The organism is Corynebacterium cystitidis (genome assembly GCF_900187295.1).
Classification (GTDB): Bacteria; Actinomycetota; Actinomycetes; order Mycobacteriales; family Mycobacteriaceae; genus Corynebacterium; species Corynebacterium cystitidis.
The window spans coordinates 2,070,489-2,183,574 of the sequence record NZ_LT906473.1 but is presented as its reverse complement, the minus strand read 5'-3'; the positions used below and the strand labels follow the sequence as shown (position 1 = coordinate 2,183,574).

The window sequence follows — 113,086 nt, the reverse complement described above, 5'->3', positions numbered from 1 at the left end:
TAAACGATTCAATCGAATTCGTCGTGTAGATCACCTTCCTCGCTGCTGGCGGGAACTGTAGAAACGGTATAAACCGATCCCACGCATCGCGCCACACTTTCACTGATTGCGGATATTTCTGCCCCAGCTCAGTTGCAGCAAAGTGTTCTAACGCTTGCGCTGCCTGGTCCTCATCAGCAGCGGTGTAGATCTGCTTTAAAGCCGCTGATACTGCTTTACGGTCCCCGTACGCAACCCACCGGTTGGCTGCCCTGATCAGGTGGACGATACAGGTTTGAACCATCGAGTTCGGCCAGGTCGCTTCGACTGCTTCTGGCAGGCCTTTCAACCCATCACAGCACACGATGAAAACGTCTTTAACACCCCGGTTAGCCAGGTGGGAACAGACCTGTGCCCAGAACGAGGCTCCTTCTTCTTTGGCAATCCAAATACCCAGGATGTGCTTAATACCGTCCATATCCACCCCGATAGCCAGATAAGCAGACTTGTTGACCACTCGCCCACCATCACGGACTTTGATACGCAGTGCATCGAGGAACACCACGGGGTAGAACTCATCTAGCTGGCGGCTTTGCCACTGCAGTACTTCGTCGAGCACTGCATCAGTAACCGCAGAGATCGTCTCATGCGACACATCGATCTTCAAGGCTGTGGCTAGGTGGTGTTGGATATCACGGATGGTCATCCCACCGGCATACAAACTAACGATCATGTCATCGACATCGGTCAGGCGACGTACTCCTTTAGGCACCATCGTCGGAACAAACGTCCCCTGCCGATCACGGGGCACATCAATGGTGACAGGCCCATAGTTAGAATCCACGGTCTTTGGATAGCTGCCATTGCGGTGGTTATCAGCCCGAGCAGCGTTTTTGGCTGCCCTGTCACCAGACTGATAGCCGAGGTGGACATCCATTTCCGCCTGCAATGCTGCCGATAGCGAGGCTTGCAGCATGCCCCTGACCAGTTCATTGGCATCCGTAGTAGAGGTTGCAAGCTCCTTGATGATTTTAGCTACCTCAGGATTGGCAAGCAGTTTCTCCTCAATAGCATCAATCCGAGCTTTATCCTCTGGATCACGTCGCGTCATAGTCGTCATTGTGGTTCATCTCCTCATGCAGGATCGGTATCCCACACACAAACCATCTGACACCATCGGGGTGTACTTTCATCGCGGGTCCGCAACACCCGAAAATTGTCTTCACTGTGTATGGAAACCTAGCAAGCAAGCAAGACCATATTGATGGTGGGGTGTATTCCCATGAGGTGGAATCCGACGTCTTGGACGGTGTGTTCGAGTACGTCATGGAGACTGACGGCCCACGTATGTGCCGTATTGGGATCGAAACCGAACGCGGAACCATCGGAGTCATCGCTAACGGTGACTATTACCGCACACCGAAAGAACAAGCATGTGCAAGTGCACTGCAGTTACTGGAATCATTCACACAATAATCACATATCAACAGAATCACACAGAGCTGGTGAGGCTTATTCTTGTGTTGTTTTGTTCACGTGCTGCGTGGTGGTGGCGGGTGTGGCAGTATGGTGGGCGTTGGTGTTTCAACTCGGGGGAGGACCTATTGCAACGGATGACTATTGCTACGACAGTTATTGCTGTATGTGTCGGATGTTCTGGTGTTTTGTCGGGGTGTTCTGCTGTCATAGGTGAGCCTGATAGGTCCACTGTGGCCGGACAGGAGGCGACGACAGAACACAGTGCTGGAACAGAAGCCGGTGCTGATGACGTGGTTAAAACATCACCGCCGGTGGCGCCGAAAGCTGATGCGTTCCATTTCGATTCCGGCACGATTCAGATCGGCCCGTTCGATCCGGACGAATTGTATCCGGATGTGTTTGATCCGTGTCAGGAGATCTCGGTGGAAGAGATTGAGGAGCGAGGCTTCACCACAGACGGAATCACCATATCTGTAGGAGGCGGAACGTTTTTAGGGTGCTCTTTCATCGCGGGTCCGCAACACCCGAAGGTTGTTTTCACGGTATATGGAAACATGGCGACAAAGCAGGAACATATTGATGGTGGGGTCTTTGACTACGAGATGGAATCCGACATCTTAGACGGTGTTTTCGCTTATACCATGCCAGAAGCGGGTCCACAGACATGCCGTATTGGGATTGAAACTGAACGCGGAACAATAGGCGTTGTCGCTAACGGTGACTATTACGGCACACCGAAAGAACAAGCATGTGCAAGTGCACTGCAGTTACTTGAATCATTCACACAATAATCACATAAATCACATTTAACGAGGGGGATATGATGCTGAACTTTGATCCAGTGGAGGTCTTGGCCGCCGCACAGAAACTCGAGACATCCGGGCAATTTCCAGTTGGTACCACAGACAGCGAGGAAAGTTTTCTAACCATAAGCTATTCTTCGGTGTCGGGGTTGTCAGAGGTGGGTCAAATGCATTCCACCTTTTTGTCGACCAACAAGCAAGAGTCAATGACGGCGTTTACTGATCGGTTTGTTAATGCTGCAACGACGTTACGCCGCAATGTTGCTGATGTGGTCAATGGGGATGAGGCGTTTGCTGCCGCGCTGGAGGCGTATCAGCATAGTGTTTCTGTAGGTGCTCAGCTTGGTATGCGGGGGTTGACCAGTTCGCCACTTGCTGATATCCCTGTTGGCAGTATCACCAACACGGATACCCAACCGTTGGTGGTGGTCCCCCCTGTGGTTGTTCGCCCACCGTCACTTGTGGTTTTGGCGGGGCAGTTCGCGAGTACGAATCACGGTGTTCCATCCTCGATGGCTGGTGACTGGACGAGTCTGGCATCAAAAGTCCGTTCTGCTGCCGATAGTCTTGATGAAGTACTGGGCGATCTGGAGAGCTCGGCTGAGACTGAAGCGATCCAGTTGGCGATGGCTACGATCCGCACGATCCAGTCGACGGGGTATACGTTTGCATCAAATGCGGATAGCTTGGCCACTAATACCACGAGTTTGGCAACAGCAGGCCAGGCTCAGGCGCAGCAGGCGGCCCAGGTTGCTTATGTCTATGGGCTGGCGAATGCGACAAGTCCTGTGTTGGCGCGCACGATTGAGCAGTCGTATCTCGAGTCGTTTCCGCCTGCGATGACGACTACTTTGGGCCCGGCGTTGCCCAGTGTTGGCCAGTTATTACCACCGATGGATGATCCCCATGGTGGTTCGGCAGGAGAAGTTACACCAAGTGGCCGACATCCTGGTAGGTCGCTGCCGGTGTGGGAAGATACCGCGTTGCCTGCGGTTGTTCAAGAGGCGATGGAGCATTATGGGATGGGGGAGGCGGCACGGATGCGTGATCCGCAGGAACTTGCTGCTGAGTTTCAGCGCAGCGGGGCTGACACGTTAGATGCGGTGATGGCCGGGCATGTGCCGACTTCTACGGCTGCAGCTTCGGCTGCTGCGCCTGTGTTGCCACCACCACTTCACCCGGGGGCGCATTCTGGTGCACTTGCATCACCAACGCCACCTGCGACTACAGCTGCGACAACTCCTGCTGCCGGTCAGTTTGGGCCGTTGCCTCCTTCTGGGACTGCTATGGCGCACACCCGGCCTGGCACACGCCTGGGAACAACCGGCCCAGGTGCGGGTGTGGGTGCACCGGGTGCAGCAGGGGTAGTACGGCCGGGAAGCGGGCCAGGTTCTGGGGTTCGCCCCTTGACCACCGGTATCGGCGGTCGAACCGTCGTCGGCACCGATAGTGGTGGGCGCGCTGGTGGTGGAGTCGGTGGTTCTGGCGGTGGTTCGTCGGCTGTGCCACACGCCGGTGGAGGTAAACCACCGTCCGGCGCCGGTTCCGGTGCCGGAGGCCTTGGCAGGGGACCATTGACTAGTGGCGTGCCTACTGGGGGTGTGGCAGGTTCATCAGCACACGCTGCTCATGGTGGTACACCCGTTGGTGGGATGATGGGCGCAGGCCGTGGTGCAGCCGGCGCGGCAGGTGGTCGCCGTGGTAATCACGGGGCGGGGTCTGTGCGTGGGATTAAAACCAGTGCCGTAGAACGTGAAGGCAATCTAAAAGCCCTGCTTGGTGAAGGCCCCGAAGTCATCCCCGGTGTCATCGGCGCATGGGTACGAGAACCCCGCACCGACCGCTAAAGGCATCATTCGTGGACGACACTTCGGGCGACACTTACAGGGGCTAAGAGCATTGGCTGCGGGCACTCCGGATGAGGTGGCGCAGGGCTCCACACCCACGGCAGGACACCCACGACAGGCGTGCTAGTAAAGTAGAACGCATGTCTGAATCGCAGCCTGAATCGCTCGTACTGGCCACCGCTGTCGCCCGCACGCTGGCTGAGCACGTCACCGACGTGGTGATCAGCCCCGGGTCGCGCAACTCGCCGCTGGTGTATGCGTTGCTGGCACGCCGGGACATCACTGTGCATGTGCGTATCGACGAGCGCTGCGCCGCCTTCACTGCCCTGGGTATCGCGCGGGTGCAGCGTCGCCACGTGGCGGTGGTCACCACCAGTGGTACTGCAGTGGCGAACTGCTTGCCCGCCGTTGTGGAGGCACACATGTCGCACACGCCGCTGGTGATTGTCAGTGCTGATCGCCCTAAGCGTTTGCTGGGCACCGGGGCCTCGCAAACGATTTGGCAAGACGGCATTTTCGGCCGCTACGCCGCCACCCAACAGGTGGCTGGCACAGCTAGCGCGGCCGACGCCACGGAAGTGGCCGACCTGGATTTTTCTGCCGGCCAGATCCACATCAACGTCGCCCTAAACACCCCGCTGGTACCGGATCACTTGCCCGAAGCTCAGGGTCAGCCTCGCAGGGTGGGGCCCGGTAGGATGTCGTCGATAAGCGAACGCGTTGACCACGGCGAAATTGGGGTTGACCTGGACAAAGATACCCTCGTGATCGCCGGCGATGAGGCGTGGGAAGTGCCTGGTCTGGAGCACGTGCCGACGATCGCTGAACCCACCGCGCCGACCCCGTTTCACCAGGTGCATCCGCTTGCCGCGCGCTTTTTTGCGCAAAGTACGGTGGCGATCAGCCACGATGGCGGTGATTTCGCGGCAAGCACTAAACCGGAGCAGGTCGTGGTGGTGGGCCATCCCACGCTGCACCGCGACGTGATGGCGCTGCTGGCTGACCCCGCTGTGGAGGTCATTGGGCTGTCTCGTACTGAGACGTTCACCGGGCAGCCGGACCGCCGCGGCACCCGTGTCAAGGTGACCGGGCAGCCTAGCGATACTTGGCTGAAAGTGTGCGAAGCGGCAGGTGACGTGGGTGCGCAGACCGTTCGCGACGCGCTTGCCGACGATTCCTTCGGCTTCACCGGCCTGCATGTGGCCGCTGCTGTGGCTGACACGTTGGGTGTGGGCGACTCGCTGGTGCTGGGTAGCTCAAATCCTGTGCGTGATGCGAGCCTCGTGGGTCTACCTTTCGATGGTGTGTCCACCTATTCGGCCCGCGGTGCTGCCGGGATTGACGGGACCGTGTCCCAAGCTGTGGGCGTGGCGTTGGCAACCCAAGCCCTGCACCCTGACGAGATCCGCGCCCCACGTACTGTCGCGCTGATGGGGGATCTGACTTTCCTGCATGATGTGAACGGCTTGCTCATCGGGCCTGATGAGCCACGGCCCGGCAACCTCACCATTGTGGTAGCTAACGACGATGGTGGTGGCATCTTCGAAACGTTGGAGGTGGGCGGGGATGCGGTGCGCAGCGCGTTCGAGCGTGGTTTTGGCACCCCACACCATGCCAATATTGAGGCGCTTGCCAAAGGCTACGGCGTGGACTACTTGCGCGCCGATACCTTGCGTGAACTACTCGAGCACCTGATGGCTGTCGACGAAGCGCCCGCACCCATCACCGTGATCGAGGCGCGCACGACGCGCGTCACCCGCCGCGCACTGGCCGAGAGGCTGAATAAGTGATGGTGCTGAAGGGTGCGCGGGTGCGCCGCCGCCTTCACCAGCTGATCCTCCTGCTGTATGCGGCTGCGATGGTCGGTACTGTGTCCATGGTGGTGGGCCCTGCGATCAATGACATCATCATCATGAATGATCCTGGCCGTGGTATGGCTACCGTCACCGGTGTGAGCCCCACCCGTACCGCCGTCGACTACCAGGATGAGCAGGGCCGCTATCATTCGCCGCCGACGGGCCTGCTGTATCCGACTGGTCTTGGCGAAGGCCAACAAGTGTGGGTGACCTACTCCAAGCGGGATCCAGACCTGGTGAAGGTGGAGGGGCGCATGTGGACGCTGTCGATCATTCCGGCGCTCAGTGTGGCGGTGGTCTCGACTATTCTGGCGGTTATCGCCTGGGTGGTTGTTAGTAGAGCGGGTGTCCGAAAAAGTTCATCGAGAGTTACCCGCTGGTCAAACAGGTGTTAGTGTGCTTAGGAGATACTGGCGGTTATGCGTGTAGGGATCGTTGCTGAATCTTTCCTCCCGAATATCAACGGGGTGACCAACTCCGTGCTGCGCGTGCTGGAGCACCTGAAAGTGTGCGGCCATGATGCGATGGTGATCGCCCCCGGGGCGCGCGATTTCGGCGAAGAGGTGCCCGATTATCTTGGGTTCCCTATTGTGCGCGTGCCGACGGTCAAACTGCCGCTGATTGATTCCCTGCCCATTGGTGTGCCCACGCTGGCTGTCAACGAGTCGCTGGCCGCGTTCAAACCGGACGTAGTGCACCTTGCCAGCCCGTTCGTGTTGGGTGGTGCGGGCGCGATCGCTGCCCGCCAGCTGCGGATCCCGGCAGTTGCGTTGTACCAGACCGATGTTGCGGGCTTTGCGACGAAATACCATTTCACCGCGCTGTCCAATGCCGCCTGGGATTGGACTCGTACCCTGCACAATATGGCCCAGTTAACTTTGGCGCCTTCGTCGGCGGCGATTCAGGAGCTGGAAAGCCACGGAATCAACAACGTCTACCACTGGGGTCGCGGTGTAGACGCAGAACTGTTCCACCCCTCGAAGCGCTCATCGGTGTTGCGCCGCCAGTGGGACCGCAGCGGGAGCAAGAAGATTGTCGGTTTTGTTGGGCGGTTGGCCGCGGAGAAGTCCGTGTCACGGTTGAAGCCGCTGGTGGGGCGTCGTGACGTGCAATTAGTGATTGTGGGCGACGGCCCAGATCGGGACAGCCTGGAAGCACAGTTGCCGGGTGCGGTCTTTACCGGCTCGTTGACTGGGGAGGAGCTGGCCCGCGCGTATGCCAGCCTGGACTTGTTCGTGCACACCGGCGAGTTTGAAACTTTCTGCCAGGCGATCCAGGAGGCGCAAGCTTCGGGCGTGCCGACGATTGGGCCGCGCGCTGGTGGTCCGATCGACTTGATTCAGGAGCGTTATAACGGGCTGCTGCTTAGTGTGGGCTCTTTTGAGCGTGAGTTGCCTGCTGCTGTGGATTGGCTGCTGGACGCGGGCCGCCATGAGCAGCTGTGTTTGAATGCGCGTGAGTCCGTGGAAAACAAGACGTGGTCGGCTCTCGGGGACCAGCTGCTGGGCTACTACGCCACTGCTATGGAGTCGTTCTCGCCGCGTGAGGTGACCCCGTTTGCGGCGGTGCGCCGTTGGGGCTTGCCGGAGCTGCCAGCGTGGGTGGCGCAGGCGCGCCCCGGTAAAGGTCAACGCTCGGCTTAGCTTTAGAAGAGCGTATTTCTATCTTCTACTGATAGATACATCCCTCAATTTCATGTACGGTCGCGCTGACGATGATGCCGCGCGTGCGACTAGGAAATTTCGCGGGAATTCCTGGCTCCCAGTCGATCTCAAGCCTGCCGCCAACCTTGCGGAACTCATCATCATCACGTGGCGTATGGGGTACGTCTACCACGGTGACAAAGCAGAACGTGGAGTATTCGTCTTTTTCTTCGTCACTGAGTTCTTGTTCCGGCAGGACAATCTCAGATAGCAGTAGGCCAAACAGGGGTTCACTCTGTCCTTTCTGGAAAGCCTGTTCGGAGGAGAAGTGGACTGTGTAGTCCTCACGAAGCACGTCAACGCAGCGTTGATGTCTCTCCTTTGCTTCATCAAGCTGTTCATAACGGCAGACAAACTCCGTGAAGTAGCACCAGGTGTAAAGTTTATCCATCATAAGACCTTTCTATCGAGCCCGCATGGTTGTGTCGTAAGCGCCCCTAGGAACATACTTCTTTTGGAAGTCACACTATGGAGTTCTGTGCGTCTTTCGGGGTTTGGGCGGAAACACGCTAAAAGCTGCAGTGTGATTTCCATACTCAGTGCGAGGGTTGATCACTGTTGTCTGTAGCTGCGGCATCTGCTCGGCCCAAACCACTGGGATACCGCACATATACTGGGCCAACGCATGTAAATCTGGCTAAAACGGTCCAAGCCAAGTGATACGCACTACGGAATCTCTCTCCACAATCGCGAATGGGCAGCGTCCACCGTGAACACAGTGGCAAATCTAATGGGTAGAGGGAATCATTTTGGGGTGGCTACCCGCACGCGATGCCGTCATCATCACGATCAAGTTTGCGGCTGTAACCAGGTTGGTCTGTATAGATTGGGGCGGCACCTGCAGCGCGGGCTTCGCTGCAATTTGCGTAATAGACAGGTGCAGGTGCGGGTACAGTCGCAGGGGCTGGTGGGGGAGCGACGAAACCGAGTTGAGTGTTATTCTCTGCAAGCGCAGGTTCGGGCTCAGGCGCAGGTTCGGGCTCAGACGCAGGCTCAACGGTTTCTGTGACAGTAGTGGTGGAGAAAACTGTGGTTGTGGTGACTTCAGTAATAGTGGTTGAATCACCGAGAGATGCCTTCGCAGTGTTGTCAAGGCTTCCTGCGCAAGCGGTGACAGCCATAGCGGTGGCGGAGAGGGCACCCAGGGTAACCAGGCGACGGAATCCAGGGTACGTGACACGTGACATAGGTATACGAGGTATGGGGATCCTAAAAAATAATGTGAGGGGAAAGAAGTTCTTGTAGCATTATCAACTATTTGATATACAAATCCAATTCGATGTGGAAAAGAAATGGGTGGGGGATTGTCGGGAGGCATCACTGAAATTACCTAATTAGGGTAGCCTAACTTCATTGTTGTTAGTCATCTGGTGAAGGGAGCCAATTGTGGTGGAAAAACCGGGCGAACAAGTAGATGGTTTTACGGCTTATCCCACACGGTGGCGACGATTTTTGTTGATCTGTGTGCTGCTAGTGGGCGACTTTGCCATGCTGCTCAACCAGACGCTGATGATGAATGCTGTTCCGGCGTTTATGGGCGCCTTTAGAATCTCCGCTGAGCAAGCGCACTGGGTTACCACGCTGTTTATGCTGGTTGCAGGCATAATGGTGCCGGTATCGGCGTATCTGATTGGCCGGTTTACTACCCGGCAGCTGTTTATCGGCGCAATGGCCCTATTTGCTACCGGCACCATAATTGCAGCGCTGGCCGCGAGCTTTGCCATCGTTCTGCTTGGTCGTGTGCTGCAGGCGGCGGCTACCGGCATGATGATGCCATTGGTGCAAACAGTGCTTTTTAGCATTTTTCCGGAGGGTAAACGGGGCAGCGCGATGGGGATCTTCGGCCTCTTGGTGGGTTTCGCACCGGCTTTAGGGCCCTGGCTGTCGGGCCTGATCTTGAACCATTACCATTGGTCGTCGTTGTTTTGGCTGATGCTACCTTTCGCTGTTTTGGCGGCCATTTTAGCATTGTTCTTTTTAAAGAATGTTACGCGCCCTGGGGAACCTAGCCTCGACATGTTCTCTGTGGCTTTATCCACTATCGGCTTTGGTGCCTTCCTGTATGGATTCTCAGTGGTTGGACATGTTGGCTGGTTCAGCGCCGAGGCCCTGATCCCTATCGTGGTAGGCATTGTGGGTGTGGTGTGGTTCTTCGTGCGTCAACTGCAGCTGGAACAGCCACTGCTGCGGATTGATGTCTTATCCAACCCGCAATACGCGTTGAATAACGTGCTGGGCATGTTAGTGATCATTATCATGAATGGCACCATCATTCTCTTGCCGGTTTACCTGCAGCAAGGGCGTGGGGTTAGTCCGCTTGATTCAGGTTTGGTGCTGCTTCCCGGTGCCGTCGTTCTGGGGTTACTCAGCCCAATCGCCGGCAAACTATTTGATCACTGGGGTGCGCGCTGGTTGGGGCTTGTCGGATTTATGCTCATGCTGGTGGCGAATATTGCTTCAACCAAATTTGGCGTGACGACAGCCTTGTGGACCATTGCGCTATGGCACGTAGTACGCATGGCTGGTGTTGCTATGGTGATGATGCCTGTTTCTACTGCGGCACTGAACCAGCTTGCCGGCCCACTGATTCCTCACGGTGCTGCCGTAAATAACGTGTTGCGACAGATTGCCGGAGCTTTGGGTGCGGCGGTGCTGGTCAGTGTGATGAGCAATTCTGCAGTTGAGCTTTATGACGGTATTGGGCACGCTTTCTGCATTACGGTGGGATTGGCGCTACTTGGGGTGGTTGGGGCGTGGATGATTAAACCGGCCTGTGCCGAAGCCGGGCCCACCAGCAAGAGAAAGACGGGCAAGCGGACACGCTAGAGGGGGCGCACCGTATGGAGGCAGACACCCAAATAACTTTAGGTTAGGCTAGCCTAAACTTAAGAGTTTGTATCGGTGTTGAATATTGCCTTGGGAGTAAGGTGAGACATTAGTGGAAAACCAGTGTGACCGTGATGATTTCCATCCGGAAAGAAGGTTCTATCCTGCAGAGTTCGCGCACGCTTATCGCGCAGCGGGGTACTGGAATGATGACACGCTGGCCAGCCTGGTTAGCGATACTGCCCGGGCACATCCGGAGAAAGAAGCCGTGGTGGGGCATACCACCGCTGGGTTGTATGAGCGTTTTAGCTACCGGGAACTGCTCACTCGGATCCGTAACGCCTCCGCCCAATTGGCGCAGGCGGGAGTGCAGCCACGTGATCGGGTGCTGGTGCAGCTGCCCAATGTGACGGAATATATGGTGGCGCTGTTCGCCGTGTTCCACCTGGGGGCAATTCCGGTGTTTACCTTGCCCGCGCACCGGGAAGCTGAACTGACCCATTTTGTGAAGATGTCGCAAGCCACGGCGTTGATTACGTGCCAGAAGTTTGCAGGATTCGACTTTCAGGAACTTGCCTGTCAGATCAAGGCGCGGCACCCAGATCTAACCGTTGTTGTGGTAGGGGATCAGGAGACGGTAGATAAGGATCATGCGTGGCTCGATTGTGCGCAGGTTACTACCCCACCCGACAGTGTTCAGCAACCCGCCCAGCTTCATCCAGAAAGCTTAGCTTTCCTGCAGCTTTCTGGGGGCACGACGGGTACCCCGAAGCTGATTCCGCGTACCCATGCGGATTATTTGTATTCCGTGAGGGAATCGGTTGAGATTTGCCAGCTAGGTGATCACACCCGCATGTTGGTGGTATTGCCTGCTGCGCACAATTTCACCATGAGCTCGCCAGGTATTTTAGGTGCGGTGTGGGCGGCGGCGACGGTGGTGTTTGCCCGGGATCCGTCGCCGTCGACATGTTTTAAGCTCATTGAGGAAGAACGTATCAGCATTACTGCTCTTGTGCCGCCGCTGGCCATGACGTGGTTGGCGACGAAACCGAAGATTGAGCGGGATATTTCCAGTTTGCAGCTTTTGCAGGTCGGCGGTGCGAAGCTTAATGAGGAGGCGGCGCGGCGGATCACCCCAGAGCTTGGGTGCCAGCTCCAGCAGGTTTTCGGCATGGCGGAAGGGCTGGTCAACTATACGCGTAGGCAAGACGATTTTGAGTTGACCGTTACTTCTCAGGGGCGGCCTATTAGCCCGGCAGATGAGGTGCTCATTGTTAATGATGTGGGTGAGCCTGTAAGTCTCGGCCAACGGGGGCATTTATTTACCCGTGGCCCGTACACCATCCGTGGCTATATTGGCGGGGTAGATGCCGGAAGTTTCACCGAGGACGGTTTTTACCGCACGGGTGACATTGTGCGTCGCCTTCCTAGCGGGCACCTGGTGGTGGAGGGGCGCGATAAAGATCAGATTAATCGCAGTGGGGAGAAGATATCGGCCGAGGAAATTGAAAACCATCTGCTGGCGTATCCGGGTGTGCTGGATGTGGCGGTTGTAGGAGTGCCCGACGAGTTGCGTGGAGAACGTTCCTGTGCGTTTATTTTGACAGAGCAGGCGCTTACCGACGACTTAATCCGGGACTTCCTGCGTGATCGTGGCCTGGCCATTTTCAAAATTCCTGACCAGGTGGTGCTTACCTCAACGTTCCCAACTACTGGGGTGGGCAAACTGAGCAGGAAAGAACTTCGGCGTCGACTTTTGACCACTCTTAGTAAAGATTAAAGAAGGAATACAAATATAAATGACAGCATCTCAACCTGATTCTTTGACCGTAGAGCGCATCCGCGCTGATATTGCTGCTGCGCTTGACTGTTCTGTTGGTGACCTGACCAGGCAGGTCGTGTTGTTGGATTGCGGGCTGGATTCCATGCGTTTAGTCATGTTGGTAGAAGATTGGCGTGCAGCGGGCTTCGACGTTGACTTCTTTCGCTTAAGTGAGTTATCCACATTGGGCGAGTGGGAGGACGAATTGGCCTCCTTGCAAGGATAATCCAATGTTTTACCGCCTTTCACCAGCGCAAACCTCATTGTGGTTTGCCCAGCAGTACGAGTTGAATTCCGCGAGTTTTCAATGCGCGGAGAAAATCACCTTTACTCACTCGATGGATGCCACATTGCTGGCCGATACCATTCGGGACTGTTTGGAACAGCTGCCGGTATTCCATGGAGTGTTTCGGGAGCACGACGATGGCCATCCGGTGCTTGATACCTCGCGTCCGCAGCCTGTGAGTGTGCAGTGCTACCGGGCGGACGATCCTGCTATCCCGAAGGTGAGCGAATTTGTTCAGGTTCCCAGTTCACCTGAACTATCCGGTGAGCAACTGACAGGCCATGTGCTTATTGGTGATGGGCAGGATCTGGTATGGCTGGCCAGGTTCCACCATATGGTGTGTGATGGGTTTGCTATTCAGGCGCTTGTGCGCTGGATTCTGCACAGCTATGAGGGACGGCGGCTGGCTAATCAGGTGCCCATTCCAACCTCGCCACCACCATTTCTTCGCCAAGAAGCGATAGTGGAGGTGGCTGAAGCCTACGAGCGCTCGCAAGACTTTGAACGAGATCGGGCCTCTTGGCGCGACATTGATGTTTCTGGTCCACATCCCAGGTTGATGCCGCCGGGGCCACAATTGCTGCGCGGTCAAGGCTCTATCAGCCAACAGACGCGCGTACGTTTGCGCGAGACAATGCGCGGGATTTCCAAGACTGCCAACCACCTGGTCGGGGAAACTCAGCTGTTAAATGTGCTGCTTGCTCACTACTACAGTTGGGTTACTGGGCAAGAGGAGGTAAGCATTGGTGTTCCGCACATGAATCGGGCTTTGGGTGTCCGGGAGATCGGCCTTGAACCAGCGGTGACGGTACTGCCGTTTCATTATCAGGCCCAGCAAGCCACTCTGCGCGATGAGGTGATCGACGCTTCTCATACTCTGGAACGGTTGCGCGCGCACTCACGGTACCGAGTGGAAAATTTACGCCGTGATAAAGCAATTGCGGATCCCGCAGTAAATCTCCACGGCCCCAATATGAACGTGCGCCCGTTTAACCAGACTATTACGGTTGGCAGCGTTCAAGCAACGTGGCAGACGTTGGCAGTAGGCCCTATCAAGGACGCAGAGTTCATCTGCCAAACCACCACCGATGGTGGTTATGACGTTATCGTATTTTGCTACACCAGCGCCAAGCAGAAGGCGGTGCTAGACCAGCATGTGGCTAGGTTTGTGCGCTTCGTTGAAAAAGTAGCTGAGCTGCTTCCCGACGATAGATTGAGCCAGGTTGACCTGCTGCTGCCGGAGGAAACCGAGCAGCTAGCAAGCTGGAACCAGACGAAGACCACGCCACCGCGCCACTCCACCCTCGTGGCCGCCTATCATGCGAGCAGGGCGCAGGTGCTGCAACGCAACGCTTCCGACATCGCACTGAAAGCTGCGGGTACAACACTGACCTGGCGGGAGCTCTACGCAGAAATAGACAGGCGGGCGAAGTTGCTACATCACCGAGGAGTCGGGCCGGGTGTATGTGTGGCCGTTCATTTGCCACGCGGAGTGGAGCAGTTCCTGACGGTGGCGGCAGTGGTGGCTACAGGGGGTTATTGGTTGCCCATCGCGATGGACATCCCCCTGGCACGCCGCGACTATATGATCGAAATTGTTTGCCCGGAAGTGATCATTGATGCCGATTACCGGTGGGATTCGGCAGGCAACGTGGCATGTCATGATGTTTCTGAAGCCGTTGTTCTGAAAGGACTAGATCTGGCGCATGCGAAGGCTAGTGACCCTGCCTATGTCTTGTTCACCTCTGGTTCGACGGGCCAACCAAAAGGCGTGCAAAACAACCAGGAAGGCATAATCAATCGCTTGCAATGGATGGTGGATGCGTTAGAGCTTCGCCCCACCGACACCCTGATGCAAAAGACTGCCTGTTCTTTCGATGTGTCGGTGTGGGAGTTCTTGCTTCCTTTAACACACGGGATTCCGATTGCCATTGGGTCTGAACACGTACACCGCGAACCGCAGCGCTTGGCTGAAGAGATAGCCACCTATGAGGTGACGGTGTGTCACTTTGTGCCCAGTGCGCTGAAGGCTTTTCTTTCAGTCCCCGCAGCACAGGTTGCACGCTCAAGCCTGCGCACCGTAGTCACCTCTGGTGAAGCCCTTGATGCCCATACTGCAGGACAGGCACGTGAGAACCTGCAGGTTGATGTGGTTAATCTGTATGGCCCAACAGAAGCCTCCATTGATGTGACTGCGTACTGGGTGCGTGAGACGGACGAGTTTATTCCGATTGGTGCCCCGGTAGCGAACACTCAATGTACGGTTGTGGACCGATTCCTTCGGCCCGTGGCCGTTGGCACTCCGGGGGTCTTGTACCTCGGAGGTGTGCAATTAGCCGATGGTTACGTCGCCCGTCCTGAGTTGACCGAAACGGCGTTCATCCACCACGTGTGGCCCGTGGCCACAGCAACCCGGTGGTACAACACGGGCGATATTGTTACTTGGCTGCCACAAGGGGTACTAGCCTACCAGGGGCGAGTAGACAATCAAGTGAAAATTCGTGGTCAGCGGGTCGAACTTGGAGAAGTTGAATATCAAATCATGCAGGTAGATGGCGTGAGGTCGTGCACGGTCCAGCTGCGCGAGTTTCACGGCGCGCATCACCTCATGGCCTATGTGGTACCGGAGCAGCCTTACCCACAGCCTAACACCACACTGCTTGATACGGTACGCGAACGGATCGGTTCCCAGCTGGCTGCCTACATGGTGCCACAGTTCTTCTTCACCGTGGCGCACCTCCCATTGACGGTGAATGGCAAGTTGGATGTTCAGGCGCTACCCTTGCCGCAGGAAGTATCCTCGTCAGTGCAACGGAGGGTGCCGGGTAATGACATCGAGCGTGCCATCGCCGACGTATGGGCCACAGCACTGGGTGTGAATCTAGAGGCCCTATCGGTGAGCGACAATTTCTTCGCCCTCGGTGGGACCTCGTTAAGCGCGGTGGAAGTAGCAGTAGGACTCAGCGCAATTGACGGGGCCCCAGAGGTGCGGGTGGCTGATGTTTTCGCCCGGCCGAGTATTCGTCAACAAGCAACGCTCTGGAGTCGCACTGCCGATCAGCCAAGGCGGAGTTTTTCCAGTTGGGTCGAAATCGTACCGCACGCACGTGGTGTGCCAGTGGTGTGCGTGTACCCGGCGGGTGGCGTAGGTTGGGCGTATGCCCCTCTCGCGGCACGACTGGAGCCCGGGCGCGGGTTGTATCTTGTGCAATCGCCAGGATTAATGGGTGCCCAGCCACGGTCGGTTACCGCAGCCGCACGAGCTGTGGTTGAGGACGTTCGCAAGCACGTTCCTGCCGATCAGCCGATCGATCTTGTGGGTTGGTCCGTAGGCGGCATCATCGCGCAGGAGGTTGCTTGCATGCTCAGCCCAACCACGGTGCACAAGCTTTTGCTTCTCGACGCCTATCCGGCCCACGCCTGGGCAGGCGTACCAGAACCTACCGCAGGGGAAATACACCTTGGTTTGTTACATATGGCGGGCATCAAACCCGAGGAGAAGGAGATTTCCTTTGACCATGCGGTGGCGGTACTCCATGGAAACAAAGGTGCGTTTTCCCAGCTCACACGGCAGGAATTGCAGTCTATCACGCAGGTGATTTTGAGTAACGCAGCGATCATGCGCACCCATGACACACGTGTGTATGCCGGCCGAATGACTCATGTTCAAGCCCTGGATAATGATGTGCCCTTCAGCCCCGATAGTTGGATGCCCTACGCGGAAACCGTAGATAAGGTTGCGCTTGAACTCACGCACCCAGGGTTGGTCTCACCGGTGGGGCTTGATCGGATAGGAAAGCTACTGGCATGAGTTTCGTAGAGCTGAATACCGTGCCGTGTGCTGGCGCACCAGATACTGCGGCACCAATAGTGTGCTTTGCGCCCGCCGCAGCCAACGCCCAGTATTGGAGATTTCTGGTAGGAGAGTTGCCACACCACCGTATCCTGGCCGCAGAATACCCTGGGCGGGGCCGGTCGATGAGCCTACCGTTCATGACTTCGCGCACAGAGTTAGTAGGGATGCTTGTCGACGAACTCCGCGACATCCTGACCCCGTCTGAGTGGGCAGATGCCGTGTTTGTGGGGCACAGTGTCGGGGTACAAATCGCTTTCGAAATGGTGCTTGTTTCCCCTGCACGATGGCTAGTACTGAGCGCACGCAATAACGACATCACCGGGCGCGCTCCTCGTGCGCCCGACCATCTGACCTCCACGCAGGAAGAACTACTATCGTGGGTAACCCACCTTGGGGGAATACCTGATATGGTGACCCGTCACCCGGAGCTTGCCCGTATGGTGGCAAAGACTTTGAGGGCAGATCTGGCACTTTCGGCCTCGCCGTGCGCCCCGGGTGTGGTCCAAGCCAACGCCATCTTGATGTGTGGGGACAGTGATCCAGCCGCAACATTGGAGCAGATGGCTGGGTGGAAAGACCGAATTCGAGGTACAATCATGGAAGTGAAGCTTGCCGGTGACCATGACGCAATCAGGCAAGACCATGAACAATGGGTGCGTGTTTTGCGCCACGCATTGGAGAAAGACCATCGGTGAAGGCAATGGATTTTCGGTTCACGTGATGCGACGCAACCATTGTATCTTGCGTGAGGCAGGCGCGCTGGGGATGCGAAGTAGCTATCCTATCCTGGTAATTGGGGGAATGCGCGGTTAATGTAGCGTCCTTTTACCTGGTAGGCGTGTGACGGCAAAGGGAAACTGTCTACTATGACAGTTTGGCCGTGCGCGCGTGTAGTGAACATCTGGAAAACAGGCCGAATTTTGGGTGCAGAGGTGCAGTTTTGGGTGCACGCCAGGAGGTTGAGACAGGATGTTTCACAACGCCCTTAGCAGGAGAATCCTCAACCTCTTGCGATCCATACCCCATTGCGCAAGTGTATCCGTTGGGATACACTTTTTGAGATGCGAATTCACGTCGGCCCTGGCTATCGGATCTACTACATGGCAAGAGGAAACCAAATCATGCTGCTAGTCATTGGCGGCGATAAATCCACCCAGCAGCGTGACATAGCAAAAGCTAAACGCCTTGCAACAGAAATTATTAAGGAGGGATCATGGGAGTAAAGATCAGCACCTGGGATGCCAGCGAATACCTTGAAACCAAAGAAGATATTGCTGCCTACCTGAACGCAGCACTCGAAGATGGCGACCCGGCTCTCTGGCAGGCCGCACTTGGTGATGTCGCCAAAGCGCGTGGTATGACCGCTATCGCGCGAGAAGCCGGTGTTGGACGCGAGTCTCTCTACAAGTCGCTTTCCGAAAACGGAAACCCGTCCTGGCAGACCGTCACAAAGGTTCTCGCTGCACTCGGACTGAAGGTCGAAGTCAAAGCCAACGCTTTAGCGTAAGTAAGAGAGCTTGGGGTTATACACCAGAGTTAAGTGCGCGCGGGTTACAGTGCTACTGATGATTTAAGAAATGTTCAGTAGCTATTCCGTCTCCGAATTTTATCAGAGGAATTTCTGTGTGGTGCTGGGTAGGCAAGTGGTTCACATGAATGGGAGTGAAGGGTTGCGGGGTGCGTTTGTGAGCCGTGGGAATTAAGCCATAGCTTCAGAGGAAAATTACAGCCTCGGGTGCATGCTTAACCAGTCGAAACTAGCTAAGTAGAGGCAACACCGAGGCGTCCGTCCCCTAATGTAGCATTTCTAATGTCAGATCAAGAACAGCAAGAGTTCTCAGTTCTGGAAAGTTTTTCAGAACCGCGCCTACGGCCCTACATGGATGCGGCCCAGGGAAACACAAACGTCGCTCTCGAGCTGTATTCTTGGAATGCCCAAATGGCTGGCGCTGCCTTAGAACAGCTAGCCCACCTCGAGGTTTTACTACGCCATGCGGTCGATTCTCAACTATCCGCCTACGTGGACGAAACAGCCAAAGGAATTCCGTGGTTCCTCTTGCCCCCGTACTACACAGCTCAAGCTGAGAGCATTGAAACAGTCCGTGCTCGGCTGCGTAAATTGAAACGGGAGACCCGCGACCAGATAGTGGCTGGCCTCTCGTTCGGGTTCTGGTCTGGATGGTTCGGATCAAAATATGACGAATTGTGGCGTCAAACTTTGCATCGAGCTTTCCCTTACGGTTCAGGCAACCGCAAGGAGGTCTCTGCACTCGTTGAGCGAATAAGGAAGTTTCGCAATCGGGTTGCGCATCATGATTCGCTCCTTCAGGTCGATATCGGCTTCGAGATGGAAGCTGTCTTTAGGCTCGCTAGCTTTATAAATAAGGATGCTGCAGGATGGATGAGACGAGTAGATCGCACTAGTGATGTCGTCGCGGAAAGACCTGCTTCCACCATCACCATGGACACAGTTATCGTGCCAGCAAATGACGCTTGGCCATTCTATCAACAATCACATGCCTTTATTTGTCAGGCGGGGCGCTTCTTTCAAAATGTAACTCATATGGCGTTTTATGCTGACCGAGAAGTGAAGCCTGACATCCCGAGAATTAAAAAACGGTACGATAATCTTCTCTGGAACACTACTGAGGCGACCCGATTGCAGTCGAGCAACGTCCGAGAAGAGCGTCAGCTGGGGAAGGTCATGCAGGATGGTCTTACAGGCGGACTGTGGACTGAAGGCCGGTATCAGGTATTCATGCTTTCGGCAAACGGCCCAGATCACGTCTCTATCAAAACACCGCTGTTGAATACACGGAAAGGGAAGTCTTCCGCGTTCGTTCGTAAACAGAGGTATACCAGTATCCAAAAGATACGTTACGCGGACGACGTGTGGGACCTCCTTTAAAACAGTAGTGGCCGCTTCCAGAGAGGAATTCACGGAGTAATTCAACACCCCTCATGGCTTCCATAGCCAGCGGATGCGGCCATTATACGTAAGGCGATTCCTGAGGAATCGGGGAATAAAGCAATCGGCGCACTTGATAATCTCGACACGTCACTCCAAGATGTTTTGCGCAAAGCTGTCCCAATAGAGTGGGGAATACCCAAGGATGAGTGCTGAGTGCGCGTAGTTGGTAGGGGTGTTCCGGGGACTTGGTCGGGGTGGTATTCCGGGTTGTTGGTAGGGCCAGCCCGTCGTGGTGTGGGCGGGCTGGCGGTGCGGTTAGTCGTCGGCGGTGTTACGGATGGTTGCTAGGTGTTGCCGCATGTCGAAGTCGCCGATTTCTATGTGGCGTCCGCTGCTGATCCTGCTGACGAGTGAGTCGGCTCCAACCGGCTTCTATGACTGCATGACGGTAGGTGTTGAGGCGTTGAACTAATTTCGGGGCGGTGATCCCGCAGGTCAGATAGATATGCTTTGATATTGCTAAGGCAGCTAACACGACGGTGATGTGTGCCCGGATGGACTCTTCGGTGTGGTGGAAGATGGGTCGTGCTTTTAGGTCAGTTTTTGCCATACGGAAGGCATTTTCAATGTGATAGAGCTCGTGGTAGAAGTTGATGATGTCTGTGGCAGGCACGTCGGGGTCGGACCCCACCCCACCCGCCACCAAACACCCAGGCCACAACACTACAGCCAGAAAACTAAAAAATTGTGGAAGCCAGGGGCGCACCTGTCGGGCATGGGCGCTTCTCGACGAACCCACGCAGCTCACCGTAGTCACCAACAACTTCCACGCGCTGCGCACAAAAGTGTGGGCGTGGCACTTGGGCATTCCCATCGAGGTGGTCGAAGCGCCGACACCGCCGGAATCAAAACTGAGGAACTACCCCCGGGTGATCATTGCGCTGCCGCATTCGATCACCCGGGTGCTGTGGCGCACACTCAAGGCCGTGCTTGGGTAGGATGTAACACTCCCATAGGTGCATGCGATCAGAAAAGTAGCGGGACTGATGTCCATGTTCTGAGTCTCGCTTGGACCCTGAAAGGCACCCCATGACTCCTTCACCTACTCCCACCCGTCCCTTAGTTGCAGCTGCCCTGGCTGTGGCTCTGACTATCCCCCTCACCACCCCGGCCCACGCGTTTACTGTCGAGCCTTTCGCCTACGGTGGCTGTCACCTCACCGCCACCCAAGGTGATGTCGCAGTACTTCGTGATTCCGAACGTGCCTTCGCCGATCAGGTCAACCGCCTGGTCAAGGAGCGCATCGCAGGTGTCCGCGCCGCCGATGTGGACGCCATCGCAGCCCACGGTCGCGCAACCCAGGATTCCACCACCCAACCGCCGGCCAACATCCAGGCGGCCATCGAACGTGTCACCGCCGCCGCGGATGCCGCCAACGCAGGATACCCCGGCGGCGTAGGCATGTACCTGCTCTATGTCAACGCCGGCTCAGCTCCGGTAAACCAAGAACAGCTGCGCAACTACCAAGGCCAGTGGGGTTACGCCCAAGCCAAGGACTGGGCAGGACGAACTGGCGGCCAGTACGGGATGACCACCACCGTGGTCACCGACGCGCCAACTAAGTACGGCCAATCGGAGGCCATGGCGGCCATTCGCACCGATGCACTTCACGCAGCCGGCCCTGCCGCGCAGGCGTACCAGGCCCGCGAGACCGAGGCGCTCAATGCGTGTGCCCAATCACGCGCGCTTCACGACGACGCCACCCCGCTGCCCGCCCCGGAATACCCAGCCGACATGCTCTACCAAGGCGCTGCTGGCGCTGGCTTCCAGAATGCCGTCCAGGCACTGATGAAGGGCCAGTTCCCGCAAGCGCTGAAATTCCTCATTGAATCCGTGAAATCCACCCTCTCGGGACTTGGTCTGCCGACCATGTTCTCGTCGTAAAGCGAAAGAAAGCGAAACACACATGAAGAAGCTCCCCACTACCACCATCGCCGCTGCTCTAACCTGCAGCCTTGCCACCGCCCCTGCCCACGCTTTGACGTGACCCCGCTCGATGCGGGCGGCTGCGAACTCCAAGCCACCGAAGCGGACGCTCAGCGCGAAATGGCAACCTACGCCGCCTACCGCGACGTGTTCAACCCCCGCGCAAAGCAGGCCGTGCCCGAAGCTGCAGCGGACATGGACAAGCTGATCGAATGCGGCAAGTCCACGCCCAACCAGCCGTCGGCTTACGAAAACCCACAGTGGGCCTGGGACACCATCAACCGCGTCGACGAGATGGCGAAGGCCCACGGCTTCAACACCGGCGAGAGCGAATCGCTGGGCACCGCAGTGATGATGAACGCCCGCTTCGGCGACGTGCCTTCCTACGGCGGCTTGCAGGCGCTGTCGAAGAAGTACGGTCACAGCCAGGCGAAAAGCTACCTTGACCAGATGAATAACGGCTACCACGAGGCAAACCACCCTGCCTTCGACGGCGCGGTGAAGGGCTTCTCGGAGCCGTACACTGCCATCGACACCGCGGCCTACAACGCCTACATGGCGAAATTCAACGAGTACAACAAGACGTGGCATGAGGCCTTCCAGGCCTGCGCTGAAGGCCGCACGCTTAACGACGAATCCCCGGCCCTGCCGAAAAGCGACGTGTGGACCGGGGACGACGAAGTCAATGACCCGCTGCACGGATTCGACAACGCTGGCGAAGCCATCAAGCGGGGCGAAACCGGTGCTGCCAGCAGCTTCCTTGGCCAAGGCTTCCAGGCCATTTGGCACTTCTTCACCGGACTGCTAATGATGCCATTCCTGCCAATTTTGGAGCTGTTCCTGGGGACTAGCCCTGACCGTGGAAGCTCGAGCCTTTCCTAACCTCGCCTAGTCCCCAAAAACACCCCCACCCGCCACCAAACACCCAGGCCACAACACTACAGCAAGAAAACTAACAAAAAATTGTGGAAGCCAGGCGCAGCATCGCGCACACCGCTGGTAGCGCCCTGCAGACGCTAGTGGTGCTGAAAGATAAACGAGACCGTGGTGCCGGGTACTATTGCAAAATTTAACTGTTGGGTAGTTCACTAGCCTGTTGCGCGGATCAGATGCTATTTTTGGCTTAGCTCATCAACCAGGTGTTGAAGGAGTATCTATGGTCTTTACTCCAGGGTCGTATCTTGATTTTGCCGCATAAGTCCCGTAAATGCTTCACTGGTTATGAAAACTCTTGGGGCAGGAAGACGATGGATTCCGCGCTGGGGTCCTCTGGCGCATCCGAGTACAGCCTGATGGCGAGAATTCCGTTAGACAAAGTGACCGGCCCTTGTGCAGGAAATGAGTGAGACGAGTTCTCTGCGTTGAAGAACTCCACAGCGTTAGATTTTTTCTCGGCAAAAAGTTCACTGTTAGCGCTCACAAATGGTCCGCCCCCAACGAATCAGGTTCCGCAGATCTGGTGGCATCGGACCCCGCGAAATTCAGCCGACGCTGCGAAGGGTAGGTGCGGTCATGGTACGCGGTGACACGTCCAGCAGCATCGACGACTACAGACCCATAGTTTTTGGTGGTGTTAGTGAGGCGTCGATAAGCATCCAGGCTGACACACGCAGAACTACCCTCAAGCGGGTAAACCGCCGTTAATTGCTCAATGGTGGTGTTCAAATCTTCCCCGTCATAGCTTTTCGCCTGCCAGGTCCCGTCGGTGTGCAGGAGATAGGCATCGCACACCAGATACACGTTATCGGCATAAAGCGTGGGTACGAAGGAAGAAACCTCCCCGGTGTCAGCAGCTAGAAAAACCCAGCCGATATCGTTGTGTGGCTCTTCGACCGCGCCGTGACAAGCAACAGTGTCGCCGACGATCCTGCAATTGAACCCATCGTTATCGGAACCGTTTATGTATGCGCCGAAAGCCCCTGGCGGCAACTGGCTGTTATAGACGAGTTCCCCGGAAGGGGAGATACGCAGAATGTGCGTGATCGGCTGAGACAAGCTGAGGGGGCCTTCTGCGGAGAGGGCCCTGGCGGAAAACAGTAGGTCGCCGCCGGTAGCGGTTCCAATGAACTGCATGGCGTGATGTTTGTCGGTGGTGTAGAGCTTCTTGATCTTCCCGGTTGTAATATCAACCGAGTAAATGCCTGGGCCTTCGGGTGAGTTGCGGGGGAAGTTAAACAGAGCCTCATCGCCAATGGTTGCGAGAAAACGCTCGTTAGGTGGCCAGGCTGTGTCCGCCGGAAGATCAAGCGTCCATAGGGTCTGCCCCGTTTCTAGGCGTATTCCGCGCAGCGTAAAGGAGCCTGCCGGGTGATGGGCACCATCACTAGCATGCCCGCAGCCAACGAGGGCGGTGGAAGAATCCGAACTCACCGCGAGGACGTGCCCAGGCACGCGAACAGCCTGAATACCGATTCGGATCGGTGCCGTAGTCAGCCGTCAGCCACATCTGGGCGGCATCCGGTGCAGAAAACTCTAGGTGGTGCCCACCCGGTGCGCGATTTTTCCACCACCACGCTCCAAGGAGCGCGACAATTGCGACGCTAACGAGAACCGCCAGGGCGATTACTGGCCTGCGGCGGGTCTTTCTTGTTCGGGTGGGCACTGTTGACATGAAATAAAGTATCGCACTTTTGTCGCGTTGCTTTGCGGGGCAGCGGTGCAGAGTGTCGTCGGCACGCGCCGACCGGTAGCGCTGGCACGCGCCGACCGGTAGCGCTGGCACGCGCCGACCGGTAGCGCTGGCACGCGCCGACCGGTGGCGCTGGCGCGCTACGGAAAGAGAGCGTCAACTACACTGGCGTGCTATGGCCAAGGCGAATCTGGATAAGCAACCCTTCGACGTCGCGGGAATGTTCGACGATGTGGGCAAGAACTATGACATCACGAACACGATCCTGTCGTTCGGGCAGGATCGGTACTGGCGCAAACGGACCCGGCAGCGCCTCAATCTGAAGCCGGGGCAGAAAGTACTGGACCTCGCGGCGGGTACTGCGGTGAGCACGGTGGAGCTTGCGAAGTCCGGGGCGTGGTGCGTGGCCTGCGACTTCTCCCAGGGCATGCTGGAGGCTGGCCGGGAGCGGGACGTGCCCATGGTGGTGGGCGATGCGATGCAGTTGCCTTTCGACGACGAGTCCTTCGACGCTGTGACCATTTCCTATGGGCTGCGCAATATCCATGATTTTCGGGCGGGTCTGCGTGAGATGGCGCGGGTGACTAAGCCGGGCGGAACACTGGTGGTTAACGAGTTTTCCACCCCTGTGGTGCCGGTGTTCTCCACGATCTACAAGGAGTACCTGATGCGGGCACTACCGGCGATCGCGAAGGTGGTCAGCTCCAACGCGCCTGCGTATGAGTACCTGGCGGAGTCGATACGTGCCTGGCCAGACCAAGAAGGTCTTGCCGCTGAGATTAACGCCAATGGTTGGCAGGACTGCGGGTGGCAAAACCTCACCTTCGGCATCGTGGCGATGCACGCGGCAACCAAGCCCGTTTAGGGTCACGGGGCCGTAGCTTGACCTTGCCGTCGCGGCAACCTCCACACTAGGAACCATGATCACCATTTCAGAAGCAGCTGAGGCCCTCGGCGTCACACCCAAAGCGCTACGCCATTGGGACAGCCTGGGCTTATTGACCCCAAGCGGGCGCACCTGGTCCGGCTACCGGCTCTACTCGGATAGCGACCTGCAGCGTGGCGCGCTCATTGTCTTGTATCGCAGTACCGGAATGTCTCTGGCTTCGATCAAAGAGCTTGTCGACGCCACCGCCCCCACCATCCACCAGGCACTCGCCGCCCATCGGGCTGAACTGCTGCGGCGCCAGGAGAATCTGCACGAACAACTGGCGATGGTTGATCATCTTCTGAACACCTACAAGAAAGGAGAGGATCTCATGAAAGATCTGATTAGTTATTTTGGTGATCACATGCCCGCTTACCAGCAGGAAGCTGAGCAGCGGTGGGGTGACACCCCGGAATGGGAGCAAGCGGAGGAAGCTGTTGGCACTGCTGATCTGGCTGAGGTCCGGGAAGAGCAGCAAGAACTTGCGGCTGCTCTCGCCATGGCCCGCAATAGCGGTGTTCAGCCCGGCAGTCACGAGGCGTTTGAGCTGGTGGAGCAGCATAGGGCGTCGATAAGCCGCTGGTACGACTGCCCTCGCGAGCGTCAGTGGCTGTTGGCGGAAATGTATGTCACCGACCCGCGCTTCGAGGAGGCATTTGCTGGCACCCAGCACTTTCTGCTTGAACTGGTGGAAGCCCAGGCGCGCGCTGAAGGAGTGGAGGGGCCACGCTGGTAGTAGTTAGGGGCCTAGCACTGTTAGGGGCCTAGCTCACCGATAGCGACAACGTTAACCCCATCGGGCCGACGGTAGGACAGGCCCCCGCCCGTAATAACCAGCAGGGTGGCGGGTTCTGGTAAAGAATCTGCGAACTTCACAAGGCTTGATGCAGCCCGATCGACAACCTCTTTGCGGTGCCCAAGCTTGACCTCAACCGGTGTGCTTATTTTTGGTCGGCGGTCGCTAGATTTTGAGAAAACGGGCTAAAAGTGCCCATTTTTGAAAATCTAGCGACCGCTTCCAGTCAGGTTGAAGTAAAACCACCCGACACTTTGTATTCCCGTGAAGCCGCGCAACACCCGCGCAACAACCCGGCGGCTCCATTACGCTGAACCTATGGCTACCAAGCTGAAGGACCACTATGACGCGGACTATGCGCATGGCCTTGCCGACAAAATAGCAGCAGCCGAACCCGGATTTGACCAGCAGGAATTCCTGCAACATGTGCTACCCGCGCTGGAAACACTGGAATTTGGGGCGCGCCAAGAAATCCTCGCGGAAGCGCTCGCGCAGACGGTGCCGGGCTCCTACGAGCAGCAACTAGCCACCTTCACCAAAATCTTGGGCCCAGAGTTGCCCGGAAGTCTGGGAATGTTTACTGCCGGTTGGTGGCTGTGGCCGGTGGGGCGATTCGTCGAAAAGCAAGGGACGCAAAACTATGAGGCCAGCCTCGAGTTTTGTCGCGAGCTGACCAAGTGTTTCACCGGCGAGTATGCGATGCGCCCGCTGCTGGAATACCGGCCGGGGGAGACGATGCGGCGGATGGTGGAGTGGAGTGTGGATGACAATCAGCGGATCCGTAGGCTGGCCAGCGAGTGTGTGCGGCCGCGGCTGCCGTGGGCGAAGAAGTCGCTGGTGTGCCTAGACTTTGTCGACGAGTACCGCCAACTGCTTGGCAACCTGAAGGATGATTCTGACCGCACGATCCAAAAATCGGTCGCCAACAACCTCAATGACCTGTACAAAGATGCGGAATGGTTGTTCACTGAGCTTGTCGACGAGTGGTCGCAGCCACCCGTCACCGACCACTGTGCGTGGGTGCTCAAACACGGCACCCGCACGCAACGTAAAGACGCGCTGAGCAGGGAGAATGTGGAAGATAGTAAAGATAGTAAAGGATAGTAAAGGGGGTTTCGCCAGGCTAGGCAGCATGGTCCGAGTTCACAACCCATTTCGCGCTACTTTAGGTTCCAGTCCTCCATATTTGGCTGGTCGACAAAATGAAATCCAAGATTTCGATGATGCTCTTGCCAACGGTCCTGGTACCCACGAACGTATCTCGTTGGTAACAGGTCTGCGTGGTGTAGGCAAGACTGTGCTGCTCAATGAGTTTGAGGATGTTGCCCGTGTGCAAGGATGGTGGGTAATTTCTGAAACCGCCACCGCCAATTTCACTGAGCGAATTAAAGACGCGGTTTTTACTCTCGCTTCTAAGCATCTGCGCGATCATGAGAAGGTGTTAACTGGAATCGCAGTGCCACAAATCTTCAGCATTCAGTTTGCGGATGCTGAGACCTACCAGCTAAAGCTGAGTTTGCGTCAAGCGATCACGGACTTTCTTGACCTGCAAGCGCAACTTGACGAAAAACTGGGGCAGGGCCCGGTTGGTCTGCTGATTACTGTTGATGAGCTGCACTACAGTCAAAGCGACGAAATCCGAGAATTTGGCGCAACGGTACAGCATTTGGTGCGCGAGGACCGTGAAATCGCTGTAGCGATGGCAGGTATCCCCCAAGCTGTGAAACCTTTGCTGGCCAGCGATGAAGCGCGCAATCCGGTGACTTTCTTGCGTCGGGCTAACAAAATTGAGCTTGGGTTGGTGTCGGATGATGAGGTTAAGAAAGCTCTCGACGAGCCACTAACCGGTACTGGATTTTCATGGGATCCCGACGCGCTTGGATTGGCCACGAAAGCTTGTGGTGGTTACCCGTTCATGATCCAGCTTATGGGCCAACAAGCATTTCTGAAACGGAATGGCACAGTTATCGATATTGATTCCGCCAAGGAGGCTAAGGGTGCGGCTCGGAGGAAACTCGGACAACTAGTTCACGCACCAGCTTTGGCTGATTTATCTGACGTTGATCGCACGTTCTTACTGGCTATGGCGCAGGATGACGGTCCCTCACGAATGGCGGACATATCGGAGAGGTTAGGCATCGATCCGCAATATGCAGGTACTTATCGACGTCGGCTGATTGAAGCTGAGATGATTGCTAGCACAGCATACGGATATGTTGATTTTGAGCTCCCGTACATGAGGGAGTACCTCTTAGACCATGTTGCTGCTGAAGCTATGGGTGTCCTGAGCAGTAATAATGGTCCAGATAGTAAAGATAGTAAAGGATAGTAAAGGGGGCGATTAATGATGCTCGACCTGCCAGAAGACCAGGTAGATGAGATTCTCGTCGCAGAAGCGTATCGTCGTCTCGCTACCGTGACTAGCGAACCCAGTTGATCGCCCACGAGGACTTGATGGAGAAATTCGGCCTCACGGACGATGACCTTGACGATGGTGAAGAAACCGTGTTCGAATGAGTTCGAGTAGCGTGCGCAGCGCAAAGAAGAGAACGAGGCGCAAGCCTCTCCGCAGCGTAATCCTATCCCCGACGGTACCACAATGGTACCGTTTAGGCATGGGTATCAACCTTCGACTGACTCCAGAACAAGATAGGCAGCTCACTGACCTGGCCACGGCGGCCGGTACATCTAAACAGCAGGTGATCACCGGTTTGATCAAAAAGCAGTGGGAGAGCAACCAGGCACGTCAGGTCGCAGCCCGAGAACTCGACGACATCTTCGCCAGCCGTAGTGGCCTGATGGAACGTCTCAAGAACGCATGACAGAACCACGGGATCTGTTTCGGTTAGAGGCCTTACGTCCCTGGCTTGAAGACCACGGGTTTCATGCCAGGGATTGGGGACTTCTGGCGTCTGCACTGGATAGGCCATGGGTAACCTTCGCCGGCGAGGAGCTGTACGCGGATGTTTGGCACAAGGCGGGGGCGCTGCTCGACAGCATCGAGTCCAGCCATCCCTTGTTGGACGGTAACAAACGGCTCGGTGTTCTGTTAGTGTCCCTGCTGCTGAGGTCATACGGGGTGGATGACCGTTCTATTTCTGATGACCAGTGGTTTGACCCAATGGTTGAGGTTGCCACGCACCACCCGGATGTGGAGGCGATCGCAGCAAGACTGCGTCAGTTGGCCGCGACGCCACCTAACCTGTGAGGTATGAGCACAGAGCAAAAGTAGCAAATGTCACCGGCGCATCGACTGGTAGCGGGCAGGCGGCCGCTCGCGCGTAGGTCCAGGATGGGAGTATGTGGTCGACGCGCCGCCGAAGCGCGTCCACATTGACAGTATGAAATTGTCAGTATGAAGATCGTGGGCACCACCCGGGCCTACAAGGCTGGCAGGCATGTCAGAAATCCCGGTTGTCGCGATCGGTGGCGAGATCATCAGGCAACGCGCCCTCTCTGAATCTGATGGCCTCCTGAATTTATGATGGATGCGTCCACGCGGGCGTTGCTCTGACAGCAGTGATTGGGCGGATCGTTTTTGGGGAGCGTTTTACCTGGGTGATGGGCTTTGGTGTGGTGTTGGTGATGGCCGGGGTGCTGCTCGTGGAAACCGGAGCGCACTATTAGCTCCTAGTCGTATTAGTCTGGCTTCCATGGAGTTGCATGAACTGGAATTTGCTTTCACGGAGATGATGGATGCGTGGTCCCGTAGGGAGCTGACTGATGCTGCTTTAATCCAGGGCGGCGAGGGGCTCGTCGAAAAGCTCACTGCCTTAAATAGTCCCGATGCTGATGTGATGGCGTATCGGGTCCGCTTGGGTATTCTGCCGGCGCGCAATCTCACGGATCAGGCGGGGCATTTTGCTGAAGTGAAGGATTTACTTGCGTTGCATGAGTCAGACCCGGCACGTTTCCCGGCTCATCCGCAGGCTGCACCGGGATCAGTTGAGTTGGTGGACGCGCAGGGTAGACAGTTGCACAATGTGTTGTTAGAGCAGGTTAGGTTCCTGACCAACCTGCCGTATAATGCCGATATTTCCCGTAAAACTGTGTTCGAAGGCCTGGAATTAGCGCAGCGCTATGCGGCTGATGAGGATGAGAAGCTCCATATGCTCATTTCTTGCCATCAGTCCATGGATGCACCTGAAAAGGTGTTGGACAAACTAGATCAGTTCCTCACTAATGCCCCGGAAGATGATCTTCATACCTGGTTGCACCGCCATGATTCGGCGATTATGGCCTACATGGAAACAGGTGATTTAGCGCGGGCAGAGGCCTTACTGGATAAATTAACTCAGGTCGGGGCGGGTATCGGCTATTTGCCTTCGGTGGTGTACGCACAGTCGTTGGCCTACATGTCGCAGTTCAGTGATCTGAACGCGTTGGTCAGTCGGGCTCGGCATGTTCTGCAGGTGTCTGTTGGGCGGGACGGTCTGCACTTAGGCCCGATCCTTCAGGTAGCGCGGTTCCTGATGAATGGGGGATTAGGGGAGCAAGCGTTGGCCTTAGTGGAACAAACGGAAGGCATTATCGAGGACCCCACCTCCCATGTTCGCGAACTCGCCCTGTTTTGCCGGGCAGCCACCCGGCACGGGTTTGGCCAGCGTGAACTCGGGCGTTTCGGCTCGCCCCGGTGGCAGCGCGAACTGCGAGTTGACCCGCAGCAGGTGACCTGTAGTGCCCTGTATGAAAAATTTATGGTTCCGGCGCGGCAGGAAGCCGAAAAATTTGATCGGCGCAATGGCACCAACCACCGGATGAGTGAGCTGGAGTCCGATTACGAGGTACCTGAACTGGAGTCATGGTATTTTCGGGGCACTGTTGTCGATTCACTGACCGGGGTGGTTAACCTTCCTGCTTACCCGGACCTTGGTTTTGAGGTTGATCCTGAGCTATTGTCGGTGATCAACTACCTGTTTGAGCTTAGCGACGAGACTGCGCAGCTGCCTTCCTATATTGCTGAGTCGGAGGATTTACCCAGTCTGTTGAGTGACATGCACAGCGAGGAGCAATTCCGTGGTGAAGAAGCTGCTGTGAAGTTGGAGCAGATTGCCAATGATCCGGCTACCGATAAGCAGGTTCGCACCTTTATAGAATTGGAGCTGCTCAACGGTGCCACTCGCTACAATCGCCCTGTCCATGCCACAGCGGTGCGCGCCCTACCTGTGCTGGCGGGGGTTTCCCCCGACGCTGCTGTTGGGTTGTCGATCAATCTTGCGGAGGGACTACAGTTTCGCGGCGAAAAAGACAGTGGCTTGACCCATGCTTGCCTTTCCTATGCGATGGGGCTGATGGGAAGTGGTTTCGGCAACTACAGGATGAGCGACGGTCTTTTTGAGGCTGCCTTTAACAGTCGCCGTTTCTTGGACGCCAAAGTGGCAAACGATCACACAATTCGTTCTGTGGCTGCGGATCCGAGTGTGGCGAAGGATCCTGATAGGGCCCGCATCCGGCTTTTCCGACAAAGCCATAGCGCGCTGATCCAAATGTATAACTACCGAGAAGCAGCTGACAGACTACACGAGGCCGCTTACCTTGCCTATGGCCTCGGTGACTATGACACCGAAACTTTTTTGTTGGGTTTGATTGTTGAGGCCTATTGCGATGCCGAAGAGTATAACCTGGCTGCTCGTTATAACGATTCGATCAACCTGGACACTCCCGGTCTTAGCTTGCGCAGTATTTTTATGGGACGGGCAGCGGGGGTACGGATGGCTTCAGCCTTAATCGACGAGCTTTTCGACGAACAGTGGCCCGAAAAGTTTAAACAGTTACAAGAAAGTGCTGAAGAGTGGTCGGCGACAGGCGATGAGGAATTCCATACTCTCATGGCGAGACTGGTACTGGATGTTGCGCCTAAATTAGAGGAACGCGGGGCGTGGACGTTAGTGCGAGAATTCACGTCGTGGTCAGCAAAGTTTACGCAAGGGGCACGTGACACTTTTTATGTGCGTGTAGTGATGTGCAGCCAGGCGTCTGCTTTCGCCCAGTCAGGGATGCACCGGGAAGCCTCCTTGATCCTGGAATCTCTCCTGCAACGCACCCAAGCAGCCGGAGACACGCTTTCTGCTCGATACGCACTCGAACAGCTTGAAGATTATGTCCACCACTATAAAGACCCTGCTTACCTGGAGGTGTGGGAGGAGATTACGGCGGGGTGAGTAGAGAAAAATCTTCAGTTTATGGTCTAGCGCAGGGTCGGTGCGGTGGTTGTTTCACCACGTAACCAAGCGATGACCTCAGTGCGGTCTGCGTTGGTGAATGGGAAAATGTTGATTCCGAAGGGGCGCAGAGGTGCGGGTTCATTGTTAATGGTTCGTTGAAGGTCGCCATAAGGTACGAGCATCGGCCCGCCAATGGCAGGTAAGGATGCTTCGTGGGAGTAGATCCAGCGGATCCCGTTAGGCCCCGAGGCGTGAATGTCGGTGCGTCCCCGCCACACATGAGTGTGCCGGACATAGCCGGGTGTAGCAATAACACGCTTCGGGGCGTGCGACCAAAAAAGTAGGAGAACCCCAATCACTATTGTCGTAACTATGCTAAAGACAGTGTAGCGAGGAAACACTGAAATGAGATATAGCAGGGAGGCGACAGTAATAAATCCTGATATTTTGGAAATAAAAATCAAGGAAGGGCGCTCTTCCCATGTTAAAACGTCGCCTTCCCAGCGTGCAGTGGGAAAAAGAAAACCGAGGCGCGGAACAGGCCGGTTAATAAACAGGTGAAGACTGGAGGGTAAGGATGCCACCGCTAAACTCACTGGTAAAAGGATTAAAGCGACGAGTCGGCTAGGCGACGGTTCGATGTACCACCCTAACCATCCGGCAGCCGGGAACATGATCATCGTTATAGGTGTTGAGAACCACCATAAAACGATTGCGCGTCTACGCACTCGCGAATAGTCCCAGTATTGCATCGCTATTGTTCCTTGACGTAGTTCTTGTGGTGCAGGTCATCCCATTGGCCGTAGCGGTTGCGTTCTAGTAAGTACTCGACTGATTCGTTGACAGCGCCAGAGAAGGCGCCACCGCCTGCTGCCCCGACCACTCCTCCTGCCGTAGCACCCATGGCCGTACCTCCTGGACCTCCCACTAACCCGAAGCGAGCCCCAGCGATCGCGCCTACGCCTGCCACGAGAGCCGGAGCTGAAGAACCTGCTGCCGAGGAAATGATCGCAATATCAACATCTTCACCGTCGCGGATATCCTTGAATGTCGAGGCAACGTCTAACGTCGGCCCAATAGGAGAAAAAACGCGTGATGCCAACCGGCCGGATTCTGCAATAAATTCGTCGGGCGATGCGGCTAGTGAACGAAAATAATCTTCAGTCGCTCGAGAGAAACCAGCCCAGATCCCATTAGGTATATCGTTTTCTGGTGCGATAAAACGGTCGGCATTGCCTTTCTCAGCCTGCTCAATCTCGGTGGCGATATGGCACCCAGACTGGCCAAGTTTCTTTATTTTCCTAAATAGGGCTTTCAGTGCTGTAGACCACAAACCCTCTAAAACATTAAACTTTGTCTCTAGATCGAAGCCTGCTCTTCTATCGCACCCGACGATCCCATTAAACCCTGCAATCCCATCATTTATTGAGTCAGCAATAGTACTAATCGTTGCCCCAGCAGCATCCAGGTCATCAGTATTGACGTATAGTACCGCATGACTATCGTCGTCATCGGCTTGTGGTTGACCAGCATGGCCACTGTAGACATTAAAGTCCGGTTCTTCTAACGCGGCAATCTCATCTTTGGCTGACTTGGCAGCATCATCAAGATCATCCAATAGATCCTGAGCAGATTGTACACAGCCGTTCCATTCACGCAGTGTGGCATGATAAGTCGCGTTGGCTGTTGTATAGGTGTCGAATGCAGCTGACTGGGCAGAAGCAGTAGAGGCATTCAAGACTTCTCGTGCAGCTTGATCATTAGCAGCAGCGTCGGTTTTTAACCGCTCGCGGATATTAGCTTCGTCATCACGGAGACGATCTAGGTCAGCGACGATGCTTTCGGATTTACAGGCGTAGGTGCCCACAGCTCCAACTGCCTGTTCCAACACTTCTCGTGCGCGTGTTAAGAGCTGCGGATAGTACTGACAGGCGAAGGTACGGTAGAGCCTGCCCATTTCACCGTCGAATGTTCCAAGTTCTACCGAGCGTAAATCATCATCTGCGTTAAACAGTATGTCAGCCGAATCACGTTTGCGACTAAGCTCATGAAAAACAGTAGGTGGATTACCGCCTGGGCTAAATAAACCTCGATCTATGCGTGGAACGCTGTTGATGGTCTCGACATTAAACACAAGAACCCCCCGAAAAGTTTAGTGTCCTTGCAGGGTAGCGCAGGCGAAGAAATTTGTCACCTGACTTGGCTCATTTTAGTACGACATTTTTGGGAGTTTGTCGATGATGTGTTTGATTTCGGTGGGGATTGGGGTTCGAGCGTGGATGGTTTGGCCGGCAACGTTGATGGTGAAGCTGCGGTACTTCTTTAAGGTCCGCACTAATCGTTTTAGTGATAGCCCTGAAGTCTGTTCAAGAACGTGTCCGACGGCCATTGCGCACATCACGATGGTTAGGTGTGCTTGGATGGAGTCTTCGAGCCTGGCGTAGATGGGGCGTGCTTTCAGGTCGGGTTTCGCCATCTGGAAGGATTTCTCGATTTTGAATAACTGCCGGTAGGCCCCAATAACCTGCTCAGCAGTCAGGTCGGTACGTGAGGTTTCATAGCCTTTGATACCGGCCATCGCCGTGTGTTTTTCTGCTAGGGCGTAGTTGACTTTCTTGTTCGGTGCTTTCAGGTCAACATACCGGATGCGTTTGACTGGGATATCACCAGCAACAGCACGCTTAAGCGCCTCATCATCCGAAGGTGGCAAGGGGGACAACCCAGATCCCGTCGCTGCGCTGATAAAGGTGAGCGCCAGCATGGACAACCACTCCGCCAGACCAGCGAGAACCTAGTTGATCGCGCAGCCATACGAGGTGGCGGACATCGTCGTCTTTGACTGCGGGAGAGACTTTCACTTCGATGCCGACGATGTGTTTATTGGTGTCTTCAATCAATAGATCCACTTCATGGTTGCCCTGACGGGTGCGTAGATGGAATGCTTTGCCACCGAAAGCCTCCGCCGCCACCCGGGCAGTCAGGACAACAAAAGATTCAAAAAGCTGCGCAAACAGTTGTGCTTGCTGCGGATCCCCACTTGCGAGTGCCCGTGGATAAGCGCCGATTAACCGAGCAGCCAAAGCGGGATCGCACAGGTGGTGCTTGGGGGATTTGTTTACCGCAGGAAAACCACTCGAATCAGGAATCCACGCGGGGCAAAGGCTCGAGGATCATTAACTGTTCAAGCAGTGTCCGGTATTTGTCTGCAGTTGAGCGAGAGGGTTTGTCTGCTTCGCCGGGTGTTGCCAGGTCAAGGATTTCCGTATAGCTCGTTGTCTGGGCAGTGGCACGAGCATAAGCTGTTAGCCACCTCAACACCGACCCCGGATTGCGCACATTCAAACCATTTTCTGGGAACTCATGCGTGGCCAACCGTTCCAGATACGTGTCTAAACGGACCCGTCGAGCCCGCTCAGGAAGATTACGTATCCCGGGCAACCCAGACCGACAAATCTCCGCCGCATAATCCTGCACGGATACTGCCACTTCGGTGGCGGACACGGGTGGCTGGGTTTCGTCGAAAAGCTCAGACAAGGTCACGGTTGAGGGAGCAAGTCCGCGTTCCTGGGCGCCAAACGGGCGCATCCGGATAGTGTCGATCCGCCCCGCCCCCGAATGAATAGCTGCCCCTTGGGGTGGGAAAGCGCTGCCGGTCAGCAAAAAAGTGCCGGGCGCTGCGCCATTATCGACGGCGCGGCGCACCAAATCCCACGACGGCAAATAACGCTGCCACTCATCAATAAGCAACACCGGCTCCGCCTCCAGAATCAATTCTGGGGACGCGGTGAGCATCTCGACCGTGGCTGGCATATCAAGCTGCAACTCGGAGGTAGCGCGCTGCCTGGCGGTCTCCGTCTTCCCAACTCCCTTGGGGCCCTCGAGAGCAATTGTCGGGAAGTACAGCGAGTACTCGTCCAAAAGCTCATCGATCACTCTGGGTACATACGAATTATTCATTGCCTTGAGTATAAAAAGTGAGGCAAAAAACTCCACTATAAAGCATGTTTTAGGCAAAATGTATGCGGCGAACTACGAAAAATGTATGCCTTGAATGAGGAAAACCGTGGCTGCGGAGCCAACCTGCGCTAACCTGCGCTAAGCCCGCGCTAAGCCCGCTGATTGTGTGGTAGGAGTGTGGTAGTAGCACACTAGTTTCGGTAGGCTTCACCTATGGAAAGCAAAGCAACACCGCGCCACTTTATCTCCGCGCTTCTGAGCGGAGGTGTGGTCGCGGTAACGGCGGCTGTCGGCTTGGTCGCGGGAACACCGGTCGCAGTTCAAGAATTGATACAGCTCTAATGATACTCTAATTTTGCCCGCCGAAACTCTACTATATCTTTCAAAGGGCGTAAATTTATGATCCGACCAAAAGTTTGGCTAGCGGCTGCCTCGTCTTTGGCTATATTCTCGCTTTCTCCCGTCGCTGCACACGCTTCATCTTCCTCGCCTAGTTTTAATCTAGGACTGAGTTCAACAGCCCTAACCCAAAACTCTGCGAAACCAGCAGATAAGGCGACCTTCACTCGCCCTGGAGAGGCAACTCGGTCGATTGAGGCCATCCCATCTGTGAACGGTCTTTCGTTCAACCTGCAACCCACTGACAAATTGCAACTAAACGGCGCGCAAGTTGAGGTCCTAGATGAAAGCGGAAAGCTTTTAATTGCGCTAACGCCGGAGCTTCAGGAAGGCTCTCACCTGGTGCTCGATGAAGAAAACCAGGATGTTTTTGTCGTAGAGGATGGAGCGACCCTCCAGTCATGCACCGACAACAAGTGGGTTAAATGGGGAATACAGAGTGGCTGGGACATCCTCGTATGTGTTCCTGTAACGTTGGGGGCGGAGGTGCAGTAGGTGTCGCAGTGTGTCATGCGGCTGGCAGTGGCCTAGTTACGATGGCTAGCTGCTAAGGATTAGGTATGACAGGATTAGGTATGACAGAAAAAGAGCACTTGGGGAAAAGGGGAAATTGGAGGGAGCTCTTATTTTCCCTTTTTCTAGCCCTTTTGTTAAGTGTTGATGTTGCGCTTTTTCAGGAAGAGCATGTCCCGTACTGGGCGTATGCCATAAAATTTGTCGTACTGTTTTTGATCATTTTCCCGTTAAGCAAACGCGCAACCAAAAGGCGAGTGAACTGGCCCTATTTACTCTTCGCTTTCTTTGCTGCGGTAATTTACGTGGTAGTGATTTACGTTATGATCAACTAGTTGCATATCTATCACGGCTGACGTAATGAATGCTGACCATTGCATTGAGCGCAAACATATTTCGTTGTTTGCCCTGTCATTTTCGTTCTACCGAGTTGAAGTGGCGCAGTTCCTCATTTTTGGAAATCGGTGACATTACGAAGACCTCTCGCATGGAGTGGATATCTTAAGGAAATACTCACTCCACGCGAGAGGTCTTCATTTTTGGGTACCTTGCGGTTCTGCCGATGCGCGCCTGGGTGCCGCTTATTTTCGGACTGTTCGTGAATTAGTCGGCGCCGATCCGTCCAGATGGGCGCGGAGAGTACCACTGCGCGTAGGCTCGATGATCGGAGGGCGTATGCCTTGATCGCGTGCGAGACATACGCCACGACGCTAGAGCATTGAGGCTTTATTTTGCGACGCGGGTGTTCCGTGTATGGATCCGTCCGATGATTCGTTGAGTTCCGGCGCGCGGGTAACTGTCCTGTTAAATTCTCCGGTAGGCCGGGGGCAATCCCATGCCGTTTCCTCGATTGAGGCGATTGGACCTGACCCCATGTCCAACAACAAGGGGTCAGGTCTCCGGTGCCGACAGGGATGTCAGCGTTGTTTCGTATTCTTTTATCCCTGCGAGTGCTTTATGTTTTTCAGCTAGGGCGTAGTTGACCTTTTTGTTTGGGGCTTTCAGGTTGATATAACGGTTACGCTTGATTGTTGTTGCGCCTTCGACAGCACGAACTGCTTTTTCTAGCTGCTGGTCAATCCCGCGTCGAGTCCGCCTTGCCTTGTCGTGGGAGTAATGAAAATGAGTTATCGAGTCTGGTTGACCTGACTTGGCTTTGCGCCGGTCAGTATATGAATGCTGTGACGAGATCTGCCCGTTAGTGTATTCAGTGTTAGGATGCTCCTTTTTCCACTCGGTAATCACATCGGGGATTGTGGGGACTTTTGTCGATAAAATGTAGTCAAGTCCTGCAGTAACGATGGCTGTTTTACGTTTCTTCACCTTAACGAGTAGACCAACCACCCCCTACCACAACATCATCGGCTCATCAGTTAAGGAAGGGTGTTCGGCCGGATTGAACCCCAAGGAATTCAATACACCATCATCACCCCAGGCCAGAGCACATAAACCCATACGATTTAGCACACATTATGTCCCTTAAGCCATACATCAAGAAAACTACTCATGCACACCCAAACCGGAAGAGCCCCTTTAATCGTGAAATCAAGGGTGAGCACAACGTCCCGTTGCGTCACATTGATATGGATGATGTCTGACGTGTGGAGCATATCTACTACCATTCGTCGAAAAGCACAGTCCAGCAGGAAGCTAATGCAGCAGGCTTCACCATGACACCGACCGGTGTGCCCGCCTATTAGCTACTACGCGCACTGGTTTTCCGCACCAAGACGAGCAGGCTGACCAGCGCCAAACCTCCAAACCACGCAGCCCACGGCCAGACTAAACCTGCCGTCACCTCGCCCGCCACCACGGCGCGCACCAACTCCACCGTGACGGTCACCGGGGAAATATCGACCAGCGGGCGGATCGCAGCCAGGTACATCTCGCGCGGCATCATGGCCGTGTTGAAGAACATCGGCAGCATCACCAGCGGCACAAAACTCATCGCCCCCTGCGGAGTGTCCACAAGGTAGCCGAGCATTACGCCCACGCACCCAGCAGAAATCGCGGTCAACACCAGGACCAGCAGGCAACCTAGTAGACCACTAAGGCTGCCGAAGTCCGCGCCCAACACCAGGCCCGAACCCACAGCAACCAGCATCGCAATGAAAGAAATCACCGTGGCGGCCACAATCATGCCCAGGATCCCGGTGAAAGGGGGAGAGGGGAGCGTGGAAAAGCGAGCCGGAAGCCCGGCATGTCTCTCCTGCACAATCCCACCTGCGCGCACCAGCGCCACCGTAAACGCCTGCGACACCGCCACCAGCACCGACATCGCCGCCATGTTCATCGGCTGGCCAGCGAAAGTTTCAATCATGCCGGAAAACATGATCTGTATGACGAGAATCATCATTAGTGGCATACCAATCCCCATAAACACTGCCGACGGCGTACGCCACCACCGCTTCAGGTGACGGCCAGCATGAACTGTGATCGCAGCGGCCGCGTTAACCTTCAGTTGCGTTGTCATGACTGCCTCCTAAAAGCACTCGACATCCACCACGCGCCGAGGATGAAGCCTGCGACGAGCCAGGCCAGTGCCTCCCAGCCTGCCGCGCCGGGTGTGGTTCCGTTCAGGAAAGCGCGCATCGTTTCGATCATCACCGTAAACGGCATGTGCGTGATGATGGGTTCCAGCCAGTCCGGAAGTAGTGGCAGTGGGATGAAAGCGCTGGAGAACATGAGCACCGGCATTTCGATACCTTGGATCAGGCCCGCGCTTTGGATTGGCTGCCGACGCGAACGCAACGTAATGCCACCGAAAAGCAGGACCAGGACCTGGCCCATGAGTAAGGCGATGAGGCAGGCGATGGTGAGGCCTGTGATGCTTGCTGGTTGGGCGCCGCAGAGCAGGGCTACGATCACGACCGCGATGATGGAGACGGCCGAGCGAAGAGCATCGGTGATCATGCGCCCGCCGACCGCGACCATCGCCGGGATAGGCATCGCACGCATCCGGTTGATCAGGCCACTTTCCATGTCTACCGCCAAGGCCATGGCAGAGGCTGCGGCGGCGAACATCACGCCCTGGAACATGGTGCCCGCCATGAGGAAGAGAGCGTAATCAAAACCAATCTGGTTAGCGGCGTTACCGAAGACCAACCAGAAGGTAAACATCATCATCGCCGGGATCACTAACGCCGAGACCAGCGAGGCGCTGTTGCGGGATAGCCGCAGATTGTTGCGGATTACTGCTCCGGCGAGCGCGTCGGCGGTGCGATTATTTGTTGAGGGTGGTGTGGTTGTGGTCGTTGCGGTCATGGCTGAGCCTCGTTATTCGTCGCGGCCTGGCCAGCACCGTCAGAAAACACAGCGCCGTCAGAAAACGCCGTGCCCACAAACACATCATCGAGTGACGGTGGAGCGATACCCGCCGAGGTTGGTTGTGTGCCAGCAGCGTCAAGCGCTTGGGTTGCCGCCAGAAGATCATCCATTCCGTGTGGTGCGCTGAAGGAGACCTCCAAGGCCTCTACCTGGAAATCTTCGATGTCACGCTTAAGTGCACGCGGCAGGATTTCTTGGGCAGCCTCACGGGCGGTGGCCACATCATCGAAACTGACTGTGCAGCGCAGTCCACCAAATTGGCTGCGGAGCTGGCTGGCGGTGCCCTCGGTAACGGCTATGCCGTCGCGAAGAAGCACAATATTATCGGCCAGTCGCTCGGCCTCTTCCAGATACTGCGTGGTCAGCAGGATGGCGACCCCGCGGTTACGCAGATCATCCACCATCTCCCACAGTTCACGACGAGACAGGGGATCCAGGCCTGTGGTTGGTTCGTCGAGGAAGAGCAGGCTTGGGTCCACGATGAGCGACGCGGCGATGTCCAGCCGCCTACGCATTCCGCCCGAATAGGTGGAGGCGCGCTGGTTTGCGGCATCGGTGAGCCGGAAGCTTGCTAGGAGTTCATCGGCGCGTGTGGCTGCTTGCTTGCGGTTGAAGCCGTTGAGGCGGGCGAAGAAGACAAGGTTTTCTTTGCCGGTGAGTTCGCCGTCGACGGCCGCGAACTGCCCGGTCAGCGAGATGTGTTGGCGGACCTGGCGGTCTTCGGTCACCACATCGTATCCGCAGACCTTGACAGTGCCCGAGGTGGGCAGCAGCAGCGTGGATGCGATGTTGACGGCTGTGGTCTTGCCGGCACCGTTTGCACCGAGCAGCGCGACCGTCTCACCTTGGTGGACCCGCAAGCTTAAACCCTTGAGAACGTCCTTGCGATTCGCGCCACTGCCGAAGGACTTATGGAGATCCTGGATGTCCAGGACGACCGATCTTTGCGGTCGATCATCCGGCTCCGTGTTTCTGTATTCTTGGTTGGCTAAATCTGCCATCGGGAAACCTCCTTAAAGTCTGCGAGCATGGCAGCAAAGGGGCCATCCTGCTTGGCCAGTTCGGTTGGTTTTCCCGATTCCACTACGTGGGTGGGCTCACCAGAGTCCCTGCCCGAAAGCACATACACCTGGTCAGCGTTCATCACGGTAGACAGGCGATGGGCGATAATGATGACCGTGCGTCCCTGCGCCAAATCCAACAGGGAGGCGGTGATGGATGCTTCGTTTTCGGTATCTAGGGCAGACGTGACCTCGTCGAGCAGCAAGATCGGCGCATCCTTCAAGAAAGCTCGAGCAATGGATACCCGCTGGCGCTCACCCCCAGACAGGCTCTTGCCGCCTTCCCCAACCTGGGTATCGGCACCATCGGGTAAATATTCCAAGACGTGGTCGAGTCCTGCGCGACGCATCGCCTCGGCAACCTCTTCATCAGTGGCATCGGGCCGAGAGATACGCACATTTTCTTTGATCGTGGTGTCAAACAGGTACACGTCTTGGAAAACGATCGCGGTCATGTCCATGAGCTGATCAGTGGATATGTCGCAAACATCAACACCACCGATGGTGATTGAGCCTTCAGCAACGTCCCAGAACCTGGCCACCAGTTTTGTGATCGTCGTCTTGCCACAACCAGACGGCCCTACCACAGCAGTAATCTCGCCGGCATTAGCTGTCAGAGAGAAATCCTTAAAAAGCGGTGTGGACTCGGTGTAACCAAACCGGATGCTGTTGAGCTGAATATCGGTGCTGGTGGGCATGCGAGGCTGCGTAGGTTCCGGCAAGGTCGGTGCGATCAGGATCTCATTGATGGACTCCAGCGCGACATTCGCATTTTGGAAGTCAGTAGCGTAGTTGGACAGCTGAGAGATAGGGCCGGTAAACCGTGCCGCCATGACGGCGATACCAATATAAGCCGCAACATCCAGCTGCCCGTCTAGCACCAGGGAAAGCCCATAGGCTAAAACAACCGCGAACATCACTTGGGCTACCACAATAAAGGACAACGTTGGGCGCGCCTGGGCTCGCATAATATTGCCCAAAGTCTTTTGCTCTTCGTCCAGGGCATCGTCCACCGGCTGCCACTGGGTTCCAACAAGACCGCGAGCGCGCAATACTGGCTGCAACTTTGCCTGTTCCAAAATGCGTCCAGCGGTCTTCGCATTCACGGCTGGCGCAACCTTCTGTTCCTTCAGCAGGAGGCTGTTTGCCCATCTGCCCAAGAAAGCAACCACAACCACCACAATGGTCAGAACGAGTGCCAGCCGGAACTCCACAAACCACAGGACAATAATCATCGTCGCCGGTGCCACAGTTGTGCTGATCAGGTGGGGCAAAAGAATAGATGCCACGTGAGAAAGCGTACTGGTTTGATTCGATACCGCAGAGGAAATTTTTCCGGCGGTCTCGGCATTAAACCAGCCCAGTGGCAGTTGGGATACTCGACTACCAATCCGGGAAATCGTATTGCCAACAACTTCTGTTGCACTTATTTTGTTCGCGGCCGTAGCAGTAATTGCGTGCACAATAAACGCTGCTATTCCCAGCCCCAGCAAAATAAGGAGACTCGTTTGGCTGGTGGCTGGATCTGTGCCAAGAAAATCACGTAGGAACCAGATGAGTTGTACAAAAGCCAAACCCTGGAGGACAGCCGAGAGCACATATCCGGTGATAAGCGCATAGATGGAGCCGGGCCGGTCAAGAAACTGCACAAAGCTGCGAATCACTTTTCTTCCCCTTTCATGGTGTCTTCTTGTGCCGCCCACATGCGGGCGTAGGTGCCCTGCGCGGCAAGCAGCTCAGAATGGGTGCCAGACTCGCTCACATGACCATCCTCCATTACAAGAATCTGGTCGGCGGATTGGATCGTCGATAAGCGATGGGCGATCATCAACACTGTCCTTCCCTCAGCGAGTGCACTGATCGCGCGTTGGATAGCCAACTCAGAATGCGCATCAGACTGTGAGGTGGCCTCATCTAAAATCAGAATCTTCGGGGCAGCCAAAAACGCCCGAGCAATAGTTAAGCGCTGCTGTTCGCCACCGGATAAGAAACCCTCGTTGGAACCAAGCACCGTGTCATACCCCTTTGGCAGCGCCATGATCCGATCATGGATTTGGGCTGCCTTAGCAGCCTCAACGATCTCCTCATGGGTGGCCGACTCTTTACCCAGCGCAATATTGTCGGCCACCGAGACGTTAGCCGTCATCACCTCCTGGAAAACCAGGGCCATCGAACCCAACAACTGGCTATTGCTGTGTTGGCGCACATCGACGCCGCCAATCTCGATGGCGCCCTGATCCACATCCCAGAAGCGGGCAATCAACCGGGCTAGTGTCGTCTTGCCACTACCGGAGGGGCCCACCAGCGCCGTCACACTGCCGGGCGGGCAGGTAAAACTGACATCATTGATGGCCAAGGTTTGACCGTCGTAGCTGAAATCAACAGAGTTGCCCTCCACGAGCGCGGGATCCTTCGTCAATGTTGCGGGCGAATCAGGAGCTTGAAGTTCAGGGGTGTTCAAAATCTCGATGGTGTTTTCTGCCGCTTTCTCGCCGGATTGCAGCAGCTGGAACATCTGCACCAAAGACATCGCGCCCTCAGGGATTCCCACCCACACCAGCGCAAAAGCCACCACATCAATGGGTGTGATCCAGCCCTGCTGGGTGAACACAAACCCAACACCAAGCGTAAGCGCCAGCATCGCGCCGGGCTGCATCAAGGCCATCAAAATAGCCACGCCCACCCCGGATTTTTTCATCCATGCCAGCGAAGCATCCACGTTCTTCTTTTGGGCCTCGTCGAAACGCGAGAAGACCGACTCGGTGATACCGAAATTCTTGACCTCTTTGATCCCGTCCACCATCTCAGCTGTCGACGACGCCAGGTCGGCCGCCGAATCCAGGTAGCGTTCGGTTAATTCTTCGCCGCCACGCATCGCAAACGTCATAGTGACGATGACAACGGCCAGGAAGATCCCCAACAGCGTGGCCGCTAACCCGGCGTTCAGCCAGAAGAGATAGACCAGGCCCGCTACTAGGGCACCCAAAGTGTTGGCGCTATCGCCAGCAGAGTGCGCCACCAGGGAGTGGATCTGGGTGGTATCCGGCACAACCGCTTGCCAAATCTTTCCGGAGGAGCTCTTCGAATGCCAGCCGAGCGGCACCCGGCCGAGCTTGTTAACAAGTTTGTGGCGCAACTCGCTACGCAGGTTCGCCTCGGCCACATGTGTTGCACCCAGTGCAAACGTGTAGGTAAAGGCATGGATAACCATCGCCACAATCGCGACGATCACCCACGTCCACACACTATTGGTCGGGCCACTGGGCTCAGCGGGCTCGGGGCTAAGCAGGATCCGGCTAATCTCAACCAAGCTGATGTAGGGCAACACTTTCAGCGCTGAAGCAAAGAATGTCACCACCGCAGCAGTATTCATCGCGCGGTGCGCGCTTTTGGTGAGCTCCTTAAGATTCTTGGGCGCCTGCGTGTCAGCAGCAGTGTCGTGCGTTGTCATTACACAATCCCAGCCTTTGCAAATTGCTTCTTAGTCAGCGATTTACCCCAACGGAATCCAAGCCAGCAACAGAAGATGGTGCCGATAAGCAGCACGATCATCAACACAGGGTGTATCACTTCAGTACCAAGGCGAGCGACCTCTAGAGCTTCGCTATCGGCATAAAGATCCAGGTAGGCCTGCTTCATCCAAATGAAAGGAACGTAGACCCCAAGACCAAAGAAAACCATGTATACGGCGTAGGAAATCCACATTGCGTTGAAGGATGTCCTGCCAAACTTCCAGTAAATGATCTCCGCGAGCACCCCGCCGATGATCGTCATGTAGCACATGATCGCACCAGGGGCCATCGTGATCAGAAAAAGACCCAGAATGACCGAGGAGATCAGGAACGAACCGGGGCGCTGCACCTTAGCAAGCAGGATGCTGAAAATAACACCACCCAGGATGCCCATCAATAAAGGCAGCAGGATCATAATGATGGGCAGGAAGGCCATGAGCATACCGAAAGTAACCATCAGCGCCAGGAAAAGAGCGATGAAAATTCCCATCGTCACCAGATCACGGACTGTGGTGTCCTTGCGGGTTATCACCCTGGGTTCTTCTTGTGTTCTGCCCGCTGTGGCAGCTGTGTTAGACATTGACATCTCCTTTGCGTGGTGGGTGGGATTCTCCCACCCCAGTAGATTGAGTAATCGCTGAGCGCAGCTGAATTTTCCGGTCAGCAATGTCGAGGCTGTAGTCGAAAGTTTGCGCCGCGAACTCCTTGTCGTGCGTAATAACAAAAATTAGGGTGTCAGCGGCGCTAAGGTTTCCTAATAAAGCCGAAACCGTGCTCATGCTTCGGGCATCTAAACCACTGGTGGGCTCATCCAGGCAGATCACCTCGGCGGACTTCATGCAGGCCATGGCAATGCTCAACCGTTGCTTTTGCCCGCCGGACAACGTCAGCGGATGCCGGTCACTGAACTTTTCCAGGCCCACCATGTCCAATAGTTCTTCAGCGCGTTGCCGGTTAACCTCGGTTATAGGCTGGCCAATAAGCATCTCAGCTGCCACCGATTCACCCATCAATTGATAATCAACATCTTGGGCAACGTAGGCGAAGCGACGGCGCCTGGCACGGGCGGACAGTTTCTGGCCAGCCAGAGATATCGTGCTTCCCCGGCAACGCAACAAGCCCAACAGATATTTGATCAACGTGCTCTTACCACTACCATTAGGCCCGGTCACCCCAACAATTCCTGATTTTGGTAGAGCAAGAGAATCGATCCGCCACAACAGCTCACCACCGGAGTAGGAGAAGGCAGCGTTGTCAATGCGTACAAAAGCATCGTCGATACCTGTTGCCTCCCGGAAATGAAGTTCGGGTTCATGCGGTTGGCGCAAACCTTTGGCACTGAACCACTCCGCCGGATTACCCAACAACTGGCCCCGGTCCAGATCAGCGACAATCCGGCCAGCCTCCATAATGATGCAGCGATCAAGTAGTTCTGTCAGGTAAGAAATGCGGTGATCAGCAATAATGACGGTCACTCCACTATCCTTCAGTCGAGAGATCACCGCGCTGAGCATCACTAAACTGTCAGAGTCGAGGTTGGCGGAGGGCTCGTCGAAAAGCAAAATTGCAGGGCGGGTGGTCATCGCGGCTGCGAGGGCAACTTTCTGTTTCTCCCCGCTTGACAGCCGCATAATATTGCGCCCAGCCAAATCCTCAATACCCACCGCGTGGCTGACCTCGGAGATGCGTTGCGAGATTTCCTCTGCGGGGATCTGGAAATTTTCACAACAAAACGCCAGCTCACTTACAACATCTAGAGTGAAAAATTCCGAACGCGGATCCTGGAACACCATCCCCACATGGCGTGCCAACTCTGAAATGCTGCTACCGGCAACATCAATCCCGTTGACGCTGACCCGCCCAGCAATCGCCACCTCATGAAAATGGGGGATCAACCCATTAATACAACGCAACATGGTGGATTTTCCGCACCCCGAAGCACCCGTCAACAACACAACCTCGCCTTTGGCGACGTCTAAGGTGACCCCCTCCAGTGCCGGAGGCAGCCGCTCATCGCCACTAACATAGTGGACAGACAGATTCTTAATGGAAATCATGAGCCGCCCCCGATCTTCAAAGCGGCAATAACCCCGATAGAGACCACCAAGAAAAGCAAATCCTGCCAGCCAATCTTCGGCTCAACAAATGCGGTGCGCTGAGCTGCAGGATCAAGGCCTTTACACATAGCAACTGCGGAAAGCTCATCAGCAATCCGCGAGGAACGCATCAACACCGGCACAATCACATACTCCAACTCACGCACCGGGTGGCTCAGCCAACGCCTCCACGCCGGGACAGTATGGCGCAGCGACGACGACTGCACTATCGTTCGGGTCTCCGCCAACAACGTGGGCGCGTAACGGTAAACCACCATCGCAACAACAATGAAGGTTCCCGGAACCCTCGCCTTGGACAAGGAGGCCATCATCTGTGTCATCGGAGTGATCGAAAAGATCAAAAAGACCATCAAGTAGGCGGGATAAGCATGAATAATCAGCGTCAGGAGAATCCCCAACCAGGGCAGAAGAGGCCAACCCACCGCCAAGACGCAGAGCCAGCGGATACCGAGGCAAAGCAAGTACCACACCAGGGCGATCAGGCTGCTTTTAATGGAATGAAAAAGAGCGAGCAAGACAAGCACGTAGGTGACTAGACCAGCTAACGCGAGTTCTTCTTTCAGCAACGACGTTGCAGCAGCAAAAATCAGGATCAGTAGTAGTCCGACCCGGAAATCAGGGACCACGCGGATGGCACTTCCGGCCAGTACATTCGGATTCCCGTCGGAGCCTGTCGCCACAGCGCTTGCGGTATCAGTACCGGCGGAGACCCTCGCTAAAAAACCCACCATATGAGGTTAGCCTAACCAAAATAGAGGTTCAATGGTGGTGGTGCTGACGAAAGTCACATATCCCGCGCACGAGTATATCCCTGACAGTACGATTGTCGTGTTAGATAGCCAGCGACCGAAAAACTAAGCGACGCGTACGTGAAAGAGATGCCATGGGAATGTTCAACCGAAAGCCAAAGAAGCCATCTGGGCAGGCGAAACCAGATCCGATCGAAGAATTCTGGCAATGGTGGGAACGCAACCAACACAGCATCACAGACGCCATAGAAAAAGGAACACTCAACGATTACGTCGAGCCCTTGACCGGCCGGGTACAGGCGATTGACCCTCGGTTAGCCTTCGAATTCGGACCGGGAGTTGAAAGCCAACACCAGCTCACCGTCACCGCAGAAGGAGATCCCAGCGCCCGGTCGGCTGCTCGTCGTTGGCTCAACCAAGCACCCGCAGCCGATACAACATGGAGCTTCTTCGATATGCGGCAAGCAGCTGCCGTCATTTCTAAGCTTCATATTTTCGGGCACACTATCTCACTCCGTGACATCCAGGTAGCAACCGAACCCACCACGACCGGACTATCCGTAGGCCTTTACCATCCGGTGTTTTCTCAGCTATCGGAAGCAGAACGGACCCAACTTACCTTCATCGCGCTTGATCACTGTTTGGGTGAAGAAGTTGTGTCAATCTGGCTTGATGGAATCGATGCTCTTCCCGCACCCCCTGCAGAAAGTGTGGATTTGAGTGAACTTCCCGGCATAGTTGCCGAAGTTCGGAAGCGCAACAGCAACGACGAAGGGATCAGCTGGCTCAACTTGAAGGGAGAAACTCCCCAAGGTCCCGTAGTTGTCTCCGTGCTGGGTCGGTTGAACTCGGCGGTGAACCCGCACCTCGACCACTATGTTGGAGTAACTGTTGGCTTCCAAGATGCACACCCTGTCTACGAGCTCGAAGACAAAATTACAGCGATGTTCAGTGGCCACGGAATGCCTCAACGCGGCATGATTCACAGTGGCATGATGGTGGCCTCTGAGGTGCTGCTGGACCAGCGCCTGCGCACCATGCACTTTTATGTCGACTCCACTACTGACCTTGAGTATCAGATACGGGCAGTGGTGCAGCAGTGGCGTGACGGGGAAGTGTTGATCAACGCAGAATATGACCCCGGCTGGCACAATGTGCAGCATTTGCGGGTCTAGGCCACATCCCATAGCGGGGTGCCCTGACGGGCACGGGAGACAACAGACCCTGCTGCCCGCCAAGCGCGAGCAATCAGGTCGCGGTCTCTATCAGTAATCAAGTTGCCCATCAACCTGGCCGCAGCAGGCATGAGAACAGCACCCACAGGCCCACGCAGTGCGAGAGGTCCCACTGCCGGCAAGAACTGGGGGTAAGTGAGCAGGCGTGCGGCGGTGCGCGCCAGCAAGAACGCCTCCCCATAGGCCTCACGCAGGAGCGCAGGCCAGGTCAGGGTGAAATCAGCAGATTGGCCCAGCATCTCCACGGCCAGCACGGCGGATTCTAACCCGTAGTCGATACCTTCACCATTGAGGGGGTTTACTAGCGCAGCCGCGTCCCCGATGAGCATCCAGTTGCCGCCAGCCACATGAGATACTGCCCCGCCCATGGGTAGCAGGGCAGAGGTGACGCAGTGTTCGTCGCCAAGCTCCCACTCGTCGCGGACAAACGCGGCGTACTCGCCCAGCAGCTTCTTCGTATTCAGCTTGGCTGGCCGCGCGGACGTGCTCAGTGCGCCGCAACCGAGGTTGACGGTGCCGTCGCCCAGCGGGAAAATCCAGCCATATCCGGGTTGTATCGCACCGTCGCCGTCGCGTAGCTCCACGTGTGAGTGCATCCACGGCTCGTCGGAGTAGGACGAATCGCAGTAGGAGCGCGCAGCAATCCCATACACCTCGTCGCGGTGCCATACGCGCCCCAGTAGTTTGCCAAAGGGGGAGCGCACACCGTCAGCCACGATCACCCAGCGGGGGCGAACTTCACCACGCGGGGTGTGAATCACGCTGATTTTTCCGCCCCTAATGTCCACATCGGTGGCGGGGCAGTCTTCCCACAGTTCGGCGCCAGCGGCACGGGCTTCGTCGACAAGCGCTGCGTCAAAACCGGTGCGCGGCCGAGCCGAACCCTCCTGGCCAAAATGCCCTTCGGGCCACGGCGCGGTAACCTTCCCTCCGTAGCCGACCAACTTCAAGCCCTTGTTCCGGTACGCAGGAAGCACATGCTCAACGCCAAGCTGCTCCAGGGCATGGACGGCGCGCGGAGTCAGGCCGTCACCGCAGGTTTTGTCGCGCGGGAAGCTTTGGGCGTCGATAAGCAGCGTTTCCAGGCCTGAACGTGCGGCGGCCAGCGCTGCTGCGGCCCCGGAAGGTCCGGCCCCCACAACAACACATTCTTTTGTCACAGTCACTCAACCCATTGTGCCAGACGCATTTATGCCCACCCCAGGGTGTGTCGTTGGCGCATATTGGACTACGGTTGAGGGGCAAGATAAACGATCGTTTTCGAGTTTGCAAGGACCGCACCGATGACTTTGGGCACCAATGCCTCACCCCGCCATGTCTCCAGCGTGGATTTGGGTAATGAGGAACTCACTGCGCGTATCGACGAGGGGATGCGCGCGGTTGAGAATTTGCTTGTCGACGAGCTCTCTACCGGGCCCGACTTCGTCAACGAGAAGGTGCTGCACTTAGCGCAGGCCGGTGGTAAGCGTTTTCGCCCACTGATGGCGTTGATTGCTAGTGAGTATGGGCCGCAGACGGGCTCACGCAATGTGGTGAAGGCGGCCACGATCGTGGAAATGGTGCACTTGGCCACCTTGTATCACGACGATGTGATGGACGAGGCGGACGTGCGCCGTGGCGTGGAGTCGGCGAATTCGCGTTGGGATAATTCCGTGGCGATTCTGGCCGGCGACATTCTGCTAGCTCATACTTCACGGCTGATGAGTGAGTTGGATACCGATACCGTGCATCATTTCTCCGAAACATTTGGCAAGTTGGTGACCGGCCAGATGCGCGAGACAATCGGTGCGGAAGAGGATGATCCGATCGAGCATTACCTTAAGGTGATCGACGAGAAGACGGGTGTTTTGATCGCGTCTGCAGGGTATCTCGGCGCGAAGCACTCCGGTGCGTCGGAGGAAATCGTGGACGCCATGTACAAGCTTGGTTCAGCAGTTGGCATGGTATTTCAGATTGTGGATGACATGATCGATATTTTCTCGGCCACCAATCAGTCTGGTAAGACCCCAGGCACTGACCTGCGCGAGGGCGTGTTCACCCTACCCGTGTTGTATGCCTTGGGGGAGGATACCGGGGTTGGGGAGGAGCTGCGAGGCCTGCTTACTGGCCCGCTTGACGACGACGCTGATGTCGAACGCGCCCTTGAGTTGCTGGGCCAATCCACTGCACGGGCGCGCTCCTTGGACACGGTGAAGCATTATTTGGCGCTTGCCGACGAACAGATCCAACGGTTGCCCGATATTCCGGCAACTGGGGCGTTGCGAATGTTGGCGCGTTACACCGTAGACAGGGTGGGCTAGGCTGCGTCGCATGCCTGAACGAAGCAATTAACCTGCTGATTTGCCAAGATGTGGTGGCGGTGTTGTAAGGTAATTCACGCACTTATAAAAGCGCTTGCCAGGTTGTCCGAGCGGCCAAAGGAAGCGGACTGTAAATCCGCCGGCTTACGCCTTCAGAAGTTCGAATCTTCTACCTGGCACCACTAGCACCCACCGCGATTTGATCGGGGTGGGTGCTTTACTTTGCGTTGTGTGTGCTGGTTAGTTGTGTGTGCTTTTTGTAGCGCGGGCGCATCTCAAGGCGGGGAATTAATAAATGTGCGGGATATGCTGGCGATTTGTGTTCTATGTAATGATCGGGTTAATCTTTCAAAGGCTTCAACAGAGCGGGCGACGCAAAAGTGAAAGCGGTTGCTGAGTCCACAACTTAGAGGCTGTGCCCCCTTAGCTCAGTCGGTAGAGCGTTTCCATGGTAAGGAAAAGGTCAGCAGTTCGATTCTGCTAGGGGGCTCTGTTGCTTGTATGGAGCGCTGTTTCGCAGCGCATCTGCAGGTTGCACGGCGGTGTAGCTCAGCTGGTGAGAGCGCGCGACTCATAATCGCGAGGTCGAGAGTTCGAGTCTCTCCACCGCTACAACCCTCCGAAGTCGGCGTGCTTGCACGCCGTGGTAGGGTGGGCGTACTATCTTAAAAGGTAGTGCCCAAGGGGCGTAGTTCAATTGGTAGAGCAACGGTCTCCAAAACCGTAGGTTGCAGGTTCGAGTCCTGTCGCCCCTGCCATAGTTTTAAACCATGAGGAGTGCTGTGAGCGAAGACCAGCAAAAGCGTGACGGTGCTGCAACGCCAACCGGCAAGCGTCAGCTGAGTGGCGCCAGCACTACTTCTTCCGCTTCTTATGAAGCGAAGAAGGTTGCGCGCCAGGACCCGGAGCAAGACGAGAAGCCCGGTGGTGGCCTCGCAGCCTTTCCGGGCGAAGTTGTCCAGGAAGTGCGCAAGGTGGTGTGGCCTACCAGCCGCCAGATGCTTAACTACACGCTGATCGTGTTTGCTTTCCTGATCATCCTTACCACCCTGGTCTGGGGTGTGGATACGCTAACAACCATGGGTGTTGAAGCTGTTCTATCGCCGTAGCAGCACTTTTTAAACTCCCGCTGACCTGTATAAGGCAGCGGGTTTTGTTTTCTCCGTGTGTTATTAGCTTTTGCAAGTTGAAAAGACGTGCTTTTCTCGGTTATAGTGGCCACATTGAATCATTGACTTGATCCCGTCACCCCAGTATTAAACGCTGGGTAGGCGGGATAATTTATTGGCAGCACCAGTCTGGAGAACACATGAGTGAGAACACTGAAGACATCAACGCGGGCAACACTGTCTTAAGCCAGGAAGAAGTCGACATTATCGAGGGAAAGGAAATGATCGACGAAGGAGCACCAGTCTCGCCTGAAACTGAGCCTGTAGCCGAAACCGCAGAACGGATGCAGGCAGCGCATGAGCGTGCTGAAGAAGCCGAAGGCGATGCTGGTGAAACGGGTGTCGACGAAGAGACTCGCCCTGTAGACGACGCGATCGTTGAAGCACACGAACGTGCTGTCGAAGAGACCCAGGCAGAAGTCGAGGCCGAGGATGCGGTCAATACCGCCTCGGAGCAAACTCCGGAACAGGCTGCGGCTGCGGCGTTGGGCGACACCGACGCCGTTAATGCTGTCGATGAGGAAGCTGAATACAAGAAGCGCCTGCGCGAGTACACCCGCGAGCTGAAGAAGCTGCCGGGCCAGTGGTACATCATTCAGTCCTACTCGGGCTATGAAAACAAGGTGAAGACCAACCTGGACATGCGTGCCCAGACTCTTGAGGTGGAAGACTCCATCTATGACGTGGTTGTGCCGATCGAGCAGGCCGTGGAGCTCAAGGATGGCAAGCGTAAGCTGGTTAAGCGCAAGCTTTTGCCAGGCTACGTGTTGGTGCGTATGGACATGAATGATGCCGCGTGGTCTGTGGTGCGCGAGACCCCTGGTGTGACGTCGTTTGTGGGCAATGAGGGCAATGCGACCCCGGTGAAGCACCGCGATGTGGCGAAGTTCCTCATGCCAAAGGCAGCTCCTGTCGAGGGTGAAGAGGCAGCTGCGAAGTCTGCAGCTAATGCGGAGGGCGAGACCGTTATCGCGATGCCGGAGGAAGAGCTCAAACCAAAGATCTCGCACGACTTTGAGGTTGGCGAAGCTGTTACCATTTTGTCTGGTGCTTTGGCCAGCGTTTCCGCGACGATCAACGCGATCGACGAGGAGACCGGCAAGATCCAGGCACTCGTGTCCATCTTCGGCCGCGAGACTCCAGTGGAGCTCACCGCTGATCAGGTCGAGCGCATCAATTAGTGGTGGCGGGGTTTGCCCCGCTGCGTCGTTAAGCGTTTTGCTTTACGACGAAGCACCTGCGTACACTGTTTCTTCGTGCGTCCTGTTGGATGCACGTCAACCATAATCATCTCCCCGGTGGCTGGCACCAAGGCCGGCATCCGGCAGGGTGGCTGTTTTTCATCGAGACTGTCACCCCTGAACCACGGAATTGAGGTAATTCGATGGCTAAGAAGAAGGTATCTGGCCTGATCAAGCTTCAGATCGAAGCAGGCCAGGCAAACCCGGCTCCTCCAGTCGGTCCTGCACTGGGTGCACACGGCGTGAACATCATGGAGTTCTGCAAGGCGTACAACGCTGCAACCGAATCCATGCGTGGCGATGTGGTTCCAGTGGAGATCACCGTCTACGAAGACCGTTCTTTTGACTTCATCCTGAAGTCTCCTCCAGCTGCAAAGCTGCTGCTTAAGGCTGCTGGCATTAAGTCTGGCTCTGGCGTCCCACACACTGACAAGGTTGGTTCTGTGACCTGGGATCAGTGCAAGGAGATCGCAGAAAAGAAGAAGAATGACTTGAACGCTCGTGACATTGAGGCAGGTGCTGCGATCATCGCTGGTACCGCTCGCTCGATGGGCATCGACGTCAAGAAGTAGCTTCTCGCAAGCTCGAAGCTGGTAAGAATTGAACAGCGTGGGAGGGCCGGCCTGGCCCGAACCACACTCCTAGAACACGTACATCACGTAAGGATTAAACATGGCACGTAAGAAGTCTAAGCGTTACGAAGAGACCGCCAAGCTTGTCGACCGCACCAAGGAATACCACCCTCTGGACGCAGTCGCCCTGGCAAAGGAGACCTCCTCGAAGAACTATGACGCATCCATCGATGTGGCAATGCGTCTGTCCGTCGACCCACGTAAGGCTGACCAGCTGGTTCGTGGCACCGTCAACCTGCCACATGGCACCGGTAAGACTGTGCGCGTAGCGGTCTTCGCAGAGGGTGAGAACGCAACGAAGGCGCAGGAAGCTGGCGCAGACATCGTTGGTAGTGATGAGCTGATCGAGCAGATCAATGCTGGAACCATTGATTTCGATGTGGCTATCGCTACCCCTGACCAGATGGCGAAGGTGGGCCGCGTTGCACGTGTGCTGGGCCCTCGTGGTCTGATGCCTAACCCGAAGACCGGCACTGTCACCCCTGATGTTGCTAAGGCTATCGAGGATGTGAAGGGCGGTAAGATTTCCTTCCGCGTTGACAAGGCTTCGAACCTGCATGCCATGATTGGTAAGGCATCGTTTACTCCAGAGCAGTTGGCCGAGAACTACGGCGCACTTCTCGACGAGGTGCTGCGCCTGAAGCCATCGTCTGCAAAAGGTGTCTACTTGAAGAAGATCGTCGTGTCTGCGACCACTGGTCCTGGTGTTCCTGTGGATACTCGCGTGACCAAGAACTACTCGGAGAAGCCAGCTTAATCAGCTGCCAGGAAGTTCGCTTTAAAGTTTTCGCCCCGCTCAGCCCGTTAATCTACGGGCAGAGCGGGGCGTTGTGCTGCCACCGTCAGATGCTTAGTTTTATTTAGAACTCAGCGTGATGGTAGAGCTGGAGCTTTCCGATGAGCGCCACCGTCCGGAGGAGAGCCAACCCTCTGAGGTCGGATTGGGCTCCAACCTTAAGTCCAAGAGCGCCATGATCCTGTCCTTGATCTGTGCGAAGATTTTGTACCCGTAGCTTGTGGTCGAGTGCGGTGTGAAGGAAAAGTCGTGTAATGTCACCGTATCTCCGGTAGCGGTTTCCGCACCACCTTGGGCTGAATTTGTCCACAGGTTGATATGGAGCTGTTCGGTCCTTGATTTAGGAAGCCCCCTAGTGGTGATGTCATTAGACATTACTTTTCCAGTGGAGTCCTGCGTGATTACCTGGAGCGAGGAGGGCTGCCAGATTGCTGTTGTTGTTAAACGTTGGGTGCCTTCAGGAACGTTGAAGTGCTCGAGGTGTGTCGGGGTCCCGGTGGTATCGGAGTACACAGTCGCCCCGGCACGCACCGGTGTGTCGGTTGGTTCTCCCCAGCGGGAAATTTCGATGAAGTCGTTTTCAGTGAATCCGGCTTTTGTTTCATGCCCAGGCAGAACTGCATCCGCCCAGTCGTACGTAAAGATTCCCAATACCGTGTTGGGGTGGTAGTTGGCAAAGTCAGCAGAGTATTCGAAGGTATAGGTCCCGTACCCCATGGATTGTTCGCTGATGATTTCCACGCCACCGTCAATCCCCTGATTTGATAGCACAAGGTCACCATTTTTGCTTATGTGCGTCCCGTCAACCCATTCGCCCCGGCCAGTGTGTGGGTGCGGGGCTTGCGGGCCATCTACCTCGATGAAGGTATCGTCGGTTCCTCGTACCGCCCATTTCTCGCCTGCCCATTCCAGGGTATCCAGGTTGTAGGTTGAGCTGAATCGGCCTTCGTGGAGATAGTGTGGTGCTTCCCCGTGCTCACCAGCTGCGACTGGGGTAACCAGAAATGTAGTAGCAAGGGCTATGGTCAAACCCTTTGCGGAAAGCTTAAAATTCTTCACTGTATTCTTTCTTCGTATTCTTTCTTCGAAGTTATGTGAACTTACCGGAGGTTGGGAGCTTAGCGTTGCCCGGAACATAGTTTGCCTCCTGGATAACTGGCAAATTCTGTATCCCCGCGCTTGTGTACCGAGGATTTTCTCACCCCCCAAACCCTGTGTCGTAATTGTACTTCACCGTTTGGTTGGCTGCATCGTTATCTGGTGTGCGTGGGATTAAGGTGCATTGGCGCCTCGTCTGGCGAATTGTAAGGGCGCCCGAATTGCGTACTATTGAAATTTATGGAATTACGGAATATCAACAAGATCGCATTGGCATCAGCCTTGATCGCAGTAACGGTAGGGGTAGGGCTTGCCCGCCTGCCGGCTTTTCGCTTATCGACGAACCCAACCGGCGACGCGAGAATCTCGGAGGCGCTGCGCGCAGGCGCACGTACCGGACACCACCATCTGGCAGCTTTCGTCTTGGTCGACGGGGATGTGTGCTTTGGTGGGCTGGGTGCCGATGAGACCAGCGAGTTTGAGATCGGCTCGATTACTAAGGTGTTCAATGGTGAGTTGCTGGACCAAGCCGTAGAACGAGATGAGCTCACCTATAACACCACTGTTGCAGAGATTTTGGGTGAGCGCGCAGAAGGATCAATGCTCGCAGATGTCACACTGCTGGAGCTGGCTACCCACACTTCCGGTTTGCCACGATTGGGTAAACAAAAGCCGCGTAATATTCTCGCCGCTCTTATTGGGCGAAACCCGGATGTTGGTCAGACAAGGGACTTCGTCATCGATAGCGCCTTGTCTGCAAGGCTGAAAGATCGCGGTAAAGAGAACTATTCCAATTTGGGGCATGCGTTTTTAGGTCAGTTACTGGCCGAGTCCGCCGGAGTGAGCTACGCCGAGCTGATCCAGCGCGACATTTTCACACCACTGGGAATGACTGATTCTTATGTGGCGTTACCTGGCACCGTCGGACCCGATGCGCCGCGCGGGGTAGGGGGCTTCGGATTGCCGGTTCAACCATGGGAAAGCGATGGGCCCGCGCCCGCAGGGGCGATCCGTTCCACGCCGCGTGACATGGCTAAATTTGCCCAGGCGATCGTCGACAAGCAAACACCAAACCCGGTGTGGGCGCACGATGACGATTACTTTTGGCATAACGGCGCAACCTTTGGGTTTGCTGATGAACTGCGGATCTACCCCGAGCGCCGTGCCGCGATCTATGCCGCAGGGGATACCTGTACTGAAATAAACACGGTGATTGAGGCGCTGCAGCAATCGGTATGGCATGAATGATCATTCCCGCAGAGACTGTGTGGGCGTAGTGCCGCTGCCGGGGCATAATAGGAACTAATGGATACCGATAATTCACGTGATGCACTGTCTCTTGAGAAGCGCATAAGCGCCCTTGAAAAGCGCGTTAACGCACTCGAGGGGCATGGCGGGGTGCGTGGTGAAGGCTTCGATGGACTGCAAACCTGCGGCGATACCGGCGGAGCTGCTACGGGATTGGTCCGCTTTGGCGGTGAAGTCCAAGTTGGGGGCCGTGAGCTGACCTACGAGTGGATTCGGGCTGCAGACTATCTCAGCGGCCCGGCGTGGGATAGCTCCTTGCAGCGTGTTGCAGCGCTGGCTAGCCCGATCCGGGCGCAGGTCTTGCGTCGTTTATTAGAGCGGCCCGCTACGGTCGCCGAGCTTGTCGACGAAGGCCTCTTCACCTCCACCGGTAAGGCATACCACCACCTCAACGAGCTATTACACGCCGGATGGTTGGTGAAGGGCGGCTGTGGCCAGCATAGTATTCCTCCGGCTCGGGTGATTCCGCTGCTTTCGATTGTGGCTGCTGGGGAAGATCATTAATCGGCTATGCTCCCTATCATGAGCGAGGGGAGTTGGGCAGGATTCATAGCCGCTGCTACCGGAGTGCTGCTGTGCACGCTGGCGCTCACCGGTGCGGCCACTGATTATGTGCGCCCTTTTTTCGTCCCTCTCATTCTGGTTGCGGGTGTTGTACTGCTGATTGTGGGAATTTGGACGATCGCCACGGTGCCGGGTTCGGGTCGCCCACGAAACAGCGCGTGGGCCGTGGTCGTGGTCGTGGCGCTGGCGCTTCTTGCAGCACCCGGTTCCTTGGGCAGTTACTTTGTGGACACTGGGCGTGTGGCAACAACAGCTACGGCAGGACGAATTGAACGCCCTGAGGGGGACGTGCGCCTCGACGATCTTGTCGCTGCCCACAGCGCCGGAATTGCCGAAGGCGCCCACATCACTGTCGAAGGGTTTGCCGGGCGCGGCGCACAAGGCACCCCCAGTGAAGGCCGCTGGTTTCTGGCCCGCTACGTGATCACGTGTTGTGTTGCCGATGCCACCGGGGTGCGCATCACTTTGCTCGGGCCACAGCCGGAGCAGGGCCAGTGGTATCGCGCCTCCGGCCGGGTCACCACCGACGACCATGGCGAGGCAGCGCTTGATGTGGTTGAGCTGGAGCGTATCGACGAGCCCGAGGTGGCCTACTTATGAGCCACCATTCGCTGAGCAACCATGGCCCATCCCTGGCGCTGATCGGCGTGTTCGCAGTAGCTCTTGCGGTCAACGCCTTCGGTGCTCCCTTTGCGCCTGAAGGAGCGGCACAAGCCTGGGTATCACTGGTAATTGGTGTGACCGTCCAGGCCCTGCCTTTCTTGGTGCTGGGCGTGGCGCTATCGACGGTGGTGACAGTGTTCATCCCGCCGGCAGCACTGTTGCGGGTGGTGCCTCGTCGGCAAGCGCTGGCGATTCCAGCGGTGGCGTTGAGTGGTATGGCGTTGCCCGCGTGCGAATGTGCGAGCGTGCCCGTGGCCAACTCACTAATCCGCAAAGGCGTGCCTGACAAGGCGGCACTCGCGTTTATGCTGGCCAGTCCCGCGATCAACCCAGTCGTGCTGGTCAGCACGGCAATCGCGTTTGCGGGCCAGTGGCAGATGGTGTGGGCCCGGTTTGCTACCAGCCTGCTTGCCGCGTGCGTGGTGGGTTGGGTGTGGCGGGGTGGGCGTCGGCAAGCACACGCGCATGAGCACAGCCTCAGCGCAGGCGGGCGTGTCGACGCACTGCGCGCCACATTCCTGCATGATTTCATCAACTCGGCCGGCTTCCTCGCCATCGGGGCTGCGATCACCGCTACCATCAAGGTGTTCGTTCCGGCGCACTGGCTGCGCGCCGTGGCAGACAATTTTTGGTTGGCTGTGCTGCTCATGATTGTGCTGGCGATCGTGCTGGCGTTGTGTTCGGAGGCGGACGCGTTCGTCGCCGCCAGTTTTACCTTCGTGCCTCCGGTAGCCCAGCTGGTGTTTCTGGTGGTGGGGCCGGTGGTGGATACCAAGCTGATCGCCATGCAGTACGGCGCGTGGGGTGGGCGTTTCGTGGCGCGCTTCGTGCCACTGGTGCTGGTGGTGGCGGTGGCAGCGGCATTGCTGGTGGGGTGGGTTGTGCTCTAGCCGCCAGATGAAGATACTCCCACACTATTTTCACAGCTGTTTTCTTTGGTGCTGGAATAATAGCCGTTAGGACATACCAAAGGAAGGGGCATGATGGCCCAGACAGCCCAGCAACCCCGCGCCGTCATTGTCGGTTCCGGCCCGAACGGATTGACTGCTGCTGCGCGCCTAGCCACTGAAGGCTGGGACGTTCACGTCTACGAATACTCTGAACGCTTAGGCGGGGCCGCTGCCTCCTCACGCGATATTTTTGACGGCGCCATCGTGGACTTGGGCGCTGCCGGCCACCCATTCGGTGTGGCAAGCCCCGCATTCCGTGCCCTCAACCTGGAAGCACACGGGCTGCGCTGGGCTTATGCCGATTATGAGATGGCCCACCCGCTCGAAGATCAAGAGGCTGCGTTCTTATCGCGCTGCCTCGACACGACGGCTGCGGGCTTGGGCCCTGATGGCCGCGCGTGGAAAGCTTTGCACGGCAACGCGGTATCGCATATCGACGATCACCTCGCCAACTTCTTAGGCCCGATCATCCGGTGGCCGAAGCACCCGGTGCGCATGGTGCAGTTCGGGGTTCCGGCGCTGGTGTCTGCCAGCGTGTTGGGCAAAGCTCTGTTTCAGTCGGAGCGGGCCCGCGCCTTGCTGGCTGGCAGTGCTGTCCACGCCATTGCCTCACCCGCGAACCTGATGACCGGGGCTTTCGGCCTCTTGTTTGGTGCGCTTGGCATGTCACGCGGTTGGCCTGTGGCCGAAGGCGGCACCCAGTCAATCGTGGACGCGCTGGTGAAGATACTTATTGACCATGGTGCTACTTTCCATACCGGCTACGAAGTCACCGACTTGCGGGAGCTTCCCCGAGCTGATGCCACCGTGCTCAACCTCACCCCGGCACAAATCCTCAGGCTGAAAGGAGTGCAACTACCGCGGTTAAAGAAGCGTCAACTGAAAACGTGGAAGTACGGTACCGCCACATGGAAAGTGGACTACCTGTTGCGCCAACCCGTGTCATGGTCCGATCCCCGCGTAGGCCAGGCAGGCACCGTGCACTTGGGCGGAACCGTGGCAGAGATTGCGCGCGCCGAAGACGAGGCGGCAGCCGGACGCATGCCCGAGCGCCCCTTTGTGATGGCCTGCCAACAGTTCGCCGCCGACCCCTCCCGCGGCCTGACCTTATGGAGTTACGCCCACGTCCCACACGGCTACCAGGAGAAACACCCCGGCGAGGTGCGTGAACTGATCACAGCACAGATCGAACGCTTCGCCCCGGGTTTCCGTGAGGTGATCGTCGATACGCACGAAACAAACCCTGCGGAACTTCAAGCCTGGAACCCGAACTTGATCGGCGGAGACATCGCCGGTGGGTCGATGGGGGGCCTGCAAACACTCATGCGCCCGGGCATTTCACCCCGCCCGCACCGCCTTGCACCTGGGTTATACCTGGCCAGTAGTTCCACCCCGCCGGGGGCTGGTGTACACGGCATGCCCGGATGGTGGGCCGCGCACGAAGCAATAACTGACCACGCACGCCACTAATCACCCCGACGAAAGGACCACTCATGGCCAAGTCTGCTCGGGCTCAGTCCGCCACGATCACCACCGGCGACTGGGGCGCTCTGGGTGCCTACGCCGGCATCGCCGCGGTGCTTGCCAGCCCGCTGCGCCACTACACCGGCCCCATCGAAGAAGTAAACAAGAAGAAAAACGACAAGGACTCTTTCCCCCCTGTCCACCTACCCGATGTTCTCCGCGTATCGCCGTGGGCGGATCACCGTGCCACACGTGGTTGGGCTGACCGAATCCGGTGAGCGGATCAACGTGCACTACACCCACTTCGGCCTGGGAGGGCTGAACCACACCCGCCGCCAGCTGTCCAAGGCGATCCGGAAGAAAAACGCCGTTGAGGTTGCCCAAACCTATGCGGACTCCCTGGCGCGGCGCCCCCGAAAAAAGGAGCGCGACGTGGTCGAGGTGATCGTCGTGCGCTCCCGCTTCCTTTTCGACGACCAACCATGCGCAACATCCACCGCCAACCGGCTAACCGTTTCCACCCGGTGGGTGTGTGCCGAGTGCTGGACAAACCACTAGACCCGAAAGTGGCTGACGCTGTGTTCGACACCGCCCAGGTAGTCAACGCTTTGGCAGTGGTGGGATTGGCGCACCGTGTGACCGGACCAGCGAACGCGCTGCTGCAGCTGTGGACCATTACCTACCGCAACTCGTTTGGCATGATCCTGCACAACGACAACATGCTGGTGCTGCAGCAAATGGCGGTTGGTTTAGGCCCGTCGGCAGATGCGTTGTCTGTCGATGCCCTGATCCGAGAGGGAAGGCTCATGCCTGACAAGTATTCACGCTCCTACGGTGGGGTGAACACCCTCGCCAACATTGCCGCCACTGCGGTGTACTTTATCTCCGGTGTTGCCAAAGTGCGCAGCGACTATGGCTGGGGTTGGGCCAGTGGTGTGGCACTTCGCGAACAGACCGCCGCTGACGCAGTGCGCAAGGAAGTCTTCGGCTCCAAAGCCCCTGAGAACGCTAAGAGACTGTACAACGCCAAGGGGCCGTTCGGTGTGCTCGCGGCGGGTGCCCTGGCTGTTGAGCTGCTAGCCCCGCTGGCCTTGTTCAACCGCACTGTGGGCAAACTATTTTCTCTGGCGGCATGCGCCATGCACTGGGGTATCTGGCTTGTGATGGGCATCAAGTTCAAATACAACATGTCAGGCGTGAGCTACCTGGGCTACTTCCCAGTAGGCCCGCAGCTGCCGGGATAACCCAGTTGGAGGGTTCCCGCCAGCGGGTGCCTTAATGTCGTATTCGGTCGTCAGATTCGTCTCTTTTTTGAGAAAACGTGGGATTTGTCGGCCGAAAGTTACAGTGAGGCAGGCGGCCAGCGAGTAGGCAGGCCGCCGAGCGGAGCCGACGGGACTGCGCGAGACGATCGTGCTAGCCGGGACCGAGGGATTCCTTACCTAACTTACCTAACTTACCTAACTTAGCCATGCTAGTTTGGGCGCATGAACAGAAACGAACCGCTTCCTCAGGCTGATAGGCAAACCACCTCAGCCACCGGGCATTGGGTGCTAGCTCGTGCAGGTAAACGCGTACTTCGACCAGGGGGCCTAGCCCTTACTCAAAGACTGTTGAGGCAAGCACATCTTGCGGACAAGGAGGTTGTCGAATTTGCTCCTGGGTTAGGGCGTACTGCACAAATCATCATTGATTCAGGTGTCGCTTCCTATGTGGGCATTGATCAAGATCCTGCGGCGGTTGCCCGAGTGGACTCAATCGTTTCACCTTTCGGCGGACGAGTTGTTCAGAATGATGTTCAACATACCGGCCTAGATGCAGAAAGCGCCGATGTCGTCATCGGTGAAGCCATGCTCACAATGCAAGGGGCCAAGACGAAAAACGACATAGTCCATGAAGCATTTCGACTTTTACGACCGGGAGGGTGCTATGCCATCCACGAGCTAGCCCTCACCCCGAACGAGATCGCTACCGATGTGGCAGAAGAACTGCGGAAACAGTTAGCCCGCACAATACGTGTCAACGCCCGGCCGCTCACACCTGCAGAATGGGATAACCTTCTCACCCAGTGCGGTTTTAGCGTTGAATGGAGCAGTACCGCGCCCATGGCGCTGCTCTCGTTGAAACGAAATCTTGCCGACGAAGGAATCAGCGGTGTTGCGAGAATTTTGTGGAATGTAGCAAGAGATAAAGATCTCAGGCAGCGTGTTCTACAAATGCGTTCGACGTTTACCGCGCACAAAAACAACCTGGCGGGGATCGCAATTATTGCACGAAAGCCCGCTTCCTAACACATTTCGAACAGGAGCATTACTCTCATGCCTACCGATAACACAGTCGCCACCCAGCAACTAAGCTTCATAGAGAACCTTGCCAGCGAGATTGACTATGCACAGAAGTCGACGGTTTCGAAAACCGTTACCAAGGCAGAGGGTGTCAACGTCGTACTGTTTTCTTTCGACACTGGTGAAGAACTCTCGGAACATACTGCCGCTATGCCTGTCATTGTCCAAGTGCTTGAGGGTGAGTTAGAAATCACTGCTGAGAACCGCACCGTCACGCTCAGGCCCGGTGGGTTTGTGCATTTCACTACCCGCCTGCCCCACGCGGTGAAAGCCCTTAAGCCAGCGAAAATGGTCCTCTACATGCTCGATCGTCCCCAGTCAGGCGCCGCATAGGGCAGGCGTGATGCGTCCTCAGCTTTCCTGGCACGAGAAAATCAGCGGTGTACGCCGCCAAGCAACGTGCCCATCGAGTCCGCTGGCATGCGCAGGGTAAAAGGGCACGCAGTTGCGTATCGACGATCGCACGTAGAGCTGTATCAGTAGGTGAGAATGGGTCGCTTACTTTGTTGGTCATGTCGCTCACACTTACTGCAAAGACTGACTATATGCTTTCGAAGGGATTGACTGCCTCAAGATCTAGTCCAGAGAAGTCTTTCACGTTGCGCGTATATAGCGACGCATTGTGGACGCGTACACAGGCGGCGATCTGGGCATCGAAGGGATTGATCGGGCTACCTTGGTGTCGTCGTTCGGCGATGAGGCTGGCGTGTACCAGAGCTTCGTTGTATCCGAACTCAAGTACTGGTAAGGGGGCAAGTATCCCCTCTGCTGCTGCCAAAAGATCAAATCGTCGCTTCCCTGTCGGGAGCAGGAGTAGGCCTTGGAAGATTTCCGCGACTGTCAATGAGGTAATCGCCGGGTAATCACCTGCCGCATCCAACCGTTCCACTACACACGGATCAGGGTGGGGCTTCATAAGCTCCGAAACGACGTTTGTGTCAAGAACGATCATTGCTGGAAGTTGGGTATCCGCGGGTTTTCGACGGCTTTGCGCGGTGCATCAGCGATGTCAATGCCGCCGACCTCTTGGACACGCTCGAGCACGTCACGCAGCCAGGGGCTACGCACGCCACGAGTCCGCGGAGCTTCTACCTCCACGGCAGCCTCAATAAGTGCGCGCACTTCTGCTTCCATCGAACGGCCGTTGCGTGCCGCGCGTTCTTTTAACTTCTGCTTGGTTTCATCGGGCAAAGCCCTTACAACTATCGACGCCATGATTGCAATGATATCACTCGTTCGGTGCTGGTGGTCGTAGGCGGCCGAGGGGGCATCTTTCCTTTGGCTGACCTACCGGCTGTCACTGTCGGGGTAGAAAGCGGCCTATAGCGCCCCTATAGCCACGAGGGTCGGTAAAGGGAATTTGGAAAAACGCAGCGCCCACTGTTATAGTTGCCAGCGAAGTTTGAACGGCGGTAACGCCGTACTCAAGTTTCACCGAAGACCGTCGGTTATCTCCCGCCAGTGGAGGTCGAAGGTGCCCCATCAGGGGCCAACCCACGCAGGAGGAACGTGGCTTTTACATCGTTATGGTGTGCCTCGTGCTTCTGCACGGGGCGTTTTCTTTTCCCGCATGTGGCGATAGCGTATTTGAACTATCAACTGCGTTTAATCGTGTGCGAGGAACGATCACGCGCCCCGGGCGGATCAAAACCAATGAAGCATTTGGAAGGAGGCGTGAAGATGGCAAACCCAAAGAACACCAAGGAGCTGGCTGCTCTGAAGGAGAAGTTTGCGGACGCGAGCTCGATCGTGTTGACCGAGTACCGTGGCTTGACTGTTTCTCAGCTTCAGGAGCTGCGTAGTGAACTGGGCTTTGATGTCGAACTCCACGTCGCCAAGAACACCCTCGTCAAGATCGCTGCTGGTGAGCAGGGTATTGAGGGTCTCGATGAGCTTCTGACCGGCCCAACCGCTGTTGCCTTCATCAAGGGCGAGGCAGTGGATGCGGCGAAGGTGATGAAGAAGTTCTCCAAAGGCAACGAAGCATTCGTTGTCAAGGGCGGCTACATGGACGGCAACGCATTGACTGCAGATCAAGTCAACGCGATTGCAGACATGGATAACCGCGAGACTACTCTTGCCAAGCTCGCAGGCGCATTCGAAGGTTCCTTGGCCAAGGCAGCCGGCCTGTTCCAGGCACCAGGATCCAAGACGGCACGTCTGGTTGCTGCCCTGCAGGACAAGCAAGAAAACGCTGCTTAAAACAAGACTCTAAAACACACCAAGAATTTGAATCAGGCCTACAGAGAGTGGCCTGAATAGAAAGGAAGCCACCATGGCAAAGCTCACCAAGGACGAGCTCATTGAGCAGTTCAAGGAAATGACCCTCATCGAACTTTCCGAGTTCCTGAAGGAATTCGAGGAGGTCTTCGACGTGACCGCTGCTGCTCCAGTTGCAGTTGCAGCTGCTGGCGCACCTGCTGCAGGCGGCGACGCTCCTGCAGAGGAGAAGGACGAGTTCGACGTTGTTCTGACCGACGCTGGCGACAAGAAGATCGGTGTTATTAAGGCTGTTCGTGAGATCGTCTCCGGCCTGGGCCTGAAGGACGCCAAGGAAATGGTCGAATCTGCACCAAAGGCAGTGCTTGAGGGCGCGTCCAAGGACGACGCAGAGGCTGCAAAGGCCAAGCTGGAAGAGGCAGGCGCAACTGTCGAGCTGAAGTAATTTCGCTTCCCGCTAAAGGTATAACCCCCACCGCATGGATCTTCGGATCTGGGCGCGTGGGGGTTTCTCATGCGTCCGACTCGGCCTGTAGACTGCCCTTTATGCTTCCAAAGTCCCGAATCATCTCCGCACTGCTCGTCGGCCTCGGCGTTGCCTTGGTTGTAGCGGGACTTGTGGCACCTCGATTCCTCCTCGGCGATGGGCGTATGCCGCTTGATCTTGAGAACACTACGTACACGCTTTACGACGAGAATGGCACTGTAAAGGGCGATAAAACCGGAGTAACCCGCCAGCTCCACATGGAGATCCAAAACCCCGCTAATGACGAGATGGTGTCTTTGCGCGTGGGCGATACCCTGTTTCAGGGAAACGATGGGTCTGATTTTGACAGCCTTGTCAGCGCATCCACCTGGTCGTGGGAGATGGACCGGGTCACTGGCGAGCCGCTGGACTCGGCAACGTTGTCGACCGTGATGGTCATGCCACCAGCCCACGTGGAGATGGCAGGGCCCTGGTTCAAGCTTCCGGTAGAAGGGGCCGTCGATACGCGTGCGGAGCAGGTGGAGGTGTTCGACCCGATTTTGCGGGCAACAGCCCCGGCGATCCTGGCCGGTGCCGATAAGGTGAACGGAGTGGTGCTGACCTATCAGCAGATGGTGGAGCCGACCAATCTAGCGACGAAATATGCAGCACTGAACAACACAAAAATGGTCACCGACGAAGAAGGTAATACCGAACAGTTGTTTTTGACCTACAGGGCGGACCGGTTGTTGCACTACGAATCAAATACAGGTGTGCTTGTTGGTATCCAAGAAGACGTTGATCTGTACTACGCTGACCGCGACGGCAACCGCACCGAGGATTATGTGACCTACTCGGCGCAGACTGAAGGCGATGAGCAGCGCCAGGATGCGTTGGCTGATATCCCTTCACAATCCGAGTCGCAGACAGTCACCATCATCGTGATGGTGGTAGGCGCCCTCATCGCAGTAGTTGGATTGATCGGAGCGCTGCGCCCTGATCGTCGTCAAGCAGCTAGCGTTAGCCGCGCCGAGCCGAAAGATTAGTCCTCGCCCAGCACACGGTACATGCAGCGGAACGCTGCCAGCGTCTTCGGCACGCCGATGTAGGGCATGAGGTGTACGAAGCACTCCGCAACTTCTTCCTTGGTCATACCTGCTTGGTTGAGTGCGGTAGCAATGTGGCCCTCCAGCTGGGGCTCGGTGCCACCCATGGCGGCGAGGGCTGACATCGTGAGCATTTGGCGATCGCGCAGTTCCAGACCCTCACGCTGGTAGGTGCCACCGAAAATACCGCCGACGACGAAGTCGGACGCACCCGGGGCGTAGCGGTCAAGCTGCTCCTTGAAGCCCTCGCCGGTGTTGGTGTTGTCAATGAACTGTTGGCCCTTCTCCATGGAAAACATGAGGTTAATTCCTTTCTGTAGCGAAATGGTGTGACTTCACCGTAGCAGGAAAACCGCAGTTCAATGCGGAAGCACCTGGAGATCTGGCGGAGTGGAAGCGCCGTGTTGTTGCAAAAAGTGGGAGGCTGGGTGCTAGAGTTCCCTGCAACACCACGCAGCGCAACACCACGCAGCGCGCTTGGACTGAACAAGCACGGGGTAGGGGTGTGGGTGGTTTTCAGGTCCCCCTTTACAAGTACAAACTTTTAGTCTAAGGTAAGTCTTTGCGCTGGAAGCCGTCTCCGGCGAGACATAAACCTTGTTCACGGTGGATTTGGAAAAATCGACTTGACAAGGTGATTTTGTGCTATCTGGGGGCGGATCTTCCACAGCAGACCGAATGCTAATTATCCAGCGGAATTCCTGAAGATTGTAAAGCCAGAGCAATCGGAGGGACCCGCGTGAGGTGCTGGAAGGACCCATCTTGGCAGTCTCCCGCCAGACCAAGTCAGTGGCCGAAATCCCCGGAGCCCCGAAGCGGTACTCGTTCGCTAAAATCAGCGAACCGCTCGCCGTTCCCGGGCTTCTTGACGTACAGTCCGAATCTTTTTCGTGGCTCGTCGGCACGCCGGAGTGGCGTGAACGACAGCAAGAGTTGCGTGGGCCTGATGCCCGCGTCACCAGTGGCCTCGAGGACATCCTCGAAGAGCTCTCTCCGATTCAGGATTACTCGGGCAACATGTCCCTTTCCTTGTCGGAGCCACGCTTCGACTCGGTGAAGTACACCGTCGACGAGTGTAAAGATAAAGACATTAACTACTCCGCCCCGCTTTATGTGACGGCAGAGTTTATTAACAACGACACCCAAGAGATCAAGTCTCAGACGGTGTTCATCGGCGACTTCCCGCTGATGACCGACAAGGGAACGTTCATCGTGAACGGTACCGAGCGTGTCGTTGTCTCCCAGCTGGTGCGCTCACCAGGTGTCTACTTCGATGAGACGATCGATAAATCGACTGAGCGTCCGCTGCACTCCGTGAAGGTCATCCCTTCGCGTGGTGCGTGGCTCGAGTTTGACGTCGATAAGCGCGATACTGTTGGTGTGCGCATCGACCGTAAGCGTCGCCAGCCTGTCACCGTGCTATTGAAGGCACTGGGCTGGACTGAAGCGCAGATCAAGGAGCGCTTCGGCTTCTCTGAAATCATGATGTCCACCCTCGAATCTGATGGTGTGGCCAACACCGATGAGGCGTTGCTGGAGATCTACCGTAAGCAGCGCCCAGGTGAGCAGCCGACGCGCGACCTCGCGCAGTCCCTGCTGGAGAACTCCTTCTTCAAGCCGAAGCGCTACGACCTGGCAAAGGTTGGTCGTTACAAGATCAACCGCAAGCTGGGTCTGGGGGGCGACCACGATGGTCTGCTCACCCTTACCGAAGAGGATCTTGCGACCTCGCTGGAATACCTCGTGCGCCTGCACGCCGGTGAGAAGGAAATGACCTCCCCAACAGGTGAGGTCATCCCGATCAACACCGACGACATTGACCACTTTGGTAACCGTCGTCTGCGCACCGTCGGTGAGCTGATCCAGAATCAGGTCCGCGTGGGCCTTTCTCGTATGGAACGCGTGGTGCGCGAGCGGATGACCACCCAGGATGCAGAGTCGATTACCCCGACTTCCCTGATTAACGTTCGCCCCGTCTCGGCAGCAATCCGTGAGTTCTTCGGTACCTCCCAGCTTTCTCAGTTCATGGACCAGAACAACTCCCTGTCCGGCCTGACGCATAAGCGTCGTCTGTCCGCACTTGGTCCTGGTGGTCTGTCCCGTGAACGCGCTGGTATTGAGGTGCGCGACGTGCACCCATCGCACTATGGTCGCATGTGCCCGATCGAGACCCCGGAAGGCCCGAACATTGGCCTGATTGGTGCTCTGGCATCGTACGCTCGCGTCAACGCGTTTGGTTTTATTGAAACCCCGTACCAGAAGGTCGAAAACGGCAAGCTGACCGACCACATTGACTATCTCACTGCTGACGAAGAAGACCGTTACGCGATTGCTCAGGCAGCAATAGAGATGGACGCCGACGGCACCATCATCGAGGAGCGCATCGAGGTCCGTATCAAGGACGGAGATATTGCGGTCACCGATGCCCAGGGCGTCGACTACCTCGATATTTCCCCGCGTCAGATGGTCTCTGTTGCAACCGCCATGATTCCGTTCTTGGAGCATGACGACGCTAACCGTGCCCTGATGGGTGCGAACATGCAGAAGCAGGCAGTGCCTCTCTTGCGTGCGGAAGCACCATTCGTGGCTACCGGCATGGAACAGCGCGCTGCATACGATGCAGGCGACATGGTGATCTCCGAGAAAGCCGGCGTTGTGGAAAACGTCTCCGGTGACATCATCACCATCATGGATGATGAAGGCCAGCGCGACACCTACCTGCTGCGCACCTATGAGCGCACCAACCAGGGCACCTGCTACAACCAGCTGCCACTGGTCAACATCGGCGACCGTGTAGAAGCAGGCCAAGTTATCGCAGATGGTCCAGGCACCAAGAACGGCGAAATGTCGCTTGGCCGCAACCTGCTGGTTGCATTCATGCCGTGGGAAGGCCACAACTACGAGGACGCAATCATTCTCAACCAGCGCGTGGTTGAAGATGATATTCTCACCTCCGTCCACATCGAAGAGCATGAGATTGATGCTCGCGACACCAAGCTTGGTGCCGAGGAAATCACTCGTGAAATCCCTAATGTGAGCGAAGAAGTGCTCAAGGACCTCGACGAGCGCGGTATCGTCCGCATCGGCGCTGATGTCCGCGACGGCGACATTCTGGTGGGCAAGGTCACCCCGAAGGGTGAGACCGAGCTGACCCCGGAGGAGCGCCTGCTGCGCGCTATCTTTGGTGAGAAGGCCCGCGAGGTTCGTGACACTTCCCTGAAGGTGCCGCACGGCGAGACCGGTAAAGTTATCGCAGTCCGTCGTTTCTCCCGCGAGGACGATGACGATCTGAGCCCAGGTGTTAACGAGATGATTCGCGTCTACGTTGCACAGAAGCGCAAGATTCAGGACGGCGACAAGATGGCTGGACGTCACGGCAACAAGGGTGTCGTCGGCAAGATCCTGCCCCAGGAAGACATGCCGTTCATGGCGGACGGAACACCAGTGGATATCATTCTCAATACCCACGGTGTGCCACGTCGTATGAACATCGGCCAGGTTCTCGAGGTTCACTTGGGCTGGCTGGCGAAAGCCGGTTGGACCGTCAACCCTGATGACCCAGCCAACGCAGCACTACTGGAGACACTGCCTGAGGCGCTCCACGATGTGCCGGCAGACTCGCTGACTGCAACCCCGGTGTTCGACGGTGCCACTAATGAAGAGATCGCAGGCCTATTGGTGAACACCAAGCCCAACCGTGATGGTGACGTCATGGTGGACGGCGACGGCAAGACAGTGCTTTTCGACGGTCGCTCCGGTGAACCATTCAAGTACCCGATCTCCGTCGGTTACATGTACATGCTGAAGCTGCACCACCTGGTTGACGAGAAGATTCACGCTCGTTCCACCGGCCCTTACTCCATGATTACCCAGCAGCCGCTGGGTGGTAAGGCGCAGTTCGGTGGCCAGCGCTTCGGTGAGATGGAGGTGTGGGCAATGCAGGCATACGGCGCTGCCTACACTCTGCAGGAGCTGTTGACGATTAAGTCGGACGATGTTGTTGGCCGTGTGAAGGTCTACGAGGCCATCGTGAAGGGCGACAACATCCCTGACCCAGGCATCCCAGAGTCCTTCAAGGTGCTCCTGAAGGAGCTGCAGTCGCTGTGTCTCAACGTTGAGGTTCTTGCGGCGGACGGCACCCCGATGGAGCTCGACGGCGATGACGATGATGACCACGCTGGTTCTTCGCTAGGCATCAACCTCTCGCGCGACGAAGGCTCTGCAGCAGATACCGCATAAAGCCAGGCCCGCAGGGGTGCGTCGCTGCACTCCGCACAGCAAGATCCGTTCGGGTTGAGCGCAGCGAAACCCCCCCTGTGGTGCATTTAGACTCTCAAAACTTTTCACATCACGATCCTCCCGACTGGGAGGTGAAAGGGAATTTACGTGTTTGACGTAAACCTCTTCGACGAGCTCCGCATCGGCCTGGCCACCGCCGACGACATCCGCCGCTGGTCCCATGGCGAAGTCAAGAAGCCGGAAACTATTAATTACCGCACCCTGAAGCCGGAGAAGGATGGCCTCTTCTGTGAGCGCATCTTCGGCCCAACCCGTGACTGGGAATGTGCGTGTGGCAAGTACAAGCGCGTCCGTTACAAGGGCATCATCTGTGAACGCTGTGGCGTTGAGGTGACCAAGTCCAAGGTGCGTCGTGAGCGCATGGGCCATATCGAGCTCGCTGCTCCCGTGACCCATATCTGGTATTTCAAGGGTGTCCCATCCCGTTTGGGTTACCTGTTGGACCTTGCACCGAAGGACTTGGAGCGCATCATTTACTTCGCGGCTAACATCATCACCAGTGTTGATGAAGAAGCCCGCCATGCAGACATGTCCACCCTTGAGGCGGAGATGATCCTGGAAAAGCGCGAGGTGGAGCAGGACGTCGAGTCCGATATCGCTGAGCGCGCCCAGAAGCTGGAAGAGGACCTCGCAGCCCTCGAAGCTGAAGGTGCGAAGGCCGATGCACGCAATAAGGTGCAGAAGGCGGCCGACAAGGAAATGCAGAACATGCGCGATGCCGGTGAGCGTGAGGTGGAACGCCTCGACGAGATCTGGCAGACCTTTGTGAAGCTGGCACCGAAGCAGATGATCATCGACGAGCACCTCTACGAGGAACTCGTGGACCGCTACGAGGACTACTTCACCGGTGGCATGGGTGCTGAAGCGCTGCAGACCCTGATCCGCAATTTTGACCTGGATGCGGAAGCTGAAGAGCTCAACCACATCATTGCTGAAGGCAAGGGTCAGAAGAAGCAGCGCGCACTTAAGCGCCTGAAGGTTGTTGCTGCATTCCAACGCTCTGGCAATGATCCTGCTGGCATGATTTTGGACGCAATCCCTGTGATTCCGCCAGAGCTGCGCCCGATGGTGCAGCTTGACGGTGGCCGCTTCGCCACGTCGGACCTCAATGACTTGTACCGTCGCGTGATCAACCGTAATAACCGTTTGAAGCGCATGATCGAGCTGGGTGCACCAGAGATCATCGTGAACAACGAGAAGCGCATGCTGCAGGAATCTGTCGACGCACTGTTCGATAACGGCCGTCGTGGCCGCCCTGTTACAGGCCCTGGTAACCGTCCGCTGAAGTCTTTGTCGGACCTGTTGAAGGGTAAGCAGGGTCGTTTCCGCCAGAACTTGCTGGGTAAGCGTGTTGACTACTCTGGCCGCTCGGTGATTATCGTCGGCCCGCAGCTGAAGCTGCACGAGTGTGGTTTGCCGAAGCTGATGGCCCTGGAACTGTTCAAGCCATTCGTGATGAAGCGCCTGGTCGATAACGACTACGCGCAGAACATCAAGTCCGCCAAGCGTATGGTGGAGCGCCAGCGCCCTGAGGTGTGGGATGTGCTTGAAGAGGCGATTTCTGAGCACCCAGTGTTGTTGAACCGTGCACCAACCCTGCACCGTCTGGGTATTCAGGCGTTCGAGCCGAAGCTTGTTGAGGGTAAGGCTATTCAGCTGCACCCACTGGCGTGTGAGGCGTTCAATGCTGACTTCGACGGTGACCAGATGGCCGTCCACCTGCCGCTTTCTGCGGAGGCGCAGGCGGAGGCACGCATTCTTATGTTGTCCTCCAACAACATTTTGTCTCCAGCATCCGGTAAGCCGTTGGCTTTGCCACGCCTGGACATGGTGACTGGCCTGTACTTCCTTACCATGAAGAAGGCTGAAGACGAGATCGGCGGTGAAGGCGCATACGCGCCTGCCGACGACAGCGGCCCGGCACGTGGCGTGTACTCCTCACACCGCGAGGCCATCATGGCCATGGACCGTGGCGCGCTTGGCTTGCAGGCGCCGATCAAGGTCCGTATCGATCACTTGCGTCCAACGCCGGAGATTGAAGCGGAGCAGTTCCCTGATGGTTGGGAGAAGGGCCAGTCGTGGATGATGGACACGACTGTGGGCCGGATCCAGTTCAATGAGTTGCTGCCGTACAACTTCCCGTATCAGGAAGGCGCCATGGTCCGTAAGGGCGGTGGCGACGACAAGGTCCTGTTGGGTGACATCATCTCAGAGATGGTGGAGAAGTACCCAATGATTACCGTCGCTCAGACCTTGGACAAGCTCAAGGATGCTGGTTTCTACTGGGCCACCCGCTCCGGCGTCACTATCGCAATGTCTGACGTTCTAGTCCTGCCGAACAAGGAAGATATCCTTGAGCAGTACGAGAAGGAAGCAGAAGAGATTGAGCGCAAGTTCTGGGAGAAGGGCGCGCTGACTGAGGAAAACCGTTACGACCGCCTCGTGGAGCTGTGGCAGAAGGCTACGAACCAGGTGGGCCAGGCCGTCGAGGACCTCTACCCAGACGACAACCCAATTCCGATGATCGTGAAGTCCGGTGCGGCCGGTAATATGCGTCAGATCTGGACCTTGGCCGGAATGAAGGGCATGGTTGTGAACTCGCGTGGTGAGTACATTACCCGCCCGATCAAGACCTCCTTCCGTGAAGGCCTGTCAGTTCTGGAGTACTTCAACAACTCGCATGGTTCCCGTAAGGGCCTAGCCGATACCGCCCTGCGTACTGCGGACTCTGGCTACCTCACGCGCCGTCTCGTCGACGTGGCACAGGACGTTATTGTTCGCGAGGACGACTGTGGCACCCGCCAGGGTGTGCGCGTCCGTGTCGCCGTGAAGTCGGGTGACAAATTCGTACGCCATGATTTGGTGGAGACCTCCGTTTCTGGCCGCGTGACTGCAACTGATATCACGGATGCGGACGGCAATGTCGTCGTTGAGGCTGGCACCAACCTAACTGAGGCGCTCATCGACAAGATTGTTGAGGCAGGCCACGAGAAGATCAAGGTCCGCTCGGTCCTGACCTGCCAGACCCCAACCGGTGTGTGCGCAAAGTGCTACGGCAAGTCCATGGCATCTGGCCACCTGGTTGATATCGGCGAGGCAGTGGGCATTGTCGCAGCACAGTCGATTGGTGAGCCTGGTACTCAGCTGACCATGCGTACCTTCCACCAAGGCGGTGTCGGTGGCGACATTACTGGTGGTCTGCCACGTGTGCAGGAGCTGTTCGAGGCACGTGTGCCGAAGAACCGCGCCCCGATCGCGTCGGTCGCCGGTACAGTATCGCTTTCCGACGAGGGCAACTTCTGGACACTCACCATCACTCCAGATGATGGCAGTGATGATGTGGTTTACGAGAAGCTGTCGAAGCGTCAGGGCTTGGCACAGGTGCGTCGCCCAATGGAGTCTAACCCGGATGCGATGATTGAGCGTTCGTTGCGCGAAGGCGACCACGTTGAGGTAGGCGACCGCCTGCTCCGTGGTGCGGCTGACCCGCACGATGTACTCGAAGTTCTGGGGCGTCGCGGCGTCGAAAAGCACCTCATCGACGAGGTGCAGGCCGTGTATCGGGCCCAGGGTGTGTCGATTCACGACAAGCACATTGAGATCATCATCCGTCAGATGCTGCGCCGTGGCACTGTCATCGATGCTGGTTCCACCCAGTACCTTCCGGGTACGTTGGCGGATCTGTCCGAGGCGAAGCAGATCAACTCCGGTGTAGTTGCAGAAGGTGGCCAGCCAGCAGAGCTGCGCTCCGAGATCATGGGTATTACGAAGGCCTCCCTGGCGACCGAGTCGTGGCTTTCCGCGGCATCGTTCCAGGAGACCACCCGCGTGCTCACCGATGCGGCGATCAACCGACGTTCCGATCAGTTGATCGGCCTGAAGGAGAACGTGATCATCGGTAAGCTCATCCCGGCTGGCACCGGTATCTCGCGTTACCGCAATATCTCCGTCAAGCCGACCGAGGCCGCCCGCTCCGTGGCATACTCGATCCCGAGCTTCGGCGATTCCATCTACGGCGACGATGGCTATGGTGAATTCACCGGCGCCTCCGTCCCACTGGATGAGTACGGCTTTGACCAGCTGTCCTAGCCACGCAGGCCTCTGGCTAATTCGGCCTGCTTAACGACGAAGGGCCCCGCCTTTTCCTTGAGTGTTCAGGAAAAGGCGGGGCCCTTCTCGTCGTAAAGCGAATTAACTGAGTTTCAGCAGAACTTTCGACGATCCGGTGGACCGATCCGCAGCCGTTTCGAAGGCTTTTTCTGCCTGATCGATGGGGAACTCGTGGGTCAAAATTGGGGTGACATCAAGCCCGGACGCCATCGCCTGCAACGCGCTAGGGATCACTTCTGGGGTGAACCGGTAGGAGCCAATGTAGTTGATTTCACGAGTCACCAGTTGGCCAAGGTTGAACGGGGCTGGCTTGCTTGGAAGGTTTCCTACCTGCACCAGCGTTGCACCCCGGCGCAGCGCCATGAGCAACCCACCGATTGCAGCGGGCGCACCAGAGGCGTCGAAAGCAACCTCCATATCCTCAGGTAAGGCATGAGAATTGACATTCACGGTGTGGTCAGCGCCCATGGCGCGTGCATGGTGCAAGGATGTGTCTGCCAGATCCGCTGCCCACACTTCGGATGCCCCGTAGTGTTTTGCCGCTGCCACGATCAGAGAGCCGATCGGCCCACACCCGTTGACCAGCACTTTCTTTCCGGAGATGTCGCCTGAGCGTTGCACTGCATGAATCGCAACAGCCAACGGTTCCGTTGCAGCGGCCTCGCGGGTAGATACGTTTTCTGGCAGATGGTAAATCTGGTCCTCCCGCACCACGCGGTAGGTGGAGAAACCACCTTGCTCATGCGGAAGAAAGGCGGCGGAGCCGAAATAGCGAACTTCGGGCCATAAATTGCTCCGGCGTGCCAGCTCGGGGCTTACCTCATAGTCACCAACGAGGGTTGCCGGATCGAACGTCACGCGGTCACCTACGGCTACAGTTGCAATGCCAGTGCCGAGCTGATCGACGACACCGGCCATCTCATGGCCCAGGATCAAAGGTTCGCGCAAGGTAGCCGTACCTGAAACACCTGTTTTCCAATAGGCGATGTCAGAACCGCACACGCCACCGTATTCCATGCGGACCCGGACTTCGCCAGGGCCAGGGTCAGGAGTATCAACCTCGACAATCTGTAGGTCGAGTTCGGGAGAGATAGTAACCGCTTTCATAATTGTCATCCTAAGCTCTTCGGGCTAAAACTTCGGGCTAAAACTTCGGGCTAAAACATGTCCGCTAGGCCGACTACACCAACCCCGAGGATGGCAATCGCTGAGATCACCAGGAAGATAGTGAATCCCACTCCGTCTTTAATACGCTTATCTGTTTGGGTTGCAGAAAGGTACAGCGTAGAGATTGCAACGATGATCAAGTACACGGCGTTGAGCGTGCCACCTAACATCACGAGGAAGAACGGCGATTGGAAGACGGTGACGGCGCCTGCCCAGAAGATGGGGAAGATGATCATCAGGGTGCGCATGACGCGGTCGCGCTTTTTCTGATCTGTCCACACAAAAAGACGGAATACCGATAGCGAGGCTGCTGTCGAGCGTGCAAGGCTTGGCACATTAGCCAGAATTGTCTTATAGAGTGTCAGTGCTGCGAAAACAAGGAACACTGGGCCGACCCACCCGCCGAGGGTGTCAGTAAAGATGCGGGCAATGGTGCCAACGAGGTCGGTGCCGTCAACCACGAGGTTCTGCTTGTACAAGACGGTGGCACCCAGAATGTAGAATGCCATAGTTGACATGGTGTAGATCACCCAGGAAATCCAAGCGTCCTTCTTCATCACTGAGATCCAGCCGCGGGCTCTTTTTACCCACGCTTCAGAGCCATCATTCGGGCCGGTCCATGCTGCGTAACCTTTCTCTACAACCCAGAATGAGTAGCCCGATATTTCGCCTGCTCCTACTCCTGTCAAGCCGAACATGGACAGGGCGATGCCCATTGAGCCTGCTGCGATCTGGAACCGCATGCCTTCTGCCAATTCGCTTGCAGTCCACGCGAACTCAGTGAACTGAATGGCGAATACCATCCCGATGATGAGGATAGTGACGACAAATACCAGCGTGGTTGAGATGTTTTCGATCACGTCATAGCGGTTAGCCATGTGGATGATGATGGCCAGTACAGCCATGACCCACACCCAGATGGCGATGGACAGCGGGTCGCTCGGGCCACTTGCAAGCGGAATGAGCATGGACATTGCTACACCTGCTGCTCCGATAACACCCGCTTGGCTTGTGGTGTACTGGAAGAACATGAGTAAGACGATGTAGCTGGGCCAGCCGCGTCCGGCGATTTTCGGTTTTACCTCGTCATACCCGAAAATAGCGGGTTTTCCGGTAGAGATTGACCACCGGGCGATTTCTACCTGGACGAAGACTTTGACAAACGTGGAGACCAGGATCAACCACAGCAGCATCATGCCCACCCGTGATCCGAGAGTGGTAGCAGTGATCAGTTCACCAGATCCCACGACTGCGGCCGAGGTAATCATGCCTGGCCCAAGGAATTTTATGGAATTTTTGAACCCGGTTGGAGGTTCTTTAATTTTGTCTTTTGTTAGCTTGTACGGATCTGAATGTACATCGTCGATAGTTGGTTTTTGGGGGTGCTCGGCTGTGTTCTGATGTGCCGAGGTGCCTTCTGGATGGGTAGATGTCGGAGACATGGGCTTAATCCTTCTGGAGGTGAGGTCGGTCGGATTGTGATTGTGAGTGTTATTGAGATTACTAATGCCGATTGTTCATTGAGTATAAGGAAAACGTCAGAAATATAAAGGGTTAACCTAATTGATTGTTGAGTCAATCGAGGGACGGTCCGTGGCCAGCGTTTATGTGGTAGGTAGGGGAGGGTGGTGTACCCCATTATTGGGGGAGTGGCGGCTGGAAACAGAAATACCTCAAGCTTCTTCTGTTGTTTCTTGCGTGGGTGCTGCCGTCCGATGAAAGCGGGCGTGGTGCCTGGTTTTGGAATTGCTTGAGCGCTGTAGTACTGTTGGTCGGGTATCCCACGTCTAGATGGTGGGAGCCTGAATTTGCATCCAGTAGGCCAGCGAGAGCGGCTGACTGGCTTTTGCACGTTTAAAAGCAAAGTAGTTAAATCCAGGCAACACAGCTTGAAATATCAAGCTTTCTTGACAGTCGGTCGGCATTCCCGGCCGGAAGCCGATCAGATCAACAGAAAGACGGTTCATGCCAACTATTCAGCAGCTGGTCCGTAAGGGCCGCCATGACAAGAGCCGGAAGGTTGCTACCGCAGCTTTGAAGGGCTCCCCTCAGCGTCGTGGCGTGTGTACCCGCGTGTACACCACCACCCCTAAGAAGCCTAACTCTGCACTGCGTAAAGTCGCTCGTGTGCGACTGACCTCCGGTATTGAGGTTTCCGCCTATATCCCAGGTGAGGGCCACAACCTCCAGGAGCACTCTATGGTGCTCGTGCGTGGTGGTCGCGTGAAGGACCTGCCAGGTGTTCGCTACAAGATCGTCCGTGGCGCACTGGACACCCAGGGCGTTAAGGATCGTAAGCAGGCTCGCTCCCGCTACGGTGCAAAGAAGGGTGGCAACTAAAAATGCGTAAGAATGCAGCGCCAAAGCGCGTAGTAGTTAAGGATCCGGTCTACGAATCCGAGCTGGTCACCCAGCTAGTTAACAAGGTTCTTATCGACGGCAAGAAGTCGGTCGCGGAACGTATTGTCTACGGCGCACTTGAAAAGTGTCGTGAGAAGACTGGTACCGATCCAGTAGGCACCCTAGAGAAGGCTCTTGGCAATATCCGCCCAGACCTCGAGGTTCGTTCCCGCCGTGTTGGTGGCGCTACCTATCAGGTTCCAGTTGAGGTTCGCCCTGGACGCTCCAATACGCTGGCTCTGCGTTGGATGGTTACGTTTAGCCGCCAGCGTCGCGAGAATTCGATGGTGGAGCGTTTGGCAAATGAAATCCTCGATGCATCGAATGGTCTCGGTGCTTCCGTGAAGCGTCGTGAGGACATGCACAAGATGGCTGAGGCCAACCGTGCATTCGCTCACTACCGCTGGTAATCAGAGACTTCTGTGTGAACTCTGTATGGATACTGTCAACGGCCCGACCGCAGGTGAAAAATCTACTGTTGCGAACTGAATACAGTTTATAAACAGGACGACTCACCGCGATCGGGTCTTGGCGTATTGCGGCCCATCGCGGCCTATCGCGGGATGGGAAGTGAGATTCCACTTTCCACCCCACTCACACTGCCACTTCACGTGTTTAGTGGCACAATTGATCGAGAACTATCAACAAACGGCGTCTCCTAAGGCCAACCACGCTTCGGGAATAAGGCGTCAACGACTACTTAAGTTGGGGTAATACTGTGGCACAAGAAGTGCTTAAGGACCTGAACAAGGTGCGCAACATCGGCATCATGGCGCACATCGATGCTGGTAAAACCACTACCACCGAGCGAATCCTGTTCTATACGGGTATCAACCGTAAGGTTGGCGAGACCCACGACGGTGGCGCAACGACCGACTGGATGGAGCAGGAGCAGGAGCGTGGCATCACCATTACTTCTGCTGCTGTCACTTGCTTCTGGAACGGTAACCAAATCAACATCATTGACACTCCAGGCCACGTGGACTTCACCGTTGAGGTGGAGCGCTCCCTTCGCGTTCTGGACGGCGCCGTTGCGGTGTTCGACGGCAAGGAAGGCGTTGAGCCACAGTCCGAGCAGGTGTGGCGTCAGGCAGCAAAGTACGATGTGCCACGTATTTGCTTCGTAAACAAGATGGACAAGCTCGGTGCAGACTTCTACTACACCGTGAAAACAATCGAAGATCGTCTCGGTGCGAGGCCTTTGGTTATGCAGCTGCCAATTGGTGCAGAGGACGACTTCGACGGCGTGGTCGACTTGCTCGAAATGCGCGCACTTGTCTGGCCAGGAAAGGTCGAGGTTGGCGCTGAGCCAGAGATTCAGGAGATCCCAGCAGACCTGCAGGATCGTGCGGAAGAATACCGCGAGAAGCTCATAGAGACCGTTGCAGAGTCTGACGAAGAACTCATGGAGAAGTACTTTGGCGGCGAGGAATTGACACTAGAGGAGATCAAGGGCGCCATCCGCAAGATGGTCATCAACTCCGAGATCTACCCTGTGTACTGCGGTACCGCATACCGTAACAAGGGTGTCCAGCCGCTGCTCGACGCAGTCGTTGACTTCCTGCCAAATCCGCTTGATGTGGGCGAGGTGCACGGTGTGGCAATGGGCGATGAGTCCCAGAAGCTCGCCCGCAAGCCATCTGTGGAGTCCCCATTCTCCGCACTCGCTTTCAAGATTGCCGTGCACCCATTCTTCGGCAAGCTGACCTATGTTCGTGTGTACTCTGGCCAGGCAATCCCTGGTGAGCAGATGCTGAACTCCACCAAGAACAGCAAAGAGCGCGTGGGTAAGCTCTTCCAGATGCATGCGAACAAGGAGAATCCGGTTGAGCACGCTGACGCTGGCAATATCTACGCATTCATCGGGCTGAAGAACACCACCACCGGTGACACCCTGTGTGACCCTGCGAACCCAATCATCCTCGAGTCTATGGACTTCCCGGATCCAGTGATCCAGGTGGCAATTGAGCCAAAGACCAAGGCTGACCAGGAGAAGCTCGGTACCGCGATTCAGAAACTTTCGGAAGAGGACCCAACCTTCACCGTCAAACTGGATGAAGAGTCCGGCCAGACCGTGATCGGCGGAATGGGCGAGCTGCACCTTGACGTTCTCGTTGACCGCATGAAGCGTGAATTCAAGGTCGAAGCAAATATCGGCTCTCCGCAGGTTGCTTACCGCGAGACTATTCGCAAGAAGGTCGAGTCCCTGGATTACACCCACAAGAAGCAGACCGGTGGTTCGGGCCAATTCGCAAAGGTCATCGTCACCATCGAACCATACACCCCAGAACCAGAGGAACTGGAAGAGGGCGAATCCGCAACCTACAAGTTTGTCAACGAGGTCACCGGTGGCCGCATCCCCAAGGAATACATTCCTTCCGTTGATGCAGGTATCCAGGACGCAATGCAGTACGGCTACCTCGCAGGCTACCCGCTGGTCAACATCAAGGCCACACTGGAAGACGGTGCGTACCACGACGTTGACTCCTCCGAGATGGCCTTCAAGCTGGCCGGTTCACAGGTGCTCAAGGAAGCTGTGGCTAAGGCGAAGCCAGTTCTGCTCGAGCCCGTGATGGCCGTAGAGGTTGTCACCCCAGAGGAGTACATGGGTACCGTCAACGGTGATATTAGTTCTCGCCGCGGCCAGGTCCACGCAATGGAAGACCGCTCAGGCGCGAAGGTCGTCCAGGCGAAGGTCCCATTGTCTGAAATGTTCGGCTACATCGGTGACCTGCGTTCGGCCACCGCAGGCCGCGCAAACTTCACCATGGTCTTCGATTCCTACGCTGAGGTTCCATCCTCCGTAGCTCAGGAGATCATCGACGAGCGCAACGGCAACGCCTAAAGGCGTAACCGATCGTCGCGCATGGAACCGATCACGGTAAAATGCGAAAGTCGCTTCTCGCCCTAGAGCTGGCAAGTTCCAGGAACTTGTGTGATGTACCTGTGCCAGGTGCATCACACACCAGAGAAGCAAAAGAACTTCTAGAAGGTAGCGGCTGGGCTGAGGTATCACCCAGTTGAAGTGGTATCTGAGCCGGCCGTTACCCTTGAGGTTGATTCAAGATTGTGAATCGGCCGAGATTGATATCATGTCCGCGTGGTGTCAGTTTGAAAAACGGCCTTGAGAAATCTAGGATCATGTAACTGGCACATTGTGAAATGGCCGTAACCGATTCCTCCCACACGTGGAGGGGGATTGGTAAGGCAAATGTAAACCCCGTGGCTGCGAGAGTCGTAGCCACAATGAAGTCCAGGAGGACATACAGTGGCAAAGGCGAAGTTCGAGCGTACAAAGCCGCACGTCAACATCGGCACCATCGGTCACGTTGACCACGGAAAGACCACCACCACCGCTGCAATTACCAAGGTTCTTGCAGACAAGTACCCTGAGGAGAACGAGTCTTTCGCATACGACGCGATTGATAAGGCTCCTGAGGAGCGCGAGCGTGGTATTACCATCAACATCTCCCACGTGGAGTACAACACCCCGAAGCGCCACTACGCGCACGTTGACGCTCCAGGCCACGCCGACTACATCAAGAACATGATCACCGGCGCAGCGCAGATGGACGGCGCGATCCTGGTTGTTGCTGCAACCGACGGCCCAATGCCTCAGACCCGCGAGCACGTTCTGCTGGCTCGCCAGGTTGGCGTTCCTTATATCCTCGTTGCACTGAACAAGTGCGACATGGTTGACGATGAGGAAATCATCGAGCTTGTTGAGATGGAGGTCCGCGAGCTGCTGGCTGAGCAGGAGTACGACGAAGAGGCTCCAATCATCCAGATCTCCGCACTGGGCGCTCTCAACGGCGAGGAGAAGTGGGTTAACTCTATCGTTGAGCTGATGGACGCTTGCGATGAATCAATCCCTGACCCAGTCCGCGAAACCGACCGTGACTTCCTAATGCCAGTTGAGGACATCTTCACCATTTCCGGTCGCGGTACCGTTGTAACCGGCCGTGTTGAGCGTGGTGTTCTGAACGTCAACGATGATGTCGAGATCATCGGCATCAAGGAAAAGCCAACCCAGACCACCGTTACCTCCATCGAGATGTTCAACAAGCTTCTCGATACCGCAGAGGCTGGCGACAACGCTGCACTGCTGCTCCGTGGCACCAAGCGTGAGGATGTTGAGCGCGGCCAGGTTATCATCAAGCCGGGCGCATACACTCCTCACACCAAGTTTGAGGGTTCCGTTTACGTTCTGTCTAAGGACGAGGGCGGCCGCCACACCCCATTCTTCGACAACTACCGTCCTCAGTTCTACTTCCGTACCACTGACGTGACCGGCATTGTCAAGTTGCCAGAGGGCACCGAGATGGTCATGCCAGGCGACAACGTCGATATGACCGTCGAGTTGATCCAGCCTGTCGCTATGGACGAGGGCCTGCGCTTCGCAATCCGCGAGGGCTCCCGTACCGTCGGTGCAGGCCGCGTCACCAAGATCATCGAGTGATCTGAGTGACGTGCTAGGCAACTAGCAACTGCAAAACGCCACCGGGCACACTGTGCCGGTGGCGTTTCGCATTCCCGGCACACACCGCCGTAGAATCAGTCCATATGGAAGACCCCACCCGCATCCCGCGCGTCCTCGACGAACTTCGCGCCACCTGGGAAGGGCAACCCAACTTAAGCCTCCCCACACTCTTCGGCATCCTCGCTAACAGAGGAGTGGCCTGGGGTACCACCGATAATGAACTAATCGACGCTTTACAGGCAGAGGCCGCACGCCACCCCGCCGATCTCCCGCGGAACTCGGACGGCCACGTTTCAGGGCACTACCTTGTTACCACCACGAACCCCGAGATGCGTGTCACCTGCACTCCCGGGTTTGTGGTTGTCCGTGCTGCGCGACAACACAACCGACGACAACCGGGGGTGTGGCCCTATTCGTCGATACGCCCAACTGGTCCTGGGCGACTTCTGGTGCTCACAGACGACGAGGGCATTGAACACAAACTCGGTGTAGTCACTTTAATCACGGCGCTTGACGACGCAGCCCCGTGCCTCGACGGTCTCAAACGGGAAGATCGGGGTAATTGTCAATGGTTGGTGATTACCGATGACGGCCGACGCCATATTATCGGCCAGGTAATTACGTCGTGGAGTGCACAGCGTCGCCACGTCGACACCACCACGCAGGCCTGGGAACACATGCTCAGCTGTGAAGTAGGCAAACCGTGGACGTTGACGAATCAGCAAGGCGACACCGTTCACCTTGGGACCATCATGCGCATCGTCCTGCTCGAGACCTAAGGCTCCACGCGCGACAGTTGCAATCTGTAGACAGTGTCCATGTCCATATCATCGACTGCGTCGCGAAAATCTTGCTCAACACTCTCTACCAACGCGACCAGAGGGCCAAGCTCGGCCGAGGGGTCAGCAGTGAGGATAAAAGTGATCGTTGGTCGATCGCCCACCATGGCAACGTTAGTGCCGACCTTATCAATCGCCTCGTATTGCGCGAGATAAGCGCCCATGGTCTGCGCCAACTTAGAAACGTGAACTGTAGTTGTCCCCGAATCCGTCGGTCGAGTGACTTCCTGCTTCGAAAAATGGCGGCTGCGGAGATTGGTTACCAGCATAGACCCCCCAATGATGACCAGGATGATAGCGAGCGCGACCAAGCCCCAGATATACCAACCAGCGAGCGGTATGTCGCCGATTTTAGAGCGGTCTATTTCACGCAGCGTGTCGGTAACAACGGGGATGTTGAAGTAGAGGCCGGCTGGGACCAAGCCCAGTAGGAGGACGAGGACGCCGGTTATAAAAACGGTGATGCGATCAATAACGGCAAGCCTGGTTGTCATTGGACCTCCCGAGAATTGGTGGGAAGTGTGTGAACGCTGATCTTGGGGGTTGACTCAAGAACATTGAGCTCAGTCTCTAAAGCTTTACGTACCGAGGATATAAATTCCTCATCAGCGTTGTCGTGGGCCACGTTGACCGTGAGCTTTTTCCGGTCGGCGCGAGAACTGATGTCATCCGCCCCAAACTCGTGGCGCACAACCGCCGTAGATTTACGGGCTATATCCACTGGGCGCATCCAGATCGAGGCGTGCGACCTCACCTTGAGATGGGTGTGAGGTCGTGGACGCAAAGCGGAGATGATTAGCCAGAGACCAAGCACGGCGACTAGTACCCCGACGATCACACCGCCTGCCGTGACAGTCGCCTCACTGAGAAAATTGAGGGCAGTGGCAATCCAGCCGTCGGAGGGATGTGCCCCGTCGAAGAGGTACCAGGCATCTCTGATAGCCACGCCGGCGACCGTGAGTAAAACGATCGCCAGCAGGATTGTCAGGATGCGTGCGATGGGATGTGGGCGTGGCTCTGCACCAAAACCGGGTGTGCTCATACAAGCCCTCCTAACGGCTCTACCGAAATTGTGCGCAGTGGGCGAAGTTCTGGCACTGATGGTGATCGTGGGTGAATTTCTGGCACAGCATCGAGGAAACCAGAAAAGCGAATAGTCTGCGGTGTGCGAGTGGTTACCGGACGCAGCTTAACGGGAGGTTTCACGCGTGGCTGGCGCGGCGCAGTCGTCGAAAAGCGAACCGGGCGGGGCGCGATCGTGGCGCAGTGACCGGCTAAGTCTTGTCCTGTAATTCTATCGCCCAACGGACAATCAGCGAATGCTGAAACTGTGACATTGATGCGGGCCACCTCGAAACCGGTCAGGCTGAGCACGTGCTGGCTGACAGTAGTGCGAACCCGATCCACTATCGCTCGCGCTGGGGCGGGGAACTGCACTGCCAGTTCTGCCTCGAAAGACACGGTCTTGCTAGGACGATCGAGGGTAGCTACGTATTTCGGCAGCTTACTTCCAGCCAACCCAGCGAGCTTTGACTGACGGGTGATTGCACCAGGGACAGACTCGGTGGCCGCTACCGCGATCTTTTCGAAAACGCGTTCTGCGATTTTAGTTGATGCATTATTCCCAGAATCGTTCTTCCCAGAATCAGTCATGAACTGCGACCTTTACCTGAGATCGTGCTGATCAACTCGGCGATGTCGAGCTTGCCGTCAAGCTGAGCACCAATGACGCCACCGATAGAGGCGAATAACAGTACCCACAACGGGCCTGACCACCCTCCGCAGATGACGGAGAACGCCATAACCACACCGATGACGACGCCAAGGATGGTTTTATTCTCGAGCAGGTTCATGGATTCACCGGACTTTCATTCGGGGAGGAAGCAGGGGAGGAAGCTGAGGAGGAAGCTGAGGAACTATCACACGCGTCAGCCACGATCACATCGACGAAAGCGGCGTCTGTTAGCTCCAGGGTGACCGAGCGAACCGTCGCACTAATTTCGAAAGCATTGAGACCGGAAGCCACATCAATCGCGATGTGTACTTCCAGCCCCGTAGGATCAGCGACAGCGCCGTTCCTGCTGGAGTAACGGAGACCGGGAACCCGCTGCCCGGGCAGCAACAAGGCGATCTCACCGTAGCGGCCGGGGTGAAGCCCACATACTCCTGGGACTAAGAGAAGTGCGTCGCGCAAAGCACGAGCGTCTTCTGTGCTAAGAGCAAGAGACATCAGACTACTGTTCCACTTGCTTAGTGTCGTCATTATTGTCGTCGAACGCTGGGACATGCACATCGTGGACTGTGACATCCACTTTATCGACGATCAGACCTGTCATGCGGGTAATGGCGGTAGTGATGTTGTGGCGAATCGCTTGGGCTAGTTCATGAATTGCTACGCCATATTCGGCAATGATCGCAATCCCCACCTCAACATGCCCGTCAGAGACGTCGACAGACACGCCTTGCTGAATGTTCGAAGTAGAGGTCAGCGATTCCCGGAGCGCTCCCACCATTCGGGCGGCACCGCCACCCAAGTTATACACACCAGACACCTCACGGGCAGCGATACCGGCAATTTTTCCTACCACGGTGTCTTCGATGATGGTTGTGCCCTGGTCTGTTTCCAGATTCTTGTTTCGCTTGCGCTGTTGCTCGGACGAAGTCGACTGAGCAGACGAATGAGAAGCAACGTTCGGGGACTCGGGGGAAGTGGAAGTAGTCATGATTAACCTTTCAAATACGGCAAGCTGTGAGTTATGTCGCTTGATTCCTGCGTTGAATCCTAGGCTGCTTCCTGTGCAAATAGGCCCTAGTGATCCCTTAGCTAGCGTTGAAGGCCTCAAGCGTGTGGTTTGTAAACAACTCTACCGAAGATCGCGGATTGGTTATACCGATGTTGTGCTGCGCTGTCATTTGTGTTTTGTGGCAAAGGCATGCTTTAATACACAGGTTGCTTTAACAACGCTGGCCGCGTTCGCAAGAGCGGACCGGGTGGCGATGGTGAAGCGAACATGACACCTTTGCACAGGCGATCGTCGTAAAGCGAAAACCTGACGAAGGCCCCGCGATCGGGTACAGGCCAATGGGCACTTCCGAGAACGGGGACCGGAGAAGGGGCATGGCAAATAAACAGCGGCAGTACGTAAGGCACACGCTTTCTTCCTCCTGGGAAACCTGGGGGCAGGACGTTTCCTTCCGGGTCTGACATCCCGCGCATCGAGCTTGACGACGAGCGCGCGGCGGCAGCACTGAATTGGCGCGCGTTTATCGCCTGCTCCAAGCATCTACCGGGTCATGTCATGACAGTCATCAAGTAAAGACACTGGCGTTGGAGCCGTGGCCTGGGCCCGGACAACGTTATAGAGAAATCGAGAAGCTAAACGCTTCACCTCCGTTTCTCCTTTGCTTCGCTCCGGCGAAACAAGAACAGAGGCAACGGAGTAAGTGAAGCGAATGCGAGGAAGAGGAAAGCGTGGCGGGACAAAAGATCCGCATTCGGCTGAAGGCCTACGACCACGAAGCCATCGACGCATCTGCAAAGAAGATCGTCGAAACGGTCACCCGCACGGGTGCACGTGTCGTTGGACCTGTGCCATTGCCAACCGAAAAGAACGTATGGGCCGTTATTCGTTCTCCACATAAATACAAGGACTCTCGCGAGCACTTCGAGATGCGCACTCATAAGCGCCTGATCGACATTCTTGACCCAACCCCGAAGACCGTTGACGCTTTGATGCGCATCGATCTTCCGGCAAGCGTCGATGTGAACATTCAGTAATCGCTGATCCCCGAAGACTTTTGTAGCGGAGAACAAACAATGACAAACACAGAGATCAAGGGCATTCTGGGCAAAAAGCTCGGCATGACCCAGATCTTCGACGACGAAAACCGTGTAGTACCGGTAACCGTCGTGGAAGCTGGGCCATGTGTGGTTACCCAGATTCGCACCGAAGAAGTTGATGGCTACAACGCCATCCAGATCGCTTACGGCGAGATCGATCCCCGTAAGGCAAACAAGCCAGCAGCTGGCCACTTCAAGAAAGCTGGCGTGACCCCACGCCGTTACGTAGCAGAGATTCGTACCGACGATGTCTCCGGCTACGAGCTGGGCCAGGAATTCACCGTGGATATCTTCGAAGGCGAGACCTTCGTTGACGTCACCGGTACCACCAAGGGCCACGGCTTCGCGGGTGCTATGAAGCGCCACGGCTTTGCTGGCCAGGGTGCTGCACACGGTAACCAGGCGGCCCACCGCCGCATTGGTTCCATCGGCCAGTCCGCAACCCCTGGTCGCGTTTTCAAGGGCAAGCGCATGGCAGGCCGCATGGGTGGTAACAAGGTGACCACCCAGAACCTGAAGATTCAGAAGATCGACGGCGAATCCAACCTGATCCTCATCAAGGGTGCAATCCCAGGTGCTAAGGGCAGTGTTGTTACCGTCAAGACCGCAGTGAAGGGCGGTGCTCACGCATGACCAACCTGACTCTTGACGTCCACACCGCTGACGGAAAGACCAACGGAACCGTTGAGCTTCCGGCAGAACTGTTTGACCGCGAAGCTTCCATCCCACTGATGCACCAGGTTGTCAATGCACAGCTTGCTGCAGCCCGTCAGGGTACTCACAAGGTGAAGACCCGTGGCGAGGTTCGTGGCGGTGGCAAGAAGCCATTCCGTCAGAAAGGTACCGGTCGCGCTCGTCAGGGCTCGATCCGTGCACCTCATTACACCGGTGGTGGCATCGTCCACGGCCCAGTGCCACGCAATTACTCGCAGCGCACCCCGAAGAAGATGATTAAGGCCGCTTTGGCTGGCGCTCTGACCGACCGCGCCCGCAACGCACGTATCCACGTCGTTGAGGAGCTCGTTCCTGGCCAGGACCCATCCACCAAGGCAGCACGCGCATTCCTCGAGCGTCTGACGGATCGTAAAAACGTCTTGCTCGTGGTTGGTCGCGAGGACTTGAACGCTCGCCGCAGCGCGAACAACTTGCCGAATGTTCATATCCTCGAGCCAGCACAGCTGAATACTTATGACGTACTCAAATCCGATGACGTCGTGTTCTCGGTCGAGGCTCTGCACACCCTGTCCACCGGCACCGCTGGTGCTGCGCAGGATGAGAAGGCCAAGGAGGAGAACTAATGGCTAAGACTGTTAACTCGCGCGACATCATTATCGCGCCGGTGCTGTCTGAAAAGACCTACGCACTGATGGAGCAGGACACCTACACCTTCCTGGTGGACCGTTCTGCAAACAAAACCCAGATCAAGATTGCCGTGGAGGACATCTTCGGCGTCTCGGTGGCATCCGTAAATACCGTCAACCGTGAGGGCAAGCGTAAGCGCTCCCGCACCGGATTTGGTAAGCGGAAAGACACCAAGCGCGCTTATGTCACCCTCCGCGATGGCAGCGACTCCATCGATATCTTCGGCGGCACAGTTTAGCTGTGACACGACAGACGAAGACTTCGAAGTAAAGGACACATTATGGCTATTCGTAAGTACAAGCCGACAACCCCGGGTCGCCGCGCCAGCTCCGTTTCTGAGTTCAGCGAAATCACTCGCTCCACTCCGGAACGCACCCTGCTGGCTCCGCTCCCGAAGAAGGCTGGCCGCAACAAAAAGGGCCACATCACTACCCGTCACCGCGGCGGCGGACACAAGCGTCGTTACCGCATCATCGACTTCCGTCGCAATGACAAGGACGGCGTAGAGGCAAAGGTCGCTCACATCGAGTACGACCCAAACCGCACCGCAAACATCGCACTGCTGCACTACTTTGATGGCGAGAAGCGTTATATCATCGCCCCCAAGGGCCTAAAGCAGGGCATGATCCTCGAGTCCGGTCCAAACGCAGACATCAAGGTGGGCAATAACCTGCCGCTGCGTAATATCCCGACCGGTACCACCATCCACGCAGTAGAGCTAAAACCAGGCGCAGGTGCGAAACTCGCACGTTCTGCTGGTACTTCCATCCAGCTGCTGGGCAAGGAAGGCACTTACGCTGTTTTGCGTATGCCATCCTCAGAAATCCGTCGCGTGGACATCCGTTGCCGCGCCACCATCGGTGAGGTTGGCAACGCTGACCAGATCAACATCCGCTGGGGCAAGGCTGGTCGTATGCGCTGGAAGGGCTGGCGCCCAGCGGTCCGCGGTGTCGTTATGAACCCAGTGGACCACCCACACGGTGGTGGTGAGGGTAAGACTTCTGGTGGCCGTCACCCGGTCTCCCCGTGGGGCCAGAAGGAAGTTCGTACCCGCAAGCCAAACCGTTATTCCAACAACATGATTGTTCGTCGTCGTCGTTCGAACAAGAAACGCTAAGAGGAGGTAAACAGACATGCCACGCAGCCTAAAGAAAGGCCCGTTCGTCGATGAGCACCTCCTCAATAAGGTAGATGCTCAGAACGAGAAGGGCACCAAGCAGGTCATCAAGACCTGGTCTCGCCGTTCCACCATTCTCCCTGACTTCATCGGCCACACCTTCGCCGTCCACGACGGCCGCAAGCACGTGCCAGTGTTCGTCGATGAGTCCATGGTCGGCCACAAGCTCGGCGAGTTTGCACCAACCAAGACCTTTAAGGGTCACGTCAAGGACCAGAAGGGACGTCGATAAGCGATGAGTGACACAATCACCTCCGCACGCGCGACGGCCAAGTACGTCCGCAGCTCCCAGATGAAGGCCAACCGAGTCTTGGATCTCGTGCGCGGCAAGTCCGTGTCCGAGGCCCTGGCAATCCTGAAGTACGCACCACAGGCCGCAGCGAAGCCTGTCGCCAAGGTTGTTGCTTCAGCAGCTGCCAACGCCGAGAACAACTTCGGCCTGGACCCTAAGACCCTTGTTATATCCGAGTGCTACGCGACCGAAGGCCCAACCATGCGCCGCTACCAGCCACGCGCACAGGGCCGCGCTTTCCAGATCCGTAAGCGCACCTCCCACATCACCGTTATTGTCGCGTCGGAAGACGCAGCCAAGGAAGGGGCTAAGTAATGGGTCAGAAAATTCACCCACACGGCCTACGGTTGGGAATTACCGCAGACTGGAAGTCCCACTGGTACGCCGATAAGAACTACTCCGAGTACGTCGCTGAAGACATCAAGATCCGCGAGTTCCTCTCCACTGGTTTGGAGCGCGCAGGCATCGCCGATGTTGTTATCGAACGCACTCGTGACCGCGTCCGCGTCGACATCCACACCGCCCGCCCGGGCATCGTGATTGGCCGCCGTGGTGCAGAGGCAGACCGCATCCGCCGCGAGCTGGAAAAGCTCACCGGCAAGATGGTTGCGCTGAACATCCTCGAGGTCAAAAACGTCGACGCCAACGCTAACCTCGTTGCGCAGTCGATCGCTGAGCAGCTGGTCAACCGTGTCGCATTCCGTCGTGCAATGCGTAAGTCGATCCAGTCCGCTATGCGTCAGCCACAGGTCAAGGGCATCAAGGTGCTCTGCTCCGGCCGTCTCGGTGGCGCAGAAATGTCCCGCGTTGAGCGTTACCACGAGGGTCGTGTCCCTCTGCACACCCTGCGTGCAGAGATCGACTACGGTTTCGCGGAGGCTCACACCACCTTCGGCCGCATCGGCGTGAAGGTGTGGATCTACAAGGGCGACGTTGTCGGTGGCGTCCGCGAGTCTGAGCTCAACGCTCCGAATAATGAGCGTCGTGGCCGTGGCGATCGTCGCCCACGTCGCGGTGGCCAGCGCCGTCAGCGCGCTGAGCAGAAGAAGGAGGCATAAACCTTATGCTTATCCCCAAGCGCGTGAAGTACCGTCGCCAGCATCGCCCGACCCGTTCGGGCATGTCCAAAGGCGGTAACAAGATTCAATTCGGTGAATACGCAATCCAGGCTTTGGAGCCCGCATACGTCACCAACCGTCAGATTGAAGCAGGCCGTATTGCCATCAACCGCCACGTCAAGCGTGGTGGCAAGGTCTGGATCACGATCTTCCCGGACCGTCCACTGACCCAGAAGCCGCTCGGCGTTCGTATGGGTTCTGGTAAGGGCCCTGTTGAGAAGTGGATCGCCAACGTCAAGCCTGGTCGCATCTTGTTCGAGATGTCCTACCCAGATGACTCCGTTGCACAGGAAGCCCTGCGTCGTGCAGCCCAGAAGCTGCCGATGAAGGTCCGCATCATTTCGAAGGAGGACCAGTACTAATGGCTGCAGGAACCCCCGCACACGAATTCCGCGAGCTCAGCAACGATGAGCTCAATGAGCGCCTGGCAGAAGCTAAGGAAGAGCTGTTCAATCTGCGCTTCCAGCACGCTACTGGCCAGCTGACCAATAATCGCCGTATCTCCACGGTCAAGCGCGACATCGCACGTATTTACACCGTGCTTCGCGAGCGTGAGCTCGGCCTGTCCGTCGTCCCGGGAGCTGAGGCTTAATCATGAGTGAGGCAAACGTGACTGAAACTACCGACCAGAACGACAACACCGTCCAGGAAACTGCAGGTGCCAAGCCTGTCAGCAATCGTAAGATTCGCCGTGGCTACGTCGTATCAGACAAGATGGACAAGACCATCGTTGTGCAGATCGAAGACCGTAAGCAGCACGCGCTCTACGGCAAAATCATGCGCCGTTCCAAGAAGTACAAGGCGCACGATGAGAATAACACCGCTGGTGTAGGCGACCTGGTGCGCATCCAGGAATGCCGCCCGCTGTCGAAAGACAAGCACCACACCTTGATAGAGATCGTCGAAAAGGCACGCTAAAAAGCATTCGCTTTTCGACGAGCACTCTCGACAACTCAGCCCGTCACCACTTCTGTGGTGGCGGGCTGTGTGCATTATCCAATTGCGTGGAAACTATTGAGGCAGTCACGATCATCACCACACTATCTCCACGAGATGACTATCGATATTGCGGGGCATCACCCCGCGCCAATGCGAGTAGTTGGCGTTCGGTATCGTGCTTGCCGACGATCTGCACAGCCAAAGGCAGCCCATCAGTACTAACACCGGCAGGCACAGACACCGCTGGATGGCCGGATATATTGAACATGGCGGTGAACGCCACTGCTGGAGCGGACATGAGTTGGGAGACTACCGCTCCACGATCCACGTACTGGTCGGCCAGCGGCGGGCGGCATGCAGTTGTGGGAGTAACCAGGAAATCGGCTTCGGTGAAGAGGTCGTCGATAAGCGCGGAGTAAGCATCAAAGGGGCGAAGAAGCTTCATTCGACGAGCGATGTGGCCAAAACGAGTGATAGTGCGCGTGCGTTTCTCAAGGCGGCGAGGATGATCGACGGTTGCAGCCTCTTTTGCAATTTCATTCCAGAAATGTGGAGTGAAGGTGACAATAGGATTAGGTAGTCGCCGCTGAGCTTCAGCGACGCTACCTATGCTGCGTAATCCTTGCGAAAAAGCGGTGACGGCTCGCCGGTTTTCTGCGACAGTTCTCACCACAGGTGTGGGCGAGTCGACGAAGGTCAAGAACCGCGGGTGCTTCGGTAGTTCGTCGTCAAGCGCTGCGAAACTGGGGCTGATCACGGAATAAATCAGTTCGGAGTCTTCAGGAGTGCGTGTCAACGGCCCAGTGGTGCCAAGCTCACCCCACGCGTTGGGGTATGGGGTGGAGCTGACGCGGCCACGGGTGGGTTTCAATCCGATCAGGCCGGTGTAGGCGGAGGGGATGCGGATGGAGCCACCGCCGTCGGAGCCGATGGCTACGGGAACCATGCCACTGGCTACGGCTGCTGCGGAGCCGCCAGAGGATCCGCCGGGAGTATAAGAGGGGTTGAGTGGGTTTCGCGTTACGCCATTGCTTGCCGACGAAGTCACCGGTAGTGCGCCGAACTCGGGCATCGTGGTGGTGCCGACGATAATGGCGCCGGCGTCCCGAAGACGGCGAACCACCTCGCAGTCGTGAGCAGCGGGTGTCGTGACCGCTGCGGTGCCGTAGGTGGTGGGAACCCCGGCAATAGGCAGCTCCGCTTTGACCGCGACTGGCAGGCCATGGAGTGGGCCGCGCTGGTCGTCGGAAAGCTGGTCGATCTGGTCAGCGGCCTTGAGCGCGTGATCGTCAAACGTGCGCTCAAACGCATTGAACTCGGGGTTGCGGGCGTGAATGGTGCGCAACGTGTGCTCTATGCCGGCGCGCGCAGAAAACCCACCACTGCGGGTCTGTGTGACCCAGTCGGTGGCGGTCGTTGGAAAGGTAGTCATACTAAAAGCCTAGTCACCCTGAAGGCTTAGACACCTGCGGCGGTACGTATTTCGTTTTGGAATTGGACGTAATGGTCGCGCACGGTTCCTAGTGGAGCCACAACCTTGTCGGCGGACATGTCGGCCACGTTACCCCGCAGCGCTCGCTTGGTGCGCCGCTTAATGCCGGAGCCGATCACCCCGCCGAACACGGCTGCAACCAGGCCCAGCACAATTCCCAGCAGCAAGCCGCCCAGGATTAGGAGGGTGGGGAGGGGCCAGCCTTCAACGTCGGGGACAAGATCATTACCCAAAAGGGGAGCAAGCGCACCAGGGATGAAGGCCACTGCAAGATACCAAAGCACGCCGACAAGAGCGGCGAGCAGCGCTAACCATTGGACGACGGTGAGCAGACCCCACGCTTTTGATGGTTGGGCAGGCAGGCGAGTGCCTGCAACCGCGCGGTCTAAGTGTTTGGGCATCTCATCGATAATGTCTTCTGCTGTGTCGGCGACGGCCGACGCCCACGCGGCCGGCAAGCCGTCCGCCACTGCAGAGGCGTAGCCGCGCACACCCCTGTTTGCCACCGCCTTACTCGACGCATCGAGTTCGGGCAGGGAGGTGCGGTGCACACCGAGTTCGTCGGCTTCGTCGCGTAAGCCCATACGGCGCAGCGGGTCCGGCCGCAATTTGGTGATCCACGAAGTGAGCAGCCAGCCGGTGCGCTCGCCAAGGCGTTTGCGGTACGCCTTGGCGGTGGCGTCACCGATGCGTTCGGCGCCGGCGGCCTGGGTGAGTGTCTTATCCATCTCTTTCTTCGCCGACTTCGGTACCTCTTTTATGGTCCCGGAGGCCACCCAGGGCTCGGTCACCGCGTTAAGGTCAGCCTCAATGCGTTTGGTCTGAGCGGAATGCGCGGCGGCCACACGCGCGATAGCTTTGCGCACGGTATCAATCCCCATTCCGGTTTTCGCGGAGACGGGGATCACCTTGACCTTCTGCAATCCGTCTTCGCGCAGAAGCTGGCCGAAAGAATCAGCCACTGTCTTCTGATCCTCCGGTTTGAGCAGATCAGCCTTGTTCAGTACAGCCAGCGTCACCGCAGAGTGGGCCGCATGGGGGCGAATGAAGTGATCGTGGATCACGCTGTCGGCGTACTTTTCCGGGTCAGAAACCCACACCAGCACATCAACCTGGCCGGCCAGGCGTGTGGTGATCTCGCGGTGCACAGGTTCCACCGAGTCAAAGTCGGGCAGATCCAGCAGGATCAATGGCCCTGCACCTGGGGCGAATTCGCCTTCACGAGTGCGGCGGTCCTCCACCTCCAACCAGTCCAGCAACTCTTCGGAGCCGCGTGGCTCCCACACAGCCGCAAGGGGAGAAGACGTGGTTGGGCGACGAGCGGCGGCCTTGCCAAGGTCTTCACCAACAACCGCGTTGAACAGGGAGGTTTTGCCCGAGCCGGTAGCGCCGAAGAAACCGACCACGGTGTGCTCGGCACTCAACGCGCGCCGCTGCGCACCCGCCTGCGCCACGGATTCCAGCCGTTCGATCTCCGTGGGCGTGAGGTAACCTTCACCCAGCTCAACGGCGCGGTCTAATGCCTCAAGACGCTCATTGAGCGTGGCCTTATTCCTAAACATCGAAGCACACCTCCGCAGCGGCCTGGCGCAGCTCATCAGACGAGGCACCCGTAACCAACGGCGCGAGAACCTCGTTGTAGCGGGCCTGTTCAACGTCGTAAAGCTCGGCCAAACGCTGGTCAAGGTCATCGCGCGCCCACTTCGCCATCCGGCGCACCGTCTCCTCCCCGAAGATGGTTTCCAGCAGTTTCTGGCCGACGACCGCAGAGCCACCCGCAATCGCGATCTCGCCGCCAGTCAGGCCAGCCGTTGAGGCAAAAACCACCAGCATCAGCGCCACGGTGACCACGTTCAGGCCCAGCGAAAGCACCCGCGCCCGCATCCGCTTCTCACCAGCAGTGTCTTGAATATACTCCATCAGGGCGGTTTGCCAGTCGCGCACCAGTTGCGCTGCCTTGTCGGAAAGATCATCGCTTGACGACGACAACTTCGGGTCTGCCTCAGCGCGCAGCTGCGGTGCCACCTGACCCACGTGCGACCACGTACGCGTGGCTGCTGTATCGCCTGCGTCAACGATCACGGCGTGCAAACCGGACTCGATCTCTGTCTCAACCTCCTGCACGGGCGCAGGCTGGCCGCTAAAGAAGCTGCCAATCCGGTCTACGGCCATGGAATACCAACGCTCAATGGTACGAAACGCATCCGATGTACCCACAAAGTCCTGCCAGCGCTGCAGCACCTCGGTGCGCAGCAGTTTGCCATCACTGGTGGCGTCGATCACGTGCTTGGTAGCGCGCTGGTAGTGCGCTTCAATCGCTTGGCTCAAGTGCCGGGCAAATTCCTCATTGTCTGCCTTCTGTTCTACCACCGCGTCGACACGCCCCAACAGTGTGCGTAGCGCTCCCTCAACCGTCTTAGCCGCCATCGCGCGCCGGGCTGACGCATCGCCAGCGAGGTGGCGCAGGTGGTCACGAATCGGGGCGATGGGCTGGTCCGGCAGAAAAATATCGAAGTCGATGGTGTAGGGCACCACGAACATGGTGGCATCACCTAGACCAGCCTGCTCCATCATCCGGCGTAGGTCATCGGGCACTGTTGCCATGGAATCTTCGTCGACGCGGTTCAAGATCACGATGACTTCGATATTGCGGCCTGCCGCATCGTTGAGGAAGTTCCACACCAGCTGGTCGGCGTAACGTGCAGGAGTAGTCACAAACACCCACAGGTCGGCCGCTGCCAACAGTTGGGAGGCTAGCGCGCGGTTTTTGTCATCAATGGAGTCGAAATCGGGAGCGTCGAGAAGCGCTAGGCCCTGGTCGAGCGAGTCTGTCGTCGTCACGCGTAACGATGTGGCCTCGGCGTTAGCTGCCGGAGCACCCTGTTCGCGGGCCAGGCCGGGCAGCACATGTGGGGAATTGAACCACTCCTGGTCCGCCGGGTTAGCCACAAGCACAGGCTGGCGTGTGGTGGGGCGAATCACGCCTGCGGTAGTTACTTGCTTGCCGACGATCGCGTTGACCAACGTGGACTTGCCTGAACCGGTGGAGCCACCAACAACGGCCAGCAGTGGGGCATCAATATTGGCGAGCCGGGGCAGGATGTAGTCGTCGAGCTGGGCCACGATGGCACGTGCCTCTGCTTCAGCCTCAGGCGAGGTAGGCAACGTCGTTGCGGCCATTGTGTCGCGGAGGGCCTCAACAGCGGAATATGTCGGTGAAGTCACATAACCATTCTTGCAGAGATTGAGAGCGGTGGTCTGGGCGGCTGGAAAAGGTTGAAGTAGCATGCATTTTCGGTACTTTGCCAGTTCACGTCGGAAGTATCTCCCCATCGTTTTGCCCCATCGTTTTTCCCCTGGAGCGAAGGACTGTGCCATGGAGCATCAACAAGAGTCGGCGCAAGAAGCGCCACCGCAAGAGCCGCAAGATAAAGACTCAGCAACCGCCAGTAGTTTCACAGCAGTGAACCGGCTTCCGCTGGTCGTGGTGGTCAGCGCAGCAGTTTTAGTTGTCGCCTTGGTTATCGGCGCGGTTGTAGCTGTAGCTAATCGCAGTGAGCCCGTCTTTGAAGTAGTTGAGACTCCAACTCCTGCCCCAACAACTTCTACTACCGTAGCTCCAGTGCCAACGAGCGAGGCCCTGCCTGAGCAGTGGGTTGATACTGACGGTGATGGCATTCCTGACGAATTGGAAATTGCCGGATGGACAACAGCAAGCGGAGAAGTGTTTAGAACCGACCCGCTGCTCGCGGATACTGACGGTGATGGGCTGAGTGACGGTGAAGAAGCTGGAAACATCGTCGAGGGCGAGGAGTACGACACCATATACGAAGGTGTGACTAACCCGGTCAAAGCTGATTCAGATGACGATGGTCTTGATGACAAGACAGAGCTTGAAGGGTGGGAAGCCGCTGATGGGCGCACCTACTCCACTGACCCTATGAATGCCGATACTGACGGTGACGGAATCTCCGATGGGCTTGAAGCTGGAACCCCGGAGGAACAAGAAGATGGCTCGCTAATTTACCAGTGGATTTCAAACCCCACAAAGGTTGATTCTGATGGCGACGGCCTTGATGACCTGCGCGAACTAGATGCAGGGACGGACCCATTTGCAAAAGATACCGATGGGGATGGACTCCGGGATAGTCGCGAAGTGCTGCACCACAACACTAACCCGCTAGACGCTGATACCGACGGAGACGGTTTTGATGATCTTTACGAGATCCAAAATGCCGAAGCCGAGGATTTAGACCCACTGTTCTACGACGAGAAAAGGTCGCGAGAAGATGACGCCCGTGACTTTGCTCGGGGCTTTCTCCTCGGCGACTGGTCTGAGGGAGACTCGGTTTCCTGGCTGATGGGCAACTTGATGTCTGTGGGTGTTGGTGCAATACCCGTTGCTGGCTGGGTTTTGAGCGCGATCCTTGACCTACGAGACCTCCTGGCTAACGTGCACCACAGGCGTTGGGGTGAGGCTGCAGTGAATGCCACCGGGGTAGTTCCCTACATGGGCGACACCTCTGTCGCTGTGGCAAAAGTGACGAAGTTTCTCAAGCGATTCCCTGGGCAAACTGACAAAGTTCTCACTGCAGTGGCCAAAAGCCGTCTTCCGGAGAAGGTCCAAGTTGAAATTCATAAAACAGTCCTGGGCAAAAAGTGGGAGGAACTTAAAGCCAAGGGGTTCTCTGACAAAGAAATTCTTCGTATGCAGGCTTCTGGTGGCTCTGCCATATCAGTACATTTTGCAATGCTACGGCGAGGACATGTTAAAGGTTCTTCCGTGCCACGAGGGACGTGGAAGGATGCAGAGAATAATTTAGAGCAGATCGTAAAGCCACGTTCTCGAACGGTGGAAACCCAAGTTAGTTTTCCCACCGGCAATTGTAAACGAGTATGTAATCCGACAATGAGGTACTTTGATGTAGTTGCGGATGGCGTAGCTCATGAATCGAAGTCGGGATACCATGTCTATACCGACGCATTAGCACGTCAGATTCGTACTGATGCATTCGCTGTTAAGGAAGGCACCATTAAGAGCGCCCATTGGCACTTCTTCCCCAACAAAGATGGAAAAACCGGCGCTGATCCAAAGATTCTTGACCTTTTGGACAAGAACAATATCCCTTACACCTACCATCCGCCGAAGGACTAGCAGTAGCTGCTAGCGTTCACCGTAGCCTTGGCAGCAGATCCTCTTGCCTGATTCCAGCTCCTTAGCTCTTGCTGTCCTCAGCCTGGCTTTGTTGGTAGTTTTCTCCCCAAGCCCACATGGCTTCTATCACGGTAGACAAAGATTGCCCTAGTTCTGTCAATTCATATTCAACTCGGGGTGGCATTTCTGCATAGGCTGTCCGCTCAACGATCCCCTGCACCACCATTTCTTTTAGGTTGCTGGTGAGAACCTTTTGTGAAACTCCCCTGACACCGTTGTGTAATTCGCCGAAGCGTTTCTTACCGGATAGTAGTTCTCTCATGATCAGTGGCTTCCATTTGCCGTTTAAGACAAGCAAGCAGGTTTCCACCGGGCAGCGCGGGGGATGTGCGCCCGCGTCTTGATGATCTGTTCCCATACTTACTTTCATGCTACCGCCTCACCTCAAGGTTATTAATTACCTAAAGTAATTTTCAATGTTACCTTTAGTAAGTTTAAGGCTAAAACCTGAGCGAAAGGAACACCCATGAGGGTTGCAATAATCGGGGCCGCAGGACGCACAGGGTCCCTGATCGCCTCCGAGGCAGCTCGCCGCGGACACGAGGTCACCGCTTTTATACGAAGCGAAAAAGAAACACCAGCCCATCACGTTGTGCTCAAGGACGCAAGGGAGATCGTTGCTGCGGATCTCAGCTCATTCGACATCGTCGTCAATGCCGTAGGAATCTGGGAAGAAAATGAGCTGGATCAGCACGACGAGGTCACCAGAGCCCTCGCAGATGCGATAGAAGGTACTGCAACAAAGTTGTACATCGTGGGCAGTGCAGGAAGCCTCCTCGTCGACGAGAATAAGGGCGAAGCGCTGTGGGAAAGCGCAATGATGCCCGCACCATTCAAACCGCTCGCCTCCGCTATGGCGCACGCATTTGATAACTTGCGCTCGCGTGACAAGGTGAACTGGATTTATGTCTCCCCTCCGTTGGATTTCCAGGCTGAAGGCGAGCGCAAAGGTGACTACATCGTAGCCAGAGACGTGTTTACAACGAACGACGCCGGAGAATCCGCTATGACGTATGCGGACTTCGCGGAGGCGCTAGTAGACATCATCGAGCAGGACAACCTGAATCAGGAGCGCATCTCGCTTCTTACGCGGTGATGAATTCTAACACCACGTGAAACGGCCAGCCCCCTGATGCGCCCCTTGCTAAGGTTTCAAGCATGAAGTCTTCGTCGTCACGCGCCCTAGCTTTAATCATTGTGATCGTGCTCGCTGCCGCTGCGATCGCCGCGGTGTGGTGGTGGACCAATAGAGAAGGGCCGAGCCCCGAGCTACGCGCAGCCGACGAAGTGGCAGCAACACAGGAGGCAGCGGAGAAGGAACTGGCTAATGTGAATGTCACCGTCGACACCGAGGTGAAGACCAATGCGTGGCGTGGTGTGACCTCGCGGGCAAATGTGGCCCCAGATGACACAGAAGCGATTACTGCTGCCTCCAACTTCCTGGTTTCGCGATGGTCCGACGATCCGCAAGATCCCTCCTATTTCACAGGATGGATTATTTCGGAGAACCCGCCCACCAGCTACCAGATTGATCCCCGCGCCGATAATGACTGGATAGTTGGGTTGCTCGCAGAACCTGTGCACGGCGTTTCTCAAGTAAACATGGTGGTCAACAATGCTGATACCGGTGCTGGTAACCGCTCCGACCGTATTGATCTCACCCCCATGGTGGGCTGGGCTGAGTTGGCGCAGTCGGACCAGCGGATTGAGCAGATCGTCGCTACCTACGTGCCGTACTACGATGCGCAGCCGTACGTCAACTTCCAGGACGAAAAGGAAACCGGCCCGCGCTTGAGCCTGCAGCGTGCAACGCCTGAGATGGTCACCCCTGCGCTTGCGCTGATGGCTGAGCTGGAGGCTGAGGATGACTTTGAACAAGTCGCCCTTGTTGCCGTGCGCGATGTTGACGGGCAGACGGAGGTAGAGGTTAAGTTCCGTAACGATGCTCCAAGTATTTCTTCCGAGCGCGTGCAGGAGCTTATCGACGAGCACTTGCCGGGCGCCACGCTTGTGGGCTAGATGCAGATTGATGCTGTGAGCTTGATGCAGTGGCTGCGCCTCAAAGGCTGGGTCAAAGACTGGCCAACTAACAGAAGCTGGCCAACTAACAAAAGCTGGCCAACTAACAAAAGGAAGTATTCACACTTTGAGGTCAATCACTCCTGTCACAGAAACGACGAATGTGGGACGCAAGTGACGGTCCTCAAAGTGTGAATACTTCCTTCTGTGGGCTGGCTGGCCGGGCTGGCGGGCGGGGGTGGCTGGCTGGCTGGGCCAGGCCGGCAGGCGGGCTGGGCTGGCGGGGCAGCCGGGGCGGGCAGCTGGAGCTCGGTAGTTTGAACCAATTTGTATATGAAGCCAGATTCGTGCTTTAATATCCGGGTTGTCTGTGCTGGTCGGCACGATGCGTTGATTTCCGAGCGCTGAAGCCGAGACCCTGCGACACGTTTGTGTAGTTTCGTGCCATCGTCTTGTCGGGCGCGAGCCTGCGAGCGCTTGTTCGTTGTTATGCCAGGCATCGTTAGACATTGACCACGTGCGTTCTGGACGGAAATCAGGCGCACATTAATCCAGGTCAGGAGACCATAGTGATTCAGCAAGAATCGCGTCTGAAGGTCGCCGACAACACTGGTGCGCGTGAAATTCAGTGCATCCGTGTCCTCGGTGGTTCTGTTCGACGCTTCGCCGGTATCGGCGACACCATCGTGGCTTCCGTGAAGGAAGCAGCCCCAGGCGGTAACGCTAAGCAGGGCGAGATTGTTCGCGCTGTCATCGTGCGCGCGAAGAAAGAAACCCGTCGCCCAGACGGTTCTTATATCTCGTTCGACGAGAACGCAGCTGTTCTTATTAAGAATGACAATGAGCCACGCGGTACCCGTATCTTCGGCCCGGTTGCTCGTGAGCTTCGTGACAAGAAGTTCATGAAGATCGTTTCTCTCGCACCGGAGGTGATCTAGTCACATGAAGATCAAAAAGGGTGACATGGTCCAGGTTATTTCTGGCCCAGATAAGGGCGCTCAGGGCAAGGTCATTCAGGCCTTCCCGAAGCGCGATAAGGTCCTCGTTGAGGGCGTTAACCGCATCAAGAAGCACGTTGCCAACTCTGCTACTGAGCGTGGCGCTGAATCCGGCGGCATCGTAACCCAGGAGGCTCCGATCCACGTGTCCAACGTGATGATTCTGGATTCCGACGGCACCCCAACCCGCATCGGCTACCGCTTTGATGAAGACGGTAAGAAGGTTCGCGTTGCCAAGTCGAACGGGAAGGACATCTAAGATGGCTGATAATTACACCCCGCGTCTGAAGGCCCGCTACCGCGAAGAAATCCGCGGCAAGATGGGCGAAGAGTTCGGTTATGACAACATCATGCAGGTCCCAGGCCTGACCAAGATCGTAGTCAACATGGGCGTAGGCGACGCTGCTCGCGACTCCAAGGTCATCAACGGCGCACTTGAAGATCTGACGGCGATCACCGGCCAGAAGCCTCAGCTACGTCGCGCAAAGTCCTCCATCGCAAACTTCAAGTTGCGTGAAGGCATGCCAATCGGTGCCAAGGTTACCCTGCGCGGCGACCGCATGTGGGAGTTCCTGGACCGTCTGCTGACCGTGGCGTTGCCACGTATCCGCGACTTCCGCGGCCTGAGTGATCAGCAGTTCGACGGCCACGGCAACTACACTTTCGGCCTGACCGAGCAGACCATGTTCTATGAGATCGACGTGGACAAGATCGACCGTCCACGTGGTATGGACATCACCGTTGTGACCACCGCGACCAACAACGATGAAGGCCGTGCGCTGCTGCGCCACCTGGGCTTCCCGTTCAAGGATAAAGACGGCAAGATGCAGCAGGCGTAGTCGCTTACGCGACTACGGAAAAAGAACCACGTTGCTCAATCATGAAGCGCCAGCCCCACCAAGGGTTGGCGCTTTTCGCGTCTCGTGTGCGAGCAGGTGATGTAGCATCGCTGAAATTGATGCACTAAGTCAATTGATGCACTAAGACTCAATCATTTTGTTGCCCCCGCATGGGGAGAAAGACGGCTGTTAATTCGATAGCAATATAGCGGAAACGTTATACTTTTTGGCGTTTCCATGTCCAGCTCCTATCGCTCGACTGCTTTTGTGGAGGTAGGGGCACAACGAAAGGACCACACGTGGCGCTGAACGATATTGCCGAAGCTAGTGTCAACAAAAAGATCGAGCTGCTGGACAATGACAAACCACGCTTCGGTGTCCGGTCGGTCCTCGCTGGCGTCTACCTCACCCTGGGTACCGCTTTTGCTGGTGTCGCCGGCCAAACTGCGGAGTCTATCGCGCCGGGACATGGCCTCGGTGCGCTGGTCTTCGCGTCCCTTTTTGGCCTGGGCCTGTTCTCCATCGTGATCCTCAACACGGACCTGGCTACTGGCAATATGATGTTCGCCTCTTATGGCACCACCACCGGGCAAATCGGGTGGGGCAAAGCCATCTGGTTTGTCTTTGTTACCACTTTCTTTAACCTTATCGGAGCACTACTGGTAGGTCTTTTGATGAGCCAATCAGCCAAGTTGGGTGACATGGATAATACCCACCTGATCTCCACCTTGTCTGAAGGCAAGCTTGACAAGGGCCCATGGCAGGCCTTTGTTGAAGCCATCGGCGCTAACTTCGTGGTCAACATGGCCATTGTCGCAGCGCTTTACGCCAAGGACTTTGTGTCTAAGTTCTTTGTGATTATCCCTATCATTGCGATCTTTGTTGGCTTGGGTCTCGAACACGTTATTGCAAACTTCTCGCTGATGTCTATCACCTTGTTTGCTAACCCGCTCCCGGACAACTTCACCGTCGGTGCGATTGCGTTGAACTGGCTGATGGTGTGGCTGGGTAACTTCGTCGGCGGTGGTCTGCTCATCGGTGGCGTCTACGCTTGGCTGAACAAGACCAAGTATGTCTACAAGGACTAACACGCTCGTTGGGTCGCAGGTGGTGTAGTTATCCACAGGCATGCATGAAGGTTAAACCAAAAGACTTGTGAAGGGTCGTCTTCTAATGTTGAGGGCATCATTATTGGCGCTCATCGACGACATCTGTGACAGGCTGTTGATGCTGAAGCCTTGTTGGTGAGGAACCTGATGGTGGTGTCGCGTGGTTTGTGGTGCTATGTGGTTTGTGGTGTAGCCTTTCGTGGTGGAACCATGGGCTACTGGGTGTGTGCATCACCCCCAGGATGAATATAAATAGCCAATATCCGGTAGCTGGAGGGGCTCATACCCCCCTCTGGTGTGTAGTTCCTTGACCTGCGGTTATGTGGTTTTTGGGTCTTTTGGAGGTGGACTTTAGGTGCGTTTTTGGGCCTGGTGTGTAAACGGTGTCTATTTCCGCTGGACAAAGGGCATAAAAATCGGGTAGGGTCAGTGACGAAGTCTCGCTAAAAGCGAATTGAAACTCATGTTCCGGCCGAAGCCGGAGGTCTTGTGAAGTCAGTGACGAAGTCTCGCTAAAAGCGAATTGAAACCTTACTCCTTTTCTTTTTCGGTAAATCCGGACAGGTCAGTGACGAAGTCTCGCTAAAAGCGAATTGAAACTGCATGCAGGATCTCTTCAGATAAATTCGCTTCCTGGTCAGTGACGAAGTCTCGCTAAAAGCGAATTGAAACACTGTCTTCTTTAGCCTGTATACCCCGACTAACGGGGTCAGTGACGAAGTCTCGCTAAAAGCGAATTGAAACAGCAGTTGCTGCTAATGTAAGACCCTGCCGCTAGGAGTCAGTGACGAAGTCTCGCTAAAAGCGAATTGAAACTTTCCGACGAAAACCCCAGGGTTAATCTTGATGAGTCAGTGACGAAGTCTCGCTAAAAGCGAATTGAAACCACGAGCCTTCGGCCAGCGGCGCGAGAGAATCTCGTCAGTGACGAAGCCTCGCTAAAAGCGAATTGAAACCTGTAGAGAGCGTTAATGTCGGGATCATCGGCCTGTCAGTGACGAAGTCTCGCTAAAAGCGAATTTAAACTGACTGACACTTTGCATTAAATACGGCACGCCTTTGTCAGTGACGAAGTCTCGCTAAAAGCGAATGGATCACCCGTGCGTCCTGAGTGTGGAAGTCACACTGCAGATTTCTGTGTGTCGCAGCGAATTTTTCCTCCAACACACTCATTTCCATAGTGTGATTTCCACACTCAGCGTTTGTTTGTGGTGGGTGGAGGGGATTTGCGGACTAGGGCAACTTGGGGCCGCAGGCCGTGTGGTTATCCACAGGTGCTCAGTTATCCACAGGTTGAGAGGCACCTGGGCGCGCGTGTCAGCATATTGTTGTACGAATAGGAAGTAGCGGCACCAACTGGTCGTCGTTAAGCACTGAGACCATCGGGGGAACGATGAACACCAATTCCATTGACAAGATTAAGCAACGAGTCCAGAAATTACTCAACCAAGCAGCAGACCGGTCCGGCACACCGGAAGGCGATGTGTTTTACTCCAAAGCCTTCGACCTCATGGCCACTTACGGTTTTGATGAGCGGGATCTCAGCCAGGCCGACGATGGCGATGCCATTGCGATGGAGGAAATCGAGTTGAGCGGGGCTTATACGGACATGCAGGCGCTATTATTGTCGGCCTTGGCCGCAGCTTTGCACTGCGAGGCGTTAAGTGTGGGCGTGCGCAATTCGACAAAGGTGGAAAAGGTCATGGTGTTTGGGTTGCGCCGCCACGTTAAGCGCCTTGTTCTGCTGTTTAGCATGCTCATGCCGCAGATGGTGGCCAAAGGCCTGGACCAGCCAGCACAGCCGGGGTACTCCACGGTGGTATTGCGGCGCTCGTTTATGTCCGGCTTTGCCTCGCAGGTTGCGGCGCGGCTGACGGAGGCGGAAGAGACAGTGGCGGCAGCATCGGCCGGCTACGAGCTTGCGCTTATCGACGATGCCACCCGTGCAACTGAGGCCCGCGACAACTACCTGGAAGACAACAACCTCCGCGCCACGTCGAAGCAGTCACAGCGGGCAATGAACGCCACCGCCTACTACAACGGGATGGACGCTGGTGATTTAAGCGATCTGGGGCAGACCAGACTGCGCCAACGGCCAGCATTGCCGTCCTAGTCCACTACCCGTAGCGCTAGACCTGTAGCGCTAGACGCCACGAAGCTTGCCAGAATAGAGGTTGAAGCGGCCCGGGCGGGCAAAACCGACCAAGGCCATGTTGGCCTCACGCGCAAGCTCGACGGCAAGGGAGGAGGCCGCAGACACAGCGACCAGCCCGCTGAACCCAGCCATAACAGCCTTCTGTACCAGCTCAAAGGAAGCACGTGAGCTCATCACCAGAACGTGGTCCTTGGCAGGCAGGAGGCCTTCCATGAGCATGTGGCCGATTACCTTGTCGGCGGCGTTGTGGCGGCCAATGTCCTCGCGGATCACTACCGGATTGCCCTCCACATCAAAGGCGCCGGCGGCGTGAATCCCGCCGGTCTTGCGGAATTGTTTCTGGCCTGCACGAAGTTTCTCGGGTAGCTCCAACACCAGACGCGCATCGAGCTGGATAGGCGAGATCGGGTTAACCGCTTTGCCCATGATCTCCTCGATTGAGGTCGTACCACACACCCCGCAAGCGCTCGTGGTTGTGGTTAAACGGATGAATTCGGGGCCGATCGGTTGCTGGGTGAACACATTGAGTTCCAACACGTTGTACGTGTTCTGCCCATCGGGGCCGGTAGCTCCAGCGCAGTAGCGGGCCTCAGACACCTGGGCGGCAGCGGTGATGATGCCTTCGCCGTAGAGCCATCCGTGGGCCAGCTCAATATCGTTGCCCGGTGTGCGCATCGTGGTGGTCAGCGTCTGTCCACCATTGCGTATCTCTAGCGGCTCTTCCACTGTGACACTGTCTGCTCGCGTGTCAGTAGTGATGTTGTCGTCGTCAAGCGTGACCTTTGTGACGGCGAAGTTGCGGGTGATGCGTCCCACTAGTCTTGGTACTCCCCGAGCGTTGCGTTGATCTGTGCAATGCGCTCGCGCACCGCTGCCGCTAGGTCCTCCTCACTCGTTCCTGCTTCCTGTGCCTGCCCGGTGGATAGCCCAATTAAAAATGCGGTGACAGGCGCGGCGGGGCGCGAAGGGCCATGTGCGACATTCTTTGTTAGATCGAGCAGGTCGCCCAACACCTCGCGGGTTAGCTCAGGCGAAATCTGCAGGGTCTGCGATGCTTGATTCAACCACTCGTGCGTGGATGCGATTTCCTGTGGGCTATCTTTGGCCATCTCTTCTTACCTCTCGTTGTAAAAGTGTGCGTGACATGCCATTATATGTCTCCAATTAGCCACGGCGAACTCGCTACGATGATAGCTTCAGCGCCACGATCCAATGTGGGCTGGATGTCTGGGGCAAATGCCGGGTTGTGATTGCCTGGGGCATATTCGTAGTCCTCAAAACCGCCTAAACCCCAGAAGGTATAGGGGGCTCCTACTGCATCAGCGATGATGGAGAAATCTTCCGAGGCAGGAACGGGTGCCAAATCCATGGCCTGGTCACCGAAGTACTTATTGAAGGCCTCCCGAACGCGTGCTGTGGTGTCGGCGTCGTTGTCGGTTAAAGGGTAGACGTCGTAATACTCAAACTCAGGCTCCTGAGGGCAGCGCGCCCCGTGGCACTCTGCTTGCACGAGTCGTTCGATCGCCTCACGCAGGTGCTTGCCGGTGGCGTCGGTGTAGGCGCGGGTGTTGATCAGTAGTTCAGCCGAATCTGGAATGATATTGGACTTGCTGCCAGCGTGGATCGCGCCCACAGTCACCACAGCTGTTTCTGCCGCTGCAACTTCGCGTGACACAATCGTCTGGAGCTTGCCGACGATCGACGCTGCCGTGACCACCGGGTCTACGCTGAGTTCTGGCATCGAACCATGTGAACCTTTGCCATGAATAGTGACCTTGACGGAAAATGCAGACGACAATGTCGGTCCTACGCGGGTGCCCACCGCGCCGAGCGGAAGGGTGCCTAAAACGTGCTGGCCCAAATACACGTCTGGGGTGCCAATGAGTTCAGCGATGCCATCGTCAACCATGGCACGGGCACCCGAAGCCGTCTCTTCGCCCGGTTGGAATACTGCGATGAAAGTGCCCGACCATGCGTCTTTGGTGGCATTAAGGGCTTCGAGCGCCCCAAGCAGGCTCATAATGTGAATGTCGTGCCCACAGGAATGCGCAGTAGGGACTTCCTTGCCGGTAGCTTCGTCCACTTGTGTAGCGGTGGAGGCATACTCTTTGCCCGAGTCTTCCTGCATCGGTAGGCCATCTGTATCGCCACGTGTAGCAACGACAGGGCCTTCGCCGTTTGCGATGGTGGCGACAACACCCGTGCCTCCAACCGTGTGGTGGGGGATACCCAGCCTGTCGAGTTCTGCACGAATCTTGTCTGCAGTTGCATGCTCCTGCATGGACAATTCTGGGTGTTGGTGGAAGTGCTTATAGAGCTTTTCCCGGTGGTCCCTGGTGGTGTCGAGGTGGCCGATGATCGTTTGCACACTACTCATGGTCATTCCTTTCGTGTTTGGGTTTAAGCATACGCGCCCGAAACGACAACGCCCACGGCGCCGGTGCGGCGCGGTGGGTGCACTTTAAGAAGCTTCGGTTACTTCATGTCGTGGGCGTTACGGCCCAGTGGCTCGAGGTGGACAACCACGGACTTCGAGGTTGGGGTCTCAGAACCGTGAGCGTACTCCTCGAGAGGAACCAGGTTGTTCAGCTCAGGGAAGTAGCCAGACACGCAGTCACGCGCATGGTCATATTCGACCAGACGGAAGTTCTCTGCACGACGCTCACCAGACTCGTAGACCGACACCACATCAACCAAGTCGCCATCCTTCAGGCCACGCTTGTCCAGGTCAACCTTGTTGATGAAGAGTACGCGGCGGCCACCGCGTACACCACGGTAACGGTCATCGAGCCCGTAGGAAATGGTGTTGTACTGGTCGTGGCTGCGCACGGTGGACAGCAGCAGCTGGTGCTCTTCGAGCTCAATGGTGTTGGTCTCGTTGATGGTTAGCTGTGCCTTACCGTCGGAGGTGTTGAAGATGCGCTCGCGGGCAGCGTGCGGCAGCATGAACCCACCTGGGCGCTCGAGGCGTTCGTTGTAGTTCTCAAAACCTGGGATGGTGTTAGCAATGTGGTCACGGATCACGCCGTAGTCGTCAATCATCGGCTGCCAGAAGTCATCGCCGAAAGTCTCGCGGCCGACGGAGCAGATCACATCAACTTCGGACTTTATGTCCAGGTCGCTGTTAGCCTTGCGCTTCGGGCGGGACCCAGAAATCTTCGAGTCGGATGCTTCGACGGAGGTCATCTGCGGCCCAGACTTCTGCGGGTCATAGTCGGAGCGGGAGCGTACCGGCAAGATCAGACCCTTTTCACCAGGCCATGCGCACGTCGCGTTGAGCTTGGTCAACATGTGGGCGGTCAGTTGGTTGTTGCTCATGCCGTCTTCCACCGCGGTGGTGTCCGACATGGCGCGAACAAAGTTGCCACCCAGCGACATGAAGAAGTCTGACTCGCCGTCGCGCAGTGCCATCGCAGTTTCCACCGAGCCACGTCCGTGTTCCCGAGGAACGTCGAAACCGAATTCCTTCTCCAGGTTGGACAGGAACCACTCTGGCATCTTCTCGGAGATACCCATGGTGCGGTCCCCCTGCACGTTGGAGTGTCCACGAAACGGTGCGGAACCTGCACCCGGCTTGCCATAGTTGCCGGTGAGTAGCATGAAGTTCACCATCTCCTGGATCGTGTTCACAGCGTTCTTGTGCTGAGTGACACCCAGAGTCCACGCAACGATGACGGTCTCTGCCTTCTCTACGTAGTCGACGATCTTGCGCACCTGCGACATCGGAATACCAGAACCACGTTCCAGTTGGGCGTCGTCAAGCGACTTGAGGTAGGCGATGGTCTCATCAACATTGGAGCAGAACTGGTCCAAGAACTTGTGGTCAAGAGCGTCACGACGAATAAGTTCGCGGTTGATCTGTTGGAAGAGTGCTCGGTCGCCGTCTAGGCGAACCTGCACGTATTCGTCGGCAAGCTTGTCGGGAATATTCAAGACACCCTTGACAGACTGGGGCTCCTTGAACTTCATCAAACCGGTCTCGGGCATCGGGTTGATGGCGATCATTTTGCCGCCATTTTCCTTCTGCTTGTGGAACGCGGATAGCGCACGTGGGTGGTTGGTGCCTGGGTTCTGTCCCACTGAGATGATCAGATCAGCGTTGTGGAAGTCATGCATGGTGACAGAGCCCTTGCCCACGCCGACAGTCTTCGCCAAAGCGACACCGGTGGAGTCGTGGCAGAGGTTGGCGCAGTCCGGCAGGTTATTGGAGCCGTGACGGCGGCCGAGCAGACCAAAAGCGTATGCGGACTCGTTGACGGCGGTACCGGAGGTGTACCAGTGCGCGCGAGAAGGTTCTGTCTTGAGCAGCTGCTCTGTGATCAGCTTGAAAGCCTCATCCCAAGTAATGGGGTGGTATTTTTCGTCGCCACGAGAGCGGTCATACAGCATTGGTTCTTGCAGACGGCCGAGCTGGTCAAGCTCGTAATCAGTCATTTCGCGCATCTGCTGGATGGTAGTGTTAGCGAAGAACTCACGGGTCACGCGAGTGCCCGTGGTTTCCTGCGCGATTGCTTTAGCGCCGTTTTCGCAGAACTCCACGATGCCAAGCTCGGACTGTGGTGGCTCTGGCCATGCACAGCCAGGACAGTCGATGCCACCGTGCTTGTTCAGCTTGAGGAGGGTGCCTACCGCATGATTGGGAACAGCGTGCTGCATCGCGTGCAGCACACCCCCAACGCCGGCGGCGCCCTTGACTTGGTTGCCAACCTTAGGATTATCGAATTTATTCGCTACAGGATTTGAACGTGAAACTTCAGATGAGACTTCAGATGGTGCGGTCATAACCGCTAGAGTACTGATTTTCTACGGACTGTGAAAACATAAATCCCGGGTTGTGGTCGTGTAAACCTAAATTCCAAGCTAAACCAATATATCTGGCGTAATAAGGTCTGGCGCACAAGCAGGGGTAGTGGCGATATCCTCTGGTTTATCCTCTGGTTTCTCTGGTGCCTCCTGGTTTTTCCGTGGCGGAAAAGGGCCCGGAACTGGATTTTGTTCTGAGGCGCATCACGTGTATCGTCGAACGTCGGACTTGTGCCCGTAAACGAGCGTGCCCAAGGCCGCCAAGTACATAGAATTTCCAACTTTGTTGCAGGCCCCTCGCCAGCATGCGGACCGAGTGTATGGATTGGGCAGCGAGCATCACACGCTACTGAGTGCGTGACGCGCAGAGTCGCCCCCGAGAGATCACACGGAAAACGCCATTGGTGGGTCGGAACCGCAACGAGAAAGGTAACGGTCACTTCCATGACCATGACAGATCCAATCGCGGATATGCTGTCGCGCGTGCGCAATGCTAACAATGCGCACCACGACACCGTGTCCATGCCTTCCTCCAAGCTTAAGGCGAGCATCGCCGAGATCTTGAAGCAAGAAGGCTACATCGCTGACTACACCGTCGAGGACCAGAAGGTCGGCAAGACCTTGTCCCTCGAGCTGAAGTACGGTCCGTCTCGCCAGGCGTCCATTGCTGGCCTGCGCCGTGTTTCCAAACCAGGTCTGCGCGTGTACGCAAAGTCCACCGACCTTCCTCAGGTGATCGGCGGCCTCGGCGTGGCTATTATTTCCACGTCCCAGGGCCTGCTGACCGACCGTGAGGCTCGCGAGAAGGGCGTAGGCGGGGAAGTCCTCGCTTACGTCTGGTAATAGGGAGGTAAGAACATATGTCACGTGTAGGTAAGGAACCTATCGCAATCCCTAGTGGCGTCGAAGTCAAGATCGATGGCCAAGACGTCGATGTCAAGGGGCCAAAGGGGTCCCTGTCCTGGACGATCCCGGCACCTATCACTATCGCTGTGGAAGACAACGAGATTGTTGTTTCCCGCCCAGACGACCAGCGTGAGAACCGCTCGCTGCATGGTCTGTCTCGTTCCTTGGTTAACAACCTCGTTGTTGGTGTCACCGAGGGCTACAAGATCAACATGGAGATCTTCGGCGTTGGTTACCGTGTGCAGATGAAGGGTAAGGACCTTGAGTTCTCTCTCGGTTACTCGCACCCGATTCTCATCAAAGCGCCAGAGGGCATCACTTTCGCTGTTGATGGCAACACCAAGCTCTCCATCGAAGGCATTGATAAGCAGCTGGTAGGCCAGGTCGCGGCAAATATCCGCCGTCTGCGTAAGGATGACCCATACAAGGGTAAGGGCATCCGTTACGAGGGCGAGCAGGTTCG

The 113,086-nt window shown here is 56.5% G+C and carries 112 protein-coding genes, 4 tRNA genes, 3 pseudogenes and 1 CRISPR repeat array (2 of these 120 only partly in view); of the genes and pseudogenes, 76 read left to right on the top strand and 43 right to left on the bottom strand.

The annotated features are described in order from the left end of the window. A protein-coding gene (locus CKV99_RS10370; RefSeq protein ID WP_197697175.1) for an IS256 family transposase crosses the window boundary here: on the bottom strand, positions 1-1,090 show its 5' portion. It extends 245 nt beyond the left edge of the window; the window shows 1,090 of its 1,335 coding nt (coding positions 1-1,090); its start codon is at positions 1,088-1,090; its stop codon lies beyond the left edge, outside the window. 116 nt (positions 1,091-1,206) lie between these two features. Between CKV99_RS10370 and CKV99_RS10365 the strand changes: the two genes are divergently transcribed. From CKV99_RS10365 to CKV99_RS10340, 6 genes are all read left to right on the top strand, one after another. Beyond that, the gene (locus tag CKV99_RS10365) at positions 1,207-1,455 is read left to right on the top strand and encodes a hypothetical protein (protein ID WP_095114735.1); all 249 of its coding nucleotides are present in this window, start codon (positions 1,207-1,209) and stop codon (positions 1,453-1,455) included. 137 nt (positions 1,456-1,592) lie between these two features. Next, positions 1,593-2,249, top strand: coding sequence for a DUF3558 family protein (locus tag CKV99_RS10360; protein WP_095114733.1), 657 nt, complete (start codon positions 1,593-1,595; stop codon positions 2,247-2,249). A 179-nt stretch (positions 2,250-2,428) separates the two neighbouring features. Then, entirely contained in the window at positions 2,429-4,108 is a 1,680-nt protein-coding gene (locus tag CKV99_RS10355; protein ID WP_157728431.1) for a hypothetical protein, read from the top strand. 140 nt (positions 4,109-4,248) lie between these two features. Further along, a complete protein-coding gene (gene menD, locus CKV99_RS10350; protein WP_092256689.1) occupies positions 4,249-5,898 on the top strand; it encodes a 2-succinyl-5-enolpyruvyl-6-hydroxy-3-cyclohexene-1-carboxylic-acid synthase in 1,650 nt (549 codons plus the stop codon). Next, positions 5,898-6,359 (top strand): DUF3592 domain-containing protein, encoded by a 462-nt coding sequence (locus CKV99_RS10345; protein WP_092256686.1) that lies wholly within the window; start codon positions 5,898-5,900, stop codon positions 6,357-6,359. The genes menD and CKV99_RS10345 overlap by 1 nt, the downstream gene beginning before the upstream one ends. 24 nt (positions 6,360-6,383) lie before the next feature. Further along, a complete protein-coding gene (locus tag CKV99_RS10340; RefSeq protein ID WP_092256683.1) occupies positions 6,384-7,607 on the top strand; it encodes a glycosyltransferase family 4 protein in 1,224 nt (407 codons plus the stop codon). A 25-nt stretch (positions 7,608-7,632) separates the two neighbouring features. Here CKV99_RS10340 and CKV99_RS10335 read toward each other — a convergent pair whose 3' ends face one another. Together CKV99_RS10335 and CKV99_RS10330 are read right to left on the bottom strand one after the other, a co-directional pair. Beyond that, positions 7,633-8,061, bottom strand: coding sequence for a hypothetical protein (locus tag CKV99_RS10335; RefSeq protein ID WP_092256680.1), 429 nt, complete (start codon positions 8,059-8,061; stop codon positions 7,633-7,635). Positions 8,062-8,425: 364 nt separating this feature from the next. Further along, positions 8,426-8,854: an excalibur calcium-binding domain-containing protein gene (locus tag CKV99_RS10330; RefSeq protein WP_092256677.1), complete on the bottom strand. Its 429-nt coding sequence runs from the start codon at positions 8,852-8,854 to the stop codon at positions 8,426-8,428. 199 nt (positions 8,855-9,053) lie between these two features. Between CKV99_RS10330 and CKV99_RS10325 the strand changes: the two genes are divergently transcribed. The 8 genes from CKV99_RS10325 to CKV99_RS10290 all read left to right on the top strand — a co-directional run bounded on the left by CKV99_RS10325 (position 9,054) and on the right by CKV99_RS10290 (position 19,365). Continuing rightward, the gene (locus tag CKV99_RS10325) at positions 9,054-10,493 is read left to right on the top strand and encodes an MDR family MFS transporter (protein ID WP_092256674.1); all 1,440 of its coding nucleotides are present in this window, start codon (positions 9,054-9,056) and stop codon (positions 10,491-10,493) included. A 112-nt stretch (positions 10,494-10,605) separates the two neighbouring features. After that, positions 10,606-12,273, top strand: a complete 1,668-nt coding sequence (locus CKV99_RS10320; RefSeq protein ID WP_092256671.1) for a (2,3-dihydroxybenzoyl)adenylate synthase — start codon at positions 10,606-10,608, stop codon at positions 12,271-12,273. 19 nt (positions 12,274-12,292) lie between these two features. Continuing rightward, the gene (locus tag CKV99_RS10315) at positions 12,293-12,541 is read left to right on the top strand and encodes a phosphopantetheine-binding protein (protein ID WP_092256668.1); all 249 of its coding nucleotides are present in this window, start codon (positions 12,293-12,295) and stop codon (positions 12,539-12,541) included. 4 nt (positions 12,542-12,545) lie between these two features. Beyond that, positions 12,546-16,412, top strand: coding sequence for a non-ribosomal peptide synthetase (locus CKV99_RS10310; protein ID WP_092256665.1), 3,867 nt, complete (start codon positions 12,546-12,548; stop codon positions 16,410-16,412). After that, entirely contained in the window at positions 16,409-17,152 is a 744-nt protein-coding gene (locus CKV99_RS10305) for a thioesterase II family protein (RefSeq protein WP_092256662.1), read from the top strand. The genes CKV99_RS10310 and CKV99_RS10305 overlap by 4 nt, the downstream gene beginning before the upstream one ends. A gap of 366 nt (positions 17,153-17,518) precedes the next feature. Beyond that, entirely contained in the window at positions 17,519-17,680 is a 162-nt protein-coding gene (locus CKV99_RS10300; protein WP_092256659.1) for a type II toxin-antitoxin system RelE/ParE family toxin, read from the top strand. Continuing rightward, positions 17,671-17,964: an addiction module antidote protein gene (locus tag CKV99_RS10295; protein ID WP_092256657.1), complete on the top strand. Its 294-nt coding sequence runs from the start codon at positions 17,671-17,673 to the stop codon at positions 17,962-17,964. Before CKV99_RS10300 ends, CKV99_RS10295 begins: the two co-directional genes overlap by 10 nt. Before the next feature lie 303 nt (positions 17,965-18,267). Further along, a complete protein-coding gene (locus CKV99_RS10290; RefSeq protein WP_231910011.1) occupies positions 18,268-19,365 on the top strand; it encodes a hypothetical protein in 1,098 nt (365 codons plus the stop codon). 412 nt (positions 19,366-19,777) lie between these two features. Here the strand turns inward: CKV99_RS10290 and CKV99_RS15165 are convergent. Continuing rightward, a pseudogene (locus CKV99_RS15165) lies at positions 19,778-20,041 on the bottom strand (IS1634 family transposase); the annotation flags it as partial. On the opposite strand from CKV99_RS15165, the gene CKV99_RS14575 reads away from it, so the two are divergent. The 3 genes from CKV99_RS14575 to CKV99_RS10265 all read left to right on the top strand — a co-directional run bounded on the left by CKV99_RS14575 (position 20,022) and on the right by CKV99_RS10265 (position 22,236). Continuing rightward, positions 20,022-20,366 (top strand): YdcF family protein, encoded by a 345-nt coding sequence (locus CKV99_RS14575; protein WP_197697184.1) that lies wholly within the window; start codon positions 20,022-20,024, stop codon positions 20,364-20,366. The pseudogene CKV99_RS15165 and the gene CKV99_RS14575 sit on opposite strands and share 20 nt — an antisense overlap. 91 nt (positions 20,367-20,457) lie before the next feature. Continuing rightward, positions 20,458-21,312, top strand: coding sequence for a hypothetical protein (locus CKV99_RS10270; protein WP_092256654.1), 855 nt, complete (start codon positions 20,458-20,460; stop codon positions 21,310-21,312). Between the two features lie 162 nt (positions 21,313-21,474). Further along, entirely contained in the window at positions 21,475-22,236 is a 762-nt protein-coding gene (locus CKV99_RS10265; protein WP_157728429.1) for a hypothetical protein, read from the top strand. Positions 22,237-22,573: 337 nt separating this feature from the next. Here CKV99_RS10265 and CKV99_RS10260 read toward each other — a convergent pair whose 3' ends face one another. Together CKV99_RS10260 and CKV99_RS10255 are read right to left on the bottom strand one after the other, a co-directional pair. Further along, the gene (locus tag CKV99_RS10260; protein WP_092256648.1) at positions 22,574-22,774 is read right to left on the bottom strand and encodes a hypothetical protein; all 201 of its coding nucleotides are present in this window, start codon (positions 22,772-22,774) and stop codon (positions 22,574-22,576) included. Then, a complete protein-coding gene (locus CKV99_RS10255; RefSeq protein ID WP_092256644.1) occupies positions 22,771-23,745 on the bottom strand; it encodes a hypothetical protein in 975 nt (324 codons plus the stop codon). The genes CKV99_RS10260 and CKV99_RS10255 overlap by 4 nt, the downstream gene beginning before the upstream one ends. Before the next feature lie 413 nt (positions 23,746-24,158). Here CKV99_RS10255 and CKV99_RS10250 point away from each other — a divergent pair, with 413 nt between their 5' ends. The 6 genes from CKV99_RS10250 (at position 24,159) to CKV99_RS10225 (ending at position 28,915) form a co-directional block, all read left to right on the top strand. After that, complete coding sequence (locus CKV99_RS10250) at positions 24,159-24,848, top strand: demethylmenaquinone methyltransferase (RefSeq protein WP_092256642.1); 690 nt, start codon at positions 24,159-24,161, stop codon at positions 24,846-24,848. Positions 24,849-24,903: 55 nt separating this feature from the next. After that, positions 24,904-25,647, top strand: a complete 744-nt coding sequence (locus CKV99_RS10245) for a MerR family transcriptional regulator (RefSeq protein WP_092256639.1) — start codon at positions 24,904-24,906, stop codon at positions 25,645-25,647. 378 nt (positions 25,648-26,025) lie between these two features. Continuing rightward, positions 26,026-26,811 carry a hypothetical protein gene (locus CKV99_RS10240; RefSeq protein ID WP_092256809.1) on the top strand — a complete coding sequence of 262 codons (786 nt, stop codon included), beginning with the start codon at positions 26,026-26,028 and terminating at the stop codon, positions 26,809-26,811. A gap of 28 nt (positions 26,812-26,839) precedes the next feature. Further along, positions 26,840-28,036 carry an ATP-binding protein gene (locus CKV99_RS10235; protein ID WP_092256636.1) on the top strand — a complete coding sequence of 399 codons (1,197 nt, stop codon included), beginning with the start codon at positions 26,840-26,842 and terminating at the stop codon, positions 28,034-28,036. Positions 28,037-28,322: 286 nt separating this feature from the next. Further along, complete coding sequence (locus CKV99_RS10230) at positions 28,323-28,529, top strand: hypothetical protein (protein ID WP_092256633.1); 207 nt, start codon at positions 28,323-28,325, stop codon at positions 28,527-28,529. Beyond that, a complete protein-coding gene (locus CKV99_RS10225) occupies positions 28,526-28,915 on the top strand; it encodes a type II toxin-antitoxin system death-on-curing family toxin (RefSeq protein WP_092256630.1) in 390 nt (129 codons plus the stop codon). The genes CKV99_RS10230 and CKV99_RS10225 overlap by 4 nt, the downstream gene beginning before the upstream one ends. 30 nt (positions 28,916-28,945) lie before the next feature. Here the strand turns inward: CKV99_RS10225 and CKV99_RS14815 are convergent, their stop codons facing one another. After that, positions 28,946-29,146 carry a hypothetical protein gene (locus CKV99_RS14815; protein WP_143063403.1) on the bottom strand — a complete coding sequence of 67 codons (201 nt, stop codon included), beginning with the start codon at positions 29,144-29,146 and terminating at the stop codon, positions 28,946-28,948. A 214-nt stretch (positions 29,147-29,360) separates the two neighbouring features. Between CKV99_RS14815 and CKV99_RS10215 the strand changes: the two genes are divergently transcribed. Continuing rightward, complete coding sequence (locus CKV99_RS10215; protein WP_092256627.1) at positions 29,361-31,868, top strand: hypothetical protein; 2,508 nt, start codon at positions 29,361-29,363, stop codon at positions 31,866-31,868. Between the two features lie 26 nt (positions 31,869-31,894). Here CKV99_RS10215 and CKV99_RS14320 read toward each other — a convergent pair whose 3' ends face one another. The 5 genes and pseudogenes from CKV99_RS14320 to CKV99_RS10190 form a co-directional block, all read right to left on the bottom strand. Further along, positions 31,895-32,230: a hypothetical protein gene (locus CKV99_RS14320; protein WP_143063402.1), complete on the bottom strand. Its 336-nt coding sequence runs from the start codon at positions 32,228-32,230 to the stop codon at positions 31,895-31,897. Between the two features lie 395 nt (positions 32,231-32,625). Continuing rightward, the gene (locus CKV99_RS10205; protein WP_092256621.1) at positions 32,626-34,005 is read right to left on the bottom strand and encodes a hypothetical protein; all 1,380 of its coding nucleotides are present in this window, start codon (positions 34,003-34,005) and stop codon (positions 32,626-32,628) included. A gap of 75 nt (positions 34,006-34,080) precedes the next feature. Then, positions 34,081-34,554 (bottom strand): annotated as a pseudogene (locus CKV99_RS10200) (IS1634 family transposase); the annotation flags it as partial. A 10-nt stretch (positions 34,555-34,564) separates the two neighbouring features. Then, a complete protein-coding gene (locus CKV99_RS10195) occupies positions 34,565-34,951 on the bottom strand; it encodes a DUF4143 domain-containing protein (RefSeq protein ID WP_331712833.1) in 387 nt (128 codons plus the stop codon). A gap of 58 nt (positions 34,952-35,009) precedes the next feature. Next, a complete protein-coding gene (locus tag CKV99_RS10190; protein ID WP_092256615.1) occupies positions 35,010-35,828 on the bottom strand; it encodes an ATP-binding protein in 819 nt (272 codons plus the stop codon). A gap of 609 nt (positions 35,829-36,437) precedes the next feature. Between CKV99_RS10190 and CKV99_RS14810 the strand changes: the two genes are divergently transcribed. Further along, complete coding sequence (locus CKV99_RS14810) at positions 36,438-36,722, top strand: hypothetical protein (RefSeq protein WP_092256612.1); 285 nt, start codon at positions 36,438-36,440, stop codon at positions 36,720-36,722. A 915-nt stretch (positions 36,723-37,637) separates the two neighbouring features. On the opposite strand, the pseudogene CKV99_RS10170 reads toward CKV99_RS14810, so the two are convergent. The 9 genes and pseudogenes from CKV99_RS10170 to CKV99_RS10130 all read right to left on the bottom strand — a co-directional run. Beyond that, positions 37,638-38,057 (bottom strand): annotated as a pseudogene (locus CKV99_RS10170) (IS1634 family transposase); the annotation flags it as partial. A 379-nt stretch (positions 38,058-38,436) separates the two neighbouring features. Then, positions 38,437-39,213 carry an ABC transporter permease gene (locus CKV99_RS10165; protein WP_092256603.1) on the bottom strand — a complete coding sequence of 259 codons (777 nt, stop codon included), beginning with the start codon at positions 39,211-39,213 and terminating at the stop codon, positions 38,437-38,439. Further along, positions 39,210-40,004, bottom strand: coding sequence for an ABC transporter permease (locus tag CKV99_RS10160; protein ID WP_092256600.1), 795 nt, complete (start codon positions 40,002-40,004; stop codon positions 39,210-39,212). Before CKV99_RS10160 ends, CKV99_RS10165 begins: the two co-directional genes overlap by 4 nt. Further along, a complete protein-coding gene (locus tag CKV99_RS10155) occupies positions 40,001-41,068 on the bottom strand; it encodes an ABC transporter ATP-binding protein (RefSeq protein WP_092256597.1) in 1,068 nt (355 codons plus the stop codon). The genes CKV99_RS10160 and CKV99_RS10155 overlap by 4 nt, the downstream gene beginning before the upstream one ends. Further along, the gene (locus tag CKV99_RS10150; RefSeq protein WP_092256594.1) at positions 41,056-42,792 is read right to left on the bottom strand and encodes an ABC transporter ATP-binding protein; all 1,737 of its coding nucleotides are present in this window, start codon (positions 42,790-42,792) and stop codon (positions 41,056-41,058) included. Before CKV99_RS10150 ends, CKV99_RS10155 begins: the two co-directional genes overlap by 13 nt. Then, positions 42,789-44,579: an ABC transporter ATP-binding protein gene (locus tag CKV99_RS10145; protein WP_092256591.1), complete on the bottom strand. Its 1,791-nt coding sequence runs from the start codon at positions 44,577-44,579 to the stop codon at positions 42,789-42,791. Before CKV99_RS10145 ends, CKV99_RS10150 begins: the two co-directional genes overlap by 4 nt. Further along, positions 44,579-45,220 carry an MptD family putative ECF transporter S component gene (locus tag CKV99_RS10140; RefSeq protein ID WP_157728427.1) on the bottom strand — a complete coding sequence of 214 codons (642 nt, stop codon included), beginning with the start codon at positions 45,218-45,220 and terminating at the stop codon, positions 44,579-44,581. The genes CKV99_RS10145 and CKV99_RS10140 overlap by 1 nt, the downstream gene beginning before the upstream one ends. Next, the gene (locus tag CKV99_RS10135) at positions 45,213-46,697 is read right to left on the bottom strand and encodes an ABC transporter ATP-binding protein (protein WP_092256587.1); all 1,485 of its coding nucleotides are present in this window, start codon (positions 46,695-46,697) and stop codon (positions 45,213-45,215) included. The genes CKV99_RS10140 and CKV99_RS10135 overlap by 8 nt, the downstream gene beginning before the upstream one ends. Beyond that, a complete protein-coding gene (locus tag CKV99_RS10130; RefSeq protein ID WP_092256584.1) occupies positions 46,694-47,488 on the bottom strand; it encodes an energy-coupling factor transporter transmembrane component T in 795 nt (264 codons plus the stop codon). Before CKV99_RS10130 ends, CKV99_RS10135 begins: the two co-directional genes overlap by 4 nt. Positions 47,489-47,640: 152 nt before the next feature. On the opposite strand from CKV99_RS10130, the gene CKV99_RS10125 reads away from it, so the two are divergent. Continuing rightward, entirely contained in the window at positions 47,641-48,681 is a 1,041-nt protein-coding gene (locus CKV99_RS10125) for a hypothetical protein (RefSeq protein ID WP_092256581.1), read from the top strand. Here CKV99_RS10125 and CKV99_RS10120 read toward each other — a convergent pair. Next, positions 48,678-49,907 carry a geranylgeranyl reductase family protein gene (locus CKV99_RS10120; RefSeq protein WP_092256578.1) on the bottom strand — a complete coding sequence of 410 codons (1,230 nt, stop codon included), beginning with the start codon at positions 49,905-49,907 and terminating at the stop codon, positions 48,678-48,680. The genes CKV99_RS10125 and CKV99_RS10120 overlap by 4 nt on opposite strands. Positions 49,908-50,024: 117 nt before the next feature. On the opposite strand from CKV99_RS10120, the gene CKV99_RS10115 reads away from it, so the two are divergent. The 9 genes from CKV99_RS10115 to rplA all read left to right on the top strand — a co-directional run bounded on the left by CKV99_RS10115 (position 50,025) and on the right by rplA (position 54,840). Then, complete coding sequence (locus CKV99_RS10115) at positions 50,025-51,041, top strand: polyprenyl synthetase family protein (RefSeq protein ID WP_092256575.1); 1,017 nt, start codon at positions 50,025-50,027, stop codon at positions 51,039-51,041. A gap of 96 nt (positions 51,042-51,137) precedes the next feature. Further along, positions 51,138-51,223, top strand: a tRNA-Tyr gene (locus CKV99_RS10110). Between the two features lie 235 nt (positions 51,224-51,458). Then, positions 51,459-51,531 (top strand) — tRNA-Thr (locus tag CKV99_RS10105). A 48-nt stretch (positions 51,532-51,579) separates the two neighbouring features. Then, a tRNA-Met gene (locus CKV99_RS10100) sits at positions 51,580-51,653 on the top strand. Between the two features lie 70 nt (positions 51,654-51,723). Then, positions 51,724-51,799, top strand: a tRNA-Trp gene (locus tag CKV99_RS10095). 24 nt (positions 51,800-51,823) lie between these two features. Further along, on the top strand, positions 51,824-52,150 hold the full coding sequence (gene secE, locus CKV99_RS10090; RefSeq protein WP_092256572.1) for a preprotein translocase subunit SecE: 327 nt from the start codon (positions 51,824-51,826) through the stop codon (positions 52,148-52,150). A gap of 200 nt (positions 52,151-52,350) precedes the next feature. Continuing rightward, the gene (nusG, locus tag CKV99_RS10085) at positions 52,351-53,391 is read left to right on the top strand and encodes a transcription termination/antitermination protein NusG (protein ID WP_092256569.1); all 1,041 of its coding nucleotides are present in this window, start codon (positions 52,351-52,353) and stop codon (positions 53,389-53,391) included. A gap of 203 nt (positions 53,392-53,594) precedes the next feature. Further along, on the top strand, positions 53,595-54,023 hold the full coding sequence (gene rplK / locus CKV99_RS10080; protein WP_092256566.1) for a 50S ribosomal protein L11: 429 nt from the start codon (positions 53,595-53,597) through the stop codon (positions 54,021-54,023). Between the two features lie 100 nt (positions 54,024-54,123). Next, complete coding sequence (gene rplA, locus CKV99_RS10075; protein ID WP_092256563.1) at positions 54,124-54,840, top strand: 50S ribosomal protein L1; 717 nt, start codon at positions 54,124-54,126, stop codon at positions 54,838-54,840. Between the two features lie 99 nt (positions 54,841-54,939). Here the strand turns inward: rplA and CKV99_RS10070 are convergent, their stop codons facing one another. Continuing rightward, complete coding sequence (locus tag CKV99_RS10070; RefSeq protein WP_092256561.1) at positions 54,940-55,938, bottom strand: hypothetical protein; 999 nt, start codon at positions 55,936-55,938, stop codon at positions 54,940-54,942. A gap of 279 nt (positions 55,939-56,217) precedes the next feature. Here CKV99_RS10070 and CKV99_RS10065 point away from each other — a divergent pair, with 279 nt between their 5' ends. The 10 genes from CKV99_RS10065 to CKV99_RS10025 all read left to right on the top strand — a co-directional run bounded on the left by CKV99_RS10065 (position 56,218) and on the right by CKV99_RS10025 (position 63,604). Further along, positions 56,218-57,225 carry a serine hydrolase domain-containing protein gene (locus CKV99_RS10065; protein ID WP_092256557.1) on the top strand — a complete coding sequence of 336 codons (1,008 nt, stop codon included), beginning with the start codon at positions 56,218-56,220 and terminating at the stop codon, positions 57,223-57,225. Positions 57,226-57,282: 57 nt separating this feature from the next. Beyond that, complete coding sequence (locus CKV99_RS10060; protein ID WP_092256554.1) at positions 57,283-57,789, top strand: ArsR/SmtB family transcription factor; 507 nt, start codon at positions 57,283-57,285, stop codon at positions 57,787-57,789. A gap of 18 nt (positions 57,790-57,807) precedes the next feature. Beyond that, positions 57,808-58,449, top strand: a complete 642-nt coding sequence (locus CKV99_RS10055) for a TIGR03943 family putative permease subunit (protein WP_143063399.1) — start codon at positions 57,808-57,810, stop codon at positions 58,447-58,449. Next, entirely contained in the window at positions 58,446-59,402 is a 957-nt protein-coding gene (locus tag CKV99_RS10050; protein WP_092256548.1) for a permease, read from the top strand. Before CKV99_RS10055 ends, CKV99_RS10050 begins: the two co-directional genes overlap by 4 nt. Before the next feature lie 90 nt (positions 59,403-59,492). Then, positions 59,493-60,932 carry a phytoene desaturase family protein gene (locus CKV99_RS10045; RefSeq protein WP_231910010.1) on the top strand — a complete coding sequence of 480 codons (1,440 nt, stop codon included), beginning with the start codon at positions 59,493-59,495 and terminating at the stop codon, positions 60,930-60,932. Between the two features lie 23 nt (positions 60,933-60,955). Next, entirely contained in the window at positions 60,956-61,204 is a 249-nt protein-coding gene (locus CKV99_RS10040) for a hypothetical protein (protein ID WP_092256546.1), read from the top strand. Next, positions 61,179-61,484: a hypothetical protein gene (locus tag CKV99_RS14310; RefSeq protein ID WP_143063398.1), complete on the top strand. Its 306-nt coding sequence runs from the start codon at positions 61,179-61,181 to the stop codon at positions 61,482-61,484. The genes CKV99_RS10040 and CKV99_RS14310 overlap by 26 nt, the downstream gene beginning before the upstream one ends. After that, positions 61,466-62,170, top strand: a complete 705-nt coding sequence (locus CKV99_RS10035) for a hypothetical protein (RefSeq protein WP_177178088.1) — start codon at positions 61,466-61,468, stop codon at positions 62,168-62,170. Before CKV99_RS14310 ends, CKV99_RS10035 begins: the two co-directional genes overlap by 19 nt. 243 nt (positions 62,171-62,413) lie before the next feature. Next, positions 62,414-63,217: a class I SAM-dependent methyltransferase gene (locus CKV99_RS10030; RefSeq protein WP_092256543.1), complete on the top strand. Its 804-nt coding sequence runs from the start codon at positions 62,414-62,416 to the stop codon at positions 63,215-63,217. Positions 63,218-63,244: 27 nt separating this feature from the next. Next, positions 63,245-63,604: a cupin domain-containing protein gene (locus tag CKV99_RS10025; RefSeq protein WP_092256541.1), complete on the top strand. Its 360-nt coding sequence runs from the start codon at positions 63,245-63,247 to the stop codon at positions 63,602-63,604. 208 nt (positions 63,605-63,812) lie between these two features. Here CKV99_RS10025 and CKV99_RS10020 read toward each other — a convergent pair whose 3' ends face one another. Both CKV99_RS10020 and CKV99_RS10015 read right to left on the bottom strand, forming a co-directional pair. Next, positions 63,813-64,223: a type II toxin-antitoxin system VapC family toxin gene (locus CKV99_RS10020; protein ID WP_092256538.1), complete on the bottom strand. Its 411-nt coding sequence runs from the start codon at positions 64,221-64,223 to the stop codon at positions 63,813-63,815. After that, positions 64,220-64,486 (bottom strand): FitA-like ribbon-helix-helix domain-containing protein, encoded by a 267-nt coding sequence (locus CKV99_RS10015; protein WP_092256535.1) that lies wholly within the window; start codon positions 64,484-64,486, stop codon positions 64,220-64,222. Before CKV99_RS10015 ends, CKV99_RS10020 begins: the two co-directional genes overlap by 4 nt. A gap of 465 nt (positions 64,487-64,951) precedes the next feature. On the opposite strand from CKV99_RS10015, the gene rplJ reads away from it, so the two are divergent. The 3 genes from rplJ to CKV99_RS10000 all read left to right on the top strand — a co-directional run bounded on the left by rplJ (position 64,952) and on the right by CKV99_RS10000 (position 67,003). Continuing rightward, the gene (rplJ, locus tag CKV99_RS10010) at positions 64,952-65,473 is read left to right on the top strand and encodes a 50S ribosomal protein L10 (protein WP_092256532.1); all 522 of its coding nucleotides are present in this window, start codon (positions 64,952-64,954) and stop codon (positions 65,471-65,473) included. Between the two features lie 73 nt (positions 65,474-65,546). Continuing rightward, positions 65,547-65,936 carry a 50S ribosomal protein L7/L12 gene (rplL, locus tag CKV99_RS10005; protein ID WP_092256529.1) on the top strand — a complete coding sequence of 130 codons (390 nt, stop codon included), beginning with the start codon at positions 65,547-65,549 and terminating at the stop codon, positions 65,934-65,936. A gap of 101 nt (positions 65,937-66,037) precedes the next feature. After that, on the top strand, positions 66,038-67,003 hold the full coding sequence (locus CKV99_RS10000) for a DUF3068 domain-containing protein (protein WP_092256525.1): 966 nt from the start codon (positions 66,038-66,040) through the stop codon (positions 67,001-67,003). Here the strand turns inward: CKV99_RS10000 and CKV99_RS09995 are convergent. After that, entirely contained in the window at positions 67,000-67,362 is a 363-nt protein-coding gene (locus tag CKV99_RS09995; RefSeq protein ID WP_092256522.1) for a carboxymuconolactone decarboxylase family protein, read from the bottom strand. The two genes, CKV99_RS10000 and CKV99_RS09995, sit on opposite strands and share 4 nt — an antisense overlap. 445 nt (positions 67,363-67,807) lie before the next feature. Here CKV99_RS09995 and rpoB point away from each other — a divergent pair, with 445 nt between their 5' ends. Continuing rightward, positions 67,808-71,302 (top strand): DNA-directed RNA polymerase subunit beta, encoded by a 3,495-nt coding sequence (rpoB, locus tag CKV99_RS09990; RefSeq protein ID WP_092256519.1) that lies wholly within the window; start codon positions 67,808-67,810, stop codon positions 71,300-71,302. 147 nt (positions 71,303-71,449) lie between these two features. Then, positions 71,450-75,451 (top strand): DNA-directed RNA polymerase subunit beta', encoded by a 4,002-nt coding sequence (locus CKV99_RS09985; RefSeq protein WP_092256517.1) that lies wholly within the window; start codon positions 71,450-71,452, stop codon positions 75,449-75,451. A 102-nt stretch (positions 75,452-75,553) separates the two neighbouring features. Here the strand turns inward: CKV99_RS09985 and CKV99_RS09980 are convergent, their stop codons facing one another. The 3 genes from CKV99_RS09980 to CKV99_RS09970 form a co-directional block, all read right to left on the bottom strand. Beyond that, positions 75,554-76,579 carry an L-idonate 5-dehydrogenase gene (locus tag CKV99_RS09980; RefSeq protein ID WP_092256513.1) on the bottom strand — a complete coding sequence of 342 codons (1,026 nt, stop codon included), beginning with the start codon at positions 76,577-76,579 and terminating at the stop codon, positions 75,554-75,556. Between the two features lie 50 nt (positions 76,580-76,629). Further along, a complete protein-coding gene (locus CKV99_RS09975; RefSeq protein ID WP_197697183.1) occupies positions 76,630-78,081 on the bottom strand; it encodes an Nramp family divalent metal transporter in 1,452 nt (483 codons plus the stop codon). 345 nt (positions 78,082-78,426) lie between these two features. Further along, the gene (locus CKV99_RS09970) at positions 78,427-78,606 is read right to left on the bottom strand and encodes a hypothetical protein (RefSeq protein WP_092256510.1); all 180 of its coding nucleotides are present in this window, start codon (positions 78,604-78,606) and stop codon (positions 78,427-78,429) included. Here CKV99_RS09970 and rpsL point away from each other — a divergent pair. The 5 genes from rpsL to CKV99_RS09945 all read left to right on the top strand — a co-directional run bounded on the left by rpsL (position 78,605) and on the right by CKV99_RS09945 (position 84,298). Beyond that, positions 78,605-78,979, top strand: a complete 375-nt coding sequence (gene rpsL, locus CKV99_RS09965) for a 30S ribosomal protein S12 (RefSeq protein ID WP_092256507.1) — start codon at positions 78,605-78,607, stop codon at positions 78,977-78,979. The genes CKV99_RS09970 and rpsL overlap by 2 nt on opposite strands. A 2-nt stretch (positions 78,980-78,981) precedes the next feature. Beyond that, positions 78,982-79,449, top strand: a complete 468-nt coding sequence (rpsG, locus tag CKV99_RS09960; protein ID WP_092256504.1) for a 30S ribosomal protein S7 — start codon at positions 78,982-78,984, stop codon at positions 79,447-79,449. Between the two features lie 308 nt (positions 79,450-79,757). Continuing rightward, a complete protein-coding gene (fusA, locus tag CKV99_RS09955; RefSeq protein ID WP_092256501.1) occupies positions 79,758-81,884 on the top strand; it encodes an elongation factor G in 2,127 nt (708 codons plus the stop codon). Positions 81,885-82,307: 423 nt separating this feature from the next. Continuing rightward, positions 82,308-83,498: an elongation factor Tu gene (gene tuf, locus CKV99_RS09950; RefSeq protein WP_092256498.1), complete on the top strand. Its 1,191-nt coding sequence runs from the start codon at positions 82,308-82,310 to the stop codon at positions 83,496-83,498. 104 nt (positions 83,499-83,602) lie between these two features. Beyond that, positions 83,603-84,298: a hypothetical protein gene (locus tag CKV99_RS09945; protein ID WP_092256495.1), complete on the top strand. Its 696-nt coding sequence runs from the start codon at positions 83,603-83,605 to the stop codon at positions 84,296-84,298. On the opposite strand, the gene CKV99_RS09940 is transcribed toward CKV99_RS09945, so the two are convergent. Genes CKV99_RS09940 through CKV99_RS09915 form a run of 6 tightly spaced genes read right to left on the bottom strand, consistent with a single transcriptional unit; the run spans position 84,295 to position 87,081 of the window. Beyond that, positions 84,295-84,852, bottom strand: coding sequence for a hypothetical protein (locus CKV99_RS09940; protein ID WP_092256493.1), 558 nt, complete (start codon positions 84,850-84,852; stop codon positions 84,295-84,297). The genes CKV99_RS09945 and CKV99_RS09940 overlap by 4 nt on opposite strands. Continuing rightward, positions 84,849-85,400, bottom strand: coding sequence for an Asp23/Gls24 family envelope stress response protein (locus tag CKV99_RS09935; protein ID WP_231910009.1), 552 nt, complete (start codon positions 85,398-85,400; stop codon positions 84,849-84,851). Before CKV99_RS09935 ends, CKV99_RS09940 begins: the two co-directional genes overlap by 4 nt. Continuing rightward, complete coding sequence (locus CKV99_RS09930) at positions 85,397-86,011, bottom strand: Asp23/Gls24 family envelope stress response protein (protein ID WP_092256490.1); 615 nt, start codon at positions 86,009-86,011, stop codon at positions 85,397-85,399. Before CKV99_RS09930 ends, CKV99_RS09935 begins: the two co-directional genes overlap by 4 nt. Next, positions 86,008-86,211, bottom strand: a complete 204-nt coding sequence (locus CKV99_RS09925) for a DUF2273 domain-containing protein (protein ID WP_092256487.1) — start codon at positions 86,209-86,211, stop codon at positions 86,008-86,010. The genes CKV99_RS09930 and CKV99_RS09925 overlap by 4 nt, the downstream gene beginning before the upstream one ends. Next, a complete protein-coding gene (locus CKV99_RS09920; RefSeq protein ID WP_092256483.1) occupies positions 86,208-86,588 on the bottom strand; it encodes a hypothetical protein in 381 nt (126 codons plus the stop codon). Before CKV99_RS09920 ends, CKV99_RS09925 begins: the two co-directional genes overlap by 4 nt. Before the next feature lie 4 nt (positions 86,589-86,592). Next, positions 86,593-87,081, bottom strand: coding sequence for an Asp23/Gls24 family envelope stress response protein (locus CKV99_RS09915; protein WP_092256480.1), 489 nt, complete (start codon positions 87,079-87,081; stop codon positions 86,593-86,595). Positions 87,082-87,830: 749 nt separating this feature from the next. Here CKV99_RS09915 and rpsJ point away from each other — a divergent pair. From rpsJ to rpsQ, 11 genes are read left to right on the top strand one after another with little or no spacing between them, the layout of a single operon-like run. Next, positions 87,831-88,136 carry a 30S ribosomal protein S10 gene (gene rpsJ / locus CKV99_RS09910; protein ID WP_018297782.1) on the top strand — a complete coding sequence of 102 codons (306 nt, stop codon included), beginning with the start codon at positions 87,831-87,833 and terminating at the stop codon, positions 88,134-88,136. 39 nt (positions 88,137-88,175) lie between these two features. After that, complete coding sequence (gene rplC, locus CKV99_RS09905; RefSeq protein WP_092256477.1) at positions 88,176-88,832, top strand: 50S ribosomal protein L3; 657 nt, start codon at positions 88,176-88,178, stop codon at positions 88,830-88,832. Further along, positions 88,829-89,497 carry a 50S ribosomal protein L4 gene (rplD, locus tag CKV99_RS09900; RefSeq protein ID WP_092256473.1) on the top strand — a complete coding sequence of 223 codons (669 nt, stop codon included), beginning with the start codon at positions 88,829-88,831 and terminating at the stop codon, positions 89,495-89,497. The genes rplC and rplD overlap by 4 nt, the downstream gene beginning before the upstream one ends. Next, entirely contained in the window at positions 89,497-89,799 is a 303-nt protein-coding gene (rplW, locus tag CKV99_RS09895; RefSeq protein WP_092256470.1) for a 50S ribosomal protein L23, read from the top strand. The genes rplD and rplW overlap by 1 nt, the downstream gene beginning before the upstream one ends. Before the next feature lie 42 nt (positions 89,800-89,841). Continuing rightward, positions 89,842-90,678, top strand: coding sequence for a 50S ribosomal protein L2 (gene rplB, locus CKV99_RS09890; protein ID WP_092256467.1), 837 nt, complete (start codon positions 89,842-89,844; stop codon positions 90,676-90,678). A 16-nt stretch (positions 90,679-90,694) separates the two neighbouring features. Beyond that, positions 90,695-90,970 carry a 30S ribosomal protein S19 gene (gene rpsS, locus CKV99_RS09885; protein WP_092256463.1) on the top strand — a complete coding sequence of 92 codons (276 nt, stop codon included), beginning with the start codon at positions 90,695-90,697 and terminating at the stop codon, positions 90,968-90,970. A 3-nt stretch (positions 90,971-90,973) separates the two neighbouring features. Next, positions 90,974-91,345, top strand: coding sequence for a 50S ribosomal protein L22 (gene rplV, locus CKV99_RS09880; RefSeq protein ID WP_092256460.1), 372 nt, complete (start codon positions 90,974-90,976; stop codon positions 91,343-91,345). After that, the gene (gene rpsC / locus CKV99_RS09875) at positions 91,345-92,088 is read left to right on the top strand and encodes a 30S ribosomal protein S3 (RefSeq protein ID WP_092256457.1); all 744 of its coding nucleotides are present in this window, start codon (positions 91,345-91,347) and stop codon (positions 92,086-92,088) included. Before rplV ends, rpsC begins: the two co-directional genes overlap by 1 nt. Before the next feature lie 5 nt (positions 92,089-92,093). Next, on the top strand, positions 92,094-92,510 hold the full coding sequence (rplP, locus tag CKV99_RS09870) for a 50S ribosomal protein L16 (RefSeq protein ID WP_092256455.1): 417 nt from the start codon (positions 92,094-92,096) through the stop codon (positions 92,508-92,510). Beyond that, complete coding sequence (gene rpmC / locus CKV99_RS09865; protein WP_092256452.1) at positions 92,510-92,740, top strand: 50S ribosomal protein L29; 231 nt, start codon at positions 92,510-92,512, stop codon at positions 92,738-92,740. Before rplP ends, rpmC begins: the two co-directional genes overlap by 1 nt. Before the next feature lie 2 nt (positions 92,741-92,742). Next, a complete protein-coding gene (gene rpsQ, locus CKV99_RS09860) occupies positions 92,743-93,066 on the top strand; it encodes a 30S ribosomal protein S17 (RefSeq protein WP_092256449.1) in 324 nt (107 codons plus the stop codon). Positions 93,067-93,205: 139 nt separating this feature from the next. Here the strand turns inward: rpsQ and CKV99_RS09855 are convergent, their stop codons facing one another. From CKV99_RS09855 to CKV99_RS09845, 3 genes are read right to left on the bottom strand one after another with little or no spacing between them, the layout of a single operon-like run. Then, positions 93,206-94,519, bottom strand: a complete 1,314-nt coding sequence (locus CKV99_RS09855; protein WP_092256446.1) for an amidase family protein — start codon at positions 94,517-94,519, stop codon at positions 93,206-93,208. A 26-nt stretch (positions 94,520-94,545) separates the two neighbouring features. After that, the gene (locus CKV99_RS09850) at positions 94,546-96,141 is read right to left on the bottom strand and encodes a GTPase family protein (protein WP_092256443.1); all 1,596 of its coding nucleotides are present in this window, start codon (positions 96,139-96,141) and stop codon (positions 94,546-94,548) included. Then, positions 96,134-97,804: a GTPase domain-containing protein gene (locus tag CKV99_RS09845; RefSeq protein ID WP_331712830.1), complete on the bottom strand. Its 1,671-nt coding sequence runs from the start codon at positions 97,802-97,804 to the stop codon at positions 96,134-96,136. The genes CKV99_RS09850 and CKV99_RS09845 overlap by 8 nt, the downstream gene beginning before the upstream one ends. 151 nt (positions 97,805-97,955) lie before the next feature. On the opposite strand from CKV99_RS09845, the gene CKV99_RS09840 reads away from it, so the two are divergent. Next, positions 97,956-99,734 (top strand): binary toxin-like calcium binding domain-containing protein, encoded by a 1,779-nt coding sequence (locus CKV99_RS09840; protein WP_092256440.1) that lies wholly within the window; start codon positions 97,956-97,958, stop codon positions 99,732-99,734. A gap of 61 nt (positions 99,735-99,795) precedes the next feature. Here the strand turns inward: CKV99_RS09840 and CKV99_RS09835 are convergent, their stop codons facing one another. Next, complete coding sequence (locus CKV99_RS09835; protein ID WP_231910008.1) at positions 99,796-100,164, bottom strand: winged helix-turn-helix transcriptional regulator; 369 nt, start codon at positions 100,162-100,164, stop codon at positions 99,796-99,798. A gap of 96 nt (positions 100,165-100,260) precedes the next feature. Between CKV99_RS09835 and CKV99_RS09830 the strand changes: the two genes are divergently transcribed. The 7 genes from CKV99_RS09830 to CKV99_RS09800 all read left to right on the top strand — a co-directional run bounded on the left by CKV99_RS09830 (position 100,261) and on the right by CKV99_RS09800 (position 106,872). Beyond that, positions 100,261-100,890, top strand: a complete 630-nt coding sequence (locus CKV99_RS09830; RefSeq protein WP_092256434.1) for an NAD(P)-dependent oxidoreductase — start codon at positions 100,261-100,263, stop codon at positions 100,888-100,890. A gap of 62 nt (positions 100,891-100,952) precedes the next feature. Next, positions 100,953-101,813, top strand: a complete 861-nt coding sequence (locus CKV99_RS09825) for a hypothetical protein (RefSeq protein ID WP_092256431.1) — start codon at positions 100,953-100,955, stop codon at positions 101,811-101,813. Between the two features lie 569 nt (positions 101,814-102,382). Continuing rightward, entirely contained in the window at positions 102,383-102,751 is a 369-nt protein-coding gene (gene rplN, locus CKV99_RS09820) for a 50S ribosomal protein L14 (RefSeq protein ID WP_092256428.1), read from the top strand. 4 nt (positions 102,752-102,755) lie between these two features. Then, positions 102,756-103,070 (top strand): 50S ribosomal protein L24, encoded by a 315-nt coding sequence (rplX, locus tag CKV99_RS09815; protein ID WP_092256425.1) that lies wholly within the window; start codon positions 102,756-102,758, stop codon positions 103,068-103,070. A gap of 1 nt (position 103,071) precedes the next feature. After that, entirely contained in the window at positions 103,072-103,650 is a 579-nt protein-coding gene (rplE, locus tag CKV99_RS09810) for a 50S ribosomal protein L5 (RefSeq protein WP_092256422.1), read from the top strand. A gap of 299 nt (positions 103,651-103,949) precedes the next feature. Beyond that, on the top strand, positions 103,950-104,738 hold the full coding sequence (locus CKV99_RS09805) for a formate/nitrite transporter family protein (RefSeq protein ID WP_092256419.1): 789 nt from the start codon (positions 103,950-103,952) through the stop codon (positions 104,736-104,738). A 446-nt stretch (positions 104,739-105,184) separates the two neighbouring features. Next, positions 105,185-105,856: direct repeats of the CRISPR family, unit length 36 nt; unit sequence GTCAGTGACGAAGTCTCGCTAAAAGCGAATTGAAAC. Positions 105,857-106,152: 296 nt separating this feature from the next. Further along, positions 106,153-106,872, top strand: coding sequence for a DUF2786 domain-containing protein (locus CKV99_RS09800; protein ID WP_092256417.1), 720 nt, complete (start codon positions 106,153-106,155; stop codon positions 106,870-106,872). 30 nt (positions 106,873-106,902) lie between these two features. Here CKV99_RS09800 and fdhD read toward each other — a convergent pair whose 3' ends face one another. The 4 genes from fdhD to CKV99_RS09780 form a co-directional block, all read right to left on the bottom strand. After that, positions 106,903-107,730 carry a formate dehydrogenase accessory sulfurtransferase FdhD gene (gene fdhD / locus CKV99_RS09795; RefSeq protein ID WP_092256414.1) on the bottom strand — a complete coding sequence of 276 codons (828 nt, stop codon included), beginning with the start codon at positions 107,728-107,730 and terminating at the stop codon, positions 106,903-106,905. Next, positions 107,730-108,023, bottom strand: a complete 294-nt coding sequence (locus CKV99_RS09790) for a DUF6457 domain-containing protein (protein WP_092256411.1) — start codon at positions 108,021-108,023, stop codon at positions 107,730-107,732. Before CKV99_RS09790 ends, fdhD begins: the two co-directional genes overlap by 1 nt. Positions 108,024-108,064: 41 nt before the next feature. Next, a complete protein-coding gene (locus CKV99_RS09785) occupies positions 108,065-109,297 on the bottom strand; it encodes an amidohydrolase (RefSeq protein WP_092256409.1) in 1,233 nt (410 codons plus the stop codon). Positions 109,298-109,389: 92 nt separating this feature from the next. Beyond that, positions 109,390-111,696 carry an FdhF/YdeP family oxidoreductase gene (locus tag CKV99_RS09780; RefSeq protein WP_092256407.1) on the bottom strand — a complete coding sequence of 769 codons (2,307 nt, stop codon included), beginning with the start codon at positions 111,694-111,696 and terminating at the stop codon, positions 109,390-109,392. Positions 111,697-112,161: 465 nt separating this feature from the next. On the opposite strand from CKV99_RS09780, the gene rpsH reads away from it, so the two are divergent. Further along, positions 112,162-112,560, top strand: a complete 399-nt coding sequence (rpsH, locus tag CKV99_RS09775; RefSeq protein ID WP_092256405.1) for a 30S ribosomal protein S8 — start codon at positions 112,162-112,164, stop codon at positions 112,558-112,560. Between the two features lie 17 nt (positions 112,561-112,577). Beyond that, on the top strand, positions 112,578-113,086 hold the 5' portion of the coding sequence (gene rplF / locus CKV99_RS09770; RefSeq protein ID WP_092256402.1) for a 50S ribosomal protein L6. The gene runs 28 nt beyond the window's last position; only the first 509 of its 537 coding nucleotides appear in the window; the start codon lies at positions 112,578-112,580; its stop codon lies beyond the right edge, outside the window.

Excerpts from the sequence above, each read along its gene's own strand:
- CKV99_RS10020 (WP_092256538.1), bottom strand. The coding sequence starts at position 64,223 with ATGATCGTTCTTGACACAAACGTCGTTTCGGAGCTTATGAAGCCCCAC.
- CKV99_RS10230 (WP_092256633.1), top strand. The coding sequence starts at position 28,323 with ATGGGTATCAACCTTCGACTGACTCCAGAACAAGATAGGCAGCTCACT.
- rplJ (WP_092256532.1), top strand. The coding sequence starts at position 64,952 with ATGGCAAACCCAAAGAACACCAAGGAGCTGGCTGCTCTGAAGGAGAAG.
- CKV99_RS09970 (WP_092256510.1), bottom strand. The coding sequence starts at position 78,606 with ATGAACCGTCTTTCTGTTGATCTGATCGGCTTCCGGCCGGGAATGCCG.
- CKV99_RS10345 (WP_092256686.1), top strand. The coding sequence starts at position 5,898 with ATGGTGCTGAAGGGTGCGCGGGTGCGCCGCCGCCTTCACCAGCTGATC.
- CKV99_RS10130 (WP_092256584.1), bottom strand. The coding sequence starts at position 47,488 with ATGGTGGGTTTTTTAGCGAGGGTCTCCGCCGGTACTGATACCGCAAGC.
- CKV99_RS10000 (WP_092256525.1), top strand. The coding sequence starts at position 66,038 with ATGCTTCCAAAGTCCCGAATCATCTCCGCACTGCTCGTCGGCCTCGGC.
- CKV99_RS09840 (WP_092256440.1), top strand. The coding sequence starts at position 97,956 with ATGGAGCATCAACAAGAGTCGGCGCAAGAAGCGCCACCGCAAGAGCCG.
- CKV99_RS10310 (WP_092256665.1), top strand. The coding sequence starts at position 12,546 with ATGTTTTACCGCCTTTCACCAGCGCAAACCTCATTGTGGTTTGCCCAG.
- CKV99_RS10305 (WP_092256662.1), top strand. The coding sequence starts at position 16,409 with ATGAGTTTCGTAGAGCTGAATACCGTGCCGTGTGCTGGCGCACCAGAT.
- CKV99_RS09850 (WP_092256443.1), bottom strand. The coding sequence starts at position 96,141 with ATGTTTAGGAATAAGGCCACGCTCAATGAGCGTCTTGAGGCATTAGAC.
- CKV99_RS10245 (WP_092256639.1), top strand. The coding sequence starts at position 24,904 with ATGATCACCATTTCAGAAGCAGCTGAGGCCCTCGGCGTCACACCCAAA.
- CKV99_RS09920 (WP_092256483.1), bottom strand. The coding sequence starts at position 86,588 with ATGTCTCTTGCTCTTAGCACAGAAGACGCTCGTGCTTTGCGCGACGCA.
- rplE (WP_092256422.1), top strand. The coding sequence starts at position 103,072 with ATGGCTGATAATTACACCCCGCGTCTGAAGGCCCGCTACCGCGAAGAA.
- CKV99_RS09915 (WP_092256480.1), bottom strand. The coding sequence starts at position 87,081 with ATGACTACTTCCACTTCCCCCGAGTCCCCGAACGTTGCTTCTCATTCG.
- CKV99_RS10015 (WP_092256535.1), bottom strand. The coding sequence starts at position 64,486 with ATGGCGTCGATAGTTGTAAGGGCTTTGCCCGATGAAACCAAGCAGAAG.
- CKV99_RS10295 (WP_092256657.1), top strand. The coding sequence starts at position 17,671 with ATGGGAGTAAAGATCAGCACCTGGGATGCCAGCGAATACCTTGAAACC.
- CKV99_RS14575 (WP_197697184.1), top strand. The coding sequence starts at position 20,022 with ATGATGTCTGTGGCAGGCACGTCGGGGTCGGACCCCACCCCACCCGCC.
- rpmC (WP_092256452.1), top strand. The coding sequence starts at position 92,510 with ATGGCTGCAGGAACCCCCGCACACGAATTCCGCGAGCTCAGCAACGAT.
- rpsG (WP_092256504.1), top strand. The coding sequence starts at position 78,982 with ATGCGTAAGAATGCAGCGCCAAAGCGCGTAGTAGTTAAGGATCCGGTC.
- rpsQ (WP_092256449.1), top strand. The coding sequence starts at position 92,743 with ATGAGTGAGGCAAACGTGACTGAAACTACCGACCAGAACGACAACACC.
- CKV99_RS09830 (WP_092256434.1), top strand. The coding sequence starts at position 100,261 with ATGAGGGTTGCAATAATCGGGGCCGCAGGACGCACAGGGTCCCTGATC.
- CKV99_RS10065 (WP_092256557.1), top strand. The coding sequence starts at position 56,218 with ATGGAATTACGGAATATCAACAAGATCGCATTGGCATCAGCCTTGATC.
- rplB (WP_092256467.1), top strand. The coding sequence starts at position 89,842 with ATGGCTATTCGTAAGTACAAGCCGACAACCCCGGGTCGCCGCGCCAGC.
- rplK (WP_092256566.1), top strand. The coding sequence starts at position 53,595 with ATGGCTAAGAAGAAGGTATCTGGCCTGATCAAGCTTCAGATCGAAGCA.
- CKV99_RS10355 (WP_157728431.1), top strand. The coding sequence starts at position 2,429 with ATGCATTCCACCTTTTTGTCGACCAACAAGCAAGAGTCAATGACGGCG.
- rplC (WP_092256477.1), top strand. The coding sequence starts at position 88,176 with ATGACAAACACAGAGATCAAGGGCATTCTGGGCAAAAAGCTCGGCATG.
- rplP (WP_092256455.1), top strand. The coding sequence starts at position 92,094 with ATGCTTATCCCCAAGCGCGTGAAGTACCGTCGCCAGCATCGCCCGACC.
- CKV99_RS09945 (WP_092256495.1), top strand. The coding sequence starts at position 83,603 with ATGGAAGACCCCACCCGCATCCCGCGCGTCCTCGACGAACTTCGCGCC.
- CKV99_RS10155 (WP_092256597.1), bottom strand. The coding sequence starts at position 41,068 with ATGGCAGATTTAGCCAACCAAGAATACAGAAACACGGAGCCGGATGAT.
- CKV99_RS09935 (WP_231910009.1), bottom strand. The coding sequence starts at position 85,400 with ATGAGCACACCCGGTTTTGGTGCAGAGCCACGCCCACATCCCATCGCA.
- CKV99_RS10160 (WP_092256600.1), bottom strand. The coding sequence starts at position 40,004 with ATGACCGCAACGACCACAACCACACCACCCTCAACAAATAATCGCACC.
- CKV99_RS14815 (WP_143063403.1), bottom strand. The coding sequence starts at position 29,146 with ATGATCTCGCCACCGATCGCGACAACCGGGATTTCTGACATGCCTGCC.
- rpsC (WP_092256457.1), top strand. The coding sequence starts at position 91,345 with ATGGGTCAGAAAATTCACCCACACGGCCTACGGTTGGGAATTACCGCA.
- CKV99_RS09995 (WP_092256522.1), bottom strand. The coding sequence starts at position 67,362 with ATGTTTTCCATGGAGAAGGGCCAACAGTTCATTGACAACACCAACACC.
- menD (WP_092256689.1), top strand. The coding sequence starts at position 4,249 with ATGTCTGAATCGCAGCCTGAATCGCTCGTACTGGCCACCGCTGTCGCC.
- CKV99_RS10265 (WP_157728429.1), top strand. The coding sequence starts at position 21,475 with ATGGCAACCTACGCCGCCTACCGCGACGTGTTCAACCCCCGCGCAAAG.
- rplL (WP_092256529.1), top strand. The coding sequence starts at position 65,547 with ATGGCAAAGCTCACCAAGGACGAGCTCATTGAGCAGTTCAAGGAAATG.
- rplX (WP_092256425.1), top strand. The coding sequence starts at position 102,756 with ATGAAGATCAAAAAGGGTGACATGGTCCAGGTTATTTCTGGCCCAGAT.
- CKV99_RS10050 (WP_092256548.1), top strand. The coding sequence starts at position 58,446 with ATGAGCCACCATTCGCTGAGCAACCATGGCCCATCCCTGGCGCTGATC.
- CKV99_RS10025 (WP_092256541.1), top strand. The coding sequence starts at position 63,245 with ATGCCTACCGATAACACAGTCGCCACCCAGCAACTAAGCTTCATAGAG.
- CKV99_RS10315 (WP_092256668.1), top strand. The coding sequence starts at position 12,293 with ATGACAGCATCTCAACCTGATTCTTTGACCGTAGAGCGCATCCGCGCT.
- CKV99_RS09785 (WP_092256409.1), bottom strand. The coding sequence starts at position 109,297 with ATGACCATGAGTAGTGTGCAAACGATCATCGGCCACCTCGACACCACC.
- CKV99_RS10240 (WP_092256809.1), top strand. The coding sequence starts at position 26,026 with ATGGCTACCAAGCTGAAGGACCACTATGACGCGGACTATGCGCATGGC.
- CKV99_RS10190 (WP_092256615.1), bottom strand. The coding sequence starts at position 35,828 with ATGAATAATTCGTATGTACCCAGAGTGATCGATGAGCTTTTGGACGAG.
- rplV (WP_092256460.1), top strand. The coding sequence starts at position 90,974 with ATGAGTGACACAATCACCTCCGCACGCGCGACGGCCAAGTACGTCCGC.
- CKV99_RS10115 (WP_092256575.1), top strand. The coding sequence starts at position 50,025 with ATGACTTTGGGCACCAATGCCTCACCCCGCCATGTCTCCAGCGTGGAT.
- CKV99_RS10030 (WP_092256543.1), top strand. The coding sequence starts at position 62,414 with ATGAACAGAAACGAACCGCTTCCTCAGGCTGATAGGCAAACCACCTCA.
- rpsH (WP_092256405.1), top strand. The coding sequence starts at position 112,162 with ATGACCATGACAGATCCAATCGCGGATATGCTGTCGCGCGTGCGCAAT.
- CKV99_RS10300 (WP_092256659.1), top strand. The coding sequence starts at position 17,519 with ATGCGAATTCACGTCGGCCCTGGCTATCGGATCTACTACATGGCAAGA.
- CKV99_RS10270 (WP_092256654.1), top strand. The coding sequence starts at position 20,458 with ATGACTCCTTCACCTACTCCCACCCGTCCCTTAGTTGCAGCTGCCCTG.
- rpsS (WP_092256463.1), top strand. The coding sequence starts at position 90,695 with ATGCCACGCAGCCTAAAGAAAGGCCCGTTCGTCGATGAGCACCTCCTC.
- rpsL (WP_092256507.1), top strand. The coding sequence starts at position 78,605 with ATGCCAACTATTCAGCAGCTGGTCCGTAAGGGCCGCCATGACAAGAGC.
- CKV99_RS09825 (WP_092256431.1), top strand. The coding sequence starts at position 100,953 with ATGAAGTCTTCGTCGTCACGCGCCCTAGCTTTAATCATTGTGATCGTG.
- CKV99_RS10060 (WP_092256554.1), top strand. The coding sequence starts at position 57,283 with ATGGATACCGATAATTCACGTGATGCACTGTCTCTTGAGAAGCGCATA.
- CKV99_RS09855 (WP_092256446.1), bottom strand. The coding sequence starts at position 94,519 with ATGACTACCTTTCCAACGACCGCCACCGACTGGGTCACACAGACCCGC.
- rplW (WP_092256470.1), top strand. The coding sequence starts at position 89,497 with ATGGCTAAGACTGTTAACTCGCGCGACATCATTATCGCGCCGGTGCTG.
- rplD (WP_092256473.1), top strand. The coding sequence starts at position 88,829 with ATGACCAACCTGACTCTTGACGTCCACACCGCTGACGGAAAGACCAAC.
- CKV99_RS10290 (WP_231910011.1), top strand. The coding sequence starts at position 18,268 with ATGTCAGATCAAGAACAGCAAGAGTTCTCAGTTCTGGAAAGTTTTTCA.
- CKV99_RS09835 (WP_231910008.1), bottom strand. The coding sequence starts at position 100,164 with ATGAAAGTAAGTATGGGAACAGATCATCAAGACGCGGGCGCACATCCC.
- CKV99_RS10215 (WP_092256627.1), top strand. The coding sequence starts at position 29,361 with ATGGAGTTGCATGAACTGGAATTTGCTTTCACGGAGATGATGGATGCG.
- CKV99_RS10165 (WP_092256603.1), bottom strand. The coding sequence starts at position 39,213 with ATGACAACGCAACTGAAGGTTAACGCGGCCGCTGCGATCACAGTTCAT.
- CKV99_RS10040 (WP_092256546.1), top strand. The coding sequence starts at position 60,956 with ATGGCCAAGTCTGCTCGGGCTCAGTCCGCCACGATCACCACCGGCGAC.
- CKV99_RS09800 (WP_092256417.1), top strand. The coding sequence starts at position 106,153 with ATGAACACCAATTCCATTGACAAGATTAAGCAACGAGTCCAGAAATTA.
- CKV99_RS10055 (WP_143063399.1), top strand. The coding sequence starts at position 57,808 with ATGAGCGAGGGGAGTTGGGCAGGATTCATAGCCGCTGCTACCGGAGTG.
- CKV99_RS10340 (WP_092256683.1), top strand. The coding sequence starts at position 6,384 with ATGCGTGTAGGGATCGTTGCTGAATCTTTCCTCCCGAATATCAACGGG.
- CKV99_RS09790 (WP_092256411.1), bottom strand. The coding sequence starts at position 108,023 with ATGGCCAAAGATAGCCCACAGGAAATCGCATCCACGCACGAGTGGTTG.
- CKV99_RS09925 (WP_092256487.1), bottom strand. The coding sequence starts at position 86,211 with ATGAACCTGCTCGAGAATAAAACCATCCTTGGCGTCGTCATCGGTGTG.
- CKV99_RS10330 (WP_092256677.1), bottom strand. The coding sequence starts at position 8,854 with ATGTCACGTGTCACGTACCCTGGATTCCGTCGCCTGGTTACCCTGGGT.
- CKV99_RS09975 (WP_197697183.1), bottom strand. The coding sequence starts at position 78,081 with ATGTCTCCGACATCTACCCATCCAGAAGGCACCTCGGCACATCAGAAC.
- CKV99_RS09930 (WP_092256490.1), bottom strand. The coding sequence starts at position 86,011 with ATGACTGATTCTGGGAAGAACGATTCTGGGAATAATGCATCAACTAAA.
- CKV99_RS10045 (WP_231910010.1), top strand. The coding sequence starts at position 59,493 with ATGATGGCCCAGACAGCCCAGCAACCCCGCGCCGTCATTGTCGGTTCC.
- CKV99_RS10145 (WP_092256591.1), bottom strand. The coding sequence starts at position 44,579 with ATGACAACGCACGACACTGCTGCTGACACGCAGGCGCCCAAGAATCTT.
- CKV99_RS09940 (WP_092256493.1), bottom strand. The coding sequence starts at position 84,852 with ATGACAACCAGGCTTGCCGTTATTGATCGCATCACCGTTTTTATAACC.
- CKV99_RS09980 (WP_092256513.1), bottom strand. The coding sequence starts at position 76,579 with ATGAAAGCGGTTACTATCTCTCCCGAACTCGACCTACAGATTGTCGAG.
- CKV99_RS10225 (WP_092256630.1), top strand. The coding sequence starts at position 28,526 with ATGACAGAACCACGGGATCTGTTTCGGTTAGAGGCCTTACGTCCCTGG.
- nusG (WP_092256569.1), top strand. The coding sequence starts at position 52,351 with ATGAGTGAGAACACTGAAGACATCAACGCGGGCAACACTGTCTTAAGC.
- CKV99_RS10335 (WP_092256680.1), bottom strand. The coding sequence starts at position 8,061 with ATGATGGATAAACTTTACACCTGGTGCTACTTCACGGAGTTTGTCTGC.
- CKV99_RS10125 (WP_092256581.1), top strand. The coding sequence starts at position 47,641 with ATGGGAATGTTCAACCGAAAGCCAAAGAAGCCATCTGGGCAGGCGAAA.
- CKV99_RS10235 (WP_092256636.1), top strand. The coding sequence starts at position 26,840 with ATGGTCCGAGTTCACAACCCATTTCGCGCTACTTTAGGTTCCAGTCCT.
- CKV99_RS10140 (WP_157728427.1), bottom strand. The coding sequence starts at position 45,220 with ATGTCTAACACAGCTGCCACAGCGGGCAGAACACAAGAAGAACCCAGG.
- CKV99_RS09780 (WP_092256407.1), bottom strand. The coding sequence starts at position 111,696 with ATGACCGCACCATCTGAAGTCTCATCTGAAGTTTCACGTTCAAATCCT.
- rplA (WP_092256563.1), top strand. The coding sequence starts at position 54,124 with ATGGCACGTAAGAAGTCTAAGCGTTACGAAGAGACCGCCAAGCTTGTC.
- CKV99_RS10360 (WP_095114733.1), top strand. The coding sequence starts at position 1,593 with ATGACTATTGCTACGACAGTTATTGCTGTATGTGTCGGATGTTCTGGT.
- CKV99_RS10250 (WP_092256642.1), top strand. The coding sequence starts at position 24,159 with ATGGCCAAGGCGAATCTGGATAAGCAACCCTTCGACGTCGCGGGAATG.
- CKV99_RS10135 (WP_092256587.1), bottom strand. The coding sequence starts at position 46,697 with ATGATTTCCATTAAGAATCTGTCTGTCCACTATGTTAGTGGCGATGAG.